Source organism: Bacillus sp. EB600 (genome assembly GCF_024494385.1).
In the GTDB taxonomy this organism is placed as follows: domain Bacteria; phylum Bacillota; class Bacilli; order Bacillales; family Cytobacillaceae; genus JAEVLT01.
Window position 1 is genome coordinate 115,344 of sequence record NZ_JAEVLT010000005.1, and the last position, 115,343, is coordinate 230,686.

Genomic DNA, 115,343 nt, shown 5'->3' on the forward strand with positions numbered 1-115,343 from the left:
AGAAAATGGCAAGACTCTAAGAGAAAGTTGAAAAAGTGAGATGTTTTAGAATTGTTAAAATTTATGTAAAATTTTATTCAACATTATAAAATAAAAATAGAAGGGAGACTAAATGATATTGGACCCGAATGCGAAAGAAATAGTAAATAACCTAAAATGCATGCTTGGTAGAATCGATCTGAATATAGTTAAACAATTAAAAAGTGAGACCACAGTATAAGTAACATGAACCTTCAATACGAAACAAAACCGACAAGATAAATTTTGTCGGTTTTTGTTTGAATCTTTGGAAAAATTTGTGACATTTTTGTGAAAAAAAGTTCTTGATTTGCCAAGCTAATTCATTTATATTCAAATAATCAGATATACAAAAATACAAAACTAAGAAGGGTTGTTATGTTTTTTGACAAGCGATTTCAGCACTATTCGTTAAGCAGTCTTCCAAAAGATCTTATTTCTGGATTGATTGTGGGCGTCATTGCAATTCCACTGGGTATGGCTTTTGCCATTGCTTCAGGTGTAAAGCCTGAGTACGGGATCTACACAACTGTTGTTGCAGGGATTTTTATTTCATTGTTTGGAGGATCTAAATACCAAATTGGTGGTCCTACCGGAGCTTTTATCCCCATCCTGTTCGGAATTGTAATGACATATGGGTATGAAAACCTTCTTATCGCTGGTTTTTTAGCAGGTGTTATCCTGCTTTTAATGGGTATTTTTAAATTGGGATCATTAATTAAGTTTATCCCAAGACCAGTGACAATTGGGTTTACTGCTGGAATTGCCGTTACCATTTTTGCCGGTCAACTTTCTAGCTTTCTTGGACTCGTTGGTTTAAAAAAGCACGAAGAATTTATCCTGAACCTAAAAGAAATTATTATGCATATGAACACCCTGAACATCTACAGTGTTTTGACCGCTGTTATATGTTTGATTACGTTAATTCTAACACCAAAATTAGTGCCAAAGGTCCCTGGACCGCTGATTGGTTTACTTTTATCTACTGTAGTTGCGACACTCTTTTATCCAAGTCACGTTGCAACAATAGGAACAAGTTATGGTGAAATTCCAAATTCATTGCCACATTTTCATATTCCTAATTTGGATTTAGAAACAATTATTAAACTGTTAAAGCCAGCTTTTGTCATTGCCATGCTTGGAGGAATTGAATCATTACTATCAGCTGTTGTGGCAGATGGGATGACGAACAGCCGTCATAATAGTAATAAAGAACTAATAGGCCAAGGAATTGCCAACATGATTACTCCGTTATTTGGTGGAATTCCAGCTACAGGAGCAATAGCACGGACAGCAACAAATATTAAAAATGGTGCAGTTTCACCTCTTTCTGGAATTATTCATGGTGCTATTGTCTTACTAATTTTAATATTTTTTGCATCGTATGCTTCATATATTCCATTGGCAAGTATGGCACCAATTCTAATGGTTGTGGCTTGGAACATGAGTGAAAGAAAGGTTTTTGCCCATATATTAAAGACAAAAACTAGTGATTCATTGGTTCTTTTGGTCACATTTATTCTAACCGTATTTGTTACCTTAACAGTAGCGGTAGAGGTTGGTTTGATCATGTCGGTAATCATCTTTGCAAAACGAATGAGTGATGTCATGACTACTCAAAAAGCGCTGCCAAATCCAGATAACAAACATAAAAGGATAGAGACTCAAATGGTTACCGATACACATGATTGCCCGCAAATTAGTATTTTTAATATCGAAGGTCCATTATTCTTTGGCGCTGCCCAAATGTTTGAAAAAACCATTATGAGCACAATCAATTACCGGCCCAAAATACTATTACTGAGAATGGGCAGGGTTCCATTTATGGACACTACAGGGGAAGCGAATTTAGCCAGTATTGTTAAAAATTTCTCGAAAAGTGGTATAGTATTAGTATCAGGAATAAATAAGCAGCCTGAAAATGTGTTGAAAAAGACCGGATTATTTGAGAGTATAGGCCCGGAACATTTCTTTGAACATACAGGAGAAGCGATCGATTATGGCCTTTCCCAGTTGGAAAAAAACAAATGTTTAGGCTGTAAACATTTTGCATTTAAGGAATGTAAAAAGCTATCGGCAGTTGAGACTGTTGAAAGCAAACGAGAACTCTCTCCAACATACTAGGAATAGGAACGAGGAGGAAGTAAGATTTGAATCTTGAAATGCAGCGTTTTAAAGCGGATTTTTTTAAGGCACTTGCACACCCACTAAGAATTCGGATTCTTGAACTATTGTCTGAAGGGGATAAAAATGTAAATGAACTTCAATCCCTTATTGGCAGTGAAGGTTCTGCTGTTTCCCAGCAATTGACTGTCTTGAGGGCGAAAAATATCGTATCGGGAACAAAGGATGGTAATAAAGTGGTATATACCTTAAAGGATCCAATGATTATTGAGCTTTTGGCTGTTGCGAAACAAATTTTCAACAATCATTTGGTAGATACCATTACCATGCTGGATAAATTTAATGAGAACCAAGAATCATCAGAAAATTAGTATTTTATACTATCAAAGACGGCATTCTCTCATTGTCGCCTTTGATTTTTTATTGAGTTACGAAGGGTAGAGAAATTAGGGTTCTACATTGACTTTTCACCTAAATTATGTTAAATTTAAGGAAGCCGTTACACGTGTTAGGTTTTATGTATCAGGCTTGTTCAAAGTTTTAACCAAAGTTTGGATAAGATAGTGAAAATAAAGCTGTCAACGTTGTTAATTGGTGAATTTTACACATGGCTTTATGGTAAGCCAATAGGAGGAAATTTTTACATGAAAAACGGTAAAGTAAAATGGTTCAATTCTGAAAAAGGTTTCGGATTCATTGAAGCTGAAGACGGAAACGACGTATTCGTTCATTACTCTGCTATCCAAACTGAAGGTTTCAAAACTTTAGAAGAAGGCCAAGAAGTTTCTTTCGACGTAGTTGAAGGTGCTCGTGGACCACAAGCCGCTAACGTAGTTAAAAAATAAAAATAATGGTGTGTAACCATTTTATAGCAGTCTGGCTTTTATGCCAGGCTGTTTTTTATTGTTTATTGTTAATAGTAAGATTATAAAAATAGTTTTCCCAATTAATGAACAAATAAACCCGGATTACCAAAAAAATCTTGGCTTGTTATTTATGGTACTGTTTAAAATTATTAAAAATAAGCCTAAAAACCAGTGATAATGAACCCTTCAAGTGTCTTTATCTTAAAAATGGTTTTTTACTTTGTTCGGGACCTCGAAGCAGCTCCCGATTTCTCTATACGGTTTTTGAGAAAAAGCTTTAAAGGAGGAAAGACACTTGCTACAAAATTCGATAATGCCGCTTGATCCTTCCCTCGATGAAATGTCCTGTTAATCCTAGTAGCAGTCCAATAATAAGTCCGGAAAAGACTGGGGTTGACAGAAATTGGACTGGATTAACCTGACTTTGTGGAATAAAACTAAAATGCCAAAAAATCCCTAGATCCATTCCGAATGTAAACCCAAATAATAATCCTACTAATTCATATTTTTTATTTACTTTTCCTTTGAGCTGTGCATTTATGGCCAAAGCTCTATTATAGGCCTGCCACATGGAGAAGCACCAAATAGAGGGATAATAGATTCCCCATTGATAATTAATTAGATCATGTGCTTTCTTAAAGTCTCCGTGAAAAGATTCCATTATCGATAAATTTAAATGGGAAAAATTATTCACACCAAGCTCACAAAACATAAAAATAATTCCTAAAAAAAATTGGTCATTATAGATTTGTCCAAAACCAGGTAGGGTGAAAGACCATAATAAGGCTGCAAGTGGGCATTTATATTCTTGTATTTTTGTTTTTTCCATCGGTTAACCTCATGCCTTATAGTAACTAAAAAACAAAATACCAATTATTTGGTAATTTATTCTTTAGCTATAATTACCAAATAATTGGTACTTATAGCTAAAGTTGAAAAGTATTTATCGACATTTAATGACAAAAACTGTCGTACTCCTTTATTTATTGAAAAAGAAATGAAAAAAAAGACGCCTGAGCGTCTTTTTTTCGTTTCTTTTGCTGCATCCTACCAACGGTGTGCCTTAGCGTTGCTTCGCAAAATGATGTTGTTTTGGGAGCGTTTTGTTTCTCCGTTTACTTGTGATTTTTGACGCTTCGGCCTAGTCCAATTTTGGTGAAAAAGCTCAGAGTGTTCATCTAACTGATCTCGATAACTCATTATTTTATCACCTCAACGTTAGGATACTGTGAAACGAGTCGATATCCATTTCTGGAATATCAGTTATATCGTTTGTTAATTAAAGCGGAAATATAAATGAAGAAAAGTTCAAAATATTATCTAAAGTTAGGATTCAGGTCAGGGGGAATTAACCAAAATAATAAGGAAAACAAAAAATGAGCCTAGAATTTCTCTATGCTCATTTAAATTTAACAATTGATGAAGTCTTATTCCCGATGGAAGTATCCTCTAGCCTGCAAAGGTCTGGAAAATTAACCATATGTTTAAACCTACTATTAGCAATGCACTTGCAGTTGCTAAAATTGTAATGTACTTTTTATTTGTTAAGACACCCATTAAATCTTTCTTTTGTGTAAAATAAATTAATGCAATTACTGGAAAAGGAAGTACAATGCTCAATACAACTTGGCTGATAACAAGGGTAGAGGTTGGATCTGTCCCTAGGGCGACAATGACGACGGTTGGAAGCATAGTGACAAGGCGGCGGACCCATAACGGAATCGTAAAGCCAACGAAACCTTGCATGATTACCTGTCCAGCCATTGTTCCAACTACAGAGCTTGATAAACCTGATGCAAGTAAAGAAATTAGAAATACACTTGCAGCTGCAGGTCCAAGAAGCGGTGTTAACGTGTGGTATGCCGATGTAAGGTTGGCAATTTGACTATTCCCACTGCCATTAAATACAGAGGCAGCCATATACATCATTGATAAATTCACAAAACCAGCGAGTGTCATGGCAATGATAATTTCCTTTGTACTAAACTTTTGGATTTTGATTTTATCTGAATCATTTCTGGGAATTATTCTGCCTTGTGTCAAACTTGAATGAAGGTAAATGGCATGCGGCATAACCGTTGCACCAATTACACCAACAGCAAGCAGGATACTCTCGTTATTCCCAATCCAAGGAATGACGCTGTGATAAGCAATTTGCGTAAAATCTGGTTTAGACAAAATGGTTTCGACTAAATAACAAAGTCCAATTAAGACAGCGAAGGCAGCAATGAATTTTTCTAATGGCCTAAATCCATATTTTTCTAACATTAAAATTAAATAGGTGACAATCCCGGTCATGATTGTTGCATATAGCATTGGAATCCCTATTAATAAATTTAAAGCAAGTGTAGCACCCAAGAATTCGGCGAGGTCGGTGGCCATTGCGGCTAACTCTGAAACAATCCACATTGTCATCGTTAGTGGCTTTGGCATGTATTCCCGACATATTTCCGGCAGGCTTTTCCCTGTAGCAATACCTAGTTTTGCTGACATATTTTGCAAAAGCAAAGCCATTAGGTTGGCAAGAACAATAACCCAAAGCATTTTGTAGCCAAAACGGGCACCAGCTTGAATGTTAGTGGCGAAGTTACCTGGATCTATATAAGCAATTGAAGCGATAAAAGCTGGTCCAAGAAATGGTAAAAGGGCACGAATCCCTTTTACTTTTCCATTAATGGCATCTCTTGCAGCCGAAATTGTCCGTTGTTCTTTGGAACGTGCGCGCTTGATAGCAACTGAGTTTGATTGGCCCACAGGACACCATCCTTTTCTATTTTTCATTAATGCAAGCTTTGTGAAACAATGAATAATTGTTTCCCTAATGCAACTTTATAAATCCATTATAGTAGACTTCTTATCATTTGTGTAAGAAAGTGCTTAAAAAAATAAAAAACTTAAGAATATTATGTTGAAAATACACATAAGAAGGCTATGGATACACCAATATTATTTGGAAGAATCGTCAATATAATTATGTGAACCACAATTTAATGAAAGTTTTCTTGAACAAAATCCGCTTTCACGCTACATTAAATTATGAAGATAGGCAAAGTAGGTGACAAATTTGGATAAAAGGTATTTTACGATCGGTATGGCAGGACATATTGACCATGGGAAAACTTCCTTAACAAAGGCGTTAACGAATGTTGATACAGATCGATTAAAGGAAGAAAAAGAACGGCAAATTTCAATTGAGCTTGGTTTTGCTCCATTATTTGAAGATGAAGAGATCCAAATATCCGTTATCGATGTTCCTGGCCATGAACGTTTTATACGCCAGATGATCGCGGGAGTTGCCGGAATAGATTTAGTGGTTCTTGTTGTTGCTGCTGACGAAGGAGTTATGCCGCAAACAAGAGAACATCTTGATATTCTGGGCTTTTTGGGAATTAAGAAAGGCATTATTGCCATTACGAAAATAGACCGAGTTGAAGAAGAATTTATTGAACTGGTTAAGGATGATATTTTAGAGGAATTGCAAGGGACTGTTTTTGCAGATGCTCCATTTGTGTTTGTTGACAGTATTTCTCATAAAGGTATCGAGGAGTTAAAGACATTTATTATCCAAACTTTAAAGGAACAAGAAATGCGTGATACGAAGGGTGCTTTTCGTCTTCCGATTGATCAGGTATTTACAGTAAAAGGACAAGGTACTGTCGTCCGAGGCACAGTGTATGAAGGAACTGTTGAGGAGGGACAAAGCTTGCTTGTTATGCCCAGGGGATTAGAGGTAAAAGCGCGGCAAATTCAAGTGCACCACAAGCAGGCTCAAATGGCTTTTGCTGGACAGCGAGCGGCTATAAACCTTTCAGGGGTACCGAAGGAAGAGTTAGAACGAGGAGATGTTCTCGTTTCCTCTGAACATTTTATTATTACAAGAACGATTGATGTGGCAATCCGAGTTGTGGAGGACCTTGAACATATGATCAAACAGCGGATGCCGATTAAGCTCCATATTGGCACGACGGAAGTTATGGGTCGGATTGTTTTTTTTGATCGAAATGAATTAAAGGATGGGAACGGTGAAATCCTCTGCCAGCTCCGACTTGAAGAAGATATTTTAACGAAACGAGGAGATCGGTTTATTATTCGCCGGCCAAGTCCGCAGGAAACAATTGGAGGCGGCTGGGTGATTGATCCAAGAGGTCAAAAATACCGATTTGGAAAGCAAACAATTGAAGAACTTGAAAAGAAAAAGGTTGGTTCGCCAACAGAGCGAATCACAGCTGCCCTTTATGAAGCAAAGTCGTTGCCACTCAGCGAGTTAATCAAGCGCACGGCACTTGAAGAAGATCTCTTAATGAGCCATTTAGAAAATCAAGAATTTGTACTTTACAATGGAAAGGAATACACCCTAAGAACAACAATTGAATTGATTGAGGAAGATATTTATGATCACCTTCAGTTATTTCATCAAAAAAATCCGATGAAAACGGGTGTCAATAAAGCAGAGCTTTTGCAAACCATGCACGCGAGATTTAGCAAACAGCTGCTTGATTATGTGATTGAAAATGCAATTATTACTAGAGTTTTTACCAGAAAAGGGCAATTTGTCACATTAGCAAGCTTCAGTCCACACGTTCCGTCGAGCTGGCAAAAGCGGGTTGAAAACATGCTGGCCGATCTGAAAAAGGATGGCTTAAAGGTTCACTATTTAAATGATTACCTAACGAGTGCAGGTATTCCTGAAACACTTGTTGGTGATTTAAGGAGATTCCTAGAGGAGCAGGGACAGATTGTTATACTTGACGATCAATTTGCTTATTTCGGAGAGCTGTTTGGGCAGGCCGTGGAAAAACTTCGCAGCCAGACAAGTTCTGAGTTTGAAGTGGGCGATGCAAAAGAAATTCTTGACCTTTCCCGAAAGTATATAATTCCATTTTTAGAAAAATTAGATGCACTCAAGCTGACAAAAAGAGTGGAAAATAAAAGGATTTGGCAATAAAAAGCTTTATTAACGAGTTCGCATTGCATTTTCAGCTATAGGATAAAACATCCTTCCTATGTAAGTAAGGAAGGATGTTTTATTTGCTTAATCTAGAAATTCTGCGGGGTTTAAGCCGAGTTCTCGGCAAATTTCACTAACCATTTGCTTTTCATTTTGATCAAAATGACCATCCGCATAGCCGATTGCAATACAAAAGCGAGCAATCAGCCTGGCAATTTCTGGCTTTGACCGTACCTTACCCAAGGCACGATAGGCCTCAGCCCGGCCAATAATGGGATCATTCTCCATTCGCTTAACGAACTGATTAAATTTATCCATGACTTTTTGGGAATCAAAGACACGTAATTCCTCGCTCTGATGGATAAATTCCATCATTTTTTGCCGTTCCGAAACATCTAAGCGGCCATCTGCCATCCCCACTAATGCACATGCAGCCACAACTGCTTCCAACACATCTTGACTTTTGTATCTAGTAAATAACTCTTGTGCCCTTCGTTTTTGTTGGTTTGCCCATTCCATATAATCCGTTTGGTTAGGAGACCATGATCTTCCGCAAGCCTGGCAGGTGAGTTTTAACTGATTTTTGCCGATGAAACCGCCAAGTAAACCAATTGGTCCGAGAATTAGGCCGCCAATCGCTGCCTTTCCAAGTCCAAAGCCTTTTTCCCCGGTGCGAATATTTGTTGAACCACAGCGAGGGCAAACAAGATGTTCCCCACCATAGGTTTGAGCTGCCGGAGATGCTGCTGGATAAGAAGGTGTTGATGGATAGGCTGGGCTTGTCTGCTGTGGATACGCGTACCCAGACTGGTTTTGCCTATTATAAGAAGACTGTTGAATTGGAGCATCTGTATTAGCAGAAGTTGGCTCATCATCAACATGCACACCAAAGTTACCGCATAGTGCTGCCAAACCGCCTTGGAAACCGCTCGCAACCGCATTGAATTTCCACTCGCCGTTATACCGGTACAATTCAGCGGCAACAATGGCTGTTTCAACTGTAAAATCTCGACCAAGGTCAAATCGCAAAAGTTCTTCATTTGATTTCTCATTGAAAATTCTTACATAGGACTGTCCGATTTGACCGAAGCTTTGCCCTTTTACTTGAGCATCGTGAATCGTGATTGTAAAAGCAATTCGCTGAATATGGGCCGGAACTTTATTTAAATCGACCCTAATTTGCTCATCATCGGATACACCTGTACCGATTCGATTGTCACCGCTGTATATGATCGAACCGTTCCCGCCCGTCGGATTATTATAAAAGACGAAATCAGCATCACTTTGGACCTTGCCTGTTGCTCCTAATAAAAAAGCAGATGCATCTAAATCAAAGCTGGCGCTTAGGTTACTAGCATTCCAACCTAAGCCGACAACAACATTTTGTAAACCAGGATGTACTTTGGTTAAATCAACTTTTTGGCCTTTACTGAGTTTAACACCCAAATTATTCACTCCTTAAGATAATATGTATGATCCAAAATAACCTTTGTCAAGATGTTACTATATACGGTTAAATGGACAAAAAGTTTCAAGCGATTATGATCATATACCATTTTATATCCGGAGTTGGAGAATTTCCTCTTTCCACAGGTTCCATCCCCAACCGTAAAAAATCCAGAAATACTTAGGCTCCTTTTATTCGGATTTTACTTGCTTTCAAGCAAGTTTGCAAAATTTTAGAAGTCAATTTTTAGCCAAAATCAATGGCTCTAAATCTAATTCATTTGGATGTTCCACGAGTTGTGTTCCCCGATGAGGAATAAAAGAAGTTCATGCAAAGGAAAACAGCGGCAAGGATGTTCAGACAGCACTTGTTTTTCACAGTGACAAAAAACTGACAACCGAAGATTTCTCTGAGGCTCGAAAAGCAGTGAATCAGCTTGAAGATCACGAAAAACAGCTTGGTATTACTTCAATTACCTCCCACTTTAAGCAAAAAAAATTAAAGAATGAGTTTGTTTCAAAGGATATTAAGACTATACTTGTTTCCTTAAAGGTATTGACAAATGGCAGGGAAGGAAAAGAAATATCAAAAGATTTATATAAAGCTATCGACAATACGAAACTGGAACACTATTATACAGGCAGCTGGATGATAGACGGGGATCTGGTGACCAACTCCCAGGAAGGCTTGAAAAAAACAGAGGGAATTACTGTTGTCTTTATTCTTGCTGTATTGCTGTTAGTTTTTCGCTCGGTAGTTGCCCCGCTCATTCCTTTGGTAACAGTTGGAATAAGGTATTTATCCGCACAATCGATTGTTGCTATGTTAGTAGACAAAGTGAATTGCGGGCAAATGGACCAGTTAACAAATGGTTTAACCCAAAGCGTAGACGGCCTTAACCAGGTTTCGACGGGTTTAAATTCTGTACAGGATTATCTTGCAGGTGTTTCTAACCAAAAGCAAAATGGATTTTATATTCCCACAGGATGTATTAAATGGTCAGGACTTTGCCAAAGTTTTGGATACGTATATGTCAAAGTGTGTCCTGAATAGTTTCTTGTATCAAAAGGAGTGAAATCACGGGAAATTAATGCTTTGTAAGAGATGAGGGATGGCCCCTCGAAATCGGTATTCAGGTACAGGTTTCAAACCGCCTTTGAGTGCTGCAATCAAAAGTTGTGGTGCTGAGCGCAAATGGAAAAGGCTAACAAAATTAGTCAGGTGCGTGCCATGAAGCTGAACGAAAGTGAACAATCCGATGAAGCGTCGTTACTACTTCCATACAGTCAAAACTAGGGGCTTTTGACACCTCTAGGACCAGTCTGAAAGAAACCTGATTACTGCTCAGATGACTGTCGGCGTAAAGGTTGCAGGAGTGTGGCATAGGCTCTTACAAGGAACAGGAGAAGTCTGTATTTTGATGATAAGCGAAAAACCCAAGCGATGAACTGACAAGGGTGAAAGTAGTGATGCTGAATACAGATACGGAAGAATTCGTAGTAGTGATGAAATTGCTGTAATGGCAAAGGAGCGAAGGAATTCTGTTATCTATACTTCGGAAATTGAGCAACCAGAAATGGGAGGATTTAATGAAAGAAGGAAAATCGTTTGAGATTTCACAACATCAAGTACTGGAAGCGTACAAACGTGTAAAAGCGAATCGAGGCGCTGGGGGTATTGATGGAGTCGACTTCACAGAATTTGATAAGGATTTGAAGAATAATTTATACAAGCTTTGGAATAGAATGTCTTCTGGTAGCTATTTTCCTAAACCGGTAAAAGGTGTTGAAATCCCGAAGAAGAATGGGAAAAAGAGAATGCTTGGTATACCAACTATTGAGGATAGAATCGCACAAATGGTAGTTCGAATGAAGTTTGAGTCCTTTGTGGAACCGATATTCTGTGCTGACTCTTATGGTTATAGACCTAATCGTTCAGCAATTGATGCAGTGGGAATAACTCGACAAAGATGTTGGAAAATGGCATGGTTAATTGAATTTGATATCAAAGGGTTATTTGACAACATCGACCACGAACTGATGATGAAAGCAGTCCGAAAGCACACCAACAATAAATGGGTAATTCTATATATTGAAAGATTCTTAAAGACTCCTATATTAATGCCAGATGGTACAATAAGGGAAAGAAACTCAGGAACACCGCAAGGTGGCGTGATTAGCCCAGTATTGGCAAATCTCTTTTTACACTATGTATTTGACAGATGGATGGAAATAAAATATCCACTGAATCCATGGGCAAGGTATGCCGATGATGCAGTAATTCACTGTCAATCCAAAGAGGAAGCAGAAGGACTATTAAGAAATCTCGATGAAAGGATGTTGTCTTGCAAGTTAGAATTACATCCAGATAAAACAAAAATCGTATACTGTCGAAGTGATAAATTTCCAAATAGACACGAAAATGAGTCGTTTGACTTTTTGGGTTACACATTTAGGCGGAGATGGGCTAAGTCAAAATATGGTAACTTCTTCCATTCTTTTACTCCCGCTGTTAGCAAAAATGCAGGACAAAGCCTAAAGGGCAAGATATGTGAAATTAGAAAGCAAAATAAGCTATATTCGCTAGAGGAACTAGCAGAGATTATGAATCCAATCTTACGTGGTTGGGCAAATTACTTTTCTAAATTCTGTGCAAGTGAAGCAAGAAAGATACTAGACTTTGTGAATCTTACATTAGTCAGGTTTATAAGATTTAAGTATAAGACAGTGAAAAGAAGTAAAGCTAGGGCTTTTAGATATCTGGTGCGAGTGGCAAAAGCGCAGCCAAACCTGTTTTATCACTGGCAAATGGGGATACGCCCGACAATTGGATAACAAGAGCCGAATGAAGGGAGACTTTCACGTTCGGTTCTGTGAGAGGCTCAGGGTGAAATCCCCTGGGCCTACTCGACTGATCGCAAAGTAATGACACTTGATGTGGTCTTTAGTAAAAACTCGTATTCTAATCAAGCGATCAAGCGTGTCCCAGAATTGAAGCAGGCTGTCAAACGGGCAGTGAAGGATACAAAGCTTGAGAATGCCCAAGTGGCAATTGGCGGTGTGAGAAGTACATACCACGACCTGAACACCATATCGCAGCAAGATTATTCCCGTACCGTTGTTTTAATGCTGATCGGGATTGGCATTATTTTAATGATCTTACTCCGCTCTTTGATAATGCCGCTTTATTTAATTGGTGCATTAGTATTAACCTACTATACATCAATGGCGATTTCAGAAACAATTTTTGTCGATGTTTTAGGATACACAGGCATTAGTTGGGCGGTTCCGTTCTTTGCATTTGTCATCTTGATTGCACTTGGAATTGATTACAGTATCTTTCTGATGGACCGATTTAATGAATACCGGCATTTACCTGTAGAGCAAGCTATTTGGCTTTCAATAAAAACAATGAGGACAGTCATTATCTCAGCAGCTATTATCTTAAGCGGTACGTTCGCGGCAATGATGCCCTCAGGTGTGCTCTCGTTACTTGAAATTGCCACAATTCTGTTAATTGGGTTGACTTTATATTCACTTTTCATTCTGCCTTTATTTGTGCCGGTTATGGTTAAAACATTTGGTGAAGCCAATTGGTGGCCGTTTATAAAACATAGAAATACAGAGAATCAAAACTCAGGGACTATTTTACATTCGTAAGTTAACATAAGGTATTCCCCATAAAGACCTAACCTTTCTAGTAACATGTAATTGTTTTATGTTGCGATGAAAGGATTGGTCTTTTTATTTTTAAGGAGGAAATTATTCCGTTGAGCACCCAGCGCCTAGTGACTTCGCCAAACGGGTACTTGTGCTTTTGCTATGATATTAGTCATTTAAAATACTCTACAAAGACCCTTACAATAACTTAAGGAAAAGTTAAGAAATGTTCATCATAATCAGCTTATCCAAACAAAGTGTTTGTTATGGATCTGAGGGCATCGAAGTAATCCATGTAGGAAAAGGAGCAGAGAAGATGAAAAAATGGATTTATATTATTATTGGAATTCTTATTGTTGGATTTGCAGGCTATTATTTTCTTGTCCCTAAATCAAACCAAAACAATCAACAGTCTATGATGCAAAACCGAACAGCTACAGTTCAAAAAGGTAAATTTGAGGTGAATGTGAGCGGTACCGGAACGGTTCAGCCGGTAACAAGTCAAGATATTCTGTCACCAATAAACAATAATGCAATTGCTGAAGTATTAGTATCTGCCGGAGAATCCGTTAAAAGCGGGGAGAGCTTAATTACGTTTACCGATGGCAGTGATCCGATAACTGCACCTGCTGATGGTGTCATTACAACGCTAGCTGTTACGCCTGGTGCCCGTGTTCAAGCCGGAGGTGTCGTAGCACATTTGACAAACTATAACACTTTAAAGACAGTTGCCTCAATTGATGAGCTTGATATTCCCAAAGTCCAGGTAGGTCAAACTGCAACCATTAAGGTTAGTGCCCTTCCTGACCAAACTTTTACAGGAAAAGTTACCGGGGTTGCAAACGAAGGAACTTCTACAAATGGAGTTTCAAGCTTCAATGTTGATGTTTCAATCGATAATCCGCAGAATTTAAAAGTAGGAATGAGCACTGAAGCTGATATTTTAACAGCAAGTAAAGATAATGCTCTTTATGTTCCGCTTGATGCTGAACATTCAATGAATGGCCAAAAATTTGTCATCTTAGCTTCCGGTAATTCAAACCAAAGCCAAAAAGGTCAACAAGGTCAACAAGGTCAACAAGGTCAACAAGGTCAACAAGGTCAACAAGGCCAAGGTCAAAACTGGTCTGCTAACAGAGTCACTGTCAAAACTGGTCTTGCTAATGCAGATTATGTGGAAATCACCCAGGGGTTAACCGAAGGTCAAACTGTTCGCTTACCAAATCTAGCTGTCAGCAATCCGACAACTGCGAACGGTAACTCTCGTGGATTGATGGGCGGATTTGGCGGAATTGGCGGCGGAGGCGGTCAAAACCGTATGAATCGCGGAAATGGCGGCGGAGGAGGAAATTTTGGCGGAAGGAGTGGTAATTAATGAACACACCGATGATCCAAATTTCCAACTTAATGAAATCCTATAAGCTTGGGGGTGAGACAGTTCATGCATTGAACAATGTCTCACTAAATATTGATAAAGGCGAATTTTTAGCCATTATTGGACCGTCGGGATCAGGAAAGTCTACTTTAATGAATATGCTTGGCTGTCTTGATCGGCCGGATTCAGGGGAATTACATCTTGACGGGAAAGAAATAGGAAAGATGAATGATAATGATTTGGCAACGATTAGAAATCAAAAAATCGGCTTTATTTTTCAAAACTTTAATTTATTAACCAAACTGACTGCACTGGAGAATGTCGAACTGCCGCTTATCTATAGCGGGGTTTCAACAAAAGAGCGGAAGGAAATGGCAATCGAGTCTTTGACGAAAGTAGGTTTGAAAGAAAGGGCTGGCCACTTACCAACTCAACTTTCAGGCGGTCAGCAGCAAAGGGTAGCAATTGCCCGGGCACTAGTAGGCAAACCATCAATTTTATTGGCTGATGAACCCACAGGGGCGCTTGATTCTAAAACGAGTATTGAAATTCTTCAGTTGATGAAAGAATTAAATGAAACAGGTAATACCATTATTTTAATCACACATGACTTATCAATCGCGAAGCAAGCGAAAAGAATGGTTCGCATACAAGATGGACAATTGTTTGAGAATGAGGGTGAACGAATTGGCATTCCTACAATCTATTAAAATGGCCCTTCGGAGTATTAAAGGCAACAAACTGCGTTCTGTCCTGACTATGCTAGGAATTATCATTGGAGTATCCTCCGTCATAGTACTTGTGTCAATTGCTCAAGGTTCAACCGCAAATGTGACTAGTCAGATTAATAACTTAGGTACCAATCTAATAACGATTAATACATTTGGTACAGACCTTTCGTTAACGGAAGATAAGATTAACAAGCTAGGAAAATTAACTGGCGTTAATGCTTTATCACCAGTTGTTTCTGGCAGGGTAAGTGTCAAAAAAGATCGAACATCAACACAGACAACACTGACTGGAACCAATGCTGCTTATTCGACCGTCCGAAATACTCAAGTTAGCAACGGCCGTTTCCTTACTGATATCGATACAGAATATCGGCAAAAAGTAGCTGTAATCGGTGCAACGACTGCCCAAAATCTTTTTGGAACAGAAAATTCGGTTGGACAATATATTCAAGTAGATGGCAACTCTTTTAAAGTAGTTGGTGTCTTGGCTTCTAAAGGAAGCTCTCTGGGCCAAAGCGGTGATGATGTTATAATTGTTCCGTTAAGCACGGCTGAACGACTAGTGAAAACAACAAATATTAATCAAGTTTACTTGCAAGGAAAAGATAAGCAGGATATGAATATAGTTATGGCTGAAGTTCAAAATGCAATGGCAAGTATGTACCCAAATAAAACGGACAGTTATAGTGTCACGAATCAGCAGGATTTAATGAATACATTGGGTTCTGTTACCAATTCGATGACCATGATGCTTGGCGGTATTGCAGGGATTTCCTTGTTGGTTGGCGGTATCGGCATTATGAATATCATGCTTGTGTCTGTTTCTGAACGAACAAAAGAAATTGGTATAAGAAAAGCTATTGGCGCAAAAAGGCGCGATATTTTGTGGCAATTTTTAATTGAATCTGTTGTGTTGAGCGCAATGGGAGGTATTATCGGTATTTTGTTTGGACTCGGCATAGGGAAGATTTTAGGCTCTGCCTTAAGCATGACCGTCACTTTTTCAAGCTCTATCGTGATATTCTCATTCCTGTTTTCGCTTGCTGTCGGGGTCGTGTTTGGCGTATTCCCAGCCAATAAAGCTTCAAAATTAAATCCGATCCAGGCTTTGCGTTATGAATAAAGCGATCGCATCTTGCGACCGCTTTTTTCCTAATATAATATTAAATAAGGATATTCGATCTTATTTTTAGTAGTGGAAACTCTATAGAGGAGCGATAAAAATGCGTTTATTAGTAGTTGAAGATAATCTTCCATTGCTGGACTCGATTGTCCAGCTTTTAGCAGATGAATTTGAAGTAGATCAGGCCTCGAATGGAGAAGATGGCTTATTTTTAGCACAGCAAAATATCCACGACGTAATTATATTGGATGTCATGCTGCCCGGTATGGATGGATTTGAAGTGTTGAAAGCAATCCGAAATGAAGGTTCAAAAATTCCTGTCCTTTTTTTAACGGCACGGGATTCATTAGAAGATCGAGTGATGGGACTCGATAGCGGTGGGGATGATTATTTAACGAAGCCCTTTCAAGCTGCTGAGTTAAAGGCACGCATTAGGGCGCTATTAAGAAGAAGCGGAAGCTTAACCACTAGTCAAACAATTCAGTTTCGAGGGATAGAGCTGTTAGGAAAAGAGCGGGATGTAGTTGTGGACGATAACTTAATAAAGCTTACGGCTAAACAATATGAGTTATTAGAATTTTTGATCCAAAATAAAGGGGCTATTTTAACGAAGGAGCAGATTTATGACCGGGTCTGGGGTTTCGATTCGGATACAACCATTGCTATTGTTGAGGTGTTTATGCACCATCTCCGTAAAAAATTAGAGCCGTTCGGTTACCATACTGATATTAAAACGATCCGTGGCGTTGGCTATATGTTAAATGAAGAATAGAGGAGCAGCAAATGTTTCAAAAAACACATGTCCGGCTCACATTAATTAATTCGGTGGTTTTTATTGTATTAATTAGTATCTTGGGATCGATAATCTACTTTTTCACCCAGCACCAATTATATCGTGATGTTAATATCTCATTAATAGAGTCAGTCAGTCATTTTCAAAGTCACAATTCAAACCAGGACATAGGATCGGTTCCAGACCAGGGAATAGGGGATGGAACCCAAGTGCCGATGAGGAGAGACCCTAGGATTATTACTTTATTATGGGATAAAAAGCATCAGCTTATAGAGCAAAACAGAGGTTCGGATCTCTTTATGGGGAATGAAAAGCTGATCGAGCCAAAACTAGAAAATAAGCTGACAGATATTGAGGTAGGCCACTTTTCATATCGATATTATGCAGTTCCAGTTGAAACCAATATTGGGAAAGTCACAATTCAGGTTATTAGGAATACAAACTCTGAAAAAGAATTATTAGACAGGTTATTGTTAATAATGACGATTGGCTGTGGTGTTGGGATTTTATGTGCGGTTGGCTCAGGCTATTTTTTGGCAGGAAGAGCGTTAATCCCGATTAAAAATGCATGGCTAAAGCAGCAACAATTTGTCTCAGACGCCTCCCATGAATTAAGAACACCCCTGGCTGTTATCCAGGCAAAGACAGACCTGTTATTTCGGTCCCCGTCTGCAACCATTAAAGATAAAAGTATTGATATATCGACAATCTCTAATGAATCAAGGCGACTCTCTAAGCTAGTAACAAATTTATTAACACTGGCAAGATCAGATTCTAATCAAATTGAGGTAAAAAAGGAAGTTTTTCAACTAGACGGATTGTTACGTGAGATTTCACAGCAATTTGAGGAAATAGTTTCATATCAGGGAAAATCGTTAGTGCTCAATGCATCTGAGCCAGTAACTTTTCTCGGAGATATTGAAAGAATCCATCAAATGATTGTTATTTTGCTTGATAATGCGATCAAATTTACAAGCGAAGGTGGGAGAATTCGACTTTCCTGTAGTCAAAGCCATTCTTCTATTGTCCTTCAGGTAGAGGATAGTGGAATTGGAATTTCTGAAAAGGATATTCCAAGAATCTTTGATCGTTTCTATCAAGGCGATAAATCACGGACAGGCGTCGAGGGAACCGGTCTTGGACTTTCAATTGCCAAATGGATTATCGAAAAGCACCATGGCAAGGTAAAGGTGACCAGTAGTCTAAGAAAAGGCACCTTGATCGAAATTACTTTCCCAAAAATCCAAAAAAGAGAAAATAAAAACATTTCTTAAGAATAAGTTTAGAATCTCCTTTGATAATGTGTCTATTCCTGATGATAAAACAGGAATCAGTTAATCATCAGGAACTTATGCACAATATTAACGGAAAACTGGTTTGATTAATAATAAAGAGGCACACTGCAGTGAACGCAGCGTGCCTTTGTTCGTCATGCAGTTTCATTCAACGATGATTTTCCCGTTAAACATATTCATTCCACAACTAAATTTATATTCACCTATACTTGAAGGTGTAAACGTTAAAGTTGTGGTTCCCACTTTCAGGTTTACGTTATTAATGTTAAAGTTTGGCATTGACAAGGTTGATAAACAGCTGTTTTTCAGAGGATTGTGAATGTCTAATTCCACTTGTACTCCCTTTTTTACCCGCAATACGTTTGGAGAATACCCAGTTGGAGTTACTTCCATCTTAATTTTTGGAGAACTTTCTTTTGTTACGTCAACTTCACCCGAAGCAGTTGTTGAACCACTTGAATTACTCGTGGTTGAAGTATTGCCAGCAGCTTCATTTTCTTGAGCATGGGCAGTTGCTGCCATGTTACTAACTTTAATGATGTCGCTGCTATAAAGAAATAAAAATATAGATAGTAGAACAATCCCTGCTGATAGAACGACAAACGGTGAGATTGTTTGTGTATCTAGGATTAATTCTCCACTCGCTTCCACATGAATTAATAAAATAACGAACCCAAGTAAAATTACATAGAAAACTAAAAGAATAATCAAGAAGATAAAAGGGTTTTCTGTATTAATACTTACACCCAATATTGCCCCCATGAGACCGCCCATAAGACCAGAAAGTGATCCAAGTAGAATGGGCATAATTCCGATTGGCTGTCCGCCTAGAAATCCAATTATAAACCCTATAATAATCCCGATACCACAAGACAGGAATAGGTCCGCGGAAAGAACCCCGCTCAAATATCCACTCATAATCCCAGTCATGGCTGCTGTTGTCATGGCAATGACAATCCCATGAAGTTTTGTTAATTTCTTTTTATGCTGACAGACTTGGTATATTGTATAGCCACTCATAATGGAAACCACTGCAATTGCAATAATTGTTATCGTATTCATCTTTGTCTCCTTTAACTGCATTAAAAAACATTATATCTATATCATTAATGTAGTAATTAAATGTGAAATTAACAATACCGATTAATGGATTATTTTGAACGTTTCATGAAATTTATTTTAAGAGAAGTATAAATATACCAAACTGATAATCATAACTTGTGAATAATGATTTTAAGCTATTATTTTTTCAAAAAATAATTCGAAATGTGATTTAGATCACTAAGTTGCTGTGTAATGTCCCATATAATAACACTATGAACAAAGTGCTAACTAAAGAGGAGTGTTAATTTTGTTAGATCAAAAGAAAGTAGACATTATTAAATCAACTGTGCCTGTATTGGAACAATATGGGGAAAAAATTACAACACGTTTTTATCAATTAATGTTTGGAAACCATCCAGAATTACTAAATATTTTTAATCATGCCAATCAAAAACAAGGCAAGCAGCAGCGAGCGCTTGCAAGTGCAGTTTATGCAGCAGCAATGTATATAGACAATCTTGAAGTTATACTTCCTGTCGTAAAGCAAATTGCTCATAAGCACAGGAGTTTGGGAATTAAGCCGGAGCATTATCCGATTGTCGGAGAACACCTATTATTGGCCATTAAGGATGTTTTAGGAGATGCTGCAACAGATGAGATCATGGACGCTTGGGCAGAGGCCTATGGTGTTATTGCGGATGCTTTTATCAGTGTTGAGGCTGGAATGTATGATGAAGCAGCACATCAACGTGGAGGCTGGGAAGGCTTCCGTCCATTCATTGTCGATCGTAAAGTGAAAGAAAGTGACGTAATTACCTCATTTTATCTTAAACCGGAAGACAAAAAGGAAATTGCGAGCTTCCAGCCAGGTCAATATATCAGCATAAAACTAGAAATCGAAGGGGAAAGATTCACCCATATTCGTCAATATAGCCTATCAGATGCACCCGGTAAAGATTACTATAGGATTAGCGTTAAACAAGAAACAGGAACGGCCAATCCAGATGGAAAGGTTTCAAATTACCTTCATGAGAGTGTAAATGAAGGAGACCGTTTAAATATAAGTGCTCCTGCTGGAGACTTCATTTTGGATTTGGATAAAAAGTCACCTGTTGTCTTATTAAGTGGCGGTGTTGGTCTTACTCCTATCCTAAGTATGTTAAAAACTGTAGCAGACGTTCAACCAGAGCGGGATGTTACATTTATCCATGCTGCGCAAAATAGCAGCGTTCACGCTTTAAGAGATGAAGTCGACGAAATATCTGCTAATGACAAGGTGAAAGCATTTGTATTTTATGATTCACCAAATGAAGATGATCGTATCAATAAAAAATTTGATGTCGAAGGCTATGTAACGAAGGAGTGGTTGAAGGAGAATACAGCCATTAACGATGCGGATTTTTATTTCTGCGGGCCGCAGCCATTTATGAAGGCAATCAATCGTTCATTAACAGAACTAGGTGTTGACGAAGCTAAAATCCATTACGAGTTTTTTGGACCGAAAGGTAATTTGTTAGAAAATCAGGAGCGTCCATTGAGCGAAGTACAATAGTAGTAGGCGGCCTCCATGGAAGAACTTACTGTTTTTCTTCGTGCAAGGTATCGTCTCCGAACCTTATACCAGGCTAGGCAGTTTTCAAGGTTCAAAAATATAAATTCCGCGACTATAAATTTAATCGAAAAAAGCCGATTTCCACGAGTGGAAATCGGCTTTTTACATTTATGCATGGCCATTGACTAATCCAAAGGTCCCAAAATTTATTTATAACCGAAATATTTTTTCCAAATGTTAACGATTATCGAATGTCGATAAGATTGGATAAAAAATAAGGTATCCCTGTTTTGATTCCCTTGCCAAATATGTTTAAATGGAAGGTGGATAAAGCCTGAAAGGATGAAGCTTTTTGAACAAGAACAGCATACGATTGATTACCTTTTTCTCAGCATTATTATGCCTGCTCTGGCTATTTGGGCTTGGGTGGACAATCACCAAATATTACGCATCCACACCTGGTAAAGTTTCTCAAGTTAAAACAGCATCCAAAAAGGCAGAAAATAAAAAAACAATAAACATTGTGGCACTGGGAGATTCACTGACGAAAGGTTTAGGGGATGATACAGGCAAAGGTTTTGTCGGCGATATTAAAGATCAGGTCAAAAAGCGGACCAACAAACAGGTCAGTTTATTAAACCTTGGAATAAATGGACAGACTTCCGATGAACTTTGCAAACAGGTGAAGCAACCCGAGGTATTGCGGCAAATTGGCGGTGCTGATATGGTATTAATTACAATTGGTGGCAACGATTTGTTTAGAGGCGGCCAAGGCTTAGTGGATTATAAAACGGACAAAATCATGGTGATAGAGAAAAAGTATTTAGATAATTTAAAGTTTATTTTTACAGAGATTCGAAACGTAAATCCCAATGCGAACGTGTTTTTTGTTGGGTTGTATAACCCGTTTATCAATTTAAGTACTGGAAAAGAGACATCAACAATAGTTCGCCGTTGGAATTATGATAGTGCAGAGGTCAGTGCCGCATTTCCAAAAGTTGTCTTTGTTCCAACCTTCGATCTATTCGAATTAAAAGTAAATGATTATCTGTATTCAGATAAGTTTCATCCAAATTCAAAAGGCTACCGACTGATTGCAGAACGGGTAGCAGCATTGCTTACATGGTGAGGAGACACGAGATCGAATGGAGAATATCACATTATCTGTAAATAATCTCAAAAAAGTAATTGGGAAAAAAGAAATCATTAAAGGAATCACATTTGAATTAAAGGAAGGTGAGGTTTTCGGATTTTTAGGACCAAATGGTGCCGGGAAAACTACGACAATCCGGATGCTCGTTGGGTTAATTAAGCCAACCTCTGGCATGATTAAAATTTGTGGTTACAATATTCAAACTCATTTTCATAACGCATTAAAAAATCTCGGCTGTATTGTCGAAAATCCAGAGCTATATCCGTACCTGTCAGGCTGGAATAATCTTCTTCATTTTGCGCGGATGCTTGATGGGGTTGGGGAGGACAGAATCAAAGAGGTTACAGAGCTTGTCAGGTTATCGGAACGAATTCATGATAAGGTAAAAACCTATTCCCTTGGGATGAGACAACGCCTCGGAATTGCCCAAGCACTCTTAGGATCGCCTAGGGTCTTGATCCTTGATGAACCTACAAACGGGTTGGACCCCGCAGGAATTCGCGAAATGCGGCAGTTTATTCGGTTTCTGGCAGAGAAGGAAGGATTAAGTGTATTGGTTTCAAGCCACTTATTAAGTGAAATCCAACTTTTGTGTGACCGTGTGGCAATTATAACAAAAGGGACCATTATTAAAACCGATACGGTCCAGCATTTATTATCTAACCGAGAAAGAGTCGAATGGCACCTTCACCCTTTTAACAATGGAAAACAAATTTTGGAAAAATTGACCAAAGTGGAAGTGAAGACTGATGGTATATTGTTGACAGAGTTCGATGAGACCAATATTGCAGACTGGAATAAACAGCTTGTTGATGCAGGCGTTCAAGTGACGGAAATGAATCGAAAGCTTCCTGTATTGGAAGATCTTTTCCTCGAGCTTACAGGGGGTGCGAAGATTGACTAAATTGATTGAAAACGAAATGATGAAGCTTATCGCAAAAAAACGTCTGGTTGTGATTGCACTCATTATAGGTGTTCTTGTCATTTTGTTTACATACGCACAATATAAAACGGTTCAAACCCAACGTGAGAAACTGGGAACAAGTGATTGGCGAACCATTTTGCAGCAGCAAATTATTGACACCCAAAATCGCTTAAGCTCAAGCAGGATATCAGCTGAATGGAAGAAGCAGCTGCAAATTTCTCTTCAACAGCAGCAATATTATCTTAACCATAATATAAATCCTTCGGAGCCTGGGGCTCCAACATTTGTCAGGATGTTTCTTGAGAATTCAATTGATTTATTCATCCCGTTAATGGTGATGGTGATTGCAAGCGATCTTGTTTCATCTGAGCACAGTCTTGGGTCGATTAAGCTGCTTTTGACGAGGCCTGTTCGCAGGTGGAGGGTACTTTTAAGTAAATATATTACCCTATGTTTGGCGATCTCATTAATCGTGTTTATTTCAGGTGTTCTTGCCTACGTGCTTTCTGGGGTGGTTTTTGGCTACAAGGGATGGCAGGCGCCTATTCTAACAGGTTTTTCGGTAAATGAATCGGGGTTAAATACAGCTGCGGTAAAACTTCTTGATACGTGGCAATATTTGTTGATGGACTTTGGTTTGGTTTGGTTTGTTGCCATTGTCGTTGGGACGTTATCTTTCATGCTTTCGGTCTTGATTCGTAGTACGGCAGCTGGAATGGGTGTAATGCTCGCAGCTTTAATTTCAGGAGCTATTCTCAGCAATATGGTGTCGTCATGGCACTCAGCAAAGTATTTCTTTATGGTTAATTTGCGGTTAACTGATTACTTAAAGGGTACTGCACCTCCAATTGAGGGTATGACCCTTTCCTTTTCGCTGATTGACCTCTTAGTCTGGTGGGCAGCAGCATTATTTGTTGCGTTTTTGTTCTTTACCAAAAAGGATGTATATTAAATTTATTTGAATTTAGATAACTGTCCAGCTCCAGCGCCCAGCGACTAGTGTACTTCGCCCACCTCCCTACGATAAGTCAAGCACGAATGCGCTTCCGCTCTTCGTGTTTCCTTTATCTCAGTCGGTGTGCCCCAGTCCATACGTCGCTAAACGGTCGCTACCGCTTTTCTATTTCTCCACTTATTTTACCAACCATATTTTTTATGGTTAGGAAAAAAATAAGGATGACCTTTTGAGGTCAAAGAGGAGGTTTTAACATTGGAATCTAAAAAAGTAAAGCTGGTTATCGCGGCAATCTTAATGGCAGCACTCTCGGGCTGTGCCAATAATACCGATAATGTAAATGGTCCCAGAAACGTGTCAACAGGTGACTTACAGCATCCAATTCGGAATACAAATGTGTCAAATCCAACAGGTAATCTAAACGTATCAGACCGTAATCGGAATGGTCCAAACGTGAATCCTCTCTTCACGGCTAATGAAATCCAGCCTATGAACAACGGCTATATAACCATTGACCCAAATTCCTATAGCACCACTACACCGAGCCATCAATTTCCGCACACTAGACAGGTGAACAATGGGCAGTATTGGTACTATATGTTTGAATCTGGAACAAGACAGCCACAAACCGGAGGAATTACACAACCAGGGCAAAATATCATCACTGCGCCGAATACACAAATCCCGGCGATACCTGGAAAGCCACCTGTACAACAGCCTAATACGGCACCATCGGCTAGGATCAGTCAAATAGCTCAACAGGTGATCGAGCTAACCAATAATGAGAGAAGGAAAAATGGTTTACCTCCGCTCAGTGCAGATGCTTCACTTAGTAAAGTAGCCCAAACCAAGACAAACGATATGAATGCAAAACATTATTTCTCGCATACAAGTCCTACCTATGGTTCTCCGTTTGATATGATGAGGGACTTCGGTGTTACTTATAGGGCCGCGGGAGAAAATATCGCAATGGGTCAGACAACCGCGCAACAAGTCGTAACGTCGTGGATGAATAGTGAAGGACATCGCAAAAATATTTTAAGTACAAATTATACAAACATTGGTGTAGGTTATACATCCAGCGGCAACTATTGGTCACAAATGTTTATTGGAAAGTAACAAAAAGGAACTATCCCAACTAAACCGGGATGGTTCCTTTTTTATGGTAAAAAATTAGTCCATTTATAATTAATATAGAAGAGTTCTTTTTCCAATCTAAAGCTAAATACTCAGGAATTTTTGAAAAAGGATAAATTTATTTGAATCAATTGGGGAATGATAAATCTCGTTCCATTTGGAAATGTTTGAGAAAAAAGGAGATGTTTTTATTAATGAGAAAGAAAAAGAAAGTGATTGGATTGGTTCTAGGATTATTTTTAGTTTTACCAGGGATGGCTTTTGCAAATGGCACGATGTCAAATACTACTAATAAGGGGGAAAATAGTACTGAGAATCGTCTTGATCAAAGACACTATCAAATGATGGATAAAAATTGGCAAGAAAAAATGAAACAAAAACAGCAAAAACTTCTTTCATTCGTAAACAAGTATACACCTGAAAAAACGCAGGAATGGGAAGCAGTAATCAAAGATAGAAATAGAATTATCGAAAAATGGCAAAGTCCACAGTTTGCTGAAAAAAGACAGCAATGGAAAAAAGAAAAAATGGCAAAATTCGAGGGACTCCATAAACAGTATGAAGAGGGGAAAATTACGAAAGAAGAGTTTGTTAAAAAAGTACATGGCGGCAAGGAAACGGGTCATTGGAAAATATATCATGAGCTTAAGGACTCAGTAAAAAATAACAATCACAAAAGAACAGCCCAACTGTTAAATCAATTGCTCACACATTACAAAAAGCAAAATGAAATAATGAATGCTGCCATGAAGAGTTAATCATTTTATAAAGGAAAACGCTAGCTGTAGGCGTTTTCTTCTTACATATTTTTTTGGGAATTTCATGCTTAATTGCTCTTAATTTGAAGGTGTAAGGGAAAGGGTTATGGAAAAGATAAAAAGAAGACATAACATCAAGGGGGATTTGAGAATGGGTAGAAAATTAATGATGACAACTGTTGCTTTAGGTACAGCTTATTTACTGCGAAATAAAAAGAACCGCGACAAATTAAAGGAACAATTTAGGGATTTTGCCAGCATGGCAAGTAGAAAATAACCAAAGTAAAAGGAGTGCAAGAATGGTTGCACTCCTTAAAACATCGCTCTATCGCTCTTATTTCTTATTTATATCAATTTTGTTCTCTTTTACTTCTTTACTATCTTCCTTTATCTCTGCTTTAATATCATCTGTCAATCCCTCAGTAGCTTTTTTAAATTCGCGGATTGATTTTCCAAAAGCGCGTCCAATTTCTGGAAGTTTATTTGGTCCAAAGATAACTAAGGCAACAATTAATAGTAAGATTAATCCTGGTACACCAATATTAGATAACATAATTTTACTCTCCCAGTGAAAATTTTTATTTTATGATCATTATACCCTTGTTCTGTGGCTAGTACTAGTTGAAGATTGGAGATTATTCAAAAAAGCATCCTACAATTGGATGCTCTTTTGGGTAATGTGGTCATCGTTATAAAAGTCTTTAATGGCTTTATCAACATAAACCCAGCCTTTCCAGCCAATATGAATGGTATCCTTCATAAAATAAGGGTCATACTCATGTTTAGAAAAGTCAGCAATAGGGAATCCTTCTGCTTCTATCTGGTGCCTAATTCTTGTGTAATAGGATGTGCGTCCTTGCTTCGGAAATCCGGTATAATCATACCATTTCCCGTTGACAGGAACTGATATGAACAATGGCTTTGCCCCTGATTCTTTTAACAGGTCTAATACAAGTTGAAAATCATAATATTCAACTGAACGGCCGTATGAGGCTCCTCTTTTATATCCTTTCAACGAGGGTACCTTTTTCTTAATTTTATCATACTGTGAGTTAATCACAAGAAATTGATTGTTCGTAGCTTGTCTGGAACCTTCAAGTGTTGCTTCATGTTTAAGCTGAGCCCAATCCTTTTGTTTAACTGCACGTGTTATTTCACGGTTACGGCTTGTACCGCCGATAAGGGAGTAGTAAAGATCTTTTTTCTGTAATATCCCTCTATAGGCATAAGCAAAAGGTCGTGCAAGGACAGCTTTTCTTTTCACCCAAGGGTCATTAGAAAGTTCCCCCTGATAGATAGTAGTAAGTAACAGGTCATCTCGAACTGGGACAAAATGAAGTAATCGCTTTATTGCTTTCTTCTTCGTATCTGAATCAATTTTATTGTTAAGGGCCAAATCATATCCTTGCAGTGAGGAATAATTAGGAACAAAATGGGATTCATCTGCTCCTCTCGGCTGGAACCACTGTGGGGACAGGATAAAAACGAGCTTTTTCCCTTTAAGCTGTTCTGTATGTTCTGCAAAGTTTAGAAAATGGATAATGGATATAGAACCACCACGACCAACTAAAAATGGGACAAACCCATCGGGGTTTTCTTTAAAATAATTCGATGGGTGGAAGGCATCAAGTCTTGCAAGCTCTGATGAACCATACATAGGCAAATAGCGATTATCTTCAAGCATTTTTGACTGAATATATTTACCTTGAAACATAACCGGATTTAGTTCGGTTGCCGCTTGACTGATTCTACTCTCGGGAATTAGTTTTTCAATCCAACTATTTGGAATAATAATAAGCAAAAGTAAGACGAGAAAAGCGAAAATGATTGGTGAAAATAGAGACTTTCTGGTCATCTAAAATCAGCCAGCTGGTTTGCGATATTTTTTGGTGTATTCCAAGTGTCACGGTCAAATTCAGTAATAGGTACAGTAATGCCAAACCGTTCTTCGATTTTAACAAGCAGTTCAACCGTTCCAAATGAATCAAGAAGTCCACTGTTAAATAAGTCAATGTTCGGATCTTCCTTAACAGCATCATCCTGACAAACTTCTGCTAAAAGCTCAATAACTTGATTTTCAAATTCCATGATAATCATACTCCCTTTATTGTATCTATATTTTTATTTTTTTACTTTTTTACTTTGATCATTATTAGTTAATAGCCGAGCGAACTTCGCTATACAGCCACTTTGCTTTTCTTAGGAATGAATAAGGTGTCCAGAAAAAATATAAAAGCCAAAGCAAATAAAATGGAAAGTGATAACGATAGCAGCAATTTTTGTGTACCTATTGTTTGGCCACCACTTATGCTTTTTATTAAAATGTTCAAAAGAATTGTAGAGAACCATAATCACCGCATGATAGATGCCGTAAAGTATATACTGAATAGCTAATCCATGCCAAACGCCCATTAATAAGAATAGCAAGATGTAACCAAGGTTTGAGCTGACATTTCGATTCTTAATCAATTTTTTCTTTGTTACCCAAAAAATAAAACGCATATAAACATAGTCTCTGAACCAATAAGAAAGACTTAGATGCCAGCGGTTCCAGAAATCTTTAATATTACGGCTAATAAAAGGTTTATTAAAGTTTTCTGGAGATTTTACTCCCATAATATAGCTGACGCCAATTGCAAACGCACTATACCCGGCAAAGTCAAAAAATAAATACAAACTATAACCATACATATAGAAGAGGTTATTTTGAAAATGACTATTGGCAATGGATCCTAAATTTGCGATGAAATAATGATTTATCGAATAACCAATGATATATTTGTATAAAAACCCAAGGAAAATCTTGTTAATTCCATCGTAGAGAAGTATTTTATATTGTTCTTTGGAAATCTCAGCTTTTACATCTTTTTCAAAACGACGATACCGGTCAATTGGTCCGGATGAGATGGTCGGGAAGAATAGGATAAAATAGAGCAAACGAACGATCGGAATATTGTTTTTAATCAAGCCATCCCTTGTTTCCATGATGAGTTGGGTTCCTTTAAATGTTAAATACGAAATACCAAGGAAGCCAATTAAATGGACATGGAAAAAATAGGGCGAAAGTTTAGATATACTTAGTGGCAATATTGATAAGATAACTGCCATGCAGAAAACAGTGGTACTGTTTTCTTTCCTTCGGTAAGCAAGATATCCTTTAATTAACAAAACCTGCCATATGGTAAATAAGATAAGTACAATTGCCTCATTCCAAAATGAACCAAAGATGAGTGCCAGCACGATGACTGACACCACAATGTTATAAGACTGAAACCTTTTTCCCCTAAGGCCTAGAATAACAGTTGGAGCTAAAAGAATGGCGATGATGATAAAGAATGAAAATGAACCATATGGTGTCATACTAAAACCTTTTCTTTAAGAAGTTTTCGATCGATTTTACCATTGGGGGTCATTGGCAGCTCCTCACGGTACGTAAACTTCCTTGGGATCATATAAGAAGGAATTTTTTCGCCCAGTTCTTTCTTAATCGCACTAGTAAGCTGATATTCTTTTTCAAATCCATGCTTATCAGGGACTATCGTTGCTGATAAATAATCAATTTTTTCATTATGATAAACAGGGACAACAACCACGTATTTTACATATTGAGATTCAGCGATATGATGTTCGATTTCTTCTAATTCCATCCGATAACCGTGAAGCTTGATTTGAAAATCCATTCTTCCTTTATAGAAAAGGAGATTATTTTCCATGTAACCAGCATCACCTGTACGGTAGGCCATTTCTCCATTAATGGTAAGAAAGGCTTTTTCTGTTAATTTCTGTTCGCCTAAATATCCCTTACTTACACTAGGACCAATAATGATGATTTCACCTTTCTCACCTTCAGCAGCTTCTGTGCCATCTTCATTCAGGAGCATAAGCTTTGTATCCTTTTTTGGACTGCCAACAGGGAGACTTTGGTATTGGTTTAGAATTTCTTGAGTAACTTCTACAGAAGTAATGGCAACTGTGGCTTCTGTAGGTCCATAGGTATTATATACCTTTACTTTAGGAAAACGTTCTAATAATTGGCGAGCGATTGTAACCGGTAAAATTTCTCCACAGAATAAAAAGCAAGTTAATTCAGGAAGTAATTCTTGGCAAAATGATGGATCCATTAGACACATTTGTACAAATGATGGGGTAGAAGTCCAAACTTGAGTTTCTGAAGTCTTTAATGCTTCAAAAAGTATTTTGGGCCTTGCGATCATCTCTTTTGTGATTGCAAATATACATCCACCAGTTGCAAGTGCGGGGTAAAGGTCCATTACCGACAAGTCAAAAGAAAATGGAGCCTGGTTTAAAAATCGAAGCTGGCCATTGATTGGAAAATCATCCATCATCCAATTTACAAAGCTTTGCAAATTATTTGCAGAAATTTGAACGCCTTTTGGATTTCCTGTACTTCCGGAAGTATAAATAATATAAAAACTTTCGTCCTCTTTAACCCAATTTTTTGAATCCACCTTTGTTGACTCTACTATCGTTGTTCTTAGCTCTTCTATTGTAATAATCGGCACAGATGAATTATCCAGCTGCAAGGGTAAACTTGAAACATTAATCAGTAATTCGGATTGTGAGCTTTGGCCGATTCTTTCGATTCTCTCCAATGGAATGGAAGTATCAATTGGAACATATGGATGCCCTGATTTGACACACCCCAAAAACGAAACAATCATATCTGGCTGCATGTGTCCATAAACCAGTATGGGTGTACCTTTTGTCAAATTTTTTGTTAAAATATTACTAGCGACTTGTTCTGATTGCTGCCAAAGCTCTTTATAGTTGATTTCATTATCGGGAGAGATAAACGCGGCAGCTTCTGGATGTGTAACGGCAAAATCATGTATAGTTTTAAGCAATTTCATCAGAGGATTCCTCCATGTTAAAATTCATTATAAATATAGTTACCGGCATTGGCATCGTTAAACCCATACATAAAAAACAGTAATATAAGGATGAGTAAGTAATAGATGAAATGGGCAAACCAATTCACTTTTTGATTTTCATAAAAGTCTTTTATTTTTTGGAACACAACTTATTCACCTCAACTGTTAACGAATAAATTAGAGATTGAGCCATTTATATAGTAGGAAAAATTTCTGTATAGATTTTCCTAGATAATCATAATGCTGTTTTTAAGTGCTTGCATTAAAATTAAATGAGAAAAAGATTAAATTTAAAAAATTCGAGTCCTAACTTTTGATAATATAATTTTCATTAAAAAGGAATTTTACGTTCTCAATAAAGAATATATGGCAATTTTACCTATATAAGGATAAACTAGGATCGTGTTTTTGAAAAGTGTTTTTTGTAAAAGTATCGCAAAAATTATCGTTTTTTTTTGAACTTTTGATGATGATAATTAGTCTTTTCTATATCAGGCTTAAATATAAGCAGGATTCGGGGCAGGGGCTGAAAAAATGTGGAAATTGATTTACATCAAATAATTTTAGAGGCGAAACAAGGTAATCAAGCTTCCTTTCGACAATTGGTCACTGCCTATAAAGGCACTGTGTATCGACATGCATATGCTCTTTTGAATGATCGGATGGAGGCAGAGGACGTAACACAGGAGGCTTTTGTTAAAGTTTATTATTCCTTATCAAAACTAGAAAATGAATATGCCTTTGTTTCTTGGCTGACAAAGGTTGTCACAAACCTTTGTTATGATAAAAATTCAAAACTTAGTAAGAAGAGAATAATCTTATCAGAGGAGTTAAGTGAAAATGTAGCGATTCAGAGGGGTCCTACACCAATTGAAAGTGCAATAACAAAAATGAGTATAAATGCTGCAATGGAAAAGATACCAATAGACCAAAGAAATGTCTTAATTTTAAGAGAGCTGCAAGGTTATTCCTATGCGGAAATTAGTGACATGCTACATATCCCATTAGGTACTGTCAAATCAAGGATTAGTGCTGCACGGGAAAATTTAAAGAAAGAACTTCAAAAGGGGTGAGAGAAATGTCTGAACATATTAAGGAATTACTTTCTGATTACATGGACAATGAAATAAACGAGGATGAAAGACAAATGATCGAAAAACACTTGGCTGTGTGTATAGATTGCAATAATTGGTTTCGTGAATTAGCCACTCTTCGTCAGCAAATCTTAGCGACCTATGAAATAATTGAAATTCCAAGCACAATCGAAGATAAGGTACTTGAAAAAATACAAGGGGTTTCCATAAAAAAATATTCAGGAGTTTCAAACCGAATCGCTATCATGATGTTTTTTGCATTTGGAATCATGTTCTTGGTTACGACAAGTCCTTTTCTTACTGTTGGGTTACCAATTTTTCATACAATCTATAGTATTGCACGCGGGCTGATTTACGCAATACCATCAATCATTTCTGCTATTCCGTATGTTGTTGAGGTTATCACCGTGGTCATCTTCATCTTTATTGCCTTGGCAGTTATTACATTGAGGTATCTGGTTCATTCAATGGGAACCACAGTTAGAGCGGAGGACATCTAAATGTGGAACAGAAAGCTTGTCCTTAGTTTGATGATGCTGTTTTTAATGGCATTTCTCCTTGTAAAGCCAGTTTCAGCAATGGATAAAAATATCCTAAATGAGAAAAAAACAGTGATGCCAGCTTATGAGAAAGTGGATAATATAATTGTAGTTGGCCATGATATCGACATTAAAGGTAAAGTTGATTTTTCAGCGATTGTTATTAATGGAAATTTAAAAATTTCAAAATCTGCTAAAATAAATGGAATTGTCATTGTTATTAATGGTGATGTCAATCAAGAAAAAGGTTCTTATGTAAAAGAAAATATTTTAGCTTTAAAATTTAAAAATGATACGATTAATCATTTCCTCATTGGTGTTGCTTTACTTTTTACAAACTGGATTTTACGGTTTGTCTTTAGTGTCGGTTTAGTTCTGCTTACAGTTTTGGTGGGTCTTCTCTTAAAAAATAGTGGTGAACAAAGGATACGGATTTTTAAACAGCAAATAGGAAAGGTATTTCTTGTCGGAGCAATTGCGAGCTTTGTACTACTTGCAATCATATTGCTGTTAATTATTACTATAATTGGAATTCCAATTGCCATTATCTTAGCAATACCGCCGCTGATTGCATTTTTAATCGGTTTATCAATATTCAGTCAGTATTTTGGTGAAAAAATGCTCTCGGGAGGATATACTACTAGATGGATTACCATTTTTGCTGGTTCCTTCCTTATAATATCTATATTTAATTTTCCGTTTTTTGGAGCGATTGTTTTACTCTGTGTATTCTGGCTTTCAAACGGTTTAATGATTTTATGGACATTTAACAAACTAAGCAAAAAACGAAATAAAGAAAATAATCGAAAAGAATAGAAGCAAAAATGAATAATTATTTTCAAAACTAAAAAAACCAGGCAGCGCCTGGTTTTTTTAGTTAACTAGCTCGGATTGAACATAGTGGTATAAAAGCTTCGCAGTATAATCGATTGAGTCTTGGTGTGTCCTTTCAAATGCGTGGGATGAATCAATTCCGGGCCCGATTAATCCATGTACGATATCATGACCTGATCGGATGGCGGCTGATGCATCCGAGCCGTAGTAGGGATAAATATCTAATTTATATAGTATATTGTTATCTTTTGCAAGGCTGGTTAATTTTTTTCTTAAACCAAAATGATAAGGACCACTTGCATCTTTTACACATATTGATACAGTGTATTCATCCGTTGCCTGACCATCACCGATGGCTCCCATATCAACCGCAAGATATTCGACTGTCTCGGGAGAAATATTTGAGTTTCCTCCATACCCAATTTCTTCATTGTTTGAAATGAGAAAATGGGTTGTATATGGAAGTGAAATGTTTTCCTGCTTTATTTGTTTTATTAATTGAAGAAGAATTCCAACACTTGCTTTATCATCTAAATGGCGGGATTTAATGAAACCACTTTCTGTTAGTACAACCCGCGGGTCAAACGATATGAAATCACCAACCTCTATTCCAAGCTTTCTAACGTCATCCTCGTTATGTACTTTTTCATCTATCCGTACTTCCATATTTTCTTGGTTTCGTTCTACCTTTTCTGCATCCTTATAGACATGCACGGAGGTCTGGTGCAAAAGAATCGTTCCAGTGTATTTATTTCCATTGCTAGTTTCAATTTGACAGTATTCACCCTCGATTGAGTTATACTTGAAACCTCCAATTAGATCAATCCGAAGTCTCCCGTTTGCTTTAATTTCCTTTACCATTGCCCCAAGTGTATCGACGTGCGCAGTTAGCATTCGGTGCTTGCTTGAATCTTTTCCAGGAAGTGTTGCAATTAAACCGCCTTTCCGGTTTTTTTTTGTTTGGACACCCAGGTTAGTAAGAAATTCTTCTACGAAAGTAATTACTTCGTTTGTATTTCCGGAGGGGCTTGGCATAGAGACTAAACTAGCAATTAATTTAATCGTTTCTGCTGTATTTGGATAAGCCAAAGGACATACTCCTTTCAAAATAAAACTACTTTCATCTTATTATATATCTAATTAAAAAGAAAATTTGAAAAAAATGTTTGCAAAATAGTTGCAAATTTTCCTAAATTTCTGCATATTCTAAATAAGGACTTATAATTTTCGACTAAATTAAATAAACAATAATGCAGCTGGGAATTAATGATGTCATTCATCACGTTCTCAAAATTAGAGATGAAAATAGAAAATAGCTTTTAGGTTGGAGGGAAAGCATGCATGTCAAGAATTGAACTATATCATAACAAAAACAGTCAGATTCAATGGAGGGTTCCGGTCCTTTCTCTATTGGTAATGACCCTGATTCTTACCGGAGGAATTTTACTATTTCAATATTTCGACAAGAGTTCGATTCGAATTGATACCCCAGATGAAAATCCAGGTAGAAAAGTGGTGGTGTCCCTGCCAAATGGTCAAGAGGTGTTTACATATGAAAAATATATCGTTACTAAAAAGGGTAAAACCTACTATAAAGGAGAGCGAAATACCATTGATTTGACAGGTGGAAAAGTTGATTACAAAAATTGGTGATAAAAAAGGCCAGCCCAGGCTGGCCTTTTTTTATCGCTTTATATTATCCTGTGACAATTTTGAATCAAAGCTATTTGCCTGTCCTATTTAAACCATCCCTTCTTTTTAAACCAAAGTGACATCCCCGCACCAACTAGAAACATAATGACAAGTGCTCCGAAATATCCATATTTCAAGGTTAACTCAGGCATATTACGAAAGTTCATACCATAAATTCCAGCAATAAAGGTTAATGGCATAAAAATGGTTGTTATGACGGTCAAAACCTTCATCACATGGTTTGATTCATGAGAATTTATAGAAATATAGCTATCGCGAATGTCTTGGGTTAGCTCCCGATTTGCTTCAATCATTTCGGTTAATTTTAGTAAGTGATCGTGAATATCTGAAAAGTACTCCTTTCGTTCCTGAAGTTCCTCAAGGCGCTGCGAATTAATAATCCGGTATACAAGATCACGCATTGGGGTAATCGTGTGCCTTAGTGAGAGGAGTTCATGTCTTGTATCAAATAAATCCTCAAGCAGCATTTCCATTGATCTTCCCTTTGAATTTTCGTCAAGTTCATTTAACGTATCCTCAATTTTATAAACCAGTGGAAAATAATTATCAACCATCTTGTCTAAAACATAATAAAACACTTGGGGAGGGTCCCAATCCTGTAGATTAGCTGCTGCCATTAAGCGATTCCAAACCTCGTCTATTTCAGGTGATGGTTTATGATGAAAGCTTACAAGATATTCTTTGCCGAGGAAAAAATCAACTTCCTCTCTTTTCATCGTTTCTGGATTCAATCCCTGGGTCACAAAAAAAGTATTAGCAGCATAATAATCAAGTTTCGGTCTTTGCAGAGTGAAAATACAATCTTCAATGGCCAAGGGATGAAACCGAAGAGGCTCCCTTAGCAGATCCGTTTCTTCTTTAGTTGCTTGAGTAAAATCAATCCAATACCAGTGAAAGCTTCCGGAAACTAACTCCGCTACAGTTATGTCTTTTACAAGTTTATTTTGCAGACTTAAGGCGATCGTTCTTATCATTGCTTCTCCTTTATCGTTAGTACAACTGTTGAAAAGAGAATTTTTAATCCTACTCAAAGCATTTCCACTATCAGTATAAAATATTGGTCGATGTATTATTGAAATCATTTAGAACCAACTAGAAAATTTACTAAGGATATGAATTGGGGGATACTAATAGTTATGCCATCTGGTTTCAATTTAATAAGAAAAGAGGCATCCTAATGATTGATAGAAATGCCTCTTTTCTTATTCTTAAGATATAGGAGCTGTTTCCTTATTTCGCATCGCTTGTGGAATATAGACACAGAATGGTTCACTTTCCATATAATCTCCTGTGACCGCATATGTCCGCGAACGAGAACCGCCGCAAATTTTATTGAATTCACAAACACCACATTTACCTTTATAGTTATCAGGCTGACGGAGATCCTTGAAAACATTTGCTTCACGATAGATTTCTGCTAAAGGATTCTCGCGAACGTTTCCTGCAACGATAGGAAGTAAGCCGCTTGGCATAACATCCCCGATATGTGATACGAAAGCAAATCCATTTCCATCATTTACACCTTTTGGAGCACGCTTTAAGCCGTCATGCATGGAAGCAAAATCGGTTGTAATCGAATCCTCATAGTGAATTTCTCCTTTTGCAATCAGATGCTCACGTGCCTTTTCCTGCAGAACAACCCGTCGGTAGTGCTGTGCTGCAGTTGTTTTGATATCGTATGGAACTTTTTTGCTAAGGTCATAGAGCCAACGGAACACCTTTTCATGTTCAGCAGGGGAGATACAGGCATCAAGTTGCCCTCTTCCAGTTGGAACCAGCAAGAAGATGTACCACATGACAACACCAAGCTCTTCAACTAACTTCGCCATTTCTTCAAGATGATCATAATTATAGCGTGAAATAACTGTGTTGATTTGCAGCGGCATGTCTAATTCATGTATATATTTAATTTTTTCAACCGTTAAGTCAAATGACCCTGGAGTACCGCGGAAAAAATCATGAATTTCCGGAGTAGGTCCGTCAAGGCTGAAGCCCCAGCGTGAAAGACCAACATCTTTAGCCCGTTGCATTTTTTCTTTTGTTACATTATCTGTCGCACTTGGTACCATTGAAACGCGCATGCCCTTTTTAACAGCGTAATCAGCAAGTTCGAATAGATCTTCCCTCATCATACAATCTCCGCCAGTGAAAACTAACATCGGATTGTTCATATCATAAATTTCATCGAGCAGCTTAATTCCTTCTTCATGGGTTAATTCCCGTGGATCAGCAGATAATTGTGCATCTGCACGGCAGTGAACGCATTTAAGCTGACACGCTCTCGTTACTTCCCAAATTACAATAAATGGGTTTTTATCATAGTCGATTTCCTTGCCCATACCATGGGGATGTCCAATACCCTCTGGATGCCCTATTCCATGCATTTTCATCACCAAGCTTCATAAATTTTTAAAAGCATTACTGACAATATTACTATTTTAATGATGCTTCTATAGATAATTATAGTTTTCTTATCTCAACGTGCGTGATCGGTTTGTTACAAAATTTCTACATTCCCATGTCAAAATAAGCAAAAGAGATGATTCAACTATAGTAACAGTAATATAGCACTTATTTTTTGGGGGATTAGAATGTAAAAAATAGATTACAAAAATGTTACAAAACTGAATAGAGGAAAAAGAAAAGAAGGTTTAAACACTTTATTAATAAGGTTTGATAGTTTTCTACTGTTTGTAAATTGAAATACTGCTACTCCCAAAAATGGATCTAAATTCCTGAATAACAACATTTTATCGATGCTTTTTATCGATTAGAATCCTTTATGATTAATATGCAAACAATCGAGAAGGAAGTGCTATATGAAAAAGCATCTAATGACAGCAGTGGCAACAGGACTATTATTTACGGCTTTTGGGGCGTCTGCAATGCAAGTGCAGATGTAAACACCTATACGGTTCATTCTGGTGATAGTCTTTGGAAAATCTCGCAAACCTATCGTGTTACGGTTGTTCAATTAAAGGATTGGAATCATCTTTCTTCTGACACAATCTATCTAAATCAATATCATTAATCGTACCTCCCGTTATTCAAACTTCTAAAAACACTGTTGCTTCAGCTTTGAATCTTAGTTACTCAGTTAAATCAGGCGATACACTGTACGGCATTGCTAATACCTATCACACAAACGTAACCGATCTTAAAAGCTTGAATGGCTTATCCTCAGATCTAATCCGAATCGGCCAGCTGCTAAAAATTCCAAGCACCACCTCAACACCCGCTCCAGTTGTGTCAACGGCTTCAAAAGTACAAGCGGTTATCAGTGAAGCGCAAAAATACATAGGTACACCATACCTTTGGGGGGGAACTACTCCTGCTGGTTTTGATTGTAGTGGTTTTGTAAATTATGTGTTTAATAAGGTTGGAGTGTCGTTGCCAAGAACTGTTGCCTCTCAATGGACAGCAACTGACCCGGTAAGTGCACCAAGCCCCGGGGATATCGTTTATTTTGAAACCTATCAAACAGGACCATCGCATAACGGAATTTATATTGGGAATAACAAATTCATCCATGCAGGTTCTTCAGGTGTCACTACATCTGATTTGACAACTACTTATTGGAAAACAAAATACCTTGGAGCAAGATCCAGCACTTTAATAGATTCTGTAAAATAATAATTTATTTGTAAATTACTCCTAAATACGGCATAAAAAAGAGCAAACCTTATTAGGCTTGCTCTTGTGCTTTTGCAGTAGCTTTATTTTTAGCTTGAATTGGCTGTTTATTTTTCGTTTGGACAAAATACAATAGACCCGCAATGATGACTAAAATTCCCCCGGCTAGGAATACGCTGCGATATCCTGCGCCGGTTGCAATCATCCCTAATCCATATGCACCAATAGCCATTCCAGCATCCATTGAATTAAAGAACAATGAGTTGGCGATTCCAACCCGATGTGGCTCGACGGCACTGATCGTCAATGTCTGGAAAATCGGTGTTATCGAACCATAACCAATACCGATAATTGCACCTGCGATTACCATCAAAGCTCCGGTATGCGTTTGATTTAACATGAACATCCCAATCGCAAAAAGAACGAGACAAGGATAAATAATAATTTTTGAACCATATTGATCGGACCAACGTCCTGTAAATGGACGGAAAATAAGAATGAAAACGGCGTATACAATAAAGAAATAGCTTGCTGCTTCTACTAAGCCTAAGTCTTTTGCATACAAAGATAAAAATGCGGAAATACCAGAATAAGCACAAGCCAAGATAAAGGTAGCAAGAGCGAATGGTGCTGCTTTTTTATCAACTAGGTCATTCCAAGAAAACTTTTGATTTTTTTGCTTACTTGCCTGTTTCTTGTTTTCTGGAACTTTAAGAAAGAATGCAAATCCAATATTTACAACTGAAATGACCATACAAATAACAAAGGCGGTGTTGTAAGCATCAATATTCGCCAGGTTAAGCCCAATGTATGGACCGAATACCATTGCAAGACACATAGCTAATGAGAAATAACTTAATCCTTCTCCACGTCTTGACGCTGGGATTAATTCGGCGCAAATGGTTCCTTTAACTGTCGTAATAATCCCAAAGGTGATTCCGTGAAAAATCCTTAGAATAAATAATGCCCATATGTTTGTTGCGAATGGGTAAAGCAATGTTCCGACTAAAAAAGCAATAGCCGAGTATACAAGGATTTTTTTCTGCGACCCCTTACTAACCCATTTACCAGCAAAAGGACGAATGACAATGGCTGCACCTAAAAATAGGGTAACCACCAAACCGACTTTATCTGCACCTGCATGAAGATTGCCAACTAAATACAGTGGTAATGCTGTTAACAAAACGTAAAAGGCTAGAAAAATGAAAAAGCTGATCACTGTTATACTAATAAAATCTTTAGTCCATAATTTTTCTTTTGTCATCTAAATCCCCCTATTTATATGTTGTTTATGTTTATTAGAAAAATACGATGTTTTTATTATACCTCGAAATGGTATAACAAAATAATTGTCTTTTTTATAGATTCCATGCATAATTGTAATATTAAATTTGTTTGGGGGTATTCCCATGGATTGGCATCAACTTAAATATTTTCAAACATTGGCTAACGCAGGAAGCTTTACAAAAGCATCGGAGGAATTAGTTCTCTCACAACCAGCTTTAAGCAGATCAATATCCCGGCTGGAGGAAGAGGTGGGGGTTCCTTTATTTGAAAGAAAAAGCCGTGGTGTGGCATTAAACCGCTATGGAAAAATTTTTCTCCGGCACGCAAATAAGGCGTTATCAGAAATCGCCGATGCAAAGCAAGAAATTAATGATATGATCCACCCAAACCAGGGAACGGTTTTCCTAGCTTTTATTGAAACACTAGGATTCAGCTTTGTACCCGATTTAATTAGTAAGTTTCGGAAAATAGCACCACAAGTAAAGTTTCACCTCTCACAAGATACAACGGTGAACATTCTTGAGCTCTTAAATGCGGGGAAGATTGATATTGGTTTCTGTTCCCCTCAAGTTACATTGGAGGAGATAAGTTCTTTTCCGATTGTGAGGGAGGAATTATTCTTAATCGTTCCAATCAGTCATCCATTTGCTGGTAGGGATCAAATCGATTTAGCTGTGGCAGCGAATGAACCATTTGTTCTTTTTAAAAAAGAAACGGCACTCCATGACGTCATTGAAACTCTTTGCCATGAGGCTGGATTCAATCCAATAATGTCTTTTGAAAGCTATGAAGAACAAACAATTGCCGGACTCGTTGGCGCAAATTTTGGCGTTGCCCTAGTTCCACGCATTCACGGTCTGGATAAACGAAAAATTTCAATTATCCGGGTCAGCCAACCTAAATGTTTTCGGGAAATCAAAATGGTTTGGAGAAAAAATGGGTATTTATCTCCGGTTGCAGCCCAATTTAAGGATTTTGCCGAAAGGGATATCAGACAATCGAAAGGATAGTAAGAATATTTTATAGGACATGTTTGACCGAATGAAAATATTGTTTAACATATAGGGCTAGGTTAAAAAGCTGATTCAAAGATATATAAAAGTGACTTTAGAATCAGCCTATTTTTCAAAATTGCATTTGGTTGGCACATTGTTCAACCATAATCACTTTGTTAAAATAGCTTTTCAGCATTAACCATCGTGCAGGATACGTTGTAATATAATCCTCAATGATTTGTGGAGAATACATAATTAAACAATCTAATTGGATTCTTTTCTTTTTTAAATCATAGTAAAGGGCATGCGGAATTGTGTAATAATCATTTAACTGGTACGGATTTAACTTGGCTACTTTAATTTTTTGCTCCTTAATATAGGTCAAGAGTGCCTTTTTTTGCCATTCAAAGCTCTCTTGTGCAGGTAGCCCATTTAGATTTAATCTTTCATTAATAAGCCAGATTCCGCTCAATTTGATCACTCCAGTCCAAAAATTGGTTTAATACCTTTATGGACAGGGCTGATTAATTATATACTATATTTGTTCCACATAGGATAATTCATCTTGGCCTTTTCTTTGTAAAAAAAAAGACCCAGCAACTAGCCGGGTTTGTGAATTCTATATATGATGGTTAGGAGGAGGTTCTCTAGGAACCTATTATGATCATAACTAAAACTAATGAACAAACTGTGAACGGAAATTTAACTTTTTTGAAAGAGTGTAAAAGAACTATTCAAACATAAGGAAAGGAATTCCTGATGAAAAATTTCCATTGCTGTGCAACATGCAGGCATTTTAAATCAGAAAAGAAGGAGAAAGGGATGAAGTATTTTTGCTCACGGCTTGGTTTCGAAACAAAGACAAATTTTCAATTTAGCTGCTGGAACCCACGAGAGGATATTAAGAACCGAATTAAGGAAGACCAGTCTAAAAATCAGTTCCGTTTTTAACTGGTCTATTTTTGTATAACGAATGAAAGCGTATAAGCCACTTACTGAATACCAAAAAGTCGAAAGTTATGTAAGCCGTGCTGATTTTGTGGTAGCAATTTTAGATGAAATTGAAAATCCACAGCATATAAATGAAAGTTTACACTAGTCTCAGAAAAAATATAAGAAGTAACGACACCAAAGAGAAAAAAGAGCTATGCTCCTATTTAAAAGTTTAAAAAGGGATCATACCTCCAACCACAGTCCTTAGACTGTGGTGTTTTTTGTATTTTAGAGGCTATTTACCTATACACAATTTTTGCTTTATTGCCAAGCCGACTTGTAAACCAGAATCCCATTAAAAAGCTAATCGATCCGAAAATAATTAATATAAAGCCGAGAAAATGCATGTGGCTCTCAGTAAAGGTCTTTCCAAATACAAGTCCAAGAACAATAGAGGATAAAATGGATCCGAAATAACGGCAGGTTTGGAATAAACCGGACGTTGTTCCAATCATCCCCGACGGGCTTTCCTTGACCATTGCTGCCTGCAGAACAACGTTTAGAATTCCATAGCTAACCCCTAATATAAGCATGATGAAACCCATCCCTAAAAACGGTGCATGTACAAAGTAAAGAGTAAAAACAACTGCTCCGGCCATTAAAAGGAAGGAGCCAGCTGTAATCGGCTGCTTCACCCCAGTCTTATCTACCCATTTTCCTGTAATCGGGGAAATTAAAACACTTGCACCCGACATAAATAACATAAATAATCCACTGGCTTTCACACTATAGTGCATTTCGTCTTGAAAGTAGCTGGGGAGACCAAAAAATAAACAATAGAAAAAAATATTTAAGCAAATAAATTGCAGGTAGACCCATGATAGGTTTGGCAGTGAGCGAAATAAGCGAATATCAATAAATGGCTCTTTTGTCGTTAATTCCCGCCACACAAACAAGGCAAGAAAAAGGATCCCCGCAATCCCTGAAGTAAGATGGATTGTTGTTTTAATGGAAAGCAAAAACCATAAAAGAAATACGATTCCAACTGTAAACAGACTAATCCCAATTACATCTATATGGGAAAGGATGTCTTTAAAATGGGTCTTTTCTTTCTTTTGGTCTTTTGGAAATAGAAACCATCCAAGTAGAAAACCGATGATAAGGAACGGAAAATTGATTCTAAAAATGGCTGGCCAATCACCCCAAACGATTAAGAAGCCACCCACTGTCGGACCTAATGATGTCATCGCAGAAGCAAAAATAGCTAAAACGGCCAACGCCGATGCTTGGCGGTCATGAATATGATTCTTTATTAAGGTAACCCCTGATGGGTAGATAGCACTGCTGCCGATGGCTTGAATTAAGCGCATAATGATTAACATAAAAAAAGACGAAGAAAGCGGGGCACCGAAGGCAGAAATCGCGACAAGAAGTAACCCTATTAAAAACGTTTTTTTGCTGCCGATTAGGTCGCCGATTTTTCCAGTAACAGGCTGGGCAACAGCGCTGGCTAAATAAAACGATGATATTAGCCATGAAACCGTAGTAAAGGAAAGATGAAAGTCCTTTTGAATACTATGCAATGCTAAAGATATCATCGAAGAATTAAGTGGATTTAGCATTGTTCCTGATGCAACTGCTGTTAAAAATAAAGCACGATTCTTTTTCATTTATTGTCCTTCCTCTAGCCCGAAAAAATAATTAGTTTGAAATAAAAAATTTATCTGCTTTCCTTAGTTTGCCAATACGCGGAAAAATACACAAGCAGTTTTTTGGAAAATCAATAGGTAAGCTGTTCATTAAAAACCTCCAATGTCTATCATTCTCTCACTAATGTATAGTACAGCTGTGGGGTTAGGCAAATTTCAAACCTGTGCAAGGCAATGGTTTCAGTATGAAAGTAAAAAATCTAAAATGTATTCAATTCAAACAATAAGGATGCGGTGGATGGTTCAAAGTGACAGCCAATCAGTATGTCTTTTTTTGCTAAAAAAACTGCATGGGAAATTGTAGGCCATCAGGTTAAATCTTAAATAAGAATACATAAAGGATCTTGCATGATAGGACGCTTCTTTACATAAAATTAATCATTCTAGGATAAGAATCATGATGATATATATAAATTAGAGCTTTTTTGACCTAAAGTAGGGGGAGTGAAATGGAAGACATTTATTCCATTCTTGATGTGATCGACCGACCTGGGGGGAAAGTTTTAGCTACCATCATTGATGTGGAGGGGTCTGCCTATAAAAGAGAAGGTTCTTCCATGGTCTTTTTAGAAGATGGGACCCAAATCGGGATGATTAGTGCTGGGTGTCTTGAAGAAGATCTTGCTAGTAAAGCTGCAGAAGTTTTAAAAAAAGGGACAGTAGCTACTGTTCAGTATGATTTGAGTGAGGAAACAGATTTTACTTGGGGGCAGGGTACAGGTTGTAACGGATTAATTACGATTCTATTGGAATCTATAGATGATAGGCTAACTGCTGATTTGAAAAAATTGAAAAGGTATCTTAAATCTAATATTCCTGTCTTGGTGTTAAAAAAAATCGGGGATCTTGGCGAGTATTTGTTTTTACCACGGGAAGGTGAACCATTTGGCTGGTGGAATGATGACTTTCCAGATGACTTTTACGAAGCCAGAAGCGGGATGATTCAGGAGCAGTCAATCTATTACCATCTCTATCTGCCAAAACCACGCTTAATCGTTTTTGGAGCGGGGCCTGATATCAAACCGCTTGTTACTCTTGCAGCCAAAACAGGTTTTTCTGTACTACTTTGTGATTGGCGTTCAGAATTTTGCGAAAAGGAAAATTTTCCGGAGGCAGATCGACATATAGTGGGATTTCCATGTGAAATTGTCGCTAAAGTAAACTTTCTGCCGACTGATTTTATCGTCATTGCTTCTCACTATTTTCAGCGGGATCAAGAATTTCTTTTGAATCTTTCTGAAAAAAAGGTTCGTTATGTTGGAGTATTAGGACCAAGAGAGCGAACAAAAAGGTTGCTGCGTAAACAGAAAATACCTGATTGGATCCATTCACCTGTTGGCTTATCAATTGGTGCAAAAGGGCCTGAAGAAATTGCGATAAGCATTTTAGCCGAATTGATTGACGTTTGGCGAAAAACAGTCCAGCAGGTCATTGGAAATGTTTGGGCTGCTTCAAAATAGTTGTCGTTATTTTCCTTGATGGAGAGGCGGAATTTGCAAAAAAAACGTGAGAGACTTCCGTCTGTCCCTATTTAACTAGGATAGTCTTTCTGTAGGTTGATCAATATGAGGTTTCTACTGGGGAGGGATGAAGGTGGATGTCATTGGAAAAAGTGTTATTCGCAAGGATGCCTACGATAAAGTGACAGGAAGAGCAAGATACACAAATGATTATCAATCCATCCCGATGCTTTCGGCGAGAATCGTCATAAGTCCATACGCCCATGCAAGAATTATTGAAATTGACACGAGCGAAGCCTCAAAAATACCCGGCGTAAGGGCGATCATTGCCGGAGAACATTTTCCGCTTACAGGTGAAGCCATTCGAAATCGTCCTCCGATTGCTGTTGACAAGGTGCGGTATCACGGTGAGGCTGTCGCTTTAGTCGTTGCAGATACACCTGTTCAAGCCCAAAAGGCAGCAAATCTTATTAATGTGAATTATGAACAGCTGCCAGTAGTAAATTCTCCGACTGAAGCGTTTCAAAAAGGTGCACCCCTTGTGCATGAGCATGTAGAACAATACAAAAAGGAGGAAAATGTTTATCCTGTAACGGGTACGAATATTGCAACACAGGCAAAAGTTCGTAAAGGCAACATGGAACAAGGATGGGCTGAAAGTGAAACGGTGGTCGAAGAGAGCATTTCATTTGCCCCCTCAGATCACGCTGCAATGGAGACTAGATGTGCCAGTTGTGAGATTTTACCTGATGGAACAATTTTGATCACAACTTCGTCCCAAGCACCATATATGGTGAAACGATTAATTGCGAAGTATTTTGATGAAGATCAAGGCAAAATTGTCGTCCATACCCCGTTGGTAGGCGGAGCCTTTGGTGGAAAAGCCTCTGTCCAGCAGGAAGTCTTTGCCTATTTAGCCTCAAGAGCGGTGGGCGGGAAGCCGGTTAAACTGTTTTATACAAGGGAAGAAGATATATTAACTGCCCCCTGTCATATCGGACTTGATGCGAAAGTTAAGTTAGGGGCGGACCGGAATGGAATGATTAAAGCTGCGGAAATCCGTTTTTTATGGGATGGGGGAGCTTATTGTGATAAATCATCCGATTTAACCAGATCTGGCGCTGTAGATTGCACGGGGCCATATCGTGTGGATAACCTGGAGTGTGATTCCTATTGTATGTATACCAACCACCCCTATGCAGCCCCATACCGCGGGTTCAGCCACTCGGAGCTTTCGTTTGCAATTGAGAGAACAATGGATTTGTTGGCACAGAAACTGGGAATGGACCCGCTAGAGCTCCGTTATCGCAATGCCATCAAACCGGGGGATACGACACCAACAAGGGTGCGCTTAACGAAAAGTAACGTTGGAAATTTACAGAAATGTATTGAGAGATTAAGAGAGTTAATACGTTGGGATGAAGGTCAAATAATTAAGATCAATGACCGTTTGGTTCGGGTAAAAGGGGTGTGTTGCAGCTGGAAAACCTCCACAATTGAATCGAATGCTCCATCAGGGGTCATTTTAACGTTTAATCGAGATGGTAGTGTTAATTTAATGTCAGGTGTGATTGAAATTGGTACAGGAACAAAAACGGTGCTCGCCCAAATACTTGCTGAAAAACTCAAAATGGATGTGGATCAGGTACATGTCCGAATGGAGGTCGATACACAAACAACCCCGGAACATTGGAAAACAGTCGCAAGCCGGGGAACCTTCATGGCCGGTAATGCAGTATTACGAGCAGCAGAAGATGTGATTAATCAAATAAAAGGGATTGCTTCCTGCGTGTTAAGGGTCTCAAAAGAAGATTTGGAGATTGCAAACAGCCGGGTGTTTCTAAAGGATGATCCTGCGATTGGTCTTGATTTTAAGGACATTGTCTACGGTTATAAATATCCAAATGGCAATGCGATCGGGGGGCAAATCATTGGCAGTGGTACTTATATTTTACGGCGGCTCGGAGGGATCGATCCCCAAACAGGTGAGGGGCAGCCTGGTCCAGAATGGACCGTGGCTGCATACGCTGTGGAGGTTGAATTTGACAGGAGAGATTATACCTATCGCTTATTAAAGGCAGCTACAGTCGTTGATATAGGGACCGTTATGAATAAAAAAGCAGCCTTAGGTCAGGTCATGGGTGCAATGAGTATGGGGTTGGCTTTTGCCGGCAGGGAAACATTTTATTTTAATGAGGATGGTCGGGTCCTTAATCCCCAGCTTCGCACGTATCGGCCGCTCCATTTTCCAGAAAAGCCGGAATATCTCGTCGATTTTGTATTGACTCCACAGCTTGACGCCCCGTATGGTGCTCGTGGTGTCGGTGAGCATGGTTTAATGGGAATGCCGGGTGCTTTGGGAAATGCATTGTCGACTGCTGCCGGCGTGTCACTCAGTCATCTTCCATTAACTCCAGAGCTAATTTGGAAAACGAAGGAGGGAAGAGTCTAGTGCTGCCATTTGATTTCGATTACTATAAGCCGGGTACGTTGCAGGAAGCGGTCGAGCTTTATCAGACATTGGACCGGCAAGGTAAACAGCCAATTTATTTTTCAGGTGGAACGGAACTGATCACATTAGGACGTATTGAACTTGCTTATACAGAAGCAGCAATTGATATTAAAGATATAAGAGAGCTTCAGATCATGCAGGTAACGGAAGAACAGCTTATCCTCGGCAGTGCATTAACCTTGACTAAGGTAGAGGAGGCAAATTTATTTCCGTTGTTGACAAAAACCGCTAGTGAAGTGGCTGATCATACCGCAAGAGGGAAAATTACACTTGGCGGCAACATTTGTGCCCAAATTTTTTACAGGGAAGCTGTATTGCCATTCCTGCTTGCTGACAGTCAAGTGGTGCTTGCCGGACCCGAGGGAGTGAGAGTTGTCCCAATAAATGACATCTTCCATGAACAGCTGCAGCTGGGCCGTGGCGAAGTTCTTGTTCAAATAGCAACGGAGAAGCGGGCAATAGAAGCGCCTTTTATTAGTATCAAACGACGTCAACAGTGGGAAACTGGATATCCGCTCGTGACAATTGCGGGGTTGGCAGTAGACGGTGAGGTCCGCGTTGCTATAAGCGGACTTTGCCCATTCCCATTTAGGTCGAAAGAGATCGAGGCAACTCTCAACAACCGGCAGATATCGATGGAAGAGCGGGTTAGAGGTGTACTTGGGGTTTTACCGCAACCGATTCTTGACGATGTAGAAGGCTCCGCGGACTACAGGATTTTTGTATTGAAAAATTTACTGTTAGACGTGGTATCAGAATTAGGGAGTGGTAGAGCTTGAAATCACAAACAATTATTTTAAATATCAATGAAGAAATCCATATGGTCACGGTGAGGTCAGGTGATACATTATTAATAACCTTACGCGGAAAGCTTGGATTGACCGGTGCCAAGCCAGGCTGTTTGAATGGAGATTGTGGGGCTTGTACGGTAAATGTTGATGGTTGGCCGATGAAATCCTGCTTGATGTTAGCAGTGGAAGCAGTTGGAAAAAAGATTACCACGATTGAAGGTTTGAAAAACACACCAATTCAGCTAGAATTTGTGAAGAATTTTGCGTTTCAATGCGGTTACTGTACCCCAGGCTTTATTATGAATTGTCATTCATTAATTGAACAACATCCTGATGCTGATGAGAGGACGATAAAGGAATGGCTCGAATCGAATATTTGCCGCTGTACTGGGTATGCGGAGATTGAAAAGGCAGTTAAATCGGTATTGAAACGGGAATGAATTGTCAGATTGGGTATAAACTTAATAGGCCGAACGGATGGTTCAGCCTAATTTCAGTGTGATTTTCCTCTTAATTTAAAGTACGTATCTAACACTCTCCGTCCAATCTTTACATTAATACGATTGTCTTTTTCACCTTGAAATGCCCAAGGAACCAGAACAGCCATGGCTACTTCCGGATTACTGCTCGGGGCATATCCTACCAAACTAAGATTCATGACTGCGGGTGGTTCTTTACCAAATTTGGTCCGTTGTGGTCCATCGTAGAAGGCCTGGGCAGTTCCTGTTTTTCCCGCAGGAGAATAGGGTGCATCCTTAAAAAATTCATAGGCTGTACCACCAGGTTCCTGCATGACCTTTTTAAATCCGCGGTGAACCCTGCCCAACCACTCTTTTTTTACATCGATACTATTAAGAACAATTGGATGCATCTCTTTTAGAACGGGTCCTATTTTATCTGTTCCGTCTTGGGGTTCGCGAATTTGTTTGACCAAAAAGGGCTTCATACGGTATCCGCCATTGGCGATAGTTGATACATATTGGGCTAGCTGCATAGTAGAGTAAGTATCATATTGACCGATGACGAGGTCAAGCATGAACCCGGGGAGGGTACTCGTCCCTCTTAATCCACTTTGTTCATTTGGCAGGTCAAGGCCTGTTCGTGTTCCAAGCCCAAATGCTGCGAAAGAATTCCTGATCTTCTCCATTGCGTCAGGGTCATTGAGCCTTAATGGTTTATCATATTCATAATGTCCCTTTGCCAATTTAATGGCGGTATGGAACATATAGACATTGGATGACTTTTTTAGAGCATCAACATCATTTAGAGTACCTAAATAAGCGTATGATTTTTTTATGGGAGTGCCCTTTATTTTTAAACCTTGATCATCAAAAACTGTGCCTGGGGTGATTGCTCCTGCTTTAAACCCTGTTAAGATTGTAGCACCCTTAACGGTCGAGCCAACATTATAGGTGGTTGTATACGTTCCGAGTGCATCATCATTCAATTCTGTTTTTCCGGTTTGTTTGTTCCGTTCCATTCTTTTTCCGGCCATTGTCAATACTTCACCAGTGTATGGGTCGATTAGGACCACATATGCTCGGTCAAGAAGGATGGTTCCAGAAAAATTTTTAGCTGCTAATAATTCCTCTTCAATAATTTTTTCAATCGCCATTTGTAAATCCATATCAATACTTAAGACTAGGTCCTTTCCGCGCTGACCATTTGCTACAACTTGCGTTTCGATAATATTGCCGTCAGCGTCGGTTATATTCTTTACCTTAGATTGCTGGCCGTGTAAAACATCGTCATATTGCATTTCTAGATAACTCTTTCCTACACGTTCATTATGGCTATAGCCTTTTGTTAAAAAATATTGTAGCTGTTCAGCCGGCAGTCCTTCATCGGATTTTGTTACTACACCAATAACAGATTTAAGTGTTTTATCAAAGGTGTAGGATCGTTCCCAATCTGTTATTGTATCAACTCCTGGAAGTGATTGGAGATTTTCACTTACTACCGCAAATTCATGGGGACTAACACGATCATTTTTTACGATTTGCGAGGTGCTTTCATCAGCAAGGTTAAACTCACGGTAGATGGCTAATACCTCAAGATCATCATTGCTCAATTGCTTTACTTCATTATCGGAAATGCGGTTTAGCTTTAGGTTATAAATATCCCTATCAGATAATCGATTTAATTTGTATAAAGCTTTTTCTCGGTTGGTAATTTTGGCATCGGCAAGCTTAGGATTTTTGAGGATCCAAAAGTCTTTCTTATCTCGGTCCGTTACTTTTTCTGTATTTTTATCAATTAATTTTGAAAGCTTTTCGGCAGTCTTTAGCATTTCTTCTTGGCTCGGGCTGTTTTTTCGATAGATAATGGCACTCAACGGAATATTATCTACAATTACTTTTTGGTTTCTATCGAGCATTTTTCCGCGAGGGACAGGATTATTAATGATAAAATCCTCTTTACGTGCTAATTCCCGTTGAAAATTTTCTCCAAAAATAATTTGAACAAAGCCGAGCCGTAGTATAAGTAATGAAAATAATAAAAAGACGCTAAATATAATGACATTTAAGCGGAATGGAGAAACGTTTATCTTCTTTTCCAAGCTTTTCTCACATCCTTTGCTTTGTAAGAATAGAAGGTTCAGACTTAGGCTAGTATTGCCGTTCATATTTATAAACATGTATGGTTTTTAACAAACAAAAAAAGCCAGCCCTGAGGCTGACTTTTTTTAAAGATAAGAAAGTATAACGTTTTGAACTTAGATAATTGTCTAGCTCCAGCACCCAGCGACTAGTGTACGTCGCTGGGTGCTGGAGCTTTTCTTATTAATTACATTCCAAAGGACATCACCCAAATGGAACCGAAAACGATTACGAGGGCTAGAAAAATTGCGTAAATTATGTTGACCATTTTTGGACCGTTTTCTTCACCATCTTTTAAATGCATGAACATGAAGAGCTGCAAACCTGCTTGAACAAACGCAAGGGTGCCGATAATCCAAATAATCATATTTGCTGACAAAGACGTTTTTAAAGCTATGAAAAGGGCAGCAAATGTTAAAACTAACGATAAAATAAATCCATAGATTTGTGTGACTGGAAATCCTTTTGTATGATTATCCATCGTTTACACCATCCTTGCTAAATAAACAAATGTAAAGATAAAGATCCAAACAACATCAAGGAAATGCCAGTACAAACCAATAATAAAAGTTTTTCGTGCAGTTACTGGAGTTAACCCTTTTCTTGCAATCTGGATCATGACCATAATGGCCCAGCCGATACCCATGCTAACGTGCAGACCATGTGTGCCTAATAAAACAAAGAAGCTTGAAAGGAAAGCACTTGTTTGCATCGTAGCACCTTCGTGGACATAATTGATAAACTCAGTGATCTCCATGCCGACAAAGCCAGCACCGAGTAATAGAGTAAGAGCCAACCAGGCTAATAAACCCTTTTTATTATTACGGTGCATTTCATAGATTGCAATACCACATGTAAAACTACTAGTTAAAAGCAGGATTGTTTCAGTCATAACACCTTTAATTTCGAATAGTTCTTTTGGTGTCGGACCACCTGCATATTGGCTTTTTAAGACGCCAAAAGTAGCAAATAAAGTTGAAAACAAGATAATTTCCGCACCTAAGAAAACCCAGAAACCAAGGATATTCATTTTATTTTGTTCTGTTTGGTATTCGAGAGGCATGGATGTATTAACATTAGCCGACATGGTTTTTCACCCCTTTATCAGTATTGCGCCATGCAGTTTCAATCTTTTTAATTTCGTCAACATGAACATGGAAACCACCTTCATTATTTTCGAAAGAACGAGCAATTAAGCATAGAATAATGCCGATTCCCACAACAAGAGCAGCGGATTTCCACTCAAATATCATCAAGAAGCCTGCGATGCCCATTATAGTAGCTGTTATGATAGGAATGCCAGAATTGCTTGGCATATGAATTTCTTCTAGTTCATTTTCGTCCAGTGCTAAACCTTCTTTGTTTTTCTTCATGTACCAGAATGCATCAAGAGATTTAACTTCAGGTACTTTTGCAAAATTGTAAAATTGAACAGGTGAAGCTGTTGCCCACTCAAGTGTTCTTGCATCCCATGGGTCACTGCCGATATTACGGTCAGCATATCGTGCACTCCAATAAATGTTGTATACAAAGAATCCAACGCCAATTGCGAGTATTCCAGCGCCAATTGCGGATAATAGCATTAATGGACCAAAACCGGTTTCAGCTGAGTACGTGTAAGAACGTCTTACCGCTCCATTTAAACCAAGGAAGAACATTGGCATAAAGGTTAAGTTAAAACCAATGACAAAGAACCAGAAATGAAGTTTTCCAAGTTTTTCATTTAGTAAATGACCGAAAATTTTTGGCCACCAATAATAGAAACCTGCGAATATTGCGAATACAACCCCAGGAATTAAGGTGTAGTGGAAATGTGCCACTAGGAATAAGGAATTGTGATACTGATAATCTGCTGCACCCATAGCTAGCATAACACCAGTAATACCGCCAATTAAAAAGCATGGAATAAAGGCAAGTGCCCATAGCATGGCAGTTGTAAATCGAATTCGGCCTTTTCGCATTGTAAACAGCCAGTTAAACATTTTAACACCAGTAGGTATTGCAATCATCATCGTTGTTAATGAGAAGATGGAGTTAACTGCAGGTCCTGCACCCATAGTAAAGAAGTGGTGAACCCAAACTAATATACTTAAAAACGCAATTGCAATAATGGACCAAACCATTGACTTGTAGCCAAATAACATTTTACGTGAGAAGGTTGCAATAACCTCTGAAAACATTCCGAAAGCTGGTAGGACTACGATATATACTTCAGGATGTCCCCATAGCCAGAACAAGTTAACCCACAACATTGGATTACCGCCGCCGCCGACTGTAAAGAAGTGAGTGCCGAAAAGACGATCAAACATCCCTAATGCAAGGGCTACAGTGAAAATTGGGAATGATGCCCATATAATGACAGATGCAATGAAAGATGTCCATGTGAACATTGGCATTTTCATAAGTGTCATGCCGGGAGCTCTCATTTTTAAGATTGTCACGATAAAGTTAATCCCGGTCATTAACGTTCCAATCCCGGCAATTTGAATCGCTATAAAGTAAAAGTTATTCCCGATACCCGGTGTATACTCTTTACCTGCAAGCGGGAAGTACGCTGTCCAACCTGCATCAGGAGATCCACCCATAACGAATGAAAGATTAAACAACATTGCACCAGCAAAAGTAAGCCAGAAACTAAGAGCATTTAACTGCGGGAAAGCAACGTCGCGTGCACCAATTTGCAATGGTATAATCACGTTCATTAACCCAATTAAAAATGGCATCGCAGCAAACAAAATCATAATAACACCATGTGTAGTAAATACCTCGTTATAGTGCTGTGAATCAAGGAATTGGTTATTTGGAACAGATGTTTGAGCTTTCATTAATAGTCCGTCGATACCGCCGCGGGCAAACATTAATATCCCCATAAGAATATACATAATTCCAATCCGTTTATGGTCTACGGTTGTAAACCACTCGTTCCATAACCACTTCCATTTTTTAAAATAGGATACACCAACAAGAATGCCAAGCATAGTTAATACAATCGCAATTTGTGATCCAAATATTAGAGGGTCACCCTTAATCAAAACTTTATCCCATTGAATTCCCATTAATTTTCACCTCCGTCTGAATCTTTGTTACTCATGTTCATCGATTTTCCCTCTGCCTGACCATCCATTTTCATTGGTTTATTATCAGGCTCTTTAAAAATTTGTCCAGGATAATCGTGGTTTTTGTAGAGTTCAGGGAATGTATACGTTTTTGAATCCATCTTTGAATGGTCGACAAAAGCTAAGTGTGTGCTAGAGAAGGTTTCTCGTCCAAGGTTAGATGGTTTTAAAAGGTCCACATATTTTTTTTCAGTCAGTTTCGGTTCTTTGGCCTGAACATCTTTAACCCACTTATCAAATGATTGCGGAGATTTTGCCTCAACTGTGAATTCCATACCGGCATAGCCTTTGCCGTTAAAGTTCGTGTTTCTACCAATGTATTCTCCAGGTTCATCTGCAGTAAGGTACATTTGTGTTTGCATTTTCGCCATGGTGTACTTTTGACCGCCTAATTGTGGTACCCAGAAAGATTGCATTGTTCCGGCAGATGTTAGTTTGAATTTAACAGGTGTACCAACAGGAATGTTGACATAGTTCACTGTTTCAACCCCTTGTTCCGGATAACTGAAAATCCACTTCCAATCTGCAGATGTGACATTGATGGTGATAGGCTTTTTGTTTTCGTAGCCTTTTGGAACCTTTTCAAGGTTGTAAATTGTAGTGAAAGTTGGAATTGTTAATGCAATGACAATAATCACAGGAATCATTGTCCAAATGAACTCTAATTTTGTGCTGCCATGTTCTTCCGGTGGTTCGTAGTTTTTATTGTCTGGTCTCTCACGGTATTTCCAGATAATAAAGCCAAATAATCCGAAAATAACAATAGTAATAAGTGCCATAAATACGAGTGACCAGTTAATTAGGCCGAGGATCTCTCTTGCAGCAGGCCCTTTTGGATCAAAAACAGCCATGTTGTAGCTACAGCCACTTAGGATAAAAACTGGTATTAGAGCTAAAATCGAAATAAGTAAGCTCTTTTTGGTCATGTTTGCCTCTTCCTCCCATTGTTCTGATATTGTAATAAAGTTTTTTGTAGTTGTGACATTTTTCACATACAAATTATAATTTTTGTGGTACCATGCTTAGATCTTATCAGATGTTGTAACAATTTTGTGAACGTAATTGTGACAAATTTTTAAACTTTTCTGGGAAATTAATGGGAATTAATAATTTTTTATAATAATAAGTAGATGACATTCAGGATATTTTCTTTTTTGAAAATTTCATGAGATAATATAATGTATACATATGCTAAAGAATACATAGGAATAGGAGAATAAAGATGAAATGTAAAATAAACCGCAACGCTGCGAAGGAATTAAAGAAGATGCTTGCACAAGAAAAAGGAGAAGGGAAAATATTTCGTGTCTATGTTACCCATATGCATGGTGATCATGCTCATTATGACTTAATGTTGGACACTCCAACAGAGAACGATGAAGTTGTTCCTACTGATAAGGATATAAACATTATTCTTGAAAAGGGCAATGAATATTTGGATGGTGTTTGGATTCAGTATTTCTATGTACCGAAAGAAGAGTGGGTCATTACAAATCCAAGTAAAGATGTTGAAGGTCATGGACACCATCACTGAAATGTAAGAGGTGCGTCCCTTTAGTGAAATCCATCAGTTGCTGGGCGTTGTAGAGGGGCTAATTTATGTAAGTTCAAAGATTTTAATAGTGATTTTTGTGTTTATTAAATCGAGGCCGGAGATATTTGTTGATATCTTCGGCCTTTTTATATATATTCTTCATAAAAAGCTAGAACCTTCCTGTTTATTATAAAAATATTATGTAAACAAAAAGAGAGGTGATCGCTATTAATCATGTTACTGCTTCGAAACACATTTTAGGTGGATTCCAATGGTTGTTTTTTATGTTTGCAAATACTGTGGTCATTCCTATAACAATTGGTGATGCCTTTGATTTATCTGCGGGTGAGGTAGCCGGTTCACTGCAGCGTTCTTTTTTGTATACAGGTGCGGCATGTGTTCTGCAGGCGTGTTTTGGTCATAAATATCCGATTATGGAAGGCCAATCAGGATTATGGTGGGGGACGATCCTGAGCCTTAGTGCTTCAGCTTCCGCTGCAGGAATAAGTCTTAGTGATCTAGGAGGTGCACTCACAACCGGGATTATGTTGTCCGGTGCAATTGTCCTTATTTTAGGTGCACTTGGAATAGGCAATATTTTAAACCGATTATTTACTCCTGTTGTGATGAGTACTGTTTTGTTTTTGCTGTCAAGTCAGCTAATTGTTATTTTTACAAAGGGGATGCTAGGTTTCACAGCTGATGGGCAAATCAATATAACTATGGCATTACTATCAATATTTTTGATTATTCTCGTTTCTTTTCTTTCTATAAAAGGAAGAGGCATTCTAGGTAATTTTGCAATTCTCATTGGAATTGTCACGGGGTGGATAATTTATGTGGTTTTATTCCCAAACAATGCTTTTGCTCCCGCAGAACCAGAAATAATCAATTTTTTTCCTTGGGGAAAACCCAATTTTCAGATTGGAATTATTATAATGATGATCCTAACAGGTCTTATTAATACAACCAATACAATCGCTGCAATTAAGGGAGCAGAGCCGCTGTTAAGAAGTTCAACGTATGATCGACAATACCGTCGTTCATTTGTTTTAACTGGGATTAATTCTATTATTTCAGGTTTGTTTGGTTTGGTGCCTTATGCTCCATACATATCTTCCATTGGGTTTCTGCAGTCAACACGTATAACGGCATTGGGTCCTTTTATCCTCGGAGGAATATTGTTTATGATCCTGGGGTTGGTTCCTGTGTTAGGCCATTTTTTTTCAACTATGCCAATTAGTGTGGGTGATGCGGTTTTATTTGTCGCGTATTTACAATTATTTGGCGGGGCACTTTCAAACTTAAAGGGACTTCAATTTAGTTCAAGAACAATTTATCGAATTGCCGCGCCCGTCCTTTTAGGAATTTCGATTATGAATCTTCCCGCTCAGATGTTTTTGTCAATACCGATCTTGGTACGGCCGCTCTTAAGCAATGGTTTAATTATGGGAATTCTTACAGCAATTATTCTTGAAAATATTGTTAATTGGGAGAAAGTTGACACTGTCTTATTAAAACATGACGATTAAAAGCAAAAGAATTGTTTTTATAAAATTGTTAAAGGGGATGAAGTTATGGAAAAATATTTAACTAATCAGTTAAACGAATTGGCAGAGGATATAAAAGTAGAAGTGGTCAACTGGAGAAGACATTTACACCAGTATCCTGAATTATCTTTTGAAGAGGGAAACACAGCACAATTCGTTTATGATATGTTAGCCTCGTTTGGAAATCTTGAACTTTCACGTCCGACAAAAACAAGTGTTATGGCCCGTTTAATTGGCAAGAGGCCAGGAAAAACATTGGCGATTCGGGCTGATATGGACGCGCTGCCCATCCAAGAGGAGAACACGTTTGATTTTGCATCAAAAAATCCAGGGGTCATGCATGCCTGCGGTCATGATGGACATACAGCGATGCTGCTTGGAACAGCAAAAATTCTTTCAAGCTTAAAGGAAGAAATTAACGGAGAAGTCCGCTTCTTTTTCCAGCATGCCGAAGAGCTTTACCCCGGGGGTGCTGAAGAAATGATTCAAGCGGGAGTAATGGAGGGTGTCGATCTTGTTATTGGTGCACATCTATGGTCACCAATTGAAATGGGAAAAGTAGGAGTAGTGTATGGTGCAATGATGGCTGCACCTGATACATTTTGGATTACTGTGAAGGGGCAAGGGGGACATGCTGCCATGCCGCACCAAACCGTTGATTCGATTGCAATTGCTTCGCAAATTGTTACAAACCTTCAGCATATTGTGTCCAGAAATACAGACCCCCTGGATCAATTGGTTATTTCGGTTACACAATTTATTGGGGGAACCACGAGTAATGTTATTCCCGGATCGGTGGAACTTTGTGGAACCGTCCGTTGTTTTGATGAAAACCTCCGCGAATTGATCCCTCAAAAGATGGAACGGGTAATTAAAGGAATAACAGCTGCTCATGAGGCGGACTATAAATTTAAGTATGAGTTTGGCTATCGTCCGGTCATTAATGATGAAGAAATTACCAAAGTAATTGAAGAGACAGTTCGTGAAGTTTTTGGTGAAGAGGCACTTGATCCTACTCGTCCAAATATGAGTGGGGAAGATTTTTCAGCATTTCAGCAAAAAGCACCAGGCGCCTTCTTTTTTGTTGGAGCAGGTAATCCAACAAAAGGGATTACTTATCCACATCACCATGCTCGCTTCACTATTGATGAAGAGGCACTTGAAATAGGTATAAAAACATTTATTCATGCAACATTTAAATTTTTATAAGAAAAGCGGAAGCAATTCGATGTTGACTTATTGTAGGGAGATTGGCGAAGTAAACTAGTCGCTGGGCGCTGAAGCTAGACAATAGGAAAAGTGGAAGCGCCCTGGCGCTTCCACTGAAATTCAAAGTTTCATTTATGAGTCTTATCATTGAACAAAAAAACAGACTCGATAAAAGAGTCTGTTTATACTATTCTTATGTTAGGCTTTGTGTACATTTGTTGCCTGTGGTCCACGCTGACCTTGTTCAACGTCAAAGGTAACTTCCTGACCTTCATCAAGAGTTTTGTATCCTTCTCCTTGAATCGCTGAGTAGTGGACAAATACATCTTCGCCGCCTTCTCGCTCGATAAAGCCAAAGCCTTTTTCACTGTTAAACCATTTTACTTTTCCATGTTCCATTACGAATGCCTCCTACAAATTACCTGAATTACGATTTATACACTTACCAATATTGAACAGTTTTGTTCAATAAACATAGCTTGACCTGATCAAATAATTTTTATACTTTAAACATAAAAATTTTTCAACATGAGATAAAAAAAGTATGCTATAAGAAGGGGGGCTTAAAATGATCCGGAAAAGAATTCGTCACCTTCAACGTTACCGCGAAATCGTGAATGCTTTGATCCGTCACGGCTTCGGCTACATTATTAAAGATTTGGGCCTTTCTGAACTACTATCTAATCCAAAAAGATTTTTTCCGTCGAAGAGTACATATAACAAGAAATCAACAGGAGAACGTGTACGATTATTTCTGGAGGAGTTAGGACCAACCTTTGTTAAAATAGGACAGGTTGCCAGCACTAGATATGATTTACTTCCCGCAGAACTGATTACTGAACTGGAAAATTTGCAGGATCAGGCATCCCCGTTTTCAAATGAGATTGTTCAAAAGATAATTGAAGAGGAACTAGGTCAACCACTCAATCACCTTTTTGCAGAATTTAATGAGATACCAATTGCTGCTGCCTCGATTGGGCAAGTCCATTATGCTTTATTGAAGACCGGAGAAAAAGTTGCCATTAAAGTTCAACGTCCAAACATGAAACCGTCGATTGAGACAGATTTGGAGATACTCCAAGATCTAGCATTACTAGCCGAACAACGGCTCGCATGGGCAGCGCATTATCAAATTAGGGATATTGTGGATGAATTAGCTAAATCCCTGCTGGAAGAATTGGATTATACGATTGAAGGTCGAAACTCTGAAAAAATAGCAAGACAATTTGTTGATGATCCTAACATTGTGATTCCGAAGGTGTATTGGGATTACACAACGAAGAAAGTTTTAACAATGGAATACGTGGAAGGGATTAAATTAAATGAAGCCGAAAAACTAAAACAGGCTGGTAATAATCCAAAGGTTTTAGCGAAAAACATTGTCGATTCCATTCTAAAACAAATATTAGTTGAAGGCTATTTTCATGGCGATCCCCACCCTGGAAATGTTTTGGCCAGAACAGGGGATGTTATTGTTTTTCTTGACTTTGGAATGGTTGGAAGGTTATCTCCCGAAATGAAACACCATCTGGCCTCATTAGTTATTGCCTTGATGCGAAAAAAGACTGATGATGTCATAAAAGCGATTATGCAAATGGGCGTAGTTCCGGAGAGTATTGATATCGTGACACTTAGAGTTGATGTTGACCGGCTTTATGAAAAATATTATGATGCTGCCTTAAGTATGGTCAGCCTTGCTCAAGTAATTGGAGATTTATTTTCAGTTGCATATCGGCACCATATCCGCATTCCTCCTGATTTAACCTTACTAGGAAAAACATTGCTTACGATGGAGGGGATGGTCGTTAAGCTGGACCCGGAGATAAGTATATTAAAAGTAGCAGAACCCTTTGGAAGGCAACTGTTATTGGACCGATATGATCCAAAGAATGTTGCCGGAAATGTATGGGATCAGCTTGTTGAAATGGGTGGACTTGTAAATGATTTACCTAAAACTTTGAAGGACATCTCGCTGATTTTAAAAAAAGGGAAAATCAAGCAAGAGCTATCTTTTCCAGATACAAATAAGCTACTTAAAAAGCTAGACCGGATAAGTAACCGCATTTCTTTCAGCATCAGTCTGTTAGCGTTTAGTATTGTCTTTATGGGTCTAATTATCGGTTCATCCATGGCTGGAAATAAATCGCTGTTTTTATTAAAAATACCTGTTGTAGAAATAGGTTTCGGAGTAGGAACGTTTATGTTTTTATGGCTTTTATATACCATTTTTAAGTCGGGTAAATTTTGAAATGACCAGGGGAACCCTGGTCGTTTTTTTTCTTAGGAATGAATCCTCACTTTCATTAATAACTTGTATTAGACACCTAAGTAGGATATTACAGTCCTAATTCCCCCAGCAAATTTGATGATGGGGGAATTTTTCAACAGTATTTTTCAGTATCTTGAAAATAAATAACAGCCGGTAATGACGATGATGCTTCCGCCCAGCTCTGACCATGTCATCGTTTCCTTCAAAATAAAAAAAGCAAGGATGGCTGTAAAGACAGGATTAAAGTTTAAAAAGATTCCTGATTTGGTCGCACCTACTTTTTGGACCCCAATATTCCACAAGAGCATACAGACAACGGTTGAAACTATTCCCGTATAAAGGAGCGAGAGAAGGAAGGGAGTGTCGATTGCCGTAACCTGAAAAGTTGAGAGGTTAAATGGAAGGAGCATTATTACTCCAAAAACTCCGGAATAAAAAGTTGCAAAAATTGGCGACACTTTTTTCATTGCCCATTTTCCACAAACAGAGTACATACCCCACAAGATCACTGCAGCAATCATCCACAAATCGCCTGAATTAACATGAAGGGATAATACACGGCTTATCGTACCTTTTGATAGGACAATCACCACCCCGAAAAGTGAGAGCAGCATTGCAAACAGTTGGCGGAAATTGAGCTTTTCGTGAAAAAAGAGGACAGATGAAACGGCAATTGAAAGCGGATTTAAGGTCGAAATTAAGCCAGCATTGATCGACGAAGTCCGCGCCAATGCTAAAAATTGAAAGATATTAAAAAACACGACACCTGTTACCCCCATTAGCAATAACGGAAGAACGGAATCCTTAGGTGGCAGCAGTTTTTTCTCTTTCTTTACTAACAAGGGAAACAGAACGATAATAGCGATGATCCATCGCAAAATAGTCAACGTCATTGGGGATGCATGACCAACAAGAAATTTGCTGTAGACAAAATTCCCTCCCCATAAAAAGCTCGTTAACAACAGAATCAAAATGTAATAAATGGGCATTTGAGTTACTCCTTACTATTTGAGAAAAGCTAGAAAATTTCTAAAAGAAAGATTAAATTTTACAATCACATTTTAACAGATTTTAAATATTTTAATGTATGATTATTTACAGATTGTAAAAAACAACCATTTGTAAAAGATTGGGTAATTGGAGAGGAACATGTATTTGATGAAAAAACAGAATATTCCTGAAAAGTTCTTTTGAAAAAGAAAAATATCGTTTCTTTAAGGGATAAAACAATTACTTACTAAATTATGATGGGATAAGGGGGATTTTTTTGGACATTCGGGTGATTAAAAGGGAAGAGATAAAGGTAGTCGGTATTGCATGGAATGGCAGCTATTCACAATTAGACCAAATTCCAAAATTGTTTTCGCAGATGAATGAACGATTGGAAGAGGTGGTGTATCAAAAAAATCATAATATTTTTATTGCACCTTTCCATGGGAGAGAGACAGAACTGACTTATTATGTGACTGTTCCAGTCGAAGAAATTAACTATGTACCTGAGGGAATGCTTGGTTTTACAATTCCTGATAAAAGTTATGTATTTAGTACCCACTCTGGAAATGCAGCAGAGATTGAAAATACATATAAACAAATGCTTGCGTGGATGGAAGAGTATGGTTATGAGCAGGATCATCAGGCACTATGCTTGGAGGTTTACAAAGCAAATATGATTGAAAATCGAGCTTATGCTGATCAGTTCCAGGTTGAAATCTATATACCCGTAAAAAAATATGCAAGGATTCATTATTAATAAGCTGAATTAATGAAAATAATCGTTCTAATTCTAAACATTTTCTAACAATTGGATGTCTATTCACTAAATGACCTAAGCATTTGGTAAACTAACTTCACGGGGAAAGAATATTTTTCTTTCTTCCTTTTTCGAAACATAAATGTGAAGTATTGAGCAATTGACAAATTATGGATTTTGCGTGAATGGGTGTGCTAAAAATGGAAAATAAAAAGGTAGTTGTGGTTGGTGGCGGTATTTCAGGGATGACAGCTGCATACTTTTTGCAGAAGGAAATTAAAGAAAAGTCACTTCCAATAGAGGTTAAACTGATTGAAGCAAGTAATCGGCTTGGAGGTGTTATTCAAACCATTCGAAAAGATGGATACATCATTGAGAAAGGGCCAGATTCGATTGTGGTTACAAAAAAGAGCGGGATAAAGTTGATTGAGGAGATGGGCTTAAAGGATCAAGTCATATGGAACTTTGCTGGAAAGTCCTTCATTTACGCAAGAGGGAAATTACATTCAATGCCTGAAGGTTCTTATATGGGAATTCCAACGAGAGTGACTCCATTTGCGGTTTCAAGTTTATTTTCTCCTCTCGGAAAAATAAGAGCTGCAGGTGATTTTATTTTACCAAAGGGAAAACCACAATCAGATCAATCTCTTGGTCTGTTTTTTAGAAGGAGATTAGGAGACGAAGTTGTTGAAAACTTAATCGAACCTTTATTATCAGGAATTTATTCAGGGAACATTGATGATTTAAGCTTGATGGCACTGTTTCCGACCTTTTTTGAAATGGAGCAAAAACACCGTAGCCTTGTATTTGGTTTAAAACATACAATTCCAAAACCAAAAAAGGTTGTAAAAAAACAAGGTTCCCGAAAAGGAATGTTTATTTCACTGAAAAATGGACTTGATACATTGGTGGATGAATTAGAAAAACGATTAGGCAGTGTAAATGTCCTTAAAGGAACAGGTGTTGTTAAAATTTTGCGAAACCCTGCTGGCTATGAATTAATTTTAGAGAGTGGTGAGGTTGAAAGCGCGGATATTGTTGTGGTTGCAACGGATCACCGTCATGCACAGCAAATGCTCGACAGCTACTCCTTTATGGATGTATTTAAAAAGATGCCTGCGAATTCGATTGCAACTGTATCGATGGGATTTCCAGATACTGCAATTCACGATGATATTGATGGTACGGGCTTTATTGTATCCCGTAACAGTGATTTTAGAATTACAGCCTGCACATGGACGCATAAAAAATGGGCGGGGACCACGCCTAAAGGAAAAGCGTTGCTGCGAACCTATGTCGGAAGACCAGATGACCAGGAAATTGTAAACCTAAGTGATGATGAAATAGTTGCTATTGTTTTAAAAGACTTAAATAAAACAATGAATATTACTGAAAAACCTGAGTTTACTAATATAACACGCTGGAAAAAAGCGATGCCACAATACAATATTGGGCATTTAGAAATGATGGAAAGCATCAAAAATTCATTGTCTAAAGAACTACCAGGGGTTTTTTTGGTAGGGAGTTCGTTTGGTGGAGTTGGCATCCCAGGATGTATTGACCAAGGAGTAAATGCAGTCCAAAAAGTCATAGAATTTACGAATAAGCAATAAAAATTTTCTGGAAATAATACTTTTTGTTTCCTTTATTCCTTTCAAAGTAATATAATAAAGCTAATCTAATTGAATATTCCTTCGGGGTACGGTGAAATTCCGAACCGGCGGTGATGAAGCGTCAGCTTCTTAGTCCGTGACCCGTTTAACTTTATGGTAAACGGTGGATCTGGTGAAACTCCAGAGCCGACAGTTAAAGTCTGGATGGGAGAAGGAAAAACAGGAATAAAATCGGGTGGAAATTACCCATTTTAAGCCTTTATTTCTTATTGCTTTTTAATGACCCTGAAGTTTTGAATTCAGGGTCATTTTTATTTTGAACAGAGGTAGAGACTTTGAATCATTCAATAGTTGATGCAATTCCGTTAACGATTAAAGAAGTTGAAAAAATAGGAAATGTTCTCCGTGTGATTGCAAAACCTATTAAAGAAAGAGGTCACTGATATGTTTACCGGCATTATTGAGGAAATTGGCTTAGTCGAAAGCATCAAAAAAACTGGAGAATCATTTGTGCTAACGATTGATGCGAAAAAGATCCTTGTTGGAGTTCACCTTGGCGACAGCATTGCTGTAAATGGCGTTTGCCTCACAGTAACATCCTTTTCAAGTAATCGGTTTACAGTTGATGTAATGCCTGAGACAGTTAAATCAACAAGCTTAAGGATGGTTAACAAGGGTTCCAAGGTCAATCTCGAAAGGGCGATGGCAGCCGGGGGAAGATTCGGTGGTCACTTTGTCTCGGGCCATGTTGATGGAACTGGAGTTATTAAGCGTAAAAAGGCATTTGAAAATGCTGTCTATTATGAAATAGAAGCGCCCAAAGAGGTGCTGAAATTTATAATTTTAAAAGGTTCGATTGCAATTGATGGGACAAGCCTAACTGTTTTTGGTGTAACAGAGGATTATTTCACAATTTCATTAATCCCGCACACGCTGTCTGAAACGGTGTTGGGACTTAAGGGTCCAGGTGAAATTGTTAACCTTGAATGCGATATGATTGGCAAATATGTCGGCCATTTTTTAACAGGTTTTTCAAATCAAACCGAGCCACAGAAGAAATCGAGCATTACAGCTCGTTTTTTGGAAGAAAATGGATTTAAGTAAAAGGAGTGATTTAGATGTTTGATAAAATTGATGAAGCCCTTGAAGATTTAAAACAAGGGAAAATGATCATTGTTTGTGACGATGAAGACAGAGAAAATGAAGGAGACCTGATTGCATTAGCCGAAAAAGCGACCCCGAATGTCATTAATTTTATGGCTACTCATGCCAGAGGGCTTATCTGTGTCCCAATCGAGGAAGAATTGGCGCAAAAGCTTGATTTAATGCCGATGGTTTCCGTGAATACGGACAACAACCATACTGCCTTTACGGTAAGCATCGACCATAAATTTTCAACCACAGGGATTTCAGCTTACGAACGGTCTGCTTCGGTTTTAAGTATGCTGGACCCAGGTGCAAAAGCAGACGATTTCAAACGTCCAGGGCATATCTTTCCGCTAGTTGCCAGAAAGGGCGGCGTTCTTCAAAGAACAGGTCATACCGAGGCTGCTGTTGATTTAGCCAGACTATGCGGTGCCAAACCCGCTGGTGTCATTTGTGAAATCATGAATGAAGACGGAACAATGGCAAGGGTTCCGCAATTGCGGAAAATCGCTGATCAATTCGGCTTAAAAATGATTACTATTAAAGATTTAATTGAATACAGAAATCGCGAAGATAAGTTAGTTAAGCGTGAAGTTGAAGTTAAGCTGCCAACTGAATTTGGTGAATTTAGGGCAGTGGGCTATTCAAATATCGTAGATGGGAAAGAACATATTGCTTTAGTGAAGGGCGATATTGACCCTGAAACGTCGACCTTGGTGCGAGTACATTCCGAATGCTTAACGGGGGATGTTTTTGGCTCCTACCGCTGCGATTGTGGTCCGCAGCTCCATGCAGCTTTATCGCAAATCAGCGAAGAAGGCAAGGGTGTCCTTTTATACATGCGCCAAGAAGGGCGCGGGATCGGCCTTTTAAACAAACTGAAAGCCTACAAGCTTCAGGAACAAGGGTTTGATACGGTTGAGGCAAATGAAAAGCTTGGATTTCCTGCAGATTTACGGGAATATGGAATTGGAGCACAGATATTAAAGGATCTTGGTATTACCAAATTACGGTTATTAACAAATAACCCTCGCAAAATCAAAGGGTTAAGTGGCTATGGGCTTGAAGTTGTCGAAAGGGTCCCATTGGAAATGCCTATGAGGGCTGAAAATGAAAATTATTTAAGAACAAAGCATGATAAATTAGGGCATCTATTGCATTATTAAAAATGCCTTGTTGTAGAATCCCAACCGATGCTAAAAAAATACGTGTAGAAAAATTGGAGGAATAAAAATGGGAAACATTTTTGAAGGAAATTTAGTTGGCACAGGGTTAAAAGTCGGAATTGTAGTTGGTCGTTTTAATGAGTTTATCACAAGTAAATTATTAGGTGGTGCACAGGATGCCCTAAAACGCCATGGAGTAAACGAGGAAGACGTAGAGATTGCATGGGTGCCAGGTGCATTTGAAATCCCACTAATCGCCCAAAAAATGGCTGAAAGCAAAAAATACGATGCAGTGATCACACTTGGAACAGTCATTCGCGGTGCAACACCCCATTTTGATTTTGTTTGTAATGAAGTTGCAAAGGGTGTGGCTGCAATATCTCTTAAGAGCGGCATACCAGTTTCTTTCGGTGTCCTGACTACCGAGTCGATTGAGCAGGCAATTGAGAGAGCCGGAACGAAAGCAGGGAACAAGGGCTGGGATGCTGCTTCAGCTGCAATCGAAATGGCAAACTTGTGCAGAAGCTTTGAAAAGTAAAAGCTTATTGTCCTCAAAGGAAGAAAGTAAGGGGGAGGAACAATGAAGCTAGGATTTGATGTAGATGATACGTTAATTAACTTAAGAGAGTATGCGTTTCATTTGTATAAGCGAAGGTTGAAAAAGGATATCCCAATTGAGGCATTTCGCGAACTTAAAACAATTGCGATCCACAAGCCATTTGGATTAACAGATGTGGAAGGAAGAAAGATGTGGATGGATCTAAGGGAAGAAATCTATTTTACAGATTGCCCGCCTTTTCCTTTCGCGGTAGAGGTATTACAAGAGCTCGAACACGCTGGCTATGAAATCTATTATGTAACATCAAGGGATGGAGAACATTGTGAACAGACGAAAGCGTGGCTGCGTAAGGCAGGTTTTCCAGTCCATGATGACCGTTTCTATTGCGGAATGAAGGATCCCGAAAAAGTTCAAATTATAAACCAACTTGGGATTGATTATTACTTTGATGACAAGCCTGCTGTTTTAGAAACACTTGCAAACTCACCGACAAAAGTCTATGTGAAAAATCATCCCTATAACCAGCATTTAGAGCTGCCAAGAATTGATAGCTGGGAGGAACTAAGAGAGATCCTTTTAAAGGATAGCAAATGATGATTATCTATCGCTAAAAAATAGTACCGTCGAGAAATGATGCACCTATTTTTTAGCGAAGTTTGCATTAATATTCCGAAAAAAACATGTACAAATGGATCAACTTGTAGATATAATAGCTTTAGCATAAAAAATAGATTTGAAACAGGTGCTAAAATCTTTAAAAAGATTCTTAGCTTAATAGGGAAGTTTGGTATAAAAGCCAACGCGGTCCCGCCACTGTATATGGGAGCAACCTATAATTGCCACTGTCAAATAATGATGGGAAGGCATAGGGCGCGATGATCATAAGCCAGGAAACCTGCCTGTTTTTACTCCGCCAAAAACCTACGAGGATAGGGATGTGTAGCATGCTAGATTCATTTTACTGAAAAAATAAGTAATTGAACCTACTCATTCCAACATCTCCATGTCATCATGGAGATGTTTTTCGTTCCCGGGGATTTAGAGAATTTAGAGTTGTTTGGCATAACAACAATTTTATTTTTCTTATGCTGCAAAATAAAAAAGATTTAAAACAGGAGGAAAAAAATGAAAAAATTATCTTCATTATTGTTAATACTATTTTTAACAATAGGCGCTTTAGCAGGCTGCGTAGAAAAGAAGGATCAGACTAACGGAGGAAATAAGACTGGTGTTGAGAAAACAGGAGAAGCGGTATTTCCGGTTACAATTAAGGATGCTCTAGGCAATAATGTTGTCATAAAACAAAAGCCTGAAAAAATCGTTTCCCTTATGCCAAGTAATACAGAAATTGCATTTGCCCTTGGGTTAGACAAGGAAATCGTAGGTGTTTCCGATTATGACAATTACCCAAAAGCCGCATTGAAAAAAGAAAAAATTGGCGGGCAGGAATTTAATACTGAAAAAATTATTGGTTTAAAGCCAGACTTAGTTTTAGCCCATGCCTCATCGGCAGCTCTTGCAAAAGATGCGCTTCAGCAGCTTCGGGATGCAGGAATTACGGTTCTGGTAATCAACAATGCCGAAAACTTTGATCAAGTCTATGCCTCTATTGAGATGGTTGGGAAAGCTACTGGTGAAACAAATAAAGCAGACGAGATTGTTAAAGGAATGAAGGAAAAATTGGCTGGAATTAAAGAGAAGGCTACAAAAATAACAGAAAAGAAAAAGGTGTATATCGAGGTAGCTCCGGCACCGGATATTTATACAACAGGAAAAAATACATTTATGGATGAAATGCTTCGAACCATTAATGCCGAAAATATCGCAAACGATCAACAAGGATGGATTAAGGTTGATCAAGAAGCAATGATCCAAAGAAATCCTGATGTTATCATTACTACATATGGATTTTATGTAAAAAACCCTGCTGAACAAGTGTTAACAAGAAAAGGCTGGGAGAATGTGAAGGCAGTAAAAAATAAACAAGTCATCGATGTTAATTCTGATCAAGTAAACCGTCAAGGACCTAGGATTGTTGAAGGAGTAGAGGATCTTGCCAAGGCAATCTATCCAGAAGTTTTTAAATAAGAAGCTCTTAGCCTATGCGGCAGCGGGGCTAATCTTGATAGTTTCTATACTATTGGGTATTTCGATTGGAACTGTTTTCGTACCGATTAAAACTATTATCGAAATTATTGGCGCTAAGTATTTTGGTCTATTTTCGTTTAAACGGATAGACCCTATGTACACGAGTATTGTTTTAAACATTCGTCTACCTAGGGTAATATTATCCGGCCTTGTTGGGGCGGCTCTTGCAATTGCAGGAGCGGCCTTTCAAGGTCTTTTAAGAAACCCGCTGGCGGATCCTTATACATTAGGTGTTTCATCTGGGGCCTCAGTTGGAGCGGTGCTTACCTTGTTTTTTCATTTATCCATCCCATTTGCTGGTTCGTTTACACTTCCGTTACTTAGTATCCTCTGCTCGTTTGTGACGATCCTTGTTGTCCTTACTTTTGCTCGGAAAATTGAGCGTTCAATGAGAGTAGAAACCATTATTTTAACGGGGATTATTTTTAGTTCTTTTCTTGGCGCAATTATTTCACTCATGATTGCCCTGACGGGAGATGAGCTCAGACAGATTATTGGTTGGCTGTTAGGAAGCGTATCGATGAGAGGCTGGGATTATATCAAGATTATTTTGCCATTTTTCCTTTTAGGATCAGCTATTCTCTTATTAAATGCGAAAGAATTAAATGCGATGTCGTTTGGGGAGGAGAAGGCTCAGAACTTAGGGGTCAATGTTCAAAAAAGGAAGCTGATAATCCTAATGGCAGGGTCAATTCTAACAGGAGCAGCTGTTGCTGTTTCGGGAACAATCGGTTTTGTTGGATTAGTCATTCCCCATCTGTCAAGATTATTATGGGGACCGGACCACAAGCACCTGCTCCCCTTGTCAATTTTAACGGGTAGCGGATTTTTAATTATTGCCGATCTTATTTCCAGAACGATTATTTCCCCGACAGAATTGCCCATTGGGGTGATTACAGCTTTAATTGGGGCACCTGTGTTTGCCATCATCCTTTTACAACGAAAAAGGACAGAAAGAAGTGGTTAGGGATGCTTAATGTTGAACACGTATCAGGAGGGTACACGAACGAATCTGTTTTGAAAGACATATCTTTTGAGGTGAACAGAGGGGAATTATTCGGGATTTTGGGTCCAAATGGAAGCGGTAAGACAACCCTATTGAAAATGCTGAGCGGAATCTTGCCAATTTATAATGGTGAGATTTATTTAAAGGGAAAAAGGCTCCAAGAATACTCAGTGAAACAACTGGCACAAATTACAGCAGTTCTTTCACAACTCTCTTCGCAATCATTTTCATATACAGTAAAAGAAACGGTTTCGCTTGGCAGATATGCTCATCAGAGAGGCTGGTTTCAAGCTTGGAGTAACGAGGATGAAAACATCGTCCAAAGGGTAATGACCCAGACTGGTTTGTCCCGATTACAGAATAAGAACATTCAAGAACTTTCCGGTGGTGAGAGACAAAGGGTTTTTCTTGCTCAGGCTTTAGCTCAAGAGCCGGAAATTCTTCTTTTAGATGAGCCAACAAACCATTTGGACCTATCCTATCAAAAGGAATTGTTAGATCTGTTAAAGCATTGGACGGCAGAGAATGATTTGACGGTCATTTCGATTTTTCACGATTTGAATCTTGCCGGGCTCTATTGTGACCGCTTGCTCCTGTTAGAAAAGGGAACAATCAATATTCAACATATTCCTAATGAGGTTCTGAGGGAAGAGAAAATAAGGGAAGTATTTCACACCGATATTCAAAAGCATCCCCATCCAAGGGTTGCAGCTCCGCAAATGGTATTGCTTCCCGATCTATTTAAAGAAAAAACCATTGTTAAAATTAATGAAGAGATGCTGCATGCTTCTAATGAATTTATCGAATTAAGATCTCCGGCCCCCTTAAGGACAATGTCTTCTGGCGTCCTTGGGGCAGGAACAGGCTGGTATCAGACATTTATAAATCGGCACGTTGACAAGGACTACAACTGCAGTGATCATCGCGGAGAAATGGCCTCTTTTCTTCGCTTAAAGGGCTTTGAGCCGTCGGAAATAGTGGGGATGATGACAGCAGTCATCCTAGAGGATGCTGTTTACCAATTGTATGAACAGCAGGAATTCTCGATATTTATAGTTGTCACCGCCGGAGTCGGTAATGCAATTGATGCATCTAAAAGTGAAAGTCATACATTTGTGTCGACACCTGGAACGATCAATACATGGATTTTTGTAAATGGGGAGCTGACAGAGGAAGCATTTATTCAGAGTATTGTGACAGCGACGGAAGCAAAGGTAAAGGTCATGAATGACCAAAAGGTAATCGACAATTCTACAGGAACGATTGCGACCGGAACTTCAACAGATAGTATTTTAATTGCGGCAACGCAACAAGGAAAAATTTTAGAATTTGCGGGAACGATTACTCCATTGGGAAAGCTCATTAGTAAAGCCGTGTATGAATGTACAACAAATGCCATTCAAAATTCGCTGAGAAGGACAAAAAGATGATGATCCACCATTTACTTTCCTTAACCATTGCCTATTTTCTTGATCTCCTGATTGGAGACCCCTCCAATTGGCCACATCCGGTAAAATGGATCGGCAGGTTGATTTCTTTTTTTGAAATCCGCTGGAATAAGGGGAAATCAAAAAAGCAGAAGGGGGTAGTCATGCTTTTGCTTGTATTATTTACATGCTTTTCGATTGTTTGGATTTTGGTATTAATAGGTTATAAGATTTCACCAGTTGTTGGAGTGTTGCTCGAAAGCATCATTATTGCTTCAACCATAGCTCAAAAAAGCTTAAAGGAAGCCTCTGTTGAGGTTTATCAACCATTAAAAAGAGGGGACCTTGTTGATGCCCGTAAAAAGGTATCCTATATTGTCGGCCGAGATACTCAAGCATTGGATGAAGCGGAAATTTCCCGGGCTGCGGTTGAAACAGTTGCGGAAAATACAAGTGACGGTGTGACTGCCCCGTTGTTTTGGGCTTTTGTAGGCGGTGCTCCGCTTGCGATGATGTACCGGGCAACAAATACTTGTGATTCGATGGTTGGATACATAAATGATCGGTATAAACAGTTTGGCTGGGCCTCAGCAAAATGGGATGATGTAATGAATTGGATCCCAAGCCGCCTAACTGGAGTGATTATGCTTTTAGGTAAAAAACCCGAAAAAACAAGCTATCGCAAGGCGTGGAAAATTCTGTTCCGCGATGCCAAAAAGCATCCAAGTCCAAACAGCGGTTGGGGGGAAGCGGCTGTTTCCGCTATTTTAGGAATTCAACTTGGAGGTATAAACTATTATAAAGGGCTGGTATCAAACCGGGCAAAAATGGGTGAACCGCTTCAGACAATTAATAAGGAACATATTCTTAAGTCAAATTTAATTTTAGGTAGAACAGCCTTTTTATTTTTACTTTTTTTATGGATCGGAGGGACGGTATTTGATTTGGCCTTCACATGGTTCCAATCCGCAATATCTTTATGAAGCAGTGGGACTCTCATTACCGCAGAAGTATCTTGATTTTAGTGCAAATATTAATCCGCTTGGCCCGCCCAATGCAATAAAAGATAACTGGGCCGACTTTTATAATGATATAACGGTATACCCGGATCCTTATGCCAAACGTCTAAAGAAACTTATCGGTAAAAAAGAACATGTCTCAGCTGATTCTCTTTTAATTGGAAATGGCGGGGCCGAGCTTATCACTCTTGTAGCCAGGATGCTTACTGACAAAAATGTTTTATTGGTGCAGCCAACCTTCTCAGAATACGAAAAAGCTTGTCGGGCCAACAATTGTCAAATAGTGTCTCATCAGTTAGCGGAGCCAAGCTTTGGGTTGAGCCTTGACGTTTTGCGTTCGAAACTGATGGATGCGGATGCCGTGTTTCTTTGCAATCCGAACAACCCAACAGGGATTAGGTACCAAACACCAGCTATACTCACGTTAATCGAGGAATGTGCATATTATCATTGCTATTTCATCCTGGATGAAGCCTTTTACGACTTTTTACTAGATTATGATTCTTTTCTTCCATACGTTAACAGGTTTTCCAACTTAATCATTATTCGCTCGATGACGAAAATGTTTGCAATCCCGGGGATCCGGCTTGGTTATTTAGCTGCCCAGCCGCACATTATTGCTGAACTTAGCAAGTTACAATCGCATTGGAGTACAAATGCGATTGCATTATTAACTGGTGAACTGTGTGTACAAAATAATTCATTTATTAAAGAGACCCAAGTTTACATTAACAATGAACGAACCCGGCTTTTTCAATTTTTTCGAGAGCTGGATTTTATGGTGTCCCCCTCTGAAGTTAACTTCTATCTATTGAGGGATCCTCATTTAGAAGATCAATTTCCGTTTTTTGAGTTTCTTTTAAAAAAAGGAATGATTCCCCGCCATACATTTAATTTTCCAGGTCTAGAAGGAAAATGGCTTCGGTTTGCAATTAAGGGCATTGCTGAAAATAATCGGCTGATGGAGGTGCTGACCGAATGGAGGCGGGACCATCGTTAATTTTTATTTCAGGTGGAGTAAGAAGCGGAAAAAGCAGCTTTGCTGAAAAACTCACTATTAAAATCGCTTCTGAAGAAGGTGGAAGGCTCCATTACATCGCTACCGGTGTCCCTTTTGATAAAGAGATGAAGGAACGGATCAAAAAGCACCAGCATGATCGAAAAACAGCAAAGTACCAATGGATAACAATAGAGCAGAGCACAAATATTGGGACAATCGCTGACCGTTTTAATAACCGGGATGTTCTTTTACTTGATTGTGTTACAACACTACTAAATAATGAATTGTTTTCTTCGGAGCATAGATGGGATCCTCCTTTTTTGGAATCAATAAGGGAAAAGATTATTACTGGGATTATGTTGATTAAAAAGCGGGTAAGAACGATGATCTTGGTAAGTAACGAAGTTTTACATGAGCCGATGCTTGAAAATGAACTTGTTTTTACATACACCCGTTTGCTTGGACAGATCCATCAACAGCTAGTTAAAGAAGCGGATCAGGCCTTTTTAGTTGAAGCCGGGGTACCGCTGGTAATGAAGGGAGCTTTACTACAAGGGACGTTATAAAAATCTAATGGGTATCTTCTTAAAGATATCAATCAATGGAGTATGGAATATGAAGTTTATCAAAGGCTTTTTAATCAATCTGCAATTTTTTACGGCAATTCCTATTAAATTAGAACTGCCGATGGATAAGGAACATCTCCGCAAAGCTGTCCAAACTTTTCCGTTATTAGGATTATTTCAGGGGATTATCTATGCATATATCTTATTTTTCTTGTTTGAATGGACACCTTTTTCTCATCAGGCTGTTGCTTTCATCCTTTGGCTGACGACGATTCTGCTTACAGGAGGGATCCATTTAGATGGCTGGATGGATACGAGTGATGCTTATTTTTCGTATCAAGATAAACAAAAAAGGCTTGAGATCATGAAGGACCCCCGCATGGGTGCATTTGGAGTGATCTCGGTGATTATCTTATTAAGCTGCCGGTTTCTATTTTTCTATGATATAACCTATAAAGTCAAATTCTTGTCATACATCCTTATCGCAACGGTTCCGATTTTAAGTAAAAGTGTGATGGGTATGATGCTGCTAACTGTGAAAACAGCTAAAAATGAGGGACTGGGGCGGATGTTTCAAGCTGCGGCCAATCCAAAAGTACTGTGGATTTATCCTGTCTATATCATCGCGTATCTTTATATAGCTTTTTTATTAGGGATAGGGTTAATTAGTATAGGAATATTGTTTCTTGCTGCACTTGTCAGTTATTGGATTTGCCGGCGGAATGCACGTAAATGGTTTGGCGGGATTACAGGTGATGTATTAGGAGCTTCCGTGGAAGGGACTGAGTTACTACTATGGATGACCGTGTGGTTATTGCATTATTTCGTCACGGGTTAACAGAAGCGAATCAACGAATGGCCTATTTAGGCTGGTCAGATTCACCCCTATGTGCTGAACCTCAAATTATATCATCAACTAGCCGATACGATATCTATTTTTCAAGCGATCTAAGCCGTTGCGTTAAAACTGCAAATTTATTGTTTCCTAACGAGAATGTTTTCCTGCTTCATCATCTCCGGGAATTGAATTTCGGAAAATGGGAAGGAAAAACCTACGAGGAGCTGAAAAATGAAAAACAGTATCAGCTATGGCTCTCCGATTTCTTCCATTATTGTCCGCCAGGAGGAGAATCCTTTCAGCAGTTTACGAACAGAGTTCAAGCAGGCTGGAAAAAAATAATCAAAGTGATTCAAACAAAACAGCTTGATCGCTGTGCAGTTATTACACATGGCGGTGTCATTAAATATCTTTTATCGCAATTGGCACCAGAACAAAAAGAATTTTGGAGCTGGCAGATACCTCACGGTCATGGATTTGAACTTATTTTTGACCGGGAGTCGTTAAGGAGGAGCGAGCGGTGCACTTTATTACAGGTGGTGCCTTTAACGGAAAAAGAGCATGGGTGAAAAATACTTATCAAGTAAATGAACATGATGGTTGGATATCTGCATATGAAAACGAACTGTTGCCTTTGGATTTAACAAAAATAGACCAGGATTTACTCATTTTTGAAGGAATTGAAATCTGGTTAAAAACGTTAACGGAACAATTTGACCTTAACGAATGCCGTGCGTTTTTTAATAGGTGCTTGGATCATTGGCTGGCTTGGGAAAAAAGCAAGGTAGTCCAGCAATTAGTTTTGATCGGAACGGATATCACAAAAGGGATTGTTCCCTTGGAAAAAGAGAATAGAGTATGGCGGGATTTAACCGGCTGGGCATATCAAGATATCGCTGCTAAATCGGATAGAGTTGACGTTATCTGGTACGGACTCAGTAAAACAATAAAATAAAGGGGAATCGATTTGATGAGAATTTATACACGTACTGGTGATAAAGGGAAAACAAGTATTATTGGCGGCCGAGTTGACAAAGATGATACCCGAGTAGAAGCTTACGGGACGGTGGATGAAGTGAATTGCTTTGTCGGGCAAGCGATGACAGAGCTTGACAGGGAAATCTTCCGTGACGTGCTGGCCGATCTTGAAAAAATTCAGCATGAATTATTTGATTGCGGCGGTGATCTCGCAAATGTTTTGGAAAAACGGGAATTAAAGCTGCAACAAGAATCGATTGATTACTTAGAAACAAGAATTGATGAGTATACTGCTGAGGCACCAGAATTGGAACGCTTTATTTTGCCTGGAGGATCAAAGCCTGCGGCATCAATCCATATTGCAAGAACGGTTACTAGAAGAGCGGAGAGATTAGTTGTAAAACTAGTAAAGGCAGATCAAAAAGCACCTGAATTAGCACTTAAATATTTAAATCGTCTATCAGACTATTTTTTTGCATTAGCAAGAGTTATTAACTGCCGGATGCAGGTTAAAGATGTTGAATATGTGCGCAGTGCAAAGGTATTTAGGGATGGTAAACGAAAGGAGGAGAAGTAGAATGAAGGGAAAAATGCTAAGCCTGCTTGCTCTGTTCATAGCATTGTCTGCTGTTGGAGCTGCGATTAAAATTCCTGCTGTGGTTGGGAGTGTGGCACTAGATGCTTCTCCTGCCTTACTTGCAGCAGCATTAGTAGGAGCGGGTCCGGGAGCGGTTGTTGGGGCATTCGGGCACCTATTATCTGCCTTATTAAGCGGTTTTCCTTTAGGTCCGATGCATTTGTTAATTGCAGCAGAGATGGCCGTCCTAGCTTGGATTTTTGGGGTCCTCTATAAAAATAACAAAAAAATCATTGCGGGTTTGGTCTTTATATTTGGAAATGCATTCGTTGCCCCAATACCGTTTATTTTCTTAATGAATATTGGTTTCTACATTTCCATTGTTCCTTCTCTGTTGATCGGGTCTATTATCAATACCCTGATATCATTAGTGTTAATACCAAGACTTTCATCTTTGATCACGCCTAACGTGAAGAATAGAGAGATTGAACAATGAGAGACGTTTTGACCATTCCTTTTCATGGGAATGGTGCCCTCATTATAGCAAGCGATAATAGTGGAGCAATTGGATTGAAGCCGGGTGACCTTGTTCATGTACAATATGAAACAGTGGCGTATTACTCGTTCCGAGTGGCGGTAATGGAATGTATAGCAGCAGGGGGCGAACCCTTTTCTGTTGTTCTCCATAATTTTTGCGGGAATGAGTCCTGGGCAATGCTTACTGGGGGAATTCAAAAAGGCTTGGTTGAACTTCATTTAGAGGATGTTCCGATTACAGGGAGTACAGAAAGTAATTTTTCTATGCAGCAATCGGCAGTTGGCTTATTAGTCATTGGAAAAAAGTCGATTTTAAAAAGAACAGAGTTTGATTACTTTGATTCATTGAAATTTGCCGTGGTTGGGACGCCTTTAATTGGAAATGAAGTAGTAGAACAAGAAGAACGAATTGTTCCATTATTACTATTCCGAGAAGTAAGCAAACTTCAGGATGTAATCGTCTGGCCAGTTGGTTCGAAAGGAATCTTGTATGAGATGAATCAGATGTTTCGTAACAAGAGTTTTTCTAAGGAAATGGTTGTCACAAGCGTTGATGTAGGTAAATCATCCGGTCCGGCTACATGTTTTATTGCGGTGTATCTGGAAAATCAAGAAGCTGAAATAAATAAGCTTACAAAGGGATTTTTTCACCCCGTTCAAATTTTGACATAGAAAAGCCTGCCTACTGGCAGGCTTTTCTTCATTGTCTAAGGCCTTGAAGTTTATCAACCAGGGTATTAACCGCCCTGCCAATTCCATCTAGTGTTTGGTGGATCCCTTCTTTCCACGCAGGTGCCTGTTCTTTTATTGATTGGCCAATTTTTTTTGCGTTATCTTGGAACTCCTTGCTAATTTTTGCAGCTTGCTCTTTAATCGCTTTTTGAGCCTGATTTCCGTTGGCAAGCTGTGTATTGATCGAATCAACATCAAAATTCGCATGTTTTACATACGGACTCGCCGCTTTCATGATTTCCCTAAAAAGAGGCACAACGTTGGCTGAACTGTTACTAGGCAAATAATGTTCACGGTCAGTTTGGTCGTAGCCAATCCAGACGGCACCAACAAGGTCTGTTGTATAGCCTGCCATCCATTGATCCTTTGTTCCGTTTAAGTCTGGAAAGGGGAGTTGTGTAGATCCTGTTTTACCCGCAATCTGTACTCCTTCAATACTGGCGCTTTTTCCTGTTCCTGTTTCAACGACATTTAAGAGCATGGATGTCATTTTATTGGCAACGGACCTGGATGTCACCTTTGTTGTTTTCTCTTTGTGCTCAGCAATGATGTTTCCCGTTGGGCCAACAATTTTTGTAATCAGATGGCTATCCTCACGGGTTCCGCCATTTGGAAATGCAGAAAAGGCATCCGCCAGCTGAAGGGGAGAGATTCCCTTACTCATTCCGCCCAGAGCAATCGCCAGATTTTTGTCCTCCTTGTGAACTGGAATACCAAAGCGTTTTAAGGATTCCAATCCCTTATCCAGCCCTATTTCATTTAAAAGCCAAACCGCAGGAACGTTTAGTGATTCCTCGACTGCCTTATACATTGGCACTTTTCCAGCATAGGTCCGGGTGTAGTTCTCCGGTTTATAATTGCCAAATGAGATGGGTTGATCGACAAGCTCAGACGAATAATCATAGCCTTTTTCGAGTGCTGGTGTATAGACAGCAAGCGGCTTTATTGTTGAACCAGGCTGGGCTGTTAATTGTGTAGCACGATTAAAGCCGCGAAACACGTGCTCACCCCGCCCTCCGACAAGGGCACGGACACCGGCGGAAGCAGGATCCATCAGAACAGCACCGCTTTGAACAAGTTTCCCTCCCCGGCCGCTTGGAAACAGATAATTCCTGCTGTATACTTTTTCCAGCCCTGTTTGAATGTTTTGGTCCATTTCAGTATATATACGGTACCCCCTGGTTAAAATTTCATCCTGGGTCAAGCCGTACTTTGAAATGGCTTCGTTTAATACAGCATCAACGTAATATGGGTACTTTCGGTCAACGTTGCTTCCTCCACCATCACGGAGCCGGATTTTCTCTTTTATAGCAGCGGAGTATTCACTCGCTGTTATCATTCCAAGTTCCTTCATTTTCGCTAAAACAACATTTCTTCGTTTCATTGCAAGATCATAATGCTGATACGGGTCTAAATAGTTTGGAGCATGCAGTAATCCCGCCAGCATAGCTGCTTCGCTTATTGATACATCCTTGATGTTTTTCGCAAAGTATTTTTTTGAGGCATTGCCAATCCCCCATGCACCGCTGCCAAAATAAACTTGGTTTACATACATTTGCAGGATTTCATCTTTTGTATAGACTTTTTCAAGCTTGACAGCTAAGAATAATTCTTCCGCTTTCCGCTTATAGGTGCGTTCCGGTGAAAGCAGAGCATTTTTCGCAAGCTGTTGGGTAAGCGTACTACCACCAGCAGTTACTTGGCCGGCGAACAGATTCCCGAAAAATGCCCGGGCAATCCCTCTAATATCAAATCCGCCATGCTGATAGAAGCGCTCGTCCTCAATGGCAACAACCGCATTAGGTACATATTTAGGAACATCCTTAATGGAGATTCCTGTCGTTCGGTTTGTTGCAACATTGCTGGCAATTGCACCGTCCTTATCATAAATAACGGTTGGTTGACTTAAACCTTCTTTTAGTGATTGGACATTAGCTCTGCTCGCTAGCCAGCCAAAATAAGAAATTGTTACGAGAAATAAAACTAGTAAAATCAATAAAAGAATTTGTGTTAAATGCTTCCTTTTCCAGAAACGAACAATCATACTCCAAAATGGAGAAAGTAAACCCATGTGTATCTCCTTACCTTCAGTTTATAATGTAATTGTTTATTCATTATAAATTTAATTTTAAAAAAAGACCAATAAATGCTATAAGTAATCACTTCTTTTCAAAAGGAACCCGCTCCTTTCTAAACCCTCTCTATGCTTAAATAAGCGACTAATTTCATTGTTTAACTGAGGTTTACCTGAAAATACCAGTCTGTTTTTTTGCCAAGGACAACCTATTCACTTTGGCTGCATATATTATACAAACGAAAATTGTAGTGTATTAAGGAGGTGCAGATTGGTAAACTGGAAAGTGCGGTTTAAAAACAGAAGTTGGGTTGTTTCATTTATTTCACATATTTTGATTATCGCGCAAATTGTCATTTCAGGGCTAAATTCGCTTGGAATTATCCACTTTCAATTAACAAACACAGTAGTGAATGATATTATAACCTGTGCAAATGCCATATTTATTGTTTTATCATTGCTCGGTTTTGTCCAGGACCCTACAACCAAAGGGTTTGCAGACAGTGAACATGCCTTAAAATATGAAAAGCCTAAATAATTTCGGTTTTTGCTTTACGAACGAAAAAAGTAGGGATATTATTGTTTTGTAAAAATAAATAGATAAACTACTGGGGGTGCCCTTCAATGGGCTGAGAAAAAAGCGTCAAGTTTTTTAACCCTTTTCACCTGATCTGGATCATCCCAGCGTAGGAAAGTAGTGAAAAAAACAACTTTCACTTACTCATGCGGCTAGGTTCTATTGAATCTGGCTTTTTAAATTTTATCAATGGAGGTTTTACTTTGGAAAATAATTCAGTTAGTCAATTGCTAGCAAAAGTAAGAGAAGCAAATCCGCTTGTACATAACATTACCAATACGGTTGTCACTAATTTTACAGCCAACGGGATGTTAGCAATGGGTGCATCACCTGTCATGGCCTATGCTGTCGAAGAAGTTGCCGATATGGCAAGCATTGCTGGAGCGCTTGTTTTAAATATAGGCACTTTAACAAGTGCTGTCGTTGATGCAATGATCATTGCGGGGAAATCAGCAAATGCTAATGGTGTACCTGTTATCCTTGATCCAGTAGGGGCTGGAGCAACAGCATACCGTACAGAAACAGCCAAACGATTATTAAATGAAGTAAAGATTTCTGTTTTACGGGGAAATGTCTCCGAGATTGCGAACGTAGCTGGTATTCAATCTGCAACAAAAGGAGTAGACGCCGGGCAGGTTCAAGGCAATAGGATTGAGCTTGCTGCTGATACTGCACAAAAATTAAATACAGTAGTTGTTATTACTGGAAAAGAAGATATTGTCTCAGATGGAAAAAACACCTACATTGTCCGTAATGGGCATCCTATTCTTACAATGGTAACAGGAACAGGCTGTTTGCTATCATCCGTTATCGGGGCTTTTACAGCTGTTGAGAAGGATTTCGTAAAAGCTGCTGTAGCCGCATTAACCTATTATGGTGTAACAGCAGAATTTGCTGCCAAAAAAACAGTCGAGCAAGGACCAGGAAGCTTTCAAATTGAATTCATAAATCAACTCTCCATCGTTTCTGAAAATGAATTGAATCAGCATGGAAATTTTGCAAAAGTAGAGTAATGAAAGGAGCCAAAAAAAATGGCGGTAAACAAAGCATTAACGATCGCAGGATCAGATAGCGGCGGCGGGGCAGGTATTCAAGCAGATTTAAAAACCTTTCAGGAGTTAGGTGTTTTTGGGATGTCAGCAATTACGGCAGTCACTGCCCAAAATACGCTGGGAGTGCAGGCAGTATATCCAATGACACCTGAAGCGGTTGTAAAACAGATGGAATCAATTGGTGATGACATAGGTGCGGAGGCATTAAAAACAGGGATGTTGTTTAATGCTGAAATCATCGAGGCTGTATCAGCAAAAATTAAAGAATATAACTGGGAAAAGGTCGTTGTTGATCCCGTTATGATTGCCAAAGGCGGAGCGTCTTTGCTGCAAATAGAAGCAGTCACCTCCTTGAAAAAGTGCCTTTTGCCGCTATCACTTATCATTACACCGAATATCCCTGAAGCTGAGGTTTTGACAAACATGTCAATCGTGACGATGGACGATAAAAGGGAAGCAGCTAAAAAACTGCTTGATTTAGGGGTAAAGAATGTGGTGATTAAAGGCGGCCACGACGAGGAGCCAAACCAAGCGGTTGATGTGCTGTATGATGGGAATGAATTTTCCTATTTTACAACAGAAAGAATTGTGACGAACAATACACATGGGACAGGCTGTACCTTTTCAGCAGCACTTACTGCAGAACTGGCAAAAGGCTCCTCGATCTATGATGCAGTAGCAACTGCCAAGAATTTTATTCAGGCAGCAATCGAAATGGATTTAAGAATTGGCTCAGGGCACGGACCAACGAATCACTGGGCATACAATCAAAAGAGGGGTAAATAACAGTGGCAAGAATCGATTCACAAAGATTAAGAGACGCATTAAAAGTTTATTTTATTTTTGGCAGTGTGAATTGCTTGAAAAATCCATTAGAAGTACTAGAAGAAGCGATAGAAGGCGGAATTACAATTTATCAATTTCGTGAAAAAGGTAACGGAGCACTAAATGGTGCAAAAAAATATGAATTAGCAAAAGAATTACAAGCAATTTGCCGCAAAAGTAATGTTCCGTTTATCGTAAATGATGATATCGAATTGGCGCTTGAACTTGATGCAGATGGTGTTCATATTGGCCAGGAAGATGAACAGGTTTCAGATGTCCGCAAAAAAATCGGCGATAAAATCCTTGGGGTATCAGCCCATTCAATCGAAGAGGTAGAATTTGCAATTGACAATGGGGCTGATTACCTCGGACTAGGACCCATTTTTCCTACTTCCACAAAGGAAGATGCGAAAGCTGTTCAAGGAACAAGGCTGATCAAAGAGCTGCGGGAGAAGGGCTATGATATTCCTATCGTGGGAATAGGCGGAATTAAGGTTGAGAATGCACGGTCGGTTATGGAGGCCGGAGCAGATGGGGTCTCTGTCATTACAGCCATTAGTCATTCAGAAAATATTAAGGAAACAACAAAAAAACTAAAGGAACAAGTGCCATTCAAATAAATAATTAATTTCCATTGAAAGAGGGATGTTTAAAGGGGTTAACCTTTTAAGACATCCTTTTTTTTTATGGTTATTTGTTTGCTGAAGTTTTCGTTATTTTTTTTAATAGAAAAGTAATGATTGGTTTAAGGATTAGAAAACCTAGTAATACAAAGATAATAAAATATTCTGCAGGTTCAAAAACTTGGAACGGGTTAAGTAAGTTAGGTAACATGTGGTCAAAACTTGTCCCCAATATCAAATCAAGCATTAAAATTAATGAAGTTAGGGCGATTGCCAATAATATCGATACGCAAAATAGTTTCATGGCTTTACGGCTTCACCTTCATGCGTTTTATCTTTTATATTTCCGCACCAGTTTATTTCTATACTAGACCTTCTAAGATAACACATTGTAATAGCACATTATTGATAAATAGGTTGAAGATGAATGAATTGCAGCAAACTTGAAAAATGAAATTTCTGGATAAAAGAAAAAGTTTTGGTAACGATAAGCATAACTTAATTTCCTTAAGTGAGGCGGGGACTGTGTCGATTTTGTCGAGATTGAATAAGAAACAAAAAGCTAAGCAAAATGATAATTTCCGGCAGAATCAAGATCCGAACGAGCCATCAAAATTGCTGATCCTTCCGAAGTATAAAGACAATTTAAACCGGATCCAATCGGAACTTGGAAATAGCGGTGATGTAGCCCTTCGTGAATTTCATCTTGGTCCTGTAAAAGGAATTGTGATCTACATCGATGGCTTGGCGAATAATACCATGATCAGTGACTTTTTTTTAGAAATAGTGGTGAAAGAAGAGGACAAGACCCACGAAAACGTTTTCCAATATATGGTTGAAAAAGCAACTGGTATGGGAAATTTAGAGGTCATAAAGGATTGGAACGCAGTTTATGATTCATTGCTCTCAGGTAATACGCTAATCTTTATGGATGGCTTTGTTGAAGCGATAAGTGTAGAAACAAAAGGTTGGGAAAAGCGGGCCATTAGCGAACCAACGACCCAATTAGCGATCCGGGGGCCGAAGGATTCGTTTACTGAATCACTGCGGACCAATACAGCATTAATCAGAAGGCGGATTAAAAGTCCTAATTTGTGGCTGGAGTCGATGAAAATCGGAAAGGTAACGCAAACGGATGTTGGAATCATGTATATTAAGGGCATTGCCGAAGACAAGATTGTCGACGAAGTAAAAACAAGGTTAAAGCGGATTGATATGGATGGTATTCTTGAATCAGGATTCATTGAGCAGTGCATCGAAGATCAAACGCTGACCACCTTTCCTACCACCTTTTCGTCGGAAAGACCGGATGTAGTGACTTCGCAGATTCTTGAGGGGCGGGTTGCCATCATTGTGGATGGCACTCCATTTGTCATAACGACACCTACTGTGTTTATTCAATTTTTTCAATCACCCGATGATTACTATTTTCGCTATGATATCACATCAGGCCTTCGTTTATTAAGGATATTATCCTTTTTTACCTCTCTGGTAGGGCCTGCATTATACATAGCAGCGACCACCTTTCATCAAGAAATGATGCCAACTCCGATGGCCATAGCGATTGCAGCACAAAGAGAAAATGTTCCGTTTCCTGCCTTTGTCGAGGCATTAATCATGGAAGTAACCTTTGAAATATTAAGGGAAGCCGGAATAAGGCTCCCAAGGGCAGTCGGTCAAGCCGTTTCGATTGTTGGTGCTCTTGTCATCGGTCAGGCAGCTGTCCAGGCAGGTGTTGTTTCGCCAGTCATGGTTATTGTTGTTTCAATGACCGCGATCGCTAACTTTGCAACTCCATCTTTTGCAATGGCGATTTCCTCTCGGTTGATCCGTTTCTTTCTTATGGGGCTTGCAACATTTTTAGGCTTTTTTGGAATTACGTTAGGGCTGCTTGTTATGTTTATTCATTTATGTTCTTTGCGCTCGTTCGGGGTTCCCTATATGTCTCCGTTAGCACCTTTTAATCTTAAGTATCAGCAGGATACGATTTTCCGCTTTCCAATTTATATGATAAAAGAACGGCCTCCATTAATGACCGAAGGCAACGTGACAAGAGCTGGGAATAATCAAAAACCAGGACCGCCAAAGTAACCGGAAAATTAATTTGCTTCCAAAAAAGGTGATCAGCGATGAAAAAAAAAAGCATAATCTTTTTAGTGATTGTTTTAACAATTCCCATGCTTGAGGGATGTTGGAACCAGGAGGAATTAACGGATTTGGCATTCGTGACGGCGTTAGGGATTGACAAAGCTGAACATAATCAGGGTTATACGCTCACGTTTCAAATTGTAAATCCCGGAAATGTTGCATCCCCTTTAGCGGGAGGGGGTCAAGGTTCTCCAGTCGCTATTTATAAGAGTACTGGGAGAAACGTATTTGAGGCTGCACGGAAGGCTACAAAAGAACTTTCAAGACGGATTTACTTTCCACACCTGAGTGCACTTGTCATCAGCGAACAGGTTGCGAGAGATGGGATATACGATCTACTCGACATTCTCGACCGGGATCCGGGGTTTCGAACAACATCCCAAATTTTTATTGCGAAGCATATGAGTGCAGAAAGTGTCGTCTCAACCTTGACAATTCTTGATAAAATCCCTGTTAATAAACTCGTCAAAGCGATGGATGTAACTGAAACAATGCTAGGCGAAAATACAAAAATTACAATTGATGATTTGCTTAAGAGTATGGTTAGTAGTGGCCAAGAGCCTATTGCTAATGGAGTTACGCTTATCGGTAATAAGAAAATGGGAAAAAAAATGAGTAATATTGCCTCAGATATGCCTGAAGTGATTATCAAGATTGATGGGTTAGCGATTTTTAGAGGTGGAAAAATGATAGGCTGGATTAAGGGAAATAGGGCCAGGGGGATCGTATGGGTCATGAATAAAGTGAAAGGTACGGATGTTTTTGTTGATTGGCAGGGGAAAAAGCAAGCGATCGGTGCGACCATTAGAAGATCGAAAGTAAATGTATCGGCTGCCATGAAAAATGGGAAACCTTTCATCCAAGTAGCGATTAAAGCAGAAGGGGATATCGAACAGGTAAATGGAGCAGTGGATATTACAAACCCAGCCATAATTAAAAAAATAGAGGAAAAGCTTGAGCAGGAAATCAAAAAAGAAGTTAGCCAGTCAATCCGAACGGCTCAATCCAAAAAAAGTGATATTTTCGGGTTCGGTGACAAGATTCACAAAACTTATCCAAAAAGGTGGAAAAAATGGAAGGGGAATTGGGATGAGCAATTTGCTGCTTTGGAGGTTTCCGTTAAAGCCGATGCTTATCTTCGACGACATGGCATTCGCAATAACCCATTTTGGTTGAATCTAAACCGGTGACAGTTGGCTAGGGAAGTGAGTAAAAATGAATAAAGTAAAGATTAATGCTTTTCAATTATTTGTCCTCGTTTTTTTATTTGAAATGGGCAGTTCTATTCTGGTCGGGCTTGGATCACATGCCCGGCAGGATGCATGGATTGCAATGCTGCTGGGAATGGCAGGGGGATTAGTACTTTTTTTGATCTATCACCGCTTATTTTCTTATTATCCGGACCTTCTTTTGACAAGTTATGCTCAAAAAATTACCGGGAAATGGGTTGGGCGGATAATTGGATTCCTTTATATCATTTATTTTATTTATATTGCGGCGAGGGTTTTACGTGCTTTTGGGGAGCTGTTAACTTCGACAATTTATACGTTAACTCCTCAGTTCGTTGTCATAACATTGATGATACTGACAATCCTTTATGCGATTTATAAAGGAATTGAAGTTTTGGCACGATTAGGGGAATTGCTTTTCTTCCTTGTTTACTTTATGGCGATTGCCGGCGGGCTGTTAATGGTCTTTTCAGGATTAATCCAGTTAGATAACCTGAAACCGATACTTGAATATGGAATCATGCCGGTTCTGAAGGTTTCATTAACCCAAACAATCAATTTTCCGTTTGGAGAAATGGTTGTGTTTACCATGATCCTTCCGTGCTTAAATGAACCGAAAAAAGCAAAAAAAATTTGCCTGCTTGCGATGTTCTTAAGTGGACTCAATATTACGATTACATTTATCATTGATATAGCGACTTTAGGGGTCGATTTATTTATACGGTCTCCTTTCCCATTATTAACTGCAATCGAAAAAATACAACTTTTAAATTTTATAGAACGGCTGGATGTTTTATTTATGCTCTATCTTACGATCGGCAGTTTTATGAAAATCGCCATTTACTATTACGTCGCCGTGGTTGGGACAGCAGATTTATTTAAGTTTAGCAAACCTAGTAAAATTATATTTCCTATTGGACTGTTAATCCTATTTGCATCAGGTGCAATTTCTTCCAATTATTCTGAAGATATAAAAGAAGGCCTTGAAGTAGTCCCTATTTATTTACACTGGCCCTTTCAAATTATTATTCCAGGATGGCTGCTAATTGTGGCCATTTTTAAGAACAAAGGGAAAAATTCGCAAGTAGAGAAAAATCTTTAATTTATTTGTTTTTGATTTTTAAAAATAAGAAAACGGCAGCATTTTTACATCCCGCCGATTTTTTTATCTCATTTTTGCTCTGCAAGGACATTATTTTTAATGGGAAGACCAATGATGACGGTTGTTCCTTCCTTGGGTTCACTGTCAAAATGAATTGTACCGTGGTGGGATTCAACGATTTTAAAGCTTACGGTCAGACCTAAGCCTGTTCCTTTTTCCTTGGATGAATAAAATGGCTCACCAAGTCTTTCTAGAAGTTCATCAGAAATACCCTCACCATTATCTTTTATAGAAATGATGACCCGATCACTTTCTGCTTTTTGCAGAAATATTTCGACCGTATTCCCAGCGGATGATGCTTCAATCGCATTTTTGATCACATTAATAAACAACTGCTTCAGTTGATTTGGCTCGCATTCGGACCAAACTTCTTTTTCAGAGGAATGATAGTTAATCCTAATATTATACATACTTGCTTCTGTGCCTAATAAGGAAATAACATCTAGTAGAATCTTTTCAATATTTGCTTTTTCAAATCTCAAATGCTGTGGCTTTGCCAAAAGCAAGAGTTCTCCGACGATGTGATTAATTCGATTTAATTCATCAAGCATGATTTGATAGTAAGTTTGATGCTGGGTATCGTCCTTTTGAAGAAGCTGGACAAATCCTTTTAAAGATGTAAGCGGGTTTCTTATTTCATGGGCTACACTTGCAGAAAGTTCGCCAACTACTGAAAGCTTTTCTGTTCTTCTTAGCTGCTCCTCCGCTTGACGCAATGTGGTAATGTCCCGCCCGATAATCACTAAGCCCTGCCTGCTGCCATCATCGTTAAAAAGAGGTACCTTAATCGTATCAAATGTCTTAACAGTACCATCTGGGAGAGGTACAACTTCCTCAACACGGGTTATCTTCCGATTATTCCAAGTTTCCTCGTCCGACTTTTCACAGTACCGTAATGCATCTGAGTAGAACTCTGTATATTGGGCTAATTCAGAGTCTCTTTTTCCCCTATAGTCCACATTTTCGAGTTGGAATAATCTTAGGCCAAATTCATTGGCTTTAATCCATCTTCCTTTTCCATCCTTAAAATTTACAAAATCAACCATTGTATTGATTAAGGTGGACAATCTATTTTCCTCTTCCTTAGATGTAGTTAGTTCCTCAGATTTTTTGATCAAAGAATAGAAAAATCCACAAGAAACAACCACGTATAGGGCTTCTTTTAACCGCTCAATAACAAATCTAAATGAAGAAGGGACAAACTGCTGAACAAGATAATTTGACCCAAAAATCCATATTAAACTAGTGACTAAAAAAAGAATAACTAGTTTTTTCTTTTGCATGTTTTTAATTCCTCATTTAAGTTATAGTTTATTTCTAAAAAAATTCCATTTTCAATATTACAGGATTTCGGGCTGGATTGGAATGCTAGTTTTATGGAAATAGAAAGGAAATTATCAAAAATGAAGGAGACCAATTCTAAAATAAAAATCGCCTCTGTATACAAAGAGGCGATTTTCTAACTGTTAAGGAAATTCTAAAAGAATAACCTGTTGCTAACTTTGAATGAAGGTAATCAACATCCAGCTCCAGCGCCCAGTGACTAATGTACTTCGCCCACCTCCCTACGATAGGTCAAGCACGAATGCGCTAACGCTCTTCGTGTTTCCTTTATCCCGTATTAACGGGCAGTAGATTCTCAACTGCCCGTAAATACCCGATTGGCTCAACTAACAATCAGCGAATAAAACACTCGCTGATTGAAGTTTCACCTTATCTCAGTCGGTGTGCTCCAGTCCATACATCGCTAAACGGGCGCTTGCGCTTTTGCTCCTATCTATTTACTTAACTCTTTTTCCGAGAATAATCAAATCCCGCTCAATACCATCCAATTCAGCAACGTTTGGCAGATGCGCCCATTTCTCAAAGCCAAAGTGGGAAAAGAGCTTTAAGCTTGGCTCATTATGGCCAAAAATAAATCCAAGTAAGGTTTTAATATGTAGTTTAGGGCAGGCATCGATTGCTGTTTGCATAAAATATTTTCCTAGCTTTCTTCCTCTTAGGTCCTGGTGGATATAAATGCTGACTTCTGTCGTAGCTTGATAGGCCGGTCTGCCATAAAACGATTGAAAGCTTAACCACCCGCATATTTTCCCTTGTGATTCGACTACCCATAATGGTCTTGATGAAGGTGAATGATCCTCGAACCACTTCTCTCTGCTTTCAACAGAAACAGGTTCAGTATCTGCTGTGACCATCCTGCTAGGAATCGTTGAATTATAAATTTCGACAATCGCTGGCAAATCACTCCGTTCGGCGTCTCTGATTATGAAATCTTCAAACATGGCTGTCACCTCTATATTTTCTTGGTATAATATTCTTTCATGTTAACTTTCCTTACATAAAAAATCAATATCCTGGTAAAACTTTTAAAAAAACAATCCGGAATTTCCTGAAGAATAAAATGATTTTCACCTACCTATTTAGATACTTGAAGGAAATTAATAGAGTAACAGCGAAAGCAAATATAAGGGGGTGATATAGGATTGTATAAAAATTTAATTGGGAAACACTCAACCAAGATAAAAAACAGCGTTGAAAGAGGTGCAGTAAAAAAGTTTGCCGAGGCCATTGGTGACCTTCATTCGATTTATATTGATGAGGAGGTTGGCAAAAACTCAAGGTATCATCGCAATATTGCTCCACCAACTTTTCCACAGGTTTTTGATTATGGAGTTATCGAGGGGTTAAACCTACCTGCTAAAGGATTGATTCACGGGGAGCAAATCTTTCATTATAGAAGACCTTTATTGGTAGGGGAGGATCTATTTTGTTATTCTGTGCTTAAAAATTACCTGGAGAAGAAAAGCAGCAAGGGTACGATGGGGATCCTTGTGATTGAGAACTATGGTGAAGACATAGAGGGTAACCCGATTTTCTTTTCACAAATGACAATTATCATAACGGAAGCCGTTAGGCAGGTGATGAGCTTTGAAAGCACTTAAAGACCTGCAGGTAGGTGAATCACTTCCAGAGATCACACTAGACCCTGTCTCAAGGCTTAATCTGATAAAATTTGCTGGTGCATCAGGAGACTATAATCCCATCCATACGATAGATGAGGAGGCAATAAAAGTAGGCCTGCCGGGGATTATTGCTCATGGAATGTGGACAATGGGAAATCTCACCAAGTTATTTACCCCTTATTTTGCAGAAGGATTTCTCGAAAACTTCTCGATCCGCTTTCGGGGAATGGTCTTGTTAAACGATGTGATTACCCTTAGAGCCACTGTAAAGGAAAAGCAAGGAGATAGATTAAAATTCAATGTTTCAGCTGGTAACCAACAAGGAATAGCAGTGTTAAAAGGTGAAGTTCTTTATCAGCTTTATTTAACCTAGTAAACTATTTGAAGAGAAAGCTTGTCAATGCTTTCTTCTCAAATAGGATAATGAATATTATGTGTTACAGATTCATGCCTCCGAATATGTAAAAGAGTATGTTATAGTGGAATAAGAACGTTTTTTTCAAAAAATCACGAGGATATATTTTGAAACCTATTTTAGATTCATATATAATTTCGGTAGGGAAAGTCTTATTACATATAAAATTGTGTAGGCTTGATCATAATATTTTAATTGTATAAGGAGAAGTGACATGGAAAAAGTACTTATTTTCGGACACAAAAATCCGGACACAGATGCAATATGCTCTGCCATTGCGTATGCAGATTTGAAAAAACAATTAGGAATGGATGTAGAGGCCGTTCGCCTTGGCAATGTAAACGGCGAAACTCAATATGCTCTTGATACTTTTCATGCTGCTGCACCACGATTAGTTGAAACGGTTGCAAATGAAGTGAATTCTGTTATTTTAGTTGACCACAACGAAAGCCAGCAAAGTGTAAGTGACCGAAGTGAGGTTCGTGTCTTGGAAGTCATTGACCATCACCGGATCGCAAACTTTGAAACAGGGGATCCATTATATTATCGCTGTGAACCTGTTGGCTGCACGGCTACCATTTTAAACAAAATGTATAAAGAAAATAGTAAACAAGTCCCTAAAGAAATTGCAGGACTTATGCTCTCAGCAATTATCTCTGATTCGCTCTTATTCAAATCACCTACATGCACAGAGCAAGACGTGGCAGCTGCAAAGGAATTAGCCGAAATTGCGGGTGTAGATGCTAACCAATATGGTCTTGAAATGTTAAAAGCAGGCGCTGACCTTGGTGATAAAACGGTAGAAGAGCTTATTTCTCTTGATGCAAAAGAATTTACAATGGGCAGCAGTAAGGTTGAAGTAGCCCAAGTAAATGCAGTTGATACAAACGATATTCTTTCACGTCAAGTTGATTTAGAAGCAGCGATTACCAAAGTGGTCGCGGAAAAGAATTTAGATCTTTTCTTATTTGTTGTAACAGATATTTTAACAAACGATTCCGTAGGTCTTGCACTAGGAAGCAAAGCAGGAGCCGTTGAAAAGGCATATAATGTTACACTTACCAACAATACAGCAACATTAAAAGGCGTTGTTTCCCGAAAAAAACAAATCATTCCAGTTTTAACTGATGTTCTCACAAAAGGTGAAATCTAAAATAATTTAGATTATAGCGAGCTTGGAGCGTTTATCCAAGCTCGTTTTTTCATTTTAGGAAAAAAATTATAGGTATAAATTTAGCATTGGAATGGGGATAAACTTATTTTTTTATGGTCATTACTTAAAGAGGAGAGGACCATACCTGTTGGGGAAAAAGTGATTATTCTTACCATTCAATTATCATTTAGAATTCAAAATTCCTTTATTATTCCTGGTATTGACAGCAAGTATTTGCAGTGCAATACTTGAATTGGAGTTCATATTTTGTCGACTATATGTCGTATATGCCATTTGAAATCAATGGAACGAGGTGCCTGCTATGAATATGAAGGTAAAGGATTTTATGATCAAAGATGTGATTTCTGTTCATCCCGATGCGACAATTAAAGAGGTTATGAAAACTTTTGTCGATAAAAAAATTGGGGGATTACCGATTGTTAATGATGAAGGAAAATTAGCGGGAATTATTACAGATGGGGATATTTTACGGGCGATAAGACCGATCGACCGCCATATTCAAGATTACTTTAATTTAATTACTTATATTCAAGAACAAAATATGGAAAGTCGTTTAAGTGAATTAGCTGATTTAGCAATTATTAAAATTGCCAAAACAAGAGGGATTGTGACTGTTTCACCGGAAGACGAAATGAAGCAGGTTGTTGTTATTCTTGCAAAGCATCACTTTAAAAAGCTGCCTGTAATTGATAAGGAAAACAAAGTTGTTGGTGTAATCAGCCGGGGTGATGCTATCCGGAACATTCAAAATTGCATTATAAATGATTTGTGACTTTAGTAATTTAAATAAAAATCCCTACAAGCAAATGTTCTTGTAGGGATTTTTTTAAAATCATTTTATAGGATTAGTTTTATCAAGCAAAAAATCAGAGGTTGGGAGCGTGATAATTTTTCCGCCAATTTGCACATGAATTGTATCATTGAAAATGGCTTTAACGATTCCTTTTAAGGAGATAGTTGAATTAACTGAAATATTTTTATCTTCGTTTTTTTGTACCATTTTATTCAACACCTTCCAACTTGGGTTATAAATCTATTATAAAATAAGAAAAACAAATAATGCGAGGCTAAAGAATCAAAAATCAAAAAAAAATTATTGTAACCCTGAAAGAGCATTCCCTAACCTATTACATAATGTGATCAAGGGGTAAAAAACCAAGGGAATGGATATAACATGAACCGTATTTCAAGTATCACAGGTTTGTTGGAATCTGTCAACAAAAATACGAACTGTAGTTCATGTTTTTGTTTTATGTTATGATGTGTTTGAGGTGATCTTATGTCAGATCGAGAAGAAGGACTTGTTGGCAGCTTTCCGTTTATTCCAAAACAGGAACGTGCCCAGCAAAAAAGAAAAGCATTACTTACTAGCGGTCGTATTTTATTTCTTACAAAGGGATACGAGCAAACAACTGCAAAGGAAATTGCCTCACATGCTGGGGTGGCAACAGGCACCTTTTATCGGTACTTTGCAGATAAACGCCAGCTTCTAATGGCCCTTTTGGAAGATCACTTAGAGCTGTTAACACCGCCGGAACCGGTATGGTTTAATTATAATCCTGAAAGCCTGTTAGCTTCCTTGCTTGAAACACATTATAAACAACTAAATGAGCTTGGGTTGTATCGAGTTCTTCCTGAAATACTGCCCAAGGATTCCGAACTACTTGAAGCACTGACAGAGGCAAAGAAAAAAATTCATGGTAAAATTTTAACGAGGCTTGAACAAGTAAGGGAAAAAGGACTTACTTGGAAGGATCTTGATTTAAATACGGTTGCATGGACGATTATGATGTTAATGGATAATATCAATGAAATTGAAGAACAAAGTGGATGCCCCATAAACTTTAATGAAATTGCAAAAATTATTTGCCGATTAATATACCCGCCAGTGATATTGGAACAATTAAGGAACGGCGAGAAAAAAATTTAGGAAAAAAATAATATATCCCCAAAGTTGAATATTATTATATTCTTGTCTTATCTTCAATAGAACTTGTCAAATGAGAAGAAATAACTAGCTACATTCATAGCAAAAGTCCAAGTTCTTTTAAAAAAGAGCCTGGATTTTTGCAAGGTCACGATTTAATTTTTTAAAATAAACCTGTGTTTAGTGCTGCAGCATAGCTGTCTTTAGCAAATTATGATTGGAGCGGTAATCTACAGACAGGTTTAACACAACTCCAAAAGTAAAAACGGCCTGTTATCCTTGGAACGGCCGTTTCTAACTGTTTTTTACCGATGAACTGTCCTAGTTATTTTGTTGCTTCCATTTATATTCCGAAATGTTCGGAACATAATGAATCATCATTGAAAGAAGTGTTTCCGGATTTGAAGATGAGTTGATGATCCTTTCAGGAGCATCATTTGAAAAGCCTGATTGGATACTGTGACTCACAAGGTTAAGAAGGGGATCATAATAGCCATTAATATTAAAAACACCAATTGGTTTTTGATGAATTCCAATTTGTGCCCAGCAAAGAACCTCGAATAATTCTTCAAAGGTGCCCAATCCACCTGGTAAGGCAATGTACCCATCTGCTAATTCACTCATCTTCGCCTTTCTTTCATGCATGGTATCTACCTCAATAAGTTGAGTTAGCTGCGAATGAACATTTTCCCCTTTTATGAGACCTCTTGGCATAACTCCAATCGCTTTACCGCCATATCTTAGCACCTCATTAGCAATTTCACCCATTAAGCCGTTTTTGGAACCACCATAAATAATTGAAAAGCCTTTTTTGGCAATTACTCTTCCAAGCTCTTGCGTTTTTTTCGTAAATACAGGGTTGTTACCAAGATTAGAACCTGCAAAGATACAAATTGTCTTCATTAAAGCACCTCAGTTCTAATATATTATTGCTATTTTACAATATATGCATTCTGAATGCGATTAAATGATTAATCTATTACCATATATCTTTTCCACACATCCAGATGAAAAAGACAAACAATTAAAATCGCTTCCTCAAATGGTTAATCAACAAAAAATCGTCCCGCAGTCTGCGGGACGGATTTTTTTACGACTTTTCAATGACACTGCGATTGAATTTTTTTAAAAGTTGACTAAATTCCTCGCACTCTTCAGCAGACCAATTTTCCAAAACCTCCGTTACCCTGATCAATCGGGCTTGTTTGGTGCCAGTATATTCCTTTATACCTAGCTCCGTTATTTGAAGGGAGTATGACCTGCCATCCTTTGGGTTGGGAATTCTGTTTATATAACCTTTTTGTTCTAGGGAAGCTGTTTGTCTGCTAACTGTGGAAATATCTAATTTGAATTCATCGGCCAAAGCTTTTACTCCAGCAGATCCATGAGAATAGATTTGATGAAGTATTAGATAGGCAGATCTGTCAAGGGTACCGAGTTTGTTATGAGAGGTGATTGAAGTGACGCGGCGGTATAGAATCGCTAATTCAAGTTCAAGGTCTTCTACCGAATGATTTTGCATGGTTATTTCCTCGCTTTATCTTTCCTTCTAAAAATCATCGTAACATAGATACAATTGTTTTTAAATAATGAACAACGATTGAAAAGTAATAATAATATGGTTAGTAAGAACGAGATTGCTAGTAGACAAAATAAAATAACTGACTCTTTAGAAAATAGAGAAAACGATGTTGACAGGATAGAAAATAGTTGTATAATACAATCATAAACTTTATTGAAAGAATATTTTTAAAATTACGTTAAATATTTCTAAGTCAAGCAATGCTTAAAACAACCAACCACTTGTGGTACTAAATTTTAATAAAAGGGGAGAAGAAAAGATGTCATCAACACCACGATCTATGGCGACAACATCAACTGCCGCCATGTCTTCAACTAAAACAAAAGCAGGTATATTGAATCAACCAAGGTCAGTTTGGGCCGTCTTTTTTGCGTGTGTGATTGCATTTATGGGACTTGGCTTAGTGGATCCAATCTTACCAGCGATTGCGAACAATCTTCATGCTACGCATAGTGAGGTAACATTACTGTTCACTAGCTATAATGCTGTAATGGCTGTAGCGATGCTCATTACCGGTGCCATTTCAACAAGGATTGGCATTAAACGGACATTGATTATAGGAATTATCGTTATTGCCTTATTTTCCGGGTTAGGAGGTTTTTCTAACAGTATATGGACACTTGTTGGCTTGCGGGGCGGCTGGGGGTTAGGAAATGCCTTATTTGTTGCTACCGCATTAGCTGCCATTGTGTCGCTCTCAACCAGCGGAACCGCACAAGCAATTATTTTGTATGAAGCAGCGATTGGCTTGGGGATTTCAGTAGGACCGTTGCTTGGAGGTTGGTTAGGGGCAATTTCTTGGAGAGGTCCGTTTCTTGGAGTGGCAGCCCTAATGGTGGTTGCATTTTTTGGACTTATTACACTAATGCCGAAAACAAATTCTAAGTCTAAGAGTTTTGTTAAATCAAAAGCGTCCTTACTGGACCCTTTCCGTGCTTTAAAACACCGTTCACTTTTAATATTTGGCATTGGAGCTGCACTATATAATTTTGGATTTTTCACCTTGTTGGCTTATGCGCCCTTTGTAATGGGCTTAGATATCCACGGTATAGGCTATGTTTTTCTAGGCTGGGGGATATTGCTGGCTTTTACTTCTGTTTTCATGGCGCCAAAACTGCAACAGTGGTTTGGAACAGTTAAATCAATGTGTTCGATGTTGATCCTGTTTGCACTCCTGTTGCTAGCGATGGGGATTTGGACATCTACACAGTGGGTGGTAATTGCATGTGTAATTTTAGCTGGAGCTTTATTGGGTAATAATAACACACTCATTACGACTGCAGTCATGAACGCGGCCCCAGTTGAACGATCGACTGCTTCTGCCGCATATAGCTTTTTACGTTTCCTTGGGGGTACAATTGCTCCATTCCTTTCAGGAAAACTTGCAGAGTGGTACCTTCCGAGTACACCTTTTATCGTTGGGGCAGGATTTGTGTTACTTTCAGTTGTATTCATCGGATTTAATTATAGATATTTGAAGCATGTCGATGAGGTTGAAGTGGGGCATTAGTAATAGGCTCAGCGAAGAAATGGAAGTGACCGTGTCACTCACCATAAAAAAAGTAGTCTAAAAAAGTTTAGACTACTTTAAAAAGCATTATTTTAGGAATTTCTTAATTCCACACGACGTATTTTTCCTGAGTCTGTTTTAGGAAGTGATTCTGCAAACTGTATGATCCTTGGATACTTATATGGTGCCGTTAATTTTTTAACGAAATTTTGCAGTTCTTTAGCCAAGGAGTCAGTGCCAGTAACGCCGTCCGTTAACACTACAAAAGCTTTAACAACATTTCCGCGGATCGGGTCTGGGGAAGCAACGACAGCACATTCCTTTACCGATTCATGTTTCATCAAAGCATCTTCAACTTCAAAAGGTCCAATCGTATACCCGGAGCTGATGATGACATCATCATTTCTTCCTTGGAACCAATAGTAATTGTCTTCATCCTTTGAAGCCCTGTCTCCTGTTATAAAGTAATTACCGCGGATGGCATTTTTTGTTTTTTCATCGTCTTTATAATACTGTTTATAAAGTGCAGGAAAATCTTTGCGAACAGCAATTGTTCCAACTTCATTAACAGGAAGGGGTCCGCCATTTTCATCAACGATCTCAACAAACTCTTCGAGAATTGGTTTTCCCATTGAACCAATTTTATTTGCATCAACATTCAAATTGGCAATTAATAAAGTACTTTCCGTCTGACCATATCCATCACGGATAAGAATGTCGAAATGGCGTTTAAAAATATCAATAACTTCTCTATTTAGTGCCTCACCTGCGGAAACAGCGGTATGTAAATTTGAAAGGTCAAAGGTTGAAATATCCTCCAGTTTCGCCATCATCCGATATTCCGTTGGTGTGCAGCACAAAACATTAATTTTGTTTTCTTGAAGAATCTGTAAAAACCTGTGAGGCTGGAACTTTCCATTATAAACATAGCCTGTAGCTCCTGATCCTAATATTGCAAGAAATGGACTCCAAACCCATTTCTGCCATCCAGGTGCAGCGGTTGCCCAAACGGTATCTTTTTCATTAATATTAAGCCACAGGGGAGCGGAAATTCTTAAGTGAGCGTATCCCCAGCCATGACTGTGGACAACCCCTTTTGGCATTCCTGTTGTTCCGGATGTATAGGCAAGAATAGCAAAGTCCTCTTTTTTTGTATCTACCGTTTGAAAGGTTTCCGACTCCTCGTTCATTATTCCTTCCATTGAAAGCCAATTTGGACTTTCCTGACCAAACGCAATTTTATATTTTAAGAATGGAGTTTCTTCTTTAATATTTTCAAATTCATCAATAAATTGATAATACGAAATAATTGCCTTTGCTTCGGAGTGATTTAACCGATAAACCAAATCTTTTGCCCGAAGTAATTCAGAAGAAGGGCTAATAACGATGCCTGCTTTTAAACAAGCTAAATAAATAACATATGATTCAATCAGGCGAGTGGTCATAACAACAACTCGATCACCTTTTGTTATTCCCAGTCTTGTTAAACCATTGGCGAGCTTATTCGCTTCTTTTATTAGTTTAGAATAGGTAATGGTCTTATGTTCCCCGGATCCGCTTTCCCATTTTAATGCAATTTTGTCTGAATTATGCTTATCAATTTCATTCGCAATATTATAGTGTTCTGGTGAAATCAGTGTGTTTAAATCCAATTTTTTATCCTCTTTTCTTATCCGATAACTCAAACAAACTCAACCTCGTTTACCGGAAAATTAGTGCTCAATGGAATGAATTGTGACCAGGTAATAATGTAAATATATTATATTTATAACAAACAGTACGATATTTAATCGGTTATTATGACCACATCACAAATCACTCAATAATCATATGACATTTGGTACCCTAAAGTAAAATGATAAATGTCATATTTTTCGGGAAAAATTATTTTTTTGTTGAAATTTGTCATATCTTTATTTTATAAATTATCCGGGAATAAATTTAATATGGTTATAGGAGGAATTTTAACTTTTAAATAGGAATTAAAAAATAAAAGAAAGATTTTTTTGAAGATATAGAGGTTCCGAGAATAAGGAGATTGGTTTTTGGGTAAAAGAACGATTTCAGCAGGTTATGATGCTTATTATCGTATAACTCCTTATGGAATAACCTAACCCTTAGTTTTCACTTGTTTGGGCTAGTTATTCCAATTATAGATTGCTTAAATAGTAAATGAAATTAGCTTCGATAACCCATTCTTTTGGAAATCTCCATGCCTGCATTAATAGCTTTTTTGGCATAACCTGATATTTTATTCGATTGGATTCTTTGAATTGGTCCTACGATTGATAAAGCTGCAATGACGTTCCCTTTGTAATCGTAAATGGGTGCGGCTATCGAAGTAACTCCTTCCGTGAACTCTTCTATACTATAAGCAAATCCGTTTTCTCTAATTTGTTTTAAATGATTACGTAATTTTTGAGGATCTGTAATCGTATTTTTCGTGAATTTATGCAATCCTTTTTCAATCACTTGATCAATTAACGAATCTCCTGAGTAAGCCAATAGTATTTTTCCCGAACTAGTGCTGTATGGAGGATTATGCTTGCCAACATGGGTTAAAAAGCGGACAGGATGATTGCATTCTACTTTCGAAAGGTAGACGACCTCGAGCTTGTCTAATACTGAGATGTGGGCAGTTTCATCAATGGCGTCAACGAGCTTCATTAAGACAGGCTGTGATTCCCGGTAAACGTCGATGCTGCTATTGACGACTCCGCTCAAAGACAGGATCGAAAAGCCTAAACGATATTTTTTTGTTTCAGGATCCTTAAAAACAAAGCCTTCGCTCGCGAGCGTTGCCATTGTTCTACTTACAGTACTCTTGTTTAACCCAAGCGATAAACTAAGATCACTTACTTTTTTTTCTGGTTCATCCATTGTGAAGCTTTTTAAAATACGAAGCGCATTTTTTACAGAAGAAAGATATTGGTCCTCTTGTTTTTTTTCATTGATATCCAAATAATTACCCCCTATATTATAAGTGCATTAATTTCATTATTAGAAACATAGTTGCTTTATAGTAGACAATATAACAGAAAAGCCTATAATTGAAAAGGAAATCAACATAATATTGTCACGATTAGATAAATTTTTAAAAATAAATTTACATTGTTTCATATATAGCAACAATGTAGTTGTATATGAAACACGTAAGCTTTAACATAAACATGTAAGCAAAAACATTATATTTAGAAAATATTTAAATTTTAATTATCAAGGAGGAATTTTGACGATGCAAGTCGAAACTAAAAGTGTAGTAGAACCAATTGTAAAAGCATTCGATTGTTTACATTTTATTGACGGTAAATTTGTTCCATCTGTGGATGGAAAAACATTTAATAATGTAAATCCTGTAAATGAAGAAGTATATGGTACAGTCGCAGAAGGTAGCGCAGCAGATATTGATTTAGCGGTTAAAGCTGCTAAACGTGCTTTTGAAGAAGGACCATGGGGAAAAATGAGCACACAGGAACGTTCAAAAATTATCCGCAAAATTGGTGATATCTTAGAAGCAAGACAAGAAGAAATCGCTCAATTAGAATCATTGGATACTGGTAAACACCTTAAATTCTCACGTCACGTTGATGCTCCACGTGCGGCAGCAAACTTCCAATTCTTTGCTGACTACATGATTTCTGTAGGAACAGAAGCATACCAGGATGAAGTTCACAATGCACTTAACTACGGCTATCGCCGGCCAATTGGAGTAGTTGGATTAATCCAGCCATGGAATCTTCCATTATTCTTATTAACCTGGAAATTGGCTCCAGCTTTAGCTGCAGGCTGTACGGTAGTTATTAAGCCTTCTGAATTAACTCCAATGACTGCAACAAAATTAATGGAAATTCTTAAAGAAGCTGGTGTTCCAGATGGAGTTGTAAACTTGGTTCATGGTTTTGGAGCTGGTGCCGGCAGTGCCATCAACAAACACCCTGACATTGCAGGTATCGGCTTTATCGGACAAGTATCTACAGGTGCTCGGATCATGGCCGAAGCTGCTCCTACATTGAAGAAACTTTCTTTTGAATTAGGTGGTAAAAACCCTAACGTCATTTTCGCTGATGTTGATCTTGATGAAGTTGTTGAAACAACGATTAAATCAAGCTTTACCAACCAAGGTGAAGTCTGTGTCTGCGGTGAAAACGTCTTTGTTGAACGTTCCATCTATGATGAATTCGTTGAAAAGTTAGCAGCAAGAACAAGACAATTAAAAGTTGGTAATCCATTTGATATGGCATATGACCAAGGCGCATTAGTTGCAAAAGTACATTACGACAAAGTAATGAGCTACTTTAAACTTGCTGAAGAAGAAGGCGGTACTTTCGTTACAGGCGGCAAGCGTCCTGAAGGATTAGATAAAGGATATTTTGTTGAGCCAACGATTATTACTGGTTTAGAATATGGTGCTCGTTGTACTCGTGAAGAAATCTTTGGACCAGTTGTTTCAATCATTCCATTTGATACAGAAGAAGAAGTAATTGCGATGGTAAACGATTCTCGTGTGGGCTTAAGTAACACAATCTGGACAAACGATATCCGTCGTGGACACCGTGTAGCACAGAGTATCGAATCAGGATTATCTTACATCAACTGCTGGTTCGTACGTGATTTAAGAACTCCATTCGGTGGTACGAAAGACAGTGGACTTGGTCGTGTTGGTGGAAGTCACAGCTGGGAATTCTACACTGAAATAACTAATATTTGTGTTAAATTATAATTCGCTTTTTAAAAATATTATGTTGCACGGTTTAATTTGTTGGACCGTGCAACATTTTTAAGAGCAAGTTTGCTAAAGATAAGTATGTAAAAATTACATAAATTATAGAAAGGATGTATTCAATTGACTAAAATCCAAGATTTTGCAGCTCAATTAGCACAAGCAGAAGCAACTAAAGTTGGAATTGATCCACTTATTGTAACGGATCCAGAGCTTACTCTTGATGAAGCGTATTACATTCAATTAGAAAACATTAAAAAGAAATTAGAAGAAGGTCAAAAAATTGTCGGTAAGAAGATTGGGCTTACTTCAGTAGCTGTACAGAAAATGTTAGGAGTAGATGAACCTGATTATGGTCACCTTTTAGACACAATGGTTGTTGAAAATGGTGGAACTATTGACACAAAAGATATGCTCCTACCGAAAGTTGAAGGCGAAATCGCGTTTATCTTGAAAAAAGATTTAAAAGGACCTAATGTGACTGCTGTTGATGTTATTCAAGCAACAGATTATGTAGTTCCTGCTCTAGAAATCGTTGACAGCCGTGTCCAAGATTGGAAAATTTCTTTACGTGATACAGTTGCAGACAATGCATCATCTGGTTTGTATGTATTAGGTGGAAAACCAACAAAACTTGAAGATATTGACCTTGAATTAGTGGGGATGGCATTATATCAAAATGGTGAAGTAGCAAATACCGGTGTTGGTGCAGCAGTACTTGGAAGTCCCGCTACATCTGTCGCATGGTTAGCGAATCGATTAGCAGACTATGATATCACTTTAAAAGCTGGGGAAGTGATCCTTTCAGGAGCTCTTTCTGGTATGGTTGTTGCAAAATCTGGAGATAATTTTGTTGCTAGATTTGCCCACATGGGACAAGTAAGCGTCAATTTTAAATAAGATATTTTACGATTTTTTATAAGGTAAAACAAGGAGGAAACATAATGTCTAGTGAAATCATAAAACAAATTGCTGATTATCTTGAATCAGCAGAATTAGAAAAACGTGAAGTTGTAAAAGTAACGAAAACAATCAAACCTGATCTGACAGTAGCAGAAGCATATCAAGCTCAAGAATTGCTTGTTCAGAAGAAAATAGACAAAGGCCACAAAATTGTTGGACCTAAAATGGGCCTAACAAGTAAAGCAAAATGGGATCAAATGGGTGTTTCTGAACCAATTTACGGATATGTATTTGATTATATGTTAGTTGATAATGGTGGAGTCGTTCCTTTTCAAATCCATCCAAAAGTAGAAGCTGAAATTGCCTTCCTTATTGGCGAAGATATTGAAGGACCTGGAATTACTGGTGCACAAGTATTAGCTAAAACGGAATATGTTTTACCTGCACTTGAAATTATTGACAGCCGGTACGAAAACTTTAACTTTACACATACAGATGTTATTGCTGATAATGCCTCTACTTCAAGAGTAGTATTCGGCAATACGCTAAGAAAACCAAGCGACTTTGATTTGGAGTTAGTAGGTGCTACACTATCTCTTAATGGTCAAATTAAAGAACTTGGCGCCGGTGCAGCTGTTTTAGGGCATCCTGCTAATGCAATAGCTGTATTAGCAAATATGCTTGCTAGAAAAGGGGATAAAATTAAAAAAGGTGAAATTATCATGTCTGGAGCTTTAACAAGTGCAATTCTCTTAAAAGTAGGGGATTTTGTTTCTGGTAAATTTGACGGCTTAGGGGAAGTTACTTTCACAGTTGGGGAATAATTAAATTTAATTTAAAAAACTTTTCACTTTTGGAAAACGTGAATTTTAGAAAGGGGTATTATAATGCCATTAATTCAAGTTAATATTATGGAAGGCAGACCGCCTGAAAAAATAAAAGCTTTAATTGAAAATATTACAGATACAGTTGTTGAAACATTAGATGCACCAAAACAAAGTGTTAGAGTACTGGTTAACGAAATGCCAAAGACTCATTGGGGAATTGCTGGAGTACCGGCTTCCGAAAGAAAATAAAAGAAAAAAGCGTGGCAGTGATATCTTATAAAACTGTCATGCTTTTTTTTATTCATTTAATACAGTGCTAAAATAACTTTTTTTCTATTTTCCATTTTAAAGTTGTATAATTAGAAAGAAAATCATCTCAAATTGATATAGAAGGAAAAGTAAATGGAAATTAGACAATTAAAATATTTTATTGAAGTAGCAAAACAAGAACACATTTCTTTAGCAGCAGAGAATTTACACATTGCACAATCAGCAGTCAGCCGGCAAATTGGAAATTTAGAGGATGAGCTTGGCGTTCAACTAATTGAAAGGGAAGGCCGCAATATTAAACTTACTCACATTGGGAGATTGTTTGCCGAGCAAGCTATTATCGCCATTAAGGCAGTTGATAACGCAAAGCAGCTCATTGACGAATATGTAAATCCGGAGCAGGGGACGATTCGAATCGGTTTTCCCTCAAGTTTAGCTAGTAATACTCTTCCGAGAATTCTTTCGGCCTTTAAAAAAGAACATCCGGATATTCATTTTCATTTACGGCAAGGCTCCTACTCATTTTTGTCTGAGGGTGTGAAAAAACGAGAAATAGACTTGGCATTTATTGGACCTGTTCCGATACATGATCCCGATGTCCAATCAGATATATTCTTTATCGAAAGGTTTGTGGCTCTTTTACCGGAATCACATCCACTTGCGAATCGAGAAGTTGTTTCACTTAATCAATTAGCAAATGAACAATTTGTATTATTCCCTAAAGGCTTTGTTCTTCGTAAAATTGTCGCAGATGCTTGTCTTCAAGCTGGATTTAATCCTAGTATTTTATGTGAAGGCGAAGACCTTGATGCAATTAAAGGGTTAGTGTCTGCCGGAATCGGGATTACCCTATTACCTGAGCTTTTTCTAAACGAAAATCTGCCAGGCAGTACGGTTAAGGTCAGAATCAACCATCCGGATGTAAGAAGAACCGTTGGGATAATTACTCCGAAACATCGTGACCTATCTCCATCAGAAAAAATTTTTTATGAATTTGTAAAAAATTATTTTGCTGTATTAACAAATGGAGGGAACTCGTATATCTACTCGTAAAAGGAAATAAATGGTTACAAATGAATGAAAAAGTGCAAATTTATTTGATGAATGATAAAAAAGGGGATCGGGCATTTAATTACTGTCCGATCCCCTCTTACAATATCATAATTTATATGTTTGAACTTTGAAAATTGGCTAACTTTAGCTTCTGGAACTATAGTTTACACAGATCTCACTACAATAAGTAACCATTGATTCCCTAGAGCGTGTCTTATTTATAAAAAACTTTCTCGATGTTGTATTTGGCATGTTGTTTATTAATAATAAAGGTTTCATAAATTTCCCTTTCCATCGGGTCTTCAACAACACAAACAGCAATTTTATGTATTTCATCTCTGTGCATTTTCAGCGGTGAAACGGTATCTTCAAAATGCTTTTTGACTCGGGGCCTTAACTTTCTTGCTTTTCCGACGAATAAAAGTTCCTCATTTGCATCAAAAAATAAAATAATGCCGCCTTTGTCACGTGGAATCTTATTGTAATCTGTAAATCCATATTCACTACTGATGACTGACTCAACTTTTTCTCCCAGCTGTTTCTTTCTAGTGATAACTACATCTGGAGAAGGAATTTCTATTTTAATCATAAACAATCGCTCCCTATAGGTAAATATGTCCTTTTTAACTGACACTCCATTATAGCATAACCATCCTAAATCAATTAGTTTCAATTGATTTAGAAGCGAGTAGCAAAAAAAGGTTGTATTTCACTTTGAAATACAACCTTTTAGCAAAAATGCTCATACCGCTGTGCTTACTGTTCTTCCTCCTGTTTATCTTTAAATGTGTAAAAAGTCAAAGCCTGATCGGAGCCAGTTATTAATTTATATACATACGAAGAAGTCAGCTTGTAGCGGTCTTCAATTTTTTCGGCAAGAAAATTCGTTCGTTCAAAAAGGATAGAACGAATATAATTTATTTGCCTTGCAATCTTCTCTGTTAATGCTTCTTGCTTGTCTAGTCTCGTAAGTACTTCTGTTTGAAAAACCTCCTGTTGTGCTTGTTTTACTGTCAGATCCTGTTGAAGATTCGTTTGCTTTTCAATTTGTGCTGAGAGATGTTGAGTCATTGCTTCGTGTTGCTCCATTTGCTTCGCCATTTCTCTACTTGTACTGCTTTGTATTTGTATTTCATTAATAATTTCTTGTTTTAGTTGTGCTTCTTTTTCCATAAAGGAGTGAATGATACTATTCTTTTCTTCCAAGTTCTTTAGCCACTCAAGCACGTTAGCTTTAAATTTATGATGGTCAAGATTTTCTTTTTTTATCTCATTCAACTGATCTCTTAACTCGTGCGATTGTACTGTAAGTGATTCCTTTTGTTTCTGGTGATGCTCTTTGAGTTCATCCAAAGATTGGCTAAGAGATGAATTTGTCCTTTGTTGCAATTGTACTATTTCTGTTAAAAAGTCAATTCTGTGTATTTCTTGATTTTGTACATGGATGCTTTCTGTGTTTTTATAAACTTCCGGATGCTTTCCGTTATTAATAAATAATCCCACTTCAAACCCCGCCCTTTTTTATTTGAATGAACTATTATATGCTAATGCTAGAAAATTCGGGACCACTCACAACGGTTGAATGAAACAGGCAAGGTTTGTGATTTTTTTCGGATTTTAAAAATCGGAGATGCATAATAATCCCCGCGTATTTAGTTACTTGCTATAATAGTAAATGGAAACAAAATCAATAGGCTAAATGTAGGGGAACCGGTGTTGCCGGTTGAGATATCGTCCGTGAGCGGTGACTCTTTGAACCTGAACTGGTTGAGACCAGCGGAGGGAACAACATATTTAAAACAATCATTGTTTTTGATATGCACTCAAGGCTCTCTCTTGAGTGCTGTTTGTTGTTATTGTTCTAAATCCTTATTTAATCATTTGATTTGTTTTCAACAGTACGTTATTGAAATAATTAAAAAATCAATATGGGGAGTGAAAATGAAATGAAAATGATTGATTCCCATATTCATTTGGATCATTATCATGATGAGGAAATTCAATTAATGCTTGCGGATTCGGTAAACATTGATTATTTGCTTTCCGTTTCATTTGATCTGGAGTCATGTAAACGAAATTTACAATTGGCGAAAACATTCCAGAAGATAAAACCTGCGTTTGGCTATCATCCGGAACAGTCCTTGCCAACTACAGAATATTTGGAAAAACTACTAAATTGGATAGACGAGCATCAAAACGAAATGGTTGCCATCGGAGAGGTGGGACTTCCCTATTATTTAAGGAGCGAACAAAAAGTTTCCTGTGAGCAATATTCACAGTATACTAGTCTTCTAGAAACCTTTATTCAATTAGCTAAGGTTTTAAAGAAGCCAATTGTTCTTCATGCTGTCTATGACGATGCTCCGGTTGTTTGTGATCTTTTAGAAAAATATAGCGTAAAAAAAGCTCATTTTCATTGGTTCAAAGGGGATAAAAAGACAATTACAAGGATGATTGCTCATGGATATTATATTTCGATTACACCAGATGTTTTATACGATGAAGAGATTCAACAATTAGTTCATATCTATCCATTAGCGCAAATGATGGTTGAAACGGATGGTCCCTGGCCATTTAAAGGACCTTTTCTTGGTAAAATGACACATCCAAATATGATGATGGAATCCATTTGCATGATTGCAAAGATCAAGAATCTTCCAAAAGAAAAAGTTTTCAAAATCATTCTTCAAAATACAAAAGGATTTTACCAAATAGTAGAATAAAATTACCTTTCGCAATAAAATGAAGATAAACTTCCATTTGCTACAGAAAAAAAGGTATAATTCCCTAAATAATGAGGTATTATACCTTTTTTACAATTGACTATTTTAAAGCCCTCATTGATGACTTTGCCATCCTGTAAATTGGAGCGCAAATTTATATTCCGGGAAATGGCAATAAAGATTTCTCTAACTACTAAAGCCTATCATCTTCCCAAAGTTTGTAATAGGCTTCCTCTAATTCTATATCATCAACTTCAGAGACGTGGTCTCCAATTTGTTCATTTAATGGTAGAATTTTACTCATTTGATAGTTCCTCCTAGATAGATTATTTGTTAGTATTTTTAGATTTTAGCAAAATGAGATTGGATTGGAAATCAAATTCTTCCGACTAATTAACGTGTCAATCGACAAAATCATAAACAACAGACAAAGTAAAAGAATGAAGATAAAGGAACCACGTCGAAAATACGAGTATTCGAAAAGTTATGTCGAAAAAAACATAGTAGGATACGGCAACAAACCATTTCTATCAATTCATTTTTACGCCTATATTCCAAGGGTAAAGCAATTACGAAAAAAATAACTTAGATTGAGCTTTCAGCTCCAATGCTTTTATTTAAAACAAAAAGAAACGACTAACCCCTCATTTTGTTAGCTCTTCTACTTACAATTGAATATAGGTTTTTGAATAATTTTATAAGATCTATAACAATATCCAAATCCTTATCATCCAAGTTTTCCTTTAATATGTATCCAGACTTTTCAACAGTTGGAAGAATTTGATCCAATTCATTAACTAATAACTCTTTCTCGATTTGATAAACCTCTGCAAAGCGGACCACAGTCTGATATGTGGGGATGCTTTTCCCAGTTTCATAGCGACTAATCGTTGAGCGGTCGACGTTCATACGATCTGCTAAATATTGTTGTGACCAGCATCTATCATCTCGAAGCATTCTTAATTTTTCTGATAAAGACAATTTTTTCTCCGCCGTTAACTATCTGATGATTTTACTTAACGGGAAAAAGATAAAAGAAGCCGAAATGTGTGTAATATGCACAAAATTAGCAGTGTAAATATTACAAACGTTATGAAAACGCATTCAGAACCAGCAGGATTTTTTGGGAAAATTGTCGAATAACGAATTAATATATATAATTGTAATTATAGGGGGATGTTCATGAAAGGTTATTTTTATCTAACCACAATTAATAAGGAAAACTCTATTATAATATTTGGAGAGAGATTATGTAATAATGAAATTATTTTCAAGGGTAAGCTAGGCTTTTTTGATGCCTTGAAGTTTTCTGACCAGTTACCTCCACTAGATGTCAAATTTCCGTATCAATTCATTCCATTAACAAGTACTTCCAACGAGACCATTCACTTCCTTGACCCGATATTATTCCGAAAATTTAAATTTTCCGTTGAAAATCACTCACTAATAATCATCGACAGCGATAACAATTTAACTCAGGGAGCAGTTTTCAACATCTTTTCTTACTTCCTTATTAAGAAGGGAAATCGAATGCTATTTCTGACAGATGTACCAAATAATAAAATTACAAGAAGAAGAAAAGCCAAACACATAGAGGAAAAAGGTGAGCAGGAAAGAGAGTTGTAACAGTTACAATTTCTTGTGAATTTTGCAGCCAAACTCCGTAATCTGGAGGGGTACAGCAAATATATTTCGTAAAAAAGAAATTGGGTGAAACTAAACATAAATAAGCCAAAACTGAATATGTTAGCTCAGCCAGTCGTATGAAAACTAGCTGAGCTGATATTGAGTTCTAATTAGGATTAAATACAATAACATCACATCATAAAACAATTTATGGACAAATTGTTACATTTGTACAGAAGGAAAGAAAATGGAACCAATTAAGATCATACTTTTCTAGACATTATTTCAGGAGAAATGCTTGGGACAAAAATTGTTGTGAAAGGAATGAAAAGAAGATGATCACTCATTTTGAGTTTTCATTACGGATGATCATCCACATGCAAGGCAAGCAATAAATGAAAGTTTAGAAAAAAGAAAACGGGTTATATTTGTTATCCTTCATTTCGGTTGATAATTGTTTTTTATAAATATTTTTGTTAATTTTTACAAAAGAACTAGAAATTGAGATAAAATCGTTTTACAATAGATTGTAAGTTTTATATTCTTTTGTAAGACCCGCAGAAAAGTGAATAAAACGAATGTTCATATTTTCTTGGTCCAATAAAAAGTTTAAAACTGTATCAAGAAAAGTCTGATTAGTGAAAATAATACCGCTTTTATAGTAAAAGGACTCTGGTATTATTTTTTTGGAACATTTCGTAAACAGCGTTGTGCAATAAGCAACAGAATTTTGATGGAAATCTTACGAAATAATTTGAAGGAGGAAATGTAAATGACGAACTATACTAAAGTAGGTAATTTACAAGTGGCACATCAACTTTATGAGTTCATTAACTCCGAAGCTCTACCTGGGAGCAACGTGGATCAAAAGCAATTCTGGGCAGGTTTAGAAGCTATTATCAAGGATTTAGCCCCTAAGAATAGAGCACTGCTTGCACAACGCGATGATTTTCAAAACAAAATTAATACATGGCATCGGGAAAATAAAGAATTTGATTTTCATAAATATAAAGCTTTTCTTGAAGAAATTGGCTATTTAGAACCAGAAACTGAAGATTTTAAGATTACAACAGAAAATGTTGATGACGAGATCGCCCTTCAGGCTGGTCCCCAATTAGTTGTTCCGGTTAATAATGATCGGTATGCCTTAAATGCCGCAAATGCCCGTTGGGGAAGTTTATATGACGCTTTGTACGGATCAGATGTAATTAGTGAAGAAAATGGGGCACATCGTGAGGGAGGATACAACCCAATTCGAGGCGAAAAGGTTATCGCTTTTGCAAAAAATTTCTTGGACCAGGCTGTTCCTTTACAAGAAGGATCTCATAAAGATTCCGTGCAATATAGGATTGCCGATAGAAAACTCCTTGTTACCCTTAGCAGTGGAGAAGAGGTCGGATTGGCTCAACCAGAAAAGTTTGCGGGATATCAAGGAGACTCCCAGTTTCCTTCAACTGTCCTAATTAAAAATAATGGAATCCATTTTGAAATTCAAATAGACCGCACCCATCCGATTGGAAAAACAGATGATGCAGGGGTAAAAGACATACTACTTGAAGCAGCCTTAACAACGATTATCGACTGTGAAGATTCTGTTGCTGCTGTAGATGCGGAAGATAAGGTACTTGTTTATCGAAACTGGCTCGGGTTGAATAAGGGTGACCTAACAGCAACCTTCGCTAAAGGGAATAAAACTATAACACGGACTATGAATCCTGATCGGATCTATCTTTCTCCAAATGGAGAAGAATTTCCCCTTCCCGGCCGTTCGTTAATGTTTATCAGAAATGTTGGCCATTTGATGACAAACAGTGCCGTTATCGATCAGGATGGTGAAGAAGTGTATGAAGGAATCCTTGATGCTGTATTTACAAGCTTGATTGCAAAGCATTCATTGCTTAAAACCGGAAAATTTCAAAATGGCTCCAAAGGGTCTATTTATATCGTTAAACCGAAAATGCACGGTCCGAAGGAGGCTGCTTTTGCAAATGAACTATTTGATCGGACAGAGGATCTTCTTCGCTTAAAACGCAATACAATTAAAATTGGGGTAATGGACGAAGAGCGCCGCACATCCTTGAATCTTAAAGCATGTATAAAAGCAGTGAAAGATCGGATTGTCTTTATTAATACTGGTTTCCTTGATCGGACCGGAGATGAAATGCATACCTCGATGGAAGCTGGCCCGATGATTCGCAAAAATGAGATGAAAAATACTACCTGGCTGCAAAGCTATGAAAAATCAAATGTATATAGAGGTCTAGAAACAGGCTTCCAGGGCCGTGCCCAAATTGGAAAAGGAATGTGGGCAATGACAGACCTAATGGCTGCCATGCTCGAGCAAAAAATTGGTCATCCAAAAGCTGGCGCGAATACAGCTTGGGTCCCTTCACCAACGGGGGCAACCATTCATGCTCTGCATTATCACCAGGTAAATGTACCAGAGGTACAAAACGGTCTTTATAAAGATATTACAGATTTACGTGATGAAATTTTACAAATTCCAATTGAGGAAAATCCCAATTGGAGCCCAAAAGAAATTCAAGCAGAGCTTGATAACAACTCACAGGGGATCCTTGGATATGTTGTCCGCTGGGTAGAGCAAGGTGTTGGTTGTTCGAAGGTTCCAGATATCAACAATATTGGTCTGATGGAGGACCGGGCGACACTGAGGATTTCCAGCCAGCACATTGCAAACTGGCTCCATCACGGCATTTGTACAAATGAACAAGTTATGGAAACAATGAAACGAATGGCAATAGTGGTTGATAAACAAAATGAAGGAGACGCTAATTATCGTCCAATGGCAGCTGATTATGATAATTCCATTGCTTTTCAAGCAGCTTGCGATCTTGTGTTCAAAGGTTATGATCAACCAAATGGCTATACCGAACCAATCCTGCACCGCCGTCGAATCGAAGCAAAAGCAAAATTTGCTATTAAACAAATATAACATCAAAAAACCTAGCTAAGTATTTTGCTGAGCTAGGTTTTTTGATTTGATCTTCATGATGGAATATAAATATCCAAGCGCTCAGAACCATTTGTTAAAACATAGTAATTCGGAAATTGATTGTCAACGTACTTATCAGAATAATTCTTAATGGAAATGGTGCAGCAGCTTCCATCAATTTTGGTAAATAAAAGTTCGTCACTTTCCCTTAAAACTTTAATCGAGTAAAAGTGAAAGCCGTCCCGCTGAAATAAAACGTCTTGATCCTCATAGTAATTTAGAACAACTTGCCGGTCTTTATAGCTTTCAAAAATGGTTATATCTGTTATTATTTTTTCCATACTCGTAGCACATACCCTCCACAACCACATTGATCAATAAACTTTGTTTTAATTTTATCGCTGAAAATTAAATCTAATGCTTCTGTTAAATAATCATCAGGATTTCCTAATGTTCCTGGTGTTACAACGTTTACATAACATCCACTAGAAGTCTGTTCGATAGCATCAATGGCATCTTTTACAAGTAAATCAATGTCATTTTCATATTCTTCATGTTCGAGCGAAACGGACCAACTTTTCACCATAATGTCACCTCTATGTCTATTTTAAAATGGTCGAAGTATCGGGGTGGTGATGTGTATCACATACTGCAATAAAAAGTTGATTTTCTTATTCGGATCTCTTGGCACATAAATAAATTCAGCAAACAAGAGAAAGCCCTATGACTTTTATATGGTTATTTTTTATAGCTCTAGTTAAATTTTTTAGGATAGTTAAATCATATAATGGTTGTAAACAGCAAAAGAGGTGAGGACGATTGGATGCAAATAAACCAAATCCGAGAGTGATAACAAATTATACGGGTACTCAATTACATGCAAAGGGGTGGATACAAGAGGCAGCACTACGCATGCTGATGAATAATCTCAATCAGGAAGTAGCTGAAAAACCAGAAGAATTAATTGTCTATGGCGGGATTGGAAAGGCCGCTCGCAATTGGGAGTCATATGATGCAATTGTTAAAACACTTCTTCAATTGGAAAACGATGAAACACTTTTGATTCAATCAGGGAAACCTGTTGCCGTCTTTAAATCACACTCGAATGCTCCTCGAGTCTTACTTGCTAATTCAAATTTAGTCCCGGCATGGGCCAATTGGGAACATTTCCATGAGTTAGATCAAAAGGGGCTAATGATGTACGGCCAAATGACCGCAGGAAGCTGGATTTATATTGGCAGCCAGGGAATTGTTCAAGGCACATATGAAACATTTGCCGAGATTGCTCGTCAGAAATTCAATGGCACATTAAAGCATACGATCACATTAACTGCCGGTCTTGGTGGAATGGGCGGAGCTCAACCGTTGGCCATTACGATGAACGAAGGCGTGTGTTTAGCCATTGAAGTTGATGAACGCAGAATTGACCGCCGAATTGAAACAAAGTACTTACATGTTAAAACAAATAACATGGAAGAGGCACTTAAACTGGCTCTGGAAGCAAAGACAGAAGGAAAAGCGTTATCGATTGGGCTAGTAGGAAATGCTGCTGAAATGCTGCCGGTTTTGCTTCAACAAGGGTTTATTCCTGATGTTTTGACAGATCAAACTTCAGCACACGATCCCCTCAATGGCTATATTCCGAGCGGATTTTCGTTACGTGAAGCAGAAAAGTTAAGAAAACAGGCACCAGCAAAGTACGTAAGCCTTTCAAAAGAGAGTATTGCAGTGCATGTGGATGCAATGCTGAAAATGCAACAAAAAGGAGCCGTCACCTTTGACTATGGCAATAATATTCGTCAGGTCGCAAAGGATCAAGGTGTCGAAAAAGCATTTGCATTCCCTGGATTTGTACCTGCATTTATCCGCCCTTTATTTTGTGAGGGGAAAGGTCCATTCCGCTGGGCGGCATTATCAGGAAACCCTGAGGATATTAGAAAAATTGACCTAGCTATCCTCCGCGAATTTAAAGATGATGAACGCCTTTGTAAATGGATTACAATGGCAGGAGAAACAATCAGCTTTCAAGGTCTTCCTGCCCGGATTTGCTGGCTAGGTTATGGAGATCGAGCGCGTTTAGGAAAAATGATCAACGATATGGTAGCGTCTGGTGAAATATCGGCCCCGATTGTGATTGGCCGCGACCACCTTGATGCCGGCTCGGTAGCGAGTCCAAATCGTGAAACAGAAGCTATGAAGGATGGTAGTGATGCGGTTGCTGATTGGCCGATTTTAAATGCGCTCATCAATGCAGTGGGCGGTGCAAGCTGGATATCGTTTCACCATGGTGGAGGTGTAGGGATGGGCTATTCCCTTCACGCAGGAATGGTCATTGTCGCAGATGGTTCTAAGGAAGCTGAGGTGCGGCTGCAAAGGGTGTTAACGACTGATCCTGGTATGGGAGTTGTTCGGCATGCAGATGCAGGCTATGAATTAGCAATTAAATCAGCCAAGAAAAATGGAATACACATGCCAATGCTGAAAAAAGAATAAAGAGGGTGGACAAATGAAGAGACCCATTTTTATCAGGAATGCCTCCCAGCTTATCACATTAAAAGAGAGTTCGGCTGGTCCGCTTATTAAGAATGCAATGTCCGAGCTGAGTATCATCGAGAGTGGAAGTATCTGGATTGAAAACGGAAGAATTAAAGCGGTTGGAAAGGATGAAGACCTTTCTAAACAGTATACTGAACGTTTAGAAGAAGCACTTATCATAAATGCCAATAGGAAACTCGTTACACCCGGCTTAGTAGACCCGCACACGCATCTTGTTTTTGCAGGCAGCAGAGAAAAGGAATTTAACATGCGGCTGCAAGGTGCAACGTATATGGAAATCATGAAAATGGGCGGAGGAATTCATGCTACGGCAAGACAAACACGAGCGGCTTCACCAGAAGAGCTTTATCAGGAAAGCTATGAGCGCTTAAATCAATTTCTCCTCCACGGTGTTACAACAGTTGAGGCGAAAAGCGGGTATGGGATGGAATGGGAAACGGAACGAAAACAGCTTGAAGTAGCAAAGTCTTTAAATGAACATCATGCCATTGATGTCGTCTCTACCTTTATGGGGGCACATGCTGTCCCAAAAAAGTATAATAAGAACCCCGATGACTTTGTTGAACTCGTGATAAAAGAAATGATACCAAAGGTTGCTGAACTCAAATTGGCTGAATTTAATGATGTTTTCTGTGAAAAAGGTGTATTTACACTGAAACAGGCAAAGCGAATCCTTGATGCTGGAAAGTGTTATGGATTAAGGCCCAAAATTCACGCGGATGAAATAGAGCCATATGGAGGTGCAGAGCTTGCAGCTGACGTTAATGCCATTTCAGCAGATCATTTATTAAAATCCTCTGAAAAAGGAGTCAA

At 38.3% G+C, this 115,343-nt stretch carries 112 protein-coding genes, 1 pseudogene and 4 riboswitches (1 of these 117 only partly in view); of the genes and pseudogenes, 75 read left to right on the forward strand and 38 right to left on the reverse strand.

Going from position 1 to position 115,343, the window contains the following annotated elements; genetic code table 11:
• Positions 1-396 precede the first annotated feature (396 nt).
• From JN080_RS07775 to JN080_RS07785, 3 genes are all read left to right on the forward strand, one after another.
• Complete coding sequence (locus JN080_RS07775; RefSeq protein ID WP_256235371.1) at positions 397-2,142, forward strand: SulP family inorganic anion transporter; 1,746 nt, start codon at positions 397-399, stop codon at positions 2,140-2,142.
• 26 nt (positions 2,143-2,168) lie between these two features.
• Positions 2,169-2,513 carry an ArsR/SmtB family transcription factor gene (locus JN080_RS07780; RefSeq protein ID WP_256235372.1) on the forward strand — a complete coding sequence of 115 codons (345 nt, stop codon included), beginning with the start codon at positions 2,169-2,171 and terminating at the stop codon, positions 2,511-2,513.
• Between the two features lie 273 nt (positions 2,514-2,786).
• Positions 2,787-2,987, forward strand: coding sequence for a cold-shock protein (locus JN080_RS07785; protein WP_163243153.1), 201 nt, complete (start codon positions 2,787-2,789; stop codon positions 2,985-2,987).
• A 319-nt stretch (positions 2,988-3,306) separates the two neighbouring features.
• Here JN080_RS07785 and JN080_RS07790 read toward each other — a convergent pair whose 3' ends face one another.
• From JN080_RS07790 to JN080_RS07800, 3 genes are all read right to left on the reverse strand, one after another.
• Complete coding sequence (locus JN080_RS07790; RefSeq protein WP_256235373.1) at positions 3,307-3,837, reverse strand: hypothetical protein; 531 nt, start codon at positions 3,835-3,837, stop codon at positions 3,307-3,309.
• A gap of 218 nt (positions 3,838-4,055) precedes the next feature.
• Entirely contained in the window at positions 4,056-4,208 is a 153-nt protein-coding gene (locus tag JN080_RS07795; protein WP_256235374.1) for a YpzG family protein, read from the reverse strand.
• A 249-nt stretch (positions 4,209-4,457) separates the two neighbouring features.
• The gene (locus JN080_RS07800; protein WP_483861539.1) at positions 4,458-5,738 is read right to left on the reverse strand and encodes an Nramp family divalent metal transporter; all 1,281 of its coding nucleotides are present in this window, start codon (positions 5,736-5,738) and stop codon (positions 4,458-4,460) included.
• A 334-nt stretch (positions 5,739-6,072) separates the two neighbouring features.
• Here JN080_RS07800 and selB point away from each other — a divergent pair, with 334 nt between their 5' ends.
• Positions 6,073-7,953: a selenocysteine-specific translation elongation factor gene (gene selB, locus JN080_RS07805; protein ID WP_256235376.1), complete on the forward strand. Its 1,881-nt coding sequence runs from the start codon at positions 6,073-6,075 to the stop codon at positions 7,951-7,953.
• 87 nt (positions 7,954-8,040) lie between these two features.
• Here the strand turns inward: selB and JN080_RS07810 are convergent, their stop codons facing one another.
• Positions 8,041-9,402 (reverse strand): TerD family protein, encoded by a 1,362-nt coding sequence (locus JN080_RS07810; protein ID WP_256235377.1) that lies wholly within the window; start codon positions 9,400-9,402, stop codon positions 8,041-8,043.
• Between the two features lie 316 nt (positions 9,403-9,718).
• Between JN080_RS07810 and JN080_RS07815 the strand changes: the two genes are divergently transcribed.
• The 8 genes and pseudogenes from JN080_RS07815 to JN080_RS07850 all read left to right on the forward strand — a co-directional run bounded on the left by JN080_RS07815 (position 9,719) and on the right by JN080_RS07850 (position 18,358).
• Positions 9,719-10,456, forward strand: coding sequence for an MMPL family transporter (locus JN080_RS07815; RefSeq protein ID WP_256235495.1), 738 nt, complete (start codon positions 9,719-9,721; stop codon positions 10,454-10,456).
• Positions 10,457-10,992: 536 nt separating this feature from the next.
• Complete coding sequence (ltrA, locus tag JN080_RS07820; RefSeq protein ID WP_256235378.1) at positions 10,993-12,237, forward strand: group II intron reverse transcriptase/maturase; 1,245 nt, start codon at positions 10,993-10,995, stop codon at positions 12,235-12,237.
• 72 nt (positions 12,238-12,309) lie between these two features.
• A pseudogene (locus JN080_RS07825) lies at positions 12,310-13,062 on the forward strand (MMPL family transporter); the annotation flags it as partial.
• A gap of 316 nt (positions 13,063-13,378) precedes the next feature.
• Positions 13,379-14,437: an efflux RND transporter periplasmic adaptor subunit gene (locus tag JN080_RS07830; protein ID WP_256235379.1), complete on the forward strand. Its 1,059-nt coding sequence runs from the start codon at positions 13,379-13,381 to the stop codon at positions 14,435-14,437.
• Positions 14,437-15,147: an ABC transporter ATP-binding protein gene (locus JN080_RS07835; protein WP_305473842.1), complete on the forward strand. Its 711-nt coding sequence runs from the start codon at positions 14,437-14,439 to the stop codon at positions 15,145-15,147. Before JN080_RS07830 ends, JN080_RS07835 begins: the two co-directional genes overlap by 1 nt.
• Entirely contained in the window at positions 15,125-16,291 is a 1,167-nt protein-coding gene (locus JN080_RS07840) for an ABC transporter permease (RefSeq protein WP_256235380.1), read from the forward strand. Before JN080_RS07835 ends, JN080_RS07840 begins: the two co-directional genes overlap by 23 nt.
• A gap of 100 nt (positions 16,292-16,391) precedes the next feature.
• Positions 16,392-17,063, forward strand: a complete 672-nt coding sequence (locus JN080_RS07845; protein WP_256235381.1) for a response regulator transcription factor — start codon at positions 16,392-16,394, stop codon at positions 17,061-17,063.
• Between the two features lie 11 nt (positions 17,064-17,074).
• On the forward strand, positions 17,075-18,358 hold the full coding sequence (locus JN080_RS07850; RefSeq protein ID WP_256235382.1) for a sensor histidine kinase: 1,284 nt from the start codon (positions 17,075-17,077) through the stop codon (positions 18,356-18,358).
• Between the two features lie 165 nt (positions 18,359-18,523).
• On the opposite strand, the gene JN080_RS07855 is transcribed toward JN080_RS07850, so the two are convergent.
• Positions 18,524-19,441 carry a cupredoxin domain-containing protein gene (locus JN080_RS07855; RefSeq protein WP_256235383.1) on the reverse strand — a complete coding sequence of 306 codons (918 nt, stop codon included), beginning with the start codon at positions 19,439-19,441 and terminating at the stop codon, positions 18,524-18,526.
• 289 nt (positions 19,442-19,730) lie between these two features.
• Here JN080_RS07855 and hmpA point away from each other — a divergent pair, with 289 nt between their 5' ends.
• The 7 genes from hmpA (at position 19,731) to JN080_RS07890 (ending at position 26,180) form a co-directional block, all read left to right on the forward strand.
• Complete coding sequence (gene hmpA, locus JN080_RS07860) at positions 19,731-20,975, forward strand: NO-inducible flavohemoprotein (RefSeq protein WP_256235384.1); 1,245 nt, start codon at positions 19,731-19,733, stop codon at positions 20,973-20,975.
• Positions 20,976-21,327: 352 nt separating this feature from the next.
• A complete protein-coding gene (locus JN080_RS07865; RefSeq protein WP_256235385.1) occupies positions 21,328-22,104 on the forward strand; it encodes an SGNH/GDSL hydrolase family protein in 777 nt (258 codons plus the stop codon).
• Between the two features lie 16 nt (positions 22,105-22,120).
• A complete protein-coding gene (locus tag JN080_RS07870; RefSeq protein WP_256235386.1) occupies positions 22,121-23,032 on the forward strand; it encodes an ABC transporter ATP-binding protein in 912 nt (303 codons plus the stop codon).
• Entirely contained in the window at positions 23,025-24,005 is a 981-nt protein-coding gene (locus JN080_RS07875) for an ABC transporter permease (RefSeq protein WP_256235387.1), read from the forward strand. The genes JN080_RS07870 and JN080_RS07875 overlap by 8 nt, the downstream gene beginning before the upstream one ends.
• A 258-nt stretch (positions 24,006-24,263) precedes the next feature.
• Positions 24,264-25,127 carry a CAP domain-containing protein gene (locus JN080_RS07880; RefSeq protein WP_256235388.1) on the forward strand — a complete coding sequence of 288 codons (864 nt, stop codon included), beginning with the start codon at positions 24,264-24,266 and terminating at the stop codon, positions 25,125-25,127.
• A 212-nt stretch (positions 25,128-25,339) separates the two neighbouring features.
• Entirely contained in the window at positions 25,340-25,903 is a 564-nt protein-coding gene (locus tag JN080_RS07885) for a hypothetical protein (protein ID WP_256235389.1), read from the forward strand.
• A 151-nt stretch (positions 25,904-26,054) separates the two neighbouring features.
• On the forward strand, positions 26,055-26,180 hold the full coding sequence (locus tag JN080_RS07890; protein ID WP_256235390.1) for a hypothetical protein: 126 nt from the start codon (positions 26,055-26,057) through the stop codon (positions 26,178-26,180).
• Between the two features lie 57 nt (positions 26,181-26,237).
• Here the strand turns inward: JN080_RS07890 and tatA are convergent, their stop codons facing one another.
• The 6 genes from tatA to dltX all read right to left on the reverse strand — a co-directional run bounded on the left by tatA (position 26,238) and on the right by dltX (position 30,941).
• Positions 26,238-26,456, reverse strand: coding sequence for a twin-arginine translocase TatA/TatE family subunit (gene tatA, locus JN080_RS07895; RefSeq protein ID WP_256235391.1), 219 nt, complete (start codon positions 26,454-26,456; stop codon positions 26,238-26,240).
• Between the two features lie 99 nt (positions 26,457-26,555).
• The gene (gene dltD / locus JN080_RS07900) at positions 26,556-27,758 is read right to left on the reverse strand and encodes a D-alanyl-lipoteichoic acid biosynthesis protein DltD (RefSeq protein WP_256235392.1); all 1,203 of its coding nucleotides are present in this window, start codon (positions 27,756-27,758) and stop codon (positions 26,556-26,558) included.
• The gene (dltC, locus tag JN080_RS07905; RefSeq protein WP_256235393.1) at positions 27,755-27,991 is read right to left on the reverse strand and encodes a D-alanine--poly(phosphoribitol) ligase subunit DltC; all 237 of its coding nucleotides are present in this window, start codon (positions 27,989-27,991) and stop codon (positions 27,755-27,757) included. Before dltC ends, dltD begins: the two co-directional genes overlap by 4 nt.
• A 111-nt stretch (positions 27,992-28,102) precedes the next feature.
• Positions 28,103-29,263 (reverse strand): D-alanyl-lipoteichoic acid biosynthesis protein DltB, encoded by a 1,161-nt coding sequence (dltB, locus tag JN080_RS07910; RefSeq protein ID WP_256235394.1) that lies wholly within the window; start codon positions 29,261-29,263, stop codon positions 28,103-28,105.
• Positions 29,260-30,774, reverse strand: a complete 1,515-nt coding sequence (gene dltA / locus JN080_RS07915; protein WP_256235395.1) for a D-alanine--poly(phosphoribitol) ligase subunit DltA — start codon at positions 30,772-30,774, stop codon at positions 29,260-29,262. Before dltA ends, dltB begins: the two co-directional genes overlap by 4 nt.
• Positions 30,775-30,791: 17 nt before the next feature.
• Positions 30,792-30,941: a teichoic acid D-Ala incorporation-associated protein DltX gene (dltX, locus tag JN080_RS07920; protein ID WP_256235396.1), complete on the reverse strand. Its 150-nt coding sequence runs from the start codon at positions 30,939-30,941 to the stop codon at positions 30,792-30,794.
• 390 nt (positions 30,942-31,331) lie between these two features.
• On the opposite strand from dltX, the gene JN080_RS07925 reads away from it, so the two are divergent.
• From JN080_RS07925 to JN080_RS07935, 3 genes are read left to right on the forward strand one after another with little or no spacing between them, the layout of a single operon-like run.
• On the forward strand, positions 31,332-31,868 hold the full coding sequence (locus JN080_RS07925; protein ID WP_256235397.1) for an RNA polymerase sigma factor: 537 nt from the start codon (positions 31,332-31,334) through the stop codon (positions 31,866-31,868).
• 5 nt (positions 31,869-31,873) lie between these two features.
• Positions 31,874-32,389 carry an anti-sigma factor family protein gene (locus JN080_RS07930; RefSeq protein ID WP_256235398.1) on the forward strand — a complete coding sequence of 172 codons (516 nt, stop codon included), beginning with the start codon at positions 31,874-31,876 and terminating at the stop codon, positions 32,387-32,389.
• A complete protein-coding gene (locus JN080_RS07935) occupies positions 32,390-33,244 on the forward strand; it encodes a hypothetical protein (RefSeq protein WP_256235399.1) in 855 nt (284 codons plus the stop codon).
• Positions 33,245-33,301: 57 nt separating this feature from the next.
• Here the strand turns inward: JN080_RS07935 and JN080_RS07940 are convergent, their stop codons facing one another.
• Positions 33,302-34,297 (reverse strand): M42 family metallopeptidase, encoded by a 996-nt coding sequence (locus JN080_RS07940; protein ID WP_256235497.1) that lies wholly within the window; start codon positions 34,295-34,297, stop codon positions 33,302-33,304.
• Positions 34,298-34,603: 306 nt separating this feature from the next.
• Between JN080_RS07940 and JN080_RS07945 the strand changes: the two genes are divergently transcribed.
• On the forward strand, positions 34,604-34,915 hold the full coding sequence (locus tag JN080_RS07945) for a hypothetical protein (protein WP_256235400.1): 312 nt from the start codon (positions 34,604-34,606) through the stop codon (positions 34,913-34,915).
• A gap of 83 nt (positions 34,916-34,998) precedes the next feature.
• Here the strand turns inward: JN080_RS07945 and corA are convergent, their stop codons facing one another.
• Together corA and JN080_RS07955 are read right to left on the reverse strand one after the other, a co-directional pair.
• On the reverse strand, positions 34,999-35,949 hold the full coding sequence (gene corA, locus JN080_RS07950; protein ID WP_256235401.1) for a magnesium/cobalt transporter CorA: 951 nt from the start codon (positions 35,947-35,949) through the stop codon (positions 34,999-35,001).
• A gap of 234 nt (positions 35,950-36,183) precedes the next feature.
• The gene (locus JN080_RS07955) at positions 36,184-37,359 is read right to left on the reverse strand and encodes a TIGR04053 family radical SAM/SPASM domain-containing protein (RefSeq protein WP_256235498.1); all 1,176 of its coding nucleotides are present in this window, start codon (positions 37,357-37,359) and stop codon (positions 36,184-36,186) included.
• A 398-nt stretch (positions 37,360-37,757) separates the two neighbouring features.
• Here JN080_RS07955 and JN080_RS07960 point away from each other — a divergent pair, with 398 nt between their 5' ends.
• A complete protein-coding gene (locus JN080_RS07960; protein WP_256235402.1) occupies positions 37,758-38,006 on the forward strand; it encodes a LysM peptidoglycan-binding domain-containing protein in 249 nt (82 codons plus the stop codon).
• Between the two features lie 47 nt (positions 38,007-38,053).
• Positions 38,054-38,608 (forward strand): C40 family peptidase, encoded by a 555-nt coding sequence (locus JN080_RS07965; protein WP_256235403.1) that lies wholly within the window; start codon positions 38,054-38,056, stop codon positions 38,606-38,608.
• Between the two features lie 52 nt (positions 38,609-38,660).
• Here JN080_RS07965 and JN080_RS07970 read toward each other — a convergent pair whose 3' ends face one another.
• The gene (locus JN080_RS07970; protein WP_256235404.1) at positions 38,661-39,872 is read right to left on the reverse strand and encodes an MFS transporter; all 1,212 of its coding nucleotides are present in this window, start codon (positions 39,870-39,872) and stop codon (positions 38,661-38,663) included.
• 145 nt (positions 39,873-40,017) lie between these two features.
• On the opposite strand from JN080_RS07970, the gene JN080_RS07975 reads away from it, so the two are divergent.
• Positions 40,018-40,905, forward strand: coding sequence for a LysR family transcriptional regulator (locus JN080_RS07975; protein WP_256235405.1), 888 nt, complete (start codon positions 40,018-40,020; stop codon positions 40,903-40,905).
• 115 nt (positions 40,906-41,020) lie between these two features.
• Here the strand turns inward: JN080_RS07975 and JN080_RS07980 are convergent, their stop codons facing one another.
• Entirely contained in the window at positions 41,021-41,362 is a 342-nt protein-coding gene (locus tag JN080_RS07980; RefSeq protein WP_256235406.1) for a hypothetical protein, read from the reverse strand.
• Between the two features lie 760 nt (positions 41,363-42,122).
• Positions 42,123-43,493 (reverse strand): MFS transporter, encoded by a 1,371-nt coding sequence (locus tag JN080_RS07990; RefSeq protein ID WP_256235408.1) that lies wholly within the window; start codon positions 43,491-43,493, stop codon positions 42,123-42,125.
• A 488-nt stretch (positions 43,494-43,981) separates the two neighbouring features.
• Between JN080_RS07990 and JN080_RS07995 the strand changes: the two genes are divergently transcribed.
• From JN080_RS07995 to JN080_RS08010, 4 genes are all read left to right on the forward strand, one after another.
• The gene (locus JN080_RS07995; RefSeq protein WP_256235409.1) at positions 43,982-44,992 is read left to right on the forward strand and encodes an XdhC family protein; all 1,011 of its coding nucleotides are present in this window, start codon (positions 43,982-43,984) and stop codon (positions 44,990-44,992) included.
• 133 nt (positions 44,993-45,125) lie between these two features.
• Positions 45,126-47,444, forward strand: coding sequence for a xanthine dehydrogenase family protein molybdopterin-binding subunit (locus tag JN080_RS08000; RefSeq protein ID WP_375141604.1), 2,319 nt, complete (start codon positions 45,126-45,128; stop codon positions 47,442-47,444).
• The gene (locus JN080_RS08005; RefSeq protein WP_256235411.1) at positions 47,444-48,283 is read left to right on the forward strand and encodes an FAD binding domain-containing protein; all 840 of its coding nucleotides are present in this window, start codon (positions 47,444-47,446) and stop codon (positions 48,281-48,283) included. Before JN080_RS08000 ends, JN080_RS08005 begins: the two co-directional genes overlap by 1 nt.
• Positions 48,280-48,735 (forward strand): (2Fe-2S)-binding protein, encoded by a 456-nt coding sequence (locus tag JN080_RS08010; RefSeq protein ID WP_375141605.1) that lies wholly within the window; start codon positions 48,280-48,282, stop codon positions 48,733-48,735. The genes JN080_RS08005 and JN080_RS08010 overlap by 4 nt, the downstream gene beginning before the upstream one ends.
• A 53-nt stretch (positions 48,736-48,788) precedes the next feature.
• On the opposite strand, the gene JN080_RS08015 is transcribed toward JN080_RS08010, so the two are convergent.
• The 5 genes from JN080_RS08015 to qoxA all read right to left on the reverse strand — a co-directional run bounded on the left by JN080_RS08015 (position 48,789) and on the right by qoxA (position 54,937).
• On the reverse strand, positions 48,789-50,855 hold the full coding sequence (locus tag JN080_RS08015) for a peptidoglycan D,D-transpeptidase FtsI family protein (RefSeq protein ID WP_256235412.1): 2,067 nt from the start codon (positions 50,853-50,855) through the stop codon (positions 48,789-48,791).
• A 227-nt stretch (positions 50,856-51,082) separates the two neighbouring features.
• Positions 51,083-51,376: a cytochrome aa3 quinol oxidase subunit IV gene (qoxD, locus tag JN080_RS08020; protein WP_256235413.1), complete on the reverse strand. Its 294-nt coding sequence runs from the start codon at positions 51,374-51,376 to the stop codon at positions 51,083-51,085.
• 3 nt (positions 51,377-51,379) lie between these two features.
• Complete coding sequence (gene qoxC, locus JN080_RS08025) at positions 51,380-51,982, reverse strand: cytochrome aa3 quinol oxidase subunit III (RefSeq protein WP_256235414.1); 603 nt, start codon at positions 51,980-51,982, stop codon at positions 51,380-51,382.
• Positions 51,972-53,951: a cytochrome aa3 quinol oxidase subunit I gene (qoxB, locus tag JN080_RS08030; RefSeq protein ID WP_256235415.1), complete on the reverse strand. Its 1,980-nt coding sequence runs from the start codon at positions 53,949-53,951 to the stop codon at positions 51,972-51,974. Before qoxB ends, qoxC begins: the two co-directional genes overlap by 11 nt.
• The gene (gene qoxA / locus JN080_RS08035) at positions 53,951-54,937 is read right to left on the reverse strand and encodes a cytochrome aa3 quinol oxidase subunit II (RefSeq protein ID WP_256235416.1); all 987 of its coding nucleotides are present in this window, start codon (positions 54,935-54,937) and stop codon (positions 53,951-53,953) included. Before qoxA ends, qoxB begins: the two co-directional genes overlap by 1 nt.
• Before the next feature lie 296 nt (positions 54,938-55,233).
• Between qoxA and JN080_RS08040 the strand changes: the two genes are divergently transcribed.
• The 3 genes from JN080_RS08040 (at position 55,234) to JN080_RS08050 (ending at position 58,304) form a co-directional block, all read left to right on the forward strand.
• Positions 55,234-55,545, forward strand: coding sequence for an iron-sulfur cluster assembly accessory protein (locus JN080_RS08040; RefSeq protein ID WP_256235417.1), 312 nt, complete (start codon positions 55,234-55,236; stop codon positions 55,543-55,545).
• Positions 55,546-55,763: 218 nt separating this feature from the next.
• Positions 55,764-57,077, forward strand: a complete 1,314-nt coding sequence (locus JN080_RS08045) for a uracil/xanthine transporter (protein ID WP_309144667.1) — start codon at positions 55,764-55,766, stop codon at positions 57,075-57,077.
• A 45-nt stretch (positions 57,078-57,122) separates the two neighbouring features.
• On the forward strand, positions 57,123-58,304 hold the full coding sequence (locus tag JN080_RS08050) for a M20 family metallopeptidase (protein WP_256235418.1): 1,182 nt from the start codon (positions 57,123-57,125) through the stop codon (positions 58,302-58,304).
• 198 nt (positions 58,305-58,502) lie between these two features.
• Here JN080_RS08050 and JN080_RS08055 read toward each other — a convergent pair whose 3' ends face one another.
• Positions 58,503-58,703 carry a cold-shock protein gene (locus JN080_RS08055; protein WP_256235419.1) on the reverse strand — a complete coding sequence of 67 codons (201 nt, stop codon included), beginning with the start codon at positions 58,701-58,703 and terminating at the stop codon, positions 58,503-58,505.
• Between the two features lie 169 nt (positions 58,704-58,872).
• Between JN080_RS08055 and JN080_RS08060 the strand changes: the two genes are divergently transcribed.
• On the forward strand, positions 58,873-60,552 hold the full coding sequence (locus tag JN080_RS08060; RefSeq protein WP_256235420.1) for an ABC1 kinase family protein: 1,680 nt from the start codon (positions 58,873-58,875) through the stop codon (positions 60,550-60,552).
• A gap of 146 nt (positions 60,553-60,698) precedes the next feature.
• Here JN080_RS08060 and JN080_RS08065 read toward each other — a convergent pair whose 3' ends face one another.
• Entirely contained in the window at positions 60,699-61,562 is an 864-nt protein-coding gene (locus JN080_RS08065; RefSeq protein WP_256235421.1) for a DMT family transporter, read from the reverse strand.
• A gap of 278 nt (positions 61,563-61,840) precedes the next feature.
• Between JN080_RS08065 and JN080_RS08070 the strand changes: the two genes are divergently transcribed.
• The 18 genes from JN080_RS08070 to JN080_RS08155 all read left to right on the forward strand — a co-directional run bounded on the left by JN080_RS08070 (position 61,841) and on the right by JN080_RS08155 (position 77,575).
• A complete protein-coding gene (locus JN080_RS08070) occupies positions 61,841-62,323 on the forward strand; it encodes a GyrI-like domain-containing protein (protein WP_256235422.1) in 483 nt (160 codons plus the stop codon).
• A gap of 200 nt (positions 62,324-62,523) precedes the next feature.
• Entirely contained in the window at positions 62,524-63,936 is a 1,413-nt protein-coding gene (gene hemY, locus JN080_RS08075) for a protoporphyrinogen oxidase (protein ID WP_256235423.1), read from the forward strand.
• 73 nt (positions 63,937-64,009) lie between these two features.
• Positions 64,010-64,156: riboswitch (FMN riboswitch) on the forward strand.
• 224 nt (positions 64,157-64,380) lie between these two features.
• Complete coding sequence (gene ribE, locus JN080_RS08080) at positions 64,381-65,040, forward strand: riboflavin synthase (protein WP_256235424.1); 660 nt, start codon at positions 64,381-64,383, stop codon at positions 65,038-65,040.
• A 14-nt stretch (positions 65,041-65,054) separates the two neighbouring features.
• On the forward strand, positions 65,055-66,248 hold the full coding sequence (locus JN080_RS08085) for a bifunctional 3,4-dihydroxy-2-butanone-4-phosphate synthase/GTP cyclohydrolase II (RefSeq protein ID WP_256235425.1): 1,194 nt from the start codon (positions 65,055-65,057) through the stop codon (positions 66,246-66,248).
• A 67-nt stretch (positions 66,249-66,315) separates the two neighbouring features.
• Complete coding sequence (gene ribH, locus JN080_RS08090; protein ID WP_256235426.1) at positions 66,316-66,786, forward strand: 6,7-dimethyl-8-ribityllumazine synthase; 471 nt, start codon at positions 66,316-66,318, stop codon at positions 66,784-66,786.
• A 42-nt stretch (positions 66,787-66,828) separates the two neighbouring features.
• Complete coding sequence (locus tag JN080_RS08095; protein ID WP_256235427.1) at positions 66,829-67,401, forward strand: 5' nucleotidase, NT5C type; 573 nt, start codon at positions 66,829-66,831, stop codon at positions 67,399-67,401.
• 129 nt (positions 67,402-67,530) lie between these two features.
• Positions 67,531-67,724: riboswitch (cobalamin riboswitch) on the forward strand.
• A 208-nt stretch (positions 67,725-67,932) separates the two neighbouring features.
• Positions 67,933-68,895 carry an ABC transporter substrate-binding protein gene (locus JN080_RS08100; protein ID WP_256235428.1) on the forward strand — a complete coding sequence of 321 codons (963 nt, stop codon included), beginning with the start codon at positions 67,933-67,935 and terminating at the stop codon, positions 68,893-68,895.
• A complete protein-coding gene (locus JN080_RS08105; RefSeq protein WP_256235429.1) occupies positions 68,861-69,922 on the forward strand; it encodes a FecCD family ABC transporter permease in 1,062 nt (353 codons plus the stop codon). Before JN080_RS08100 ends, JN080_RS08105 begins: the two co-directional genes overlap by 35 nt.
• A gap of 2 nt (positions 69,923-69,924) precedes the next feature.
• Entirely contained in the window at positions 69,925-71,391 is a 1,467-nt protein-coding gene (locus JN080_RS08110) for an adenosylcobinamide amidohydrolase (protein WP_256235430.1), read from the forward strand.
• A complete protein-coding gene (cbiB, locus tag JN080_RS08115) occupies positions 71,388-72,371 on the forward strand; it encodes an adenosylcobinamide-phosphate synthase CbiB (RefSeq protein WP_256235432.1) in 984 nt (327 codons plus the stop codon). The genes JN080_RS08110 and cbiB overlap by 4 nt, the downstream gene beginning before the upstream one ends.
• A complete protein-coding gene (gene cobD / locus JN080_RS08120) occupies positions 72,328-73,407 on the forward strand; it encodes a threonine-phosphate decarboxylase CobD (RefSeq protein WP_256235433.1) in 1,080 nt (359 codons plus the stop codon). The genes cbiB and cobD overlap by 44 nt, the downstream gene beginning before the upstream one ends.
• A complete protein-coding gene (locus JN080_RS08125) occupies positions 73,386-73,973 on the forward strand; it encodes a bifunctional adenosylcobinamide kinase/adenosylcobinamide-phosphate guanylyltransferase (RefSeq protein WP_256235434.1) in 588 nt (195 codons plus the stop codon). Before cobD ends, JN080_RS08125 begins: the two co-directional genes overlap by 22 nt.
• Positions 73,974-74,022: 49 nt before the next feature.
• Entirely contained in the window at positions 74,023-74,811 is a 789-nt protein-coding gene (cobS, locus tag JN080_RS08130; RefSeq protein ID WP_256235435.1) for an adenosylcobinamide-GDP ribazoletransferase, read from the forward strand.
• On the forward strand, positions 74,781-75,380 hold the full coding sequence (locus JN080_RS08135) for a histidine phosphatase family protein (protein ID WP_256235436.1): 600 nt from the start codon (positions 74,781-74,783) through the stop codon (positions 75,378-75,380). Before cobS ends, JN080_RS08135 begins: the two co-directional genes overlap by 31 nt.
• Entirely contained in the window at positions 75,332-75,766 is a 435-nt protein-coding gene (locus tag JN080_RS08140; protein WP_256235437.1) for a bifunctional adenosylcobinamide kinase/adenosylcobinamide-phosphate guanylyltransferase, read from the forward strand. The genes JN080_RS08135 and JN080_RS08140 overlap by 49 nt, the downstream gene beginning before the upstream one ends.
• A 15-nt stretch (positions 75,767-75,781) precedes the next feature.
• Complete coding sequence (locus tag JN080_RS08145) at positions 75,782-76,366, forward strand: cob(I)yrinic acid a,c-diamide adenosyltransferase (RefSeq protein WP_256235438.1); 585 nt, start codon at positions 75,782-75,784, stop codon at positions 76,364-76,366.
• A 1-nt stretch (position 76,367) separates the two neighbouring features.
• The gene (locus tag JN080_RS08150) at positions 76,368-76,862 is read left to right on the forward strand and encodes an ECF transporter S component (protein ID WP_256235439.1); all 495 of its coding nucleotides are present in this window, start codon (positions 76,368-76,370) and stop codon (positions 76,860-76,862) included.
• Entirely contained in the window at positions 76,859-77,575 is a 717-nt protein-coding gene (locus JN080_RS08155; RefSeq protein WP_256235440.1) for an ATP-binding protein, read from the forward strand. The genes JN080_RS08150 and JN080_RS08155 overlap by 4 nt, the downstream gene beginning before the upstream one ends.
• Before the next feature lie 28 nt (positions 77,576-77,603).
• Here JN080_RS08155 and JN080_RS08160 read toward each other — a convergent pair whose 3' ends face one another.
• Entirely contained in the window at positions 77,604-79,706 is a 2,103-nt protein-coding gene (locus JN080_RS08160) for a transglycosylase domain-containing protein (RefSeq protein WP_256235441.1), read from the reverse strand.
• A gap of 274 nt (positions 79,707-79,980) precedes the next feature.
• On the opposite strand from JN080_RS08160, the gene JN080_RS08165 reads away from it, so the two are divergent.
• The 4 genes from JN080_RS08165 (at position 79,981) to thiE (ending at position 82,783) form a co-directional block, all read left to right on the forward strand.
• Positions 79,981-80,247 (forward strand): phage holin, encoded by a 267-nt coding sequence (locus JN080_RS08165; RefSeq protein WP_256235442.1) that lies wholly within the window; start codon positions 79,981-79,983, stop codon positions 80,245-80,247.
• Positions 80,248-80,309: 62 nt separating this feature from the next.
• A riboswitch (TPP riboswitch) is annotated at positions 80,310-80,419 on the forward strand.
• A 70-nt stretch (positions 80,420-80,489) separates the two neighbouring features.
• Complete coding sequence (gene thiM / locus JN080_RS08170) at positions 80,490-81,299, forward strand: hydroxyethylthiazole kinase (RefSeq protein ID WP_256235444.1); 810 nt, start codon at positions 80,490-80,492, stop codon at positions 81,297-81,299.
• Between the two features lie 18 nt (positions 81,300-81,317).
• The gene (gene thiD, locus JN080_RS08175; RefSeq protein WP_256235445.1) at positions 81,318-82,124 is read left to right on the forward strand and encodes a bifunctional hydroxymethylpyrimidine kinase/phosphomethylpyrimidine kinase; all 807 of its coding nucleotides are present in this window, start codon (positions 81,318-81,320) and stop codon (positions 82,122-82,124) included.
• 2 nt (positions 82,125-82,126) lie between these two features.
• A complete protein-coding gene (thiE, locus tag JN080_RS08180) occupies positions 82,127-82,783 on the forward strand; it encodes a thiamine phosphate synthase (protein WP_256235446.1) in 657 nt (218 codons plus the stop codon).
• A 70-nt stretch (positions 82,784-82,853) separates the two neighbouring features.
• Here thiE and JN080_RS30130 read toward each other — a convergent pair whose 3' ends face one another.
• On the reverse strand, positions 82,854-83,090 hold the full coding sequence (locus tag JN080_RS30130) for a YczF family membrane protein (protein WP_483861538.1): 237 nt from the start codon (positions 83,088-83,090) through the stop codon (positions 82,854-82,856).
• A 221-nt stretch (positions 83,091-83,311) separates the two neighbouring features.
• On the opposite strand from JN080_RS30130, the gene JN080_RS08185 reads away from it, so the two are divergent.
• Genes JN080_RS08185 through JN080_RS08195 form a run of 3 tightly spaced genes read left to right on the forward strand, consistent with a single transcriptional unit; the run spans position 83,312 to position 87,265 of the window.
• Positions 83,312-84,877: a spore germination protein gene (locus JN080_RS08185; RefSeq protein WP_256235447.1), complete on the forward strand. Its 1,566-nt coding sequence runs from the start codon at positions 83,312-83,314 to the stop codon at positions 84,875-84,877.
• Positions 84,878-84,915: 38 nt separating this feature from the next.
• Positions 84,916-86,124, forward strand: coding sequence for a Ger(x)C family spore germination protein (locus JN080_RS08190; protein ID WP_256235448.1), 1,209 nt, complete (start codon positions 84,916-84,918; stop codon positions 86,122-86,124).
• Between the two features lie 25 nt (positions 86,125-86,149).
• On the forward strand, positions 86,150-87,265 hold the full coding sequence (locus tag JN080_RS08195; RefSeq protein WP_256235449.1) for a GerAB/ArcD/ProY family transporter: 1,116 nt from the start codon (positions 86,150-86,152) through the stop codon (positions 87,263-87,265).
• Between the two features lie 68 nt (positions 87,266-87,333).
• On the opposite strand, the gene JN080_RS08200 is transcribed toward JN080_RS08195, so the two are convergent.
• Together JN080_RS08200 and JN080_RS08205 are read right to left on the reverse strand one after the other, a co-directional pair.
• Entirely contained in the window at positions 87,334-88,608 is a 1,275-nt protein-coding gene (locus JN080_RS08200; RefSeq protein ID WP_256235450.1) for an ATP-binding protein, read from the reverse strand.
• 498 nt (positions 88,609-89,106) lie between these two features.
• Positions 89,107-89,610 carry a GNAT family N-acetyltransferase gene (locus tag JN080_RS08205; RefSeq protein ID WP_256235451.1) on the reverse strand — a complete coding sequence of 168 codons (504 nt, stop codon included), beginning with the start codon at positions 89,608-89,610 and terminating at the stop codon, positions 89,107-89,109.
• 201 nt (positions 89,611-89,811) lie between these two features.
• Between JN080_RS08205 and JN080_RS08210 the strand changes: the two genes are divergently transcribed.
• The 4 genes from JN080_RS08210 (at position 89,812) to JN080_RS08225 (ending at position 92,652) form a co-directional block, all read left to right on the forward strand.
• Positions 89,812-90,270 (forward strand): MaoC family dehydratase N-terminal domain-containing protein, encoded by a 459-nt coding sequence (locus JN080_RS08210; RefSeq protein ID WP_256235452.1) that lies wholly within the window; start codon positions 89,812-89,814, stop codon positions 90,268-90,270.
• Positions 90,257-90,664: a MaoC/PaaZ C-terminal domain-containing protein gene (locus JN080_RS08215; protein WP_256235453.1), complete on the forward strand. Its 408-nt coding sequence runs from the start codon at positions 90,257-90,259 to the stop codon at positions 90,662-90,664. The genes JN080_RS08210 and JN080_RS08215 overlap by 14 nt, the downstream gene beginning before the upstream one ends.
• 256 nt (positions 90,665-90,920) lie before the next feature.
• Positions 90,921-91,859, forward strand: coding sequence for a manganese-dependent inorganic pyrophosphatase (locus tag JN080_RS08220; RefSeq protein WP_256235454.1), 939 nt, complete (start codon positions 90,921-90,923; stop codon positions 91,857-91,859).
• A gap of 322 nt (positions 91,860-92,181) precedes the next feature.
• Positions 92,182-92,652, forward strand: a complete 471-nt coding sequence (locus JN080_RS08225) for a CBS domain-containing protein (RefSeq protein ID WP_256235455.1) — start codon at positions 92,182-92,184, stop codon at positions 92,650-92,652.
• Positions 92,653-92,712: 60 nt separating this feature from the next.
• On the opposite strand, the gene JN080_RS08230 is transcribed toward JN080_RS08225, so the two are convergent.
• Positions 92,713-92,880: a hypothetical protein gene (locus JN080_RS08230; protein ID WP_256235456.1), complete on the reverse strand. Its 168-nt coding sequence runs from the start codon at positions 92,878-92,880 to the stop codon at positions 92,713-92,715.
• Positions 92,881-93,159: 279 nt separating this feature from the next.
• Between JN080_RS08230 and JN080_RS08235 the strand changes: the two genes are divergently transcribed.
• A complete protein-coding gene (locus JN080_RS08235) occupies positions 93,160-93,810 on the forward strand; it encodes a TetR/AcrR family transcriptional regulator (RefSeq protein WP_256235457.1) in 651 nt (216 codons plus the stop codon).
• Between the two features lie 318 nt (positions 93,811-94,128).
• On the opposite strand, the gene JN080_RS08240 is transcribed toward JN080_RS08235, so the two are convergent.
• Complete coding sequence (locus JN080_RS08240) at positions 94,129-94,710, reverse strand: LOG family protein (protein WP_256235458.1); 582 nt, start codon at positions 94,708-94,710, stop codon at positions 94,129-94,131.
• Between the two features lie 187 nt (positions 94,711-94,897).
• The gene (locus JN080_RS08245; protein WP_256235459.1) at positions 94,898-95,329 is read right to left on the reverse strand and encodes a MarR family winged helix-turn-helix transcriptional regulator; all 432 of its coding nucleotides are present in this window, start codon (positions 95,327-95,329) and stop codon (positions 94,898-94,900) included.
• A 340-nt stretch (positions 95,330-95,669) separates the two neighbouring features.
• Between JN080_RS08245 and JN080_RS08250 the strand changes: the two genes are divergently transcribed.
• Entirely contained in the window at positions 95,670-96,899 is a 1,230-nt protein-coding gene (locus JN080_RS08250) for an MFS transporter (protein ID WP_375141611.1), read from the forward strand.
• Positions 96,900-96,991: 92 nt separating this feature from the next.
• On the opposite strand, the gene mbcS is transcribed toward JN080_RS08250, so the two are convergent.
• Together mbcS and JN080_RS08260 are read right to left on the reverse strand one after the other, a co-directional pair.
• Entirely contained in the window at positions 96,992-98,551 is a 1,560-nt protein-coding gene (gene mbcS, locus JN080_RS08255; RefSeq protein ID WP_256235461.1) for an acyl-CoA synthetase MbcS, read from the reverse strand.
• A 526-nt stretch (positions 98,552-99,077) separates the two neighbouring features.
• Positions 99,078-99,854 carry an IclR family transcriptional regulator gene (locus tag JN080_RS08260; protein ID WP_375141612.1) on the reverse strand — a complete coding sequence of 259 codons (777 nt, stop codon included), beginning with the start codon at positions 99,852-99,854 and terminating at the stop codon, positions 99,078-99,080.
• Positions 99,855-100,134: 280 nt separating this feature from the next.
• On the opposite strand from JN080_RS08260, the gene JN080_RS08265 reads away from it, so the two are divergent.
• The 5 genes from JN080_RS08265 (at position 100,135) to gltC (ending at position 104,672) form a co-directional block, all read left to right on the forward strand.
• A complete protein-coding gene (locus JN080_RS08265) occupies positions 100,135-101,619 on the forward strand; it encodes an aldehyde dehydrogenase (protein ID WP_256235463.1) in 1,485 nt (494 codons plus the stop codon).
• A 123-nt stretch (positions 101,620-101,742) separates the two neighbouring features.
• A complete protein-coding gene (locus tag JN080_RS08270) occupies positions 101,743-102,519 on the forward strand; it encodes a 2-keto-4-pentenoate hydratase (RefSeq protein ID WP_305473857.1) in 777 nt (258 codons plus the stop codon).
• Between the two features lie 44 nt (positions 102,520-102,563).
• Positions 102,564-103,346, forward strand: coding sequence for a 2-keto-4-pentenoate hydratase (locus JN080_RS08275; protein ID WP_256235464.1), 783 nt, complete (start codon positions 102,564-102,566; stop codon positions 103,344-103,346).
• 63 nt (positions 103,347-103,409) lie between these two features.
• A complete protein-coding gene (locus JN080_RS08280; protein ID WP_256235465.1) occupies positions 103,410-103,598 on the forward strand; it encodes a 4-oxalocrotonate tautomerase in 189 nt (62 codons plus the stop codon).
• A gap of 153 nt (positions 103,599-103,751) precedes the next feature.
• Positions 103,752-104,672, forward strand: a complete 921-nt coding sequence (gltC, locus tag JN080_RS08285) for a glutamate biosynthesis transcriptional regulator GltC (RefSeq protein WP_256235466.1) — start codon at positions 103,752-103,754, stop codon at positions 104,670-104,672.
• A 214-nt stretch (positions 104,673-104,886) separates the two neighbouring features.
• Here gltC and JN080_RS08290 read toward each other — a convergent pair whose 3' ends face one another.
• Positions 104,887-105,261: a nucleotide excision repair endonuclease gene (locus JN080_RS08290; RefSeq protein ID WP_256235467.1), complete on the reverse strand. Its 375-nt coding sequence runs from the start codon at positions 105,259-105,261 to the stop codon at positions 104,887-104,889.
• Between the two features lie 167 nt (positions 105,262-105,428).
• Positions 105,429-106,175 (reverse strand): hypothetical protein, encoded by a 747-nt coding sequence (locus JN080_RS08295; RefSeq protein ID WP_256235468.1) that lies wholly within the window; start codon positions 106,173-106,175, stop codon positions 105,429-105,431.
• A 190-nt stretch (positions 106,176-106,365) separates the two neighbouring features.
• A riboswitch (TPP riboswitch) is annotated at positions 106,366-106,474 on the forward strand.
• A 144-nt stretch (positions 106,475-106,618) separates the two neighbouring features.
• On the opposite strand from JN080_RS08295, the gene JN080_RS08300 reads away from it, so the two are divergent.
• The gene (locus JN080_RS08300) at positions 106,619-107,395 is read left to right on the forward strand and encodes a TatD family hydrolase (protein ID WP_256235469.1); all 777 of its coding nucleotides are present in this window, start codon (positions 106,619-106,621) and stop codon (positions 107,393-107,395) included.
• Positions 107,396-108,031: 636 nt separating this feature from the next.
• Here the strand turns inward: JN080_RS08300 and JN080_RS08305 are convergent.
• Complete coding sequence (locus JN080_RS08305; RefSeq protein WP_256235470.1) at positions 108,032-108,376, reverse strand: helix-turn-helix domain-containing protein; 345 nt, start codon at positions 108,374-108,376, stop codon at positions 108,032-108,034.
• 201 nt (positions 108,377-108,577) lie between these two features.
• Here JN080_RS08305 and JN080_RS08310 point away from each other — a divergent pair, with 201 nt between their 5' ends.
• Together JN080_RS08310 and JN080_RS08315 are read left to right on the forward strand one after the other, a co-directional pair.
• Entirely contained in the window at positions 108,578-109,021 is a 444-nt protein-coding gene (locus JN080_RS08310) for a hypothetical protein (protein WP_256235471.1), read from the forward strand.
• 772 nt (positions 109,022-109,793) lie between these two features.
• Positions 109,794-111,974, forward strand: coding sequence for a malate synthase G (locus tag JN080_RS08315; RefSeq protein ID WP_256235472.1), 2,181 nt, complete (start codon positions 109,794-109,796; stop codon positions 111,972-111,974).
• A 53-nt stretch (positions 111,975-112,027) separates the two neighbouring features.
• Here JN080_RS08315 and JN080_RS08320 read toward each other — a convergent pair whose 3' ends face one another.
• Together JN080_RS08320 and JN080_RS08325 are read right to left on the reverse strand one after the other, a co-directional pair.
• The gene (locus JN080_RS08320; protein WP_256235473.1) at positions 112,028-112,315 is read right to left on the reverse strand and encodes a hypothetical protein; all 288 of its coding nucleotides are present in this window, start codon (positions 112,313-112,315) and stop codon (positions 112,028-112,030) included.
• Positions 112,303-112,560 carry a CGCGG family putative rSAM-modified RiPP protein gene (locus JN080_RS08325; protein WP_256235474.1) on the reverse strand — a complete coding sequence of 86 codons (258 nt, stop codon included), beginning with the start codon at positions 112,558-112,560 and terminating at the stop codon, positions 112,303-112,305. The genes JN080_RS08320 and JN080_RS08325 overlap by 13 nt, the downstream gene beginning before the upstream one ends.
• Before the next feature lie 233 nt (positions 112,561-112,793).
• On the opposite strand from JN080_RS08325, the gene hutU reads away from it, so the two are divergent.
• Together hutU and hutI are read left to right on the forward strand one after the other, a co-directional pair.
• Positions 112,794-114,467 carry a urocanate hydratase gene (hutU, locus tag JN080_RS08330; protein ID WP_256235475.1) on the forward strand — a complete coding sequence of 558 codons (1,674 nt, stop codon included), beginning with the start codon at positions 112,794-112,796 and terminating at the stop codon, positions 114,465-114,467.
• 13 nt (positions 114,468-114,480) lie between these two features.
• Positions 114,481-115,343, forward strand: partial view of an imidazolonepropionase gene (gene hutI, locus JN080_RS08335; RefSeq protein ID WP_256235476.1) — the 5' portion only. Its footprint extends 430 nt past the window's final position; 863 of the gene's 1,293 nt are visible here — the first part of the coding sequence; it begins with the start codon at positions 114,481-114,483; the stop codon falls past the right edge of the window.

Bases quoted from the DNA above. Each gene is read 5' to 3' on its own strand.
- JN080_RS07775 (WP_256235371.1), top strand. From the start codon at position 397: ATGTTTTTTGACAAGCGATTTCAGCACTATTCGTTAAGCAGTCTTCCA.
- JN080_RS07785 (WP_163243153.1), top strand. From the start codon at position 2,787: ATGAAAAACGGTAAAGTAAAATGGTTCAATTCTGAAAAAGGTTTCGGA.
- JN080_RS07790 (WP_256235373.1), bottom strand. From the start codon at position 3,837: ATGGAAAAAACAAAAATACAAGAATATAAATGCCCACTTGCAGCCTTA.
- JN080_RS07795 (WP_256235374.1), bottom strand. From the start codon at position 4,208: ATGAGTTATCGAGATCAGTTAGATGAACACTCTGAGCTTTTTCACCAA.
- ltrA (WP_256235378.1), top strand. From the start codon at position 10,993: ATGAAAGAAGGAAAATCGTTTGAGATTTCACAACATCAAGTACTGGAA.
- JN080_RS07830 (WP_256235379.1), top strand. From the start codon at position 13,379: ATGAAAAAATGGATTTATATTATTATTGGAATTCTTATTGTTGGATTT.
- JN080_RS07835 (WP_305473842.1), top strand. From the start codon at position 14,437: ATGAACACACCGATGATCCAAATTTCCAACTTAATGAAATCCTATAAG.
- JN080_RS07845 (WP_256235381.1), top strand. From the start codon at position 16,392: ATGCGTTTATTAGTAGTTGAAGATAATCTTCCATTGCTGGACTCGATT.
- JN080_RS07850 (WP_256235382.1), top strand. From the start codon at position 17,075: ATGTTTCAAAAAACACATGTCCGGCTCACATTAATTAATTCGGTGGTT.
- JN080_RS07855 (WP_256235383.1), bottom strand. From the start codon at position 19,441: ATGAATACGATAACAATTATTGCAATTGCAGTGGTTTCCATTATGAGT.
- JN080_RS07870 (WP_256235386.1), top strand. From the start codon at position 22,121: ATGGAGAATATCACATTATCTGTAAATAATCTCAAAAAAGTAATTGGG.
- JN080_RS07885 (WP_256235389.1), top strand. From the start codon at position 25,340: ATGAGAAAGAAAAAGAAAGTGATTGGATTGGTTCTAGGATTATTTTTA.
- JN080_RS07890 (WP_256235390.1), top strand. From the start codon at position 26,055: ATGGGTAGAAAATTAATGATGACAACTGTTGCTTTAGGTACAGCTTAT.
- tatA (WP_256235391.1), bottom strand. From the start codon at position 26,456: ATGTTATCTAATATTGGTGTACCAGGATTAATCTTACTATTAATTGTT.
- dltD (WP_256235392.1), bottom strand. From the start codon at position 27,758: ATGACCAGAAAGTCTCTATTTTCACCAATCATTTTCGCTTTTCTCGTC.
- dltC (WP_256235393.1), bottom strand. From the start codon at position 27,991: ATGGAATTTGAAAATCAAGTTATTGAGCTTTTAGCAGAAGTTTGTCAG.
- dltB (WP_256235394.1), bottom strand. From the start codon at position 29,263: ATGACACCATATGGTTCATTTTCATTCTTTATCATCATCGCCATTCTT.
- dltA (WP_256235395.1), bottom strand. From the start codon at position 30,774: ATGAAATTGCTTAAAACTATACATGATTTTGCCGTTACACATCCAGAA.
- JN080_RS07930 (WP_256235398.1), top strand. From the start codon at position 31,874: ATGTCTGAACATATTAAGGAATTACTTTCTGATTACATGGACAATGAA.
- JN080_RS07935 (WP_256235399.1), top strand. From the start codon at position 32,390: ATGTGGAACAGAAAGCTTGTCCTTAGTTTGATGATGCTGTTTTTAATG.
- JN080_RS07940 (WP_256235497.1), bottom strand. From the start codon at position 34,297: ATGCCAAGCCCCTCCGGAAATACAAACGAAGTAATTACTTTCGTAGAA.
- JN080_RS07945 (WP_256235400.1), top strand. From the start codon at position 34,604: ATGTCAAGAATTGAACTATATCATAACAAAAACAGTCAGATTCAATGG.
- corA (WP_256235401.1), bottom strand. From the start codon at position 35,949: ATGATAAGAACGATCGCCTTAAGTCTGCAAAATAAACTTGTAAAAGAC.
- JN080_RS07955 (WP_256235498.1), bottom strand. From the start codon at position 37,359: ATGCATGGAATAGGGCATCCAGAGGGTATTGGACATCCCCATGGTATG.
- JN080_RS07960 (WP_256235402.1), top strand. From the start codon at position 37,758: ATGATTAATATGCAAACAATCGAGAAGGAAGTGCTATATGAAAAAGCA.
- JN080_RS07970 (WP_256235404.1), bottom strand. From the start codon at position 39,872: ATGACAAAAGAAAAATTATGGACTAAAGATTTTATTAGTATAACAGTG.
- JN080_RS07975 (WP_256235405.1), top strand. From the start codon at position 40,018: ATGGATTGGCATCAACTTAAATATTTTCAAACATTGGCTAACGCAGGA.
- JN080_RS07990 (WP_256235408.1), bottom strand. From the start codon at position 43,493: ATGAAAAAGAATCGTGCTTTATTTTTAACAGCAGTTGCATCAGGAACA.
- JN080_RS07995 (WP_256235409.1), top strand. From the start codon at position 43,982: ATGGAAGACATTTATTCCATTCTTGATGTGATCGACCGACCTGGGGGG.
- qoxD (WP_256235413.1), bottom strand. From the start codon at position 51,376: ATGGATAATCATACAAAAGGATTTCCAGTCACACAAATCTATGGATTT.
- qoxC (WP_256235414.1), bottom strand. From the start codon at position 51,982: ATGTCGGCTAATGTTAATACATCCATGCCTCTCGAATACCAAACAGAA.
- qoxB (WP_256235415.1), bottom strand. From the start codon at position 53,951: ATGGGAATTCAATGGGATAAAGTTTTGATTAAGGGTGACCCTCTAATA.
- qoxA (WP_256235416.1), bottom strand. From the start codon at position 54,937: ATGACCAAAAAGAGCTTACTTATTTCGATTTTAGCTCTAATACCAGTT.
- JN080_RS08040 (WP_256235417.1), top strand. From the start codon at position 55,234: ATGAAATGTAAAATAAACCGCAACGCTGCGAAGGAATTAAAGAAGATG.
- JN080_RS08050 (WP_256235418.1), top strand. From the start codon at position 57,123: ATGGAAAAATATTTAACTAATCAGTTAAACGAATTGGCAGAGGATATA.
- JN080_RS08055 (WP_256235419.1), bottom strand. From the start codon at position 58,703: ATGGAACATGGAAAAGTAAAATGGTTTAACAGTGAAAAAGGCTTTGGC.
- JN080_RS08060 (WP_256235420.1), top strand. From the start codon at position 58,873: ATGATCCGGAAAAGAATTCGTCACCTTCAACGTTACCGCGAAATCGTG.
- JN080_RS08065 (WP_256235421.1), bottom strand. From the start codon at position 61,562: ATGCCCATTTATTACATTTTGATTCTGTTGTTAACGAGCTTTTTATGG.
- hemY (WP_256235423.1), top strand. From the start codon at position 62,524: ATGGAAAATAAAAAGGTAGTTGTGGTTGGTGGCGGTATTTCAGGGATG.
- ribE (WP_256235424.1), top strand. From the start codon at position 64,381: ATGTTTACCGGCATTATTGAGGAAATTGGCTTAGTCGAAAGCATCAAA.
- JN080_RS08085 (WP_256235425.1), top strand. From the start codon at position 65,055: ATGTTTGATAAAATTGATGAAGCCCTTGAAGATTTAAAACAAGGGAAA.
- ribH (WP_256235426.1), top strand. From the start codon at position 66,316: ATGGGAAACATTTTTGAAGGAAATTTAGTTGGCACAGGGTTAAAAGTC.
- JN080_RS08095 (WP_256235427.1), top strand. From the start codon at position 66,829: ATGAAGCTAGGATTTGATGTAGATGATACGTTAATTAACTTAAGAGAG.
- JN080_RS08100 (WP_256235428.1), top strand. From the start codon at position 67,933: ATGAAAAAATTATCTTCATTATTGTTAATACTATTTTTAACAATAGGC.
- JN080_RS08110 (WP_256235430.1), top strand. From the start codon at position 69,925: ATGCTTAATGTTGAACACGTATCAGGAGGGTACACGAACGAATCTGTT.
- cbiB (WP_256235432.1), top strand. From the start codon at position 71,388: ATGATGATCCACCATTTACTTTCCTTAACCATTGCCTATTTTCTTGAT.
- JN080_RS08125 (WP_256235434.1), top strand. From the start codon at position 73,386: ATGGAGGCGGGACCATCGTTAATTTTTATTTCAGGTGGAGTAAGAAGC.
- cobS (WP_256235435.1), top strand. From the start codon at position 74,023: ATGAAGTTTATCAAAGGCTTTTTAATCAATCTGCAATTTTTTACGGCA.
- JN080_RS08145 (WP_256235438.1), top strand. From the start codon at position 75,782: ATGAGAATTTATACACGTACTGGTGATAAAGGGAAAACAAGTATTATT.
- JN080_RS08150 (WP_256235439.1), top strand. From the start codon at position 76,368: ATGAAGGGAAAAATGCTAAGCCTGCTTGCTCTGTTCATAGCATTGTCT.
- JN080_RS08155 (WP_256235440.1), top strand. From the start codon at position 76,859: ATGAGAGACGTTTTGACCATTCCTTTTCATGGGAATGGTGCCCTCATT.
- JN080_RS08160 (WP_256235441.1), bottom strand. From the start codon at position 79,706: ATGGGTTTACTTTCTCCATTTTGGAGTATGATTGTTCGTTTCTGGAAA.
- thiD (WP_256235445.1), top strand. From the start codon at position 81,318: ATGGCGGTAAACAAAGCATTAACGATCGCAGGATCAGATAGCGGCGGC.
- JN080_RS30130 (WP_483861538.1), bottom strand. From the start codon at position 83,090: ATGAAACTATTTTGCGTATCGATATTATTGGCAATCGCCCTAACTTCA.
- JN080_RS08190 (WP_256235448.1), top strand. From the start codon at position 84,916: ATGAAAAAAAAAAGCATAATCTTTTTAGTGATTGTTTTAACAATTCCC.
- JN080_RS08195 (WP_256235449.1), top strand. From the start codon at position 86,150: ATGAATAAAGTAAAGATTAATGCTTTTCAATTATTTGTCCTCGTTTTT.
- JN080_RS08200 (WP_256235450.1), bottom strand. From the start codon at position 88,608: ATGCAAAAGAAAAAACTAGTTATTCTTTTTTTAGTCACTAGTTTAATA.
- JN080_RS08205 (WP_256235451.1), bottom strand. From the start codon at position 89,610: ATGTTTGAAGATTTCATAATCAGAGACGCCGAACGGAGTGATTTGCCA.
- JN080_RS08220 (WP_256235454.1), top strand. From the start codon at position 90,921: ATGGAAAAAGTACTTATTTTCGGACACAAAAATCCGGACACAGATGCA.
- JN080_RS08225 (WP_256235455.1), top strand. From the start codon at position 92,182: ATGAATATGAAGGTAAAGGATTTTATGATCAAAGATGTGATTTCTGTT.
- JN080_RS08230 (WP_256235456.1), bottom strand. From the start codon at position 92,880: ATGGTACAAAAAAACGAAGATAAAAATATTTCAGTTAATTCAACTATC.
- JN080_RS08235 (WP_256235457.1), top strand. From the start codon at position 93,160: ATGTCAGATCGAGAAGAAGGACTTGTTGGCAGCTTTCCGTTTATTCCA.
- JN080_RS08240 (WP_256235458.1), bottom strand. From the start codon at position 94,710: ATGAAGACAATTTGTATCTTTGCAGGTTCTAATCTTGGTAACAACCCT.
- JN080_RS08245 (WP_256235459.1), bottom strand. From the start codon at position 95,329: ATGCAAAATCATTCGGTAGAAGACCTTGAACTTGAATTAGCGATTCTA.
- JN080_RS08250 (WP_375141611.1), top strand. From the start codon at position 95,670: ATGGCGACAACATCAACTGCCGCCATGTCTTCAACTAAAACAAAAGCA.
- JN080_RS08265 (WP_256235463.1), top strand. From the start codon at position 100,135: ATGCAAGTCGAAACTAAAAGTGTAGTAGAACCAATTGTAAAAGCATTC.
- JN080_RS08275 (WP_256235464.1), top strand. From the start codon at position 102,564: ATGTCTAGTGAAATCATAAAACAAATTGCTGATTATCTTGAATCAGCA.
- JN080_RS08280 (WP_256235465.1), top strand. From the start codon at position 103,410: ATGCCATTAATTCAAGTTAATATTATGGAAGGCAGACCGCCTGAAAAA.
- gltC (WP_256235466.1), top strand. From the start codon at position 103,752: ATGGAAATTAGACAATTAAAATATTTTATTGAAGTAGCAAAACAAGAA.
- JN080_RS08290 (WP_256235467.1), bottom strand. From the start codon at position 105,261: ATGATTAAAATAGAAATTCCTTCTCCAGATGTAGTTATCACTAGAAAG.
- JN080_RS08300 (WP_256235469.1), top strand. From the start codon at position 106,619: ATGAAAATGATTGATTCCCATATTCATTTGGATCATTATCATGATGAG.
- JN080_RS08310 (WP_256235471.1), top strand. From the start codon at position 108,578: ATGAAAGGTTATTTTTATCTAACCACAATTAATAAGGAAAACTCTATT.
- JN080_RS08315 (WP_256235472.1), top strand. From the start codon at position 109,794: ATGACGAACTATACTAAAGTAGGTAATTTACAAGTGGCACATCAACTT.
- JN080_RS08320 (WP_256235473.1), bottom strand. From the start codon at position 112,315: ATGGAAAAAATAATAACAGATATAACCATTTTTGAAAGCTATAAAGAC.
- JN080_RS08325 (WP_256235474.1), bottom strand. From the start codon at position 112,560: ATGGTGAAAAGTTGGTCCGTTTCGCTCGAACATGAAGAATATGAAAAT.